The following is a 91,826-nucleotide window of genomic DNA, read 5'->3' on the forward strand; positions in this document are numbered from 1 at the left end:
GGTCCACGCCATCTGCGGGGAGAACGGCGCCGGCAAGTCGACCTTGATGAAGGTCCTCTCCGGCGTCCACCCGCACGGCACCTACGAGGGCGACATCCTCTTCGAGGGAGAGGTCTGCCAGTTCAAGGACATCCGGGCCAGCGAAGAGCGCGGCATTGTGATCATCCACCAGGAACTGGCCCTGGTGCCCTACCTCTCCCTCGCGGAGAACATCTTCCTCGGCAACGAGCACGCCACCCGGGGGATCATCAGCTGGACCGAGACCCTGCGGCACGCCACCGAACTGCTGCGCCGGGTCGGTCTCACCGACCACCCGGACACCCGCGTCGCCGACATCGGCGTGGGCAAGCAGCAGCTCGTGGAGATCGCGAAGGCCCTGTCGAAGAAGGTGAAGCTGCTCATCCTGGATGAGCCGACCGCCGCGCTGAACGACGAGGACAGCGGCAAACTCCTCGATCTCATCCTGGAGTTGAAGAAGCAGGGCATCACCTCGATCATCATCTCCCACAAGCTCAACGAGATCCGCAAGGTCGCCGACTCGGTGACGATCATCCGTGACGGCCAGAGCATCGAGACCCTCGATGTGAAGGCCCAGGAGACCACCGAGGACCGGATCATCAGCGGCATGGTCGGGCGCGACCTGGAGCACCGCTTCCCGGAGCGGTCTCCGCACCAGCCCGAGAAGGGTGTGGCGCCCGCCCTGGAGATCCGGGACTGGACCGTGCACCACCCGATCGACCAGCAGCGCAAGGTCGTCGACGATGTGTCGCTCCAGGTGCGGCGCGGCGAGATCGTCGGCATCGCGGGCCTGATGGGCGCCGGCCGCACCGAACTCGCGATGAGCGTCTTCGGGCGGACGTACGGCCGGTACGCGGGCGGCACCGTCCTCAAGGACGGGACCGAGATCCGTACGAAGACCGTCCCCGAGGCGGTCAAGCACGGGATCGCGTACGTCACCGAGGACCGCAAGCACTACGGCCTCAACCTCATCGACACCATCAACCGGAACATCTCGCTGAGCGCCCTGGGCAAGGTCGCCAAGCGCGGTGTGGTCGACGAGCACGAGGAGCGGCAGGTCGCCGAGGGCTTCCGCAAGTCCATGAACATCAAGGCGCCGACCGTCTTCGAGCCGGTGGGCAAGCTGTCCGGCGGCAACCAGCAGAAGGTCGTCCTCAGCAAGTGGATCTTCTCGGGTCCGGACGTGCTGATCCTGGACGAGCCCACGCGCGGTATCGACGTCGGTGCCAAGTACGAGATCTACACGGTCATCGACCAGCTGGCCGCCCAGGGCAAGGCGGTCGTCTTCATCTCCTCCGAGCTGCCCGAACTGCTCGGCATGTGCGACCGCATCTACACGATGGCCGCGGGGCGGCTGACCGGTGAGTTCTCACGGGCGGAGGCCTCCCAGGAATCGCTGATGCGTCAGATGACGAAGGACAAAGAGGTATCCCGATGAGCACGGACGTGACCGCCAAGACGCCGGCCCCGGCGCCGACCGGCAAGGGAGGGGAGGGCGCCGGCAACGGACTGCTGCAGCTGATGCTGGACGGTATGCGCCGCAACATGCGGCAGTACGGCATGCTGTTCGCCCTCGGCCTGATCGTGGTCCTGTTCGCCGTGTGGACCGACGGCGACCTGCTGCTGCCGCGCAACGTCTCCAACCTGGTGCTGCAGAACAGCTACATCCTGATCCTCGCGATCGGCATGATGCTGGTCATCATCGCGGGCCATATCGACCTCTCGGTCGGCTCGCTGACGGCGTTCGTCGGGTCGATGGCCGCCGTGTTCATGGTCAAGCAGGACTTGCCGTGGCCACTGGCCGTGGTGCTGTGCCTGGCCGTGGGCGCGGTCGCGGGTGCCATCCAGGGGTTCTTCATCGCGTACGGCGGCATACCGTCGTTCATCGTGACCCTGGCGGGCATGCTGATCTTCCGCGGTCTGACCGAGATCTTCCTGGAGGGGCAGACGCTCGGCCCGTTCCCGGAGGGCCTGCAGAAGGTCGCCAACGGCTTCCTGCCCGAGGTCGGCCCGAAGACCAACTACCACAACCTGACGCTGCTGCTGGGCTTCGCGATGATCGCCTTCGTGGTCTTCCAGGAGGTCCGTGACCGCAAGCGGCAGCAGGAGTTCAACCTGGACGTCCCGCCGGCCAAGCTGTTCCTGCTGAAGCTGGTCGCGCTCGGCGCCGCCATCCTCACCCTGACGATGCTGCTGGCCAGCTACAAGGGCGCCCCGATCGTCCTGCTGATCCTCGGAGTGCTGCTCGTCGGCTTCGGCTACGTGATGCGCAACGCGATCATCGGCCGCCACATCTACGCGATCGGCGGCAACCTGCCCGCGGCCAAGCTGTCGGGTGTGAAGGACAAGAAGGTCACCTTCCTGGTCTTCCTGAACATGGGCATGCTCGCGGCCCTGGCGGGTCTGGTCTTCGCCGCCCGCTTCAACGCGGCCTCTCCCAAGGCCGGCCTCAACTTCGAGCTGGAGGCGATCGCGGCCTCGTTCATCGGCGGTGCGTCGATGAGCGGCGGTGTCGGCACCGTGCTCGGCGCGATCATCGGCGGCCTGGTCCTGGGCGTGCTGAACAACGGTATGAACCTCGTCGGCATCGGCACCGACTGGCAGCAGGTCATCAAGGGCCTGGTCCTGCTGGCGGCGGTCGGGTTCGACGTGTGGAACAAGCGCAAGGTCGGTTCGTAAGTCAGATCGGGGCCCCGCCGGGAAGGCGGGGCCCTCTCCTTATACGGGAGCCGCACGCATGGAACTGAACAGACGCACGGTCATCGCCGGAGCAGCGGCGGCGGGAGTCGCCGCCACCACCCTCGGCGGCACGGCGCACGCCACGGGAGGCAGGAAGCCGGTGAAGACGCTCTTCGGCAAGCTCGCCGACGGCACCAAGATCTACAGCTGGGCCCTGGAGAACGGCGGCACCCGCCTGAAGGTCCTCTCCTACGGCGGCATCGTCCAGTCGCTGGAGATACCCGACCGCCGCGGCCGCTACGCCAACGTCTCCGCCGGCTTCGACAACGTCGAGGACTACGTCGCCAAGAGCCCGTACTTCGGCGCCCTGATCGGCCGCTACGGCAACCGCATAGGCAAGGGGAAGTTCACCCTCGACGGCAAGGACTACCAGCTCTCCGTCAACGACGGCGAGCAGAGCCTGCACGGCGGCGCCAAGGGCTTCGACAAGCGCGTGTGGGACGTCGAGCCGTTCACCAAGGGCTCGGACGTCGGTCTGCACCTGTACTACACGAGCGTCGACGGCGAGATGGGCTACCCGGGCACGCTCAAGGCCAAGGTGACGTACACGCTCACCCGGCACGGCGACTGGCGCATCGACTACGAGGCCACCACCGACAAGGCCACCGTCGTCAACCTCACCAGCCACGTGTACTGGAACCTCGCCGGTGAGGGCAGCGGCACGATCGAGGACCACGAGCTCCAGATCGCCGCCTCCCGCTACACGCCCACCGACGCGGGCCTGATCCCCACGGGCGAGCTGGCCAAGGTCGCGGGCACGCCCTTCGACTTCGGCCGTGCCAAGCCGATCGGCCGGGACATCCGGGTCGCGCACCCCCAGCTGGTGACCGCCAAGGGCTTCGACCACAACTGGGTCCTCGACAAGGGCCTCACCGCCCGGCCCGAGCACGTCGCCACCCTGCGCGACCCCGCCTCCGGCCGCACCCTGAAGATCGCCACGAACGAGCCGGGCCTGCAGTTCTACTCCGGCAACTTCCTCGACGGCACGCTGACCGGCCCGTCCGGCCGCACCTACCGGCAGGGCGACGCGCTCTGCCTGGAGACGCAGCACTTCCCGGACTCGCCGAACAAGCCGAAGTTCCCGTCGACGGTGCTGCGGCCCGGGCAGACGTACCGGACGACTACGATCCACACGTTCGACTGCTGATGTCCTGGGTGCCGTCCTTGGCACCACTGACAAGCCTTCACAGGTTGGACACAAGTTCTGGCCGGATTCCCAACGGTTGAACAGTGTCACCACAGTCTCCGTATGTAAGGGCGGCCCGCGCTCCCCCGCGCGGGCCGCCCTTAAACGTCGGGTCCGGCCGTCCCCAACGGACCCGCCTCATACGGAGGTTCCATGGCCGACAACGTCACGTCGCTGTTCCGCAGTACCGCGGCACACAGCCCGTCGATGGCGGCTCTGACACGCGAGGGCGGCGAGGGAGCCGGCCCCGTGGACTTCTGTATCCCCTGCAACCCGTACTTCCCCACCCCGGCCATGTTCGACGACATGTCGGCCAGACTCCGCGACATCATCACGTACTACCCGAGCGGCGCCGACACCATCACGGCCGAGCTGTGCAGCCTGCTCCAGCTGCCGCCGCAGTGCGTGGCCATGGGCAACGGCTCCACCGAGCTCATCACCTGGATCGACCACCTCCTCGTCCGCGAGTCCCTCGCCATCCCCGTCCCCACCTTCGGCCGCTGGACCGACCAGCCCATGGAGACCGGCAAGCGGGTCGACATGTTCCCGCTCCAGGAGTCCAGCGGCTTCGCCCTCGACCTCGCGCAGTACGCCGAGTTCATCCGCGCCCGGGGCACGCGCGTCGCCGTCATCTGCAACCCGAACAACCCCGACGGCGGCTTCCTCCACAAGCACGCCATCGTGCAGTTCATGGACGCCATGGCCGACCTCGACCTGGTCGTCATCGACGAGTCGTTCCTGGAGTTCGCGGACGCCGAGGCCGAGCCGTCCGTCGTCCAGGAGGCCATGCTGCGGCCCAACGTCATCGTGCTGCGCAGCCTCGGCAAGAACTTCGGCCTGCACGGCATCCGCTTCGGCTACCTCGTCGCCAACCCGGCGCTCGCGGGCCGGGTCCGGTCGATGCTGCCGAAGTGGAACCTCAACTCCTTCGCCGAGCATGTGGTGTTCATGCTCAAGGAGCACGGCGCCGAGTACGCGCAGAGCCTCCAGCAGGTCCGCCGCGACCGGCTCGACATGGCCAGCCAGCTCTCTTCCCTGCCCGGTCTTACGGTCTACCCGTCGCAGGGCAACTTCCTCTTCGTGCGCCTCCCCGTGGGCGCCGAGGGCACCGTGGTCCGGGACAGGATGCTCACCGAGCACCGGATCCTGGTCCGCGAGTGCGGCAACAAGATCGGCTCGTCCAGCCGCTTCCTGCGTCTCGTGGTGCGCCCCCAGGTGGACGTGCGTCGCCTGGTGTCCGGCCTGGAACAGGTGCTCTACGGGACGTCCAGGAGGGGAGCCGCCGTACCGGAGCTGGGCAACGGGACCAGCTACAGCTCGGGTACGGCGGCCGTGGACCGCCTGGTGAGTGAGACCAACGGGTCGGGCATGCGGGGGCTCGCCGCTCAGGCCACCGGTTTCGGTGGTCCGGTGCCCGCCGCGGCCCCGGCCGCCGCCGGCACCGGCATGCCGCTCCCCGCCGCCGCGTCCGCTGTGCCGGCGGGCCCGGGCGGAGGGATGCCGATGCCGGCGGCGGCGCAGATGGGCCAGATGACGCAGCTGGGTCAGATGGGGCAGCAGCAGATGCCACAGGCTGTGCCGCAGCCCGTGCCCCAGCAGGTGCCGCAGCCCGCCCCGCAGCCCATGGCGGCCCCGGTCCAGCAGCCGCTGGCACCCGTGGCCCAGGCGCCGGCTCCGGTCCCCACCCCAGCCCCAGCCCCGGCGCCGGTCCCTGCTCCGGCGCCGGCTCCCGTGCCCACACCGGCCCCCGGGCCGACCCCGCCGGGTGTTCCCGCCCGGGGTGGACTGACCGCCGCGCAGGTCAGGGGGACGAACGGGTTGTCGCCCGCCCCGGCCACGGGCTGGCCGGGAGCGCAGGCCGCCTGGCCGAACGCGGCGGGGATGGGGCAGGCCGGGTAGCACCGCACACGTCGGATCAGCACTCCGGTTCACGGCCCAGGGGTCCGCTCACATACTCGACGCGCACCGAGTCGCTCTCACGCACCACCCACAAGGTCCCCTGGGAAGGGCGCCACTTCCGGTCCACGAGATACACCCGGTCGCCGGAGACGTAGAACAGCCGGAGGCCCGAGTACCGGAAGGCGTATGCGCTGTTCTCGGCCTTCACGCGCTGGTAGCAGGCGCCGCCCCCGCGAATCATCAGGTCCTTCTCACTGAAGACCACGACGCTGGGGAAGGCGGGCGTGTTCACCGCCCGCGCGGCTTCCTCGGCGCGGCCTCGGCCGACGATTCCCGCGTACGAGGAGACGGCCCAGAAGAGGGAGAGCAGGCACAGGACGAGGGCCAGCGCCCAGATGTTGAGGCGCAGCCGCCGTTGGGCGGTGTCGGTCGCGGCCGGCTGGGCGGGCCGGGTGAGGGCGTAGGCGGTCGCCAGGAGTCCGGGGATGGCGACGAGGGGGAGGACCAGCTCGAAGAGGGCCGGGTGCAGAACGTAGAACGGCGCCAGGGCGACGGGAGGCAGCCACCCCCAGCGCATACGGCGTACGGCGGTCTCGGCCCGCCCGGGGGAGCTCGTGACCCAGCGCTGGAGCCCGATGGCGGCGAGCAGGGCTCCGACGGCCAGGAAGGCGGGCAGGAAGAGGGCCTCGACGCTGCGCAGCAGGTACTCGCTGGTGGAGAGACGGAAGATGCTGTCGCGCAGGCCGAGGGCGCGGGTCTCCGCGTCGGTGCTGGCCCAGCCGAAGTAGAAGAGCACGGCCGCGAGCAGGGACACGAGTGAGCCGATGGTGCCGAGGAGTTCCATCCATCCAGGCCGTTGAGGACCGTCCGGCGCGGACCCGGGTTCCGGTGTGCTCGCTGGACGGACGGGGGGCGTCGGGGTCGGTGGTGATGCGGGACCAGGACCGGGCGCGGGATCAGGTAGCGGTTCGGGTACGGGATCAGGGCCGGACGCAGGGGGCGGCACGCGCCGCAGGCGGGCGGTCAGCGATCTGAGCCAGGATCCGTCGGTGGGGGCGGCCATGGTCAGGGGGCGGTGACCGTGAGTTCACCGGCGTCCAACTCGACGCTCCGGGTCTTCAGAGTGATCCGCACGGCCCCGGCGGGCGCGTCCGCGGGGACCTCGAACGTCACGGTGGCGTTGAGGCAGCAGACGGGGTCCCTGCCGTTGGCGTTGTCGACGAGGCGGACCTCACGGCCGTCCGCGTACACCGTCGCCGCGCTGGGCCAGGTCCCCTTGACCTCCACCGTGGCTCCGGGCGCCGCCTGCCTCGGGGACATGCCGGTGATGACCGACGGGCAGGCCTGGACTCCGTTGCCGGCCGGGCGAATTCGAATTCCGGCGTCGGGATGCGCGGCCCTGAATTCGGCGAGTTGCCCGAGGGTGCGGCGCGCCGCCGTGTACTTGCAGTCTCCCGACGGCTGGTTCTTGACGACGGCGTACGCGTCGATCGCCTTCTGCCATTCGCCTTCTTCTCCGCCGACGGCGTAGCAAGCGGCGATCAGCCCTTCCAGTACCTTCCAGGCAGCGGGTCGCGCCTGCCAATTCCTCGGGCCCGCGTTGTCGTACCAGCGCTTGGCCTCGGGGCAGTTCCTCGCCTGTACCAAGTCGTAGACGTGGTCCGTGTTGATTCCGTCCCACTCCGGTGAACTGGGCCCGAACGGGGCCCAGGAGAACTCCCGGTCGGGAGCCGGGTCGGTGGACTTCTCGCGTTCTTCGCCGGAGCCGCCGTTGCCACGGCCCCCGCTGGTCCGGCCGGGCTTCCACGTGGAGCTCCCCTTGTCACCACCGGTCCAGGTCTCGCCCCCGCTGCCCGAGCCGCCCGAACTGGAGGAGGAGCCGCCTGCTCCGCCGCCCGTCGAGCCACCCCCCGTCGAGCCACCGCTGGCGGAACCGCCGCCCGAGCCGTCCCAGGAACCGCCGGAGGAGTCCGTGCCCTCGCCCGTGCCATCCGCACCGGGCGCACCCGTCGTGCCGGTCGGACCGGCGGGGACACCAGCCCGGGGCTCCTCCGACGATCCACACCCCGCGGTCACCAGAACGCCTGCGAATGCGACTGCGGCGAGGGTCGACATCGACCTCCGCCGAGTCGAATCGGCACGCCTCGACAATCCGTCGAGAAACACGTTCACCATCCGCCCCCCCCCCCGCCCATGGCACAACGCACCTGACGATTCAGGCCGCATATTATCCGCCTGCGGAGATCGACAAACCGGGGGAAAGGAAAGGAAAGAAACGGGACTTTATCGAACGGGGTTCAGTACGCGACAGGCCATCCGCTGCTCCAGTTCAGGAGGTTGATGCCCAGCTTGGGTGTGCCGTTGTCGTTGCCGTCGTAGTAGTGGTAGACGATCAGGTCGCCGTCGACGTCCTTCAGGATCGACTGTCCGCCGGGGCCGATGACGTTGCCGTGTGACTCCAGGACGGGCGTGCCGCCGTTGTTCATCATCGAGACGCCGTTCCTGTCGACGTACGGTCCCGTGATGCTGGAGGCGCGGCCGACCTTGACCTTGTACGTCGAGCCGGTGCCTGCGCAGCAGGTGTCGTACGAGGCGAAGAGGTAGTAGTAGCCGCCTCGTTTGACGATGAAGGGCGCCTCGACGGCTTTGGTCCCGGTGGGGCGGGAGGCCAGCGAGTAGCGGGTGGTGTGGGAGGAGAGCTGCTTTCCGGTGGAGGGGTTGATCTGGATCATCTTGAGCCCGGTCCACCAACTGCCGAAGGACAGCCACCACTTGCCGTCGTCGTTCACGAAGAGGTTCGGGTCGATGGCGTTGAAGTCGCTGGAGGAGTTCGACGTGTACACCGTGCCCTGGTCGGTCCAGCTGCCCGGCCGGCCGGTGCTGGAGGTCGCGAGTCCGATGGCGGACGTGTTCGAGCCGAACTTCGAGACCGAGTAGTACATCAGGTACTTGCCGCCGTGGTACGAGATGTCCGGCGCCCAGGCCTCCGGCACGGAGGAGTAATTCCGCCACCAGCTCGGCCTACTGGAGAAGGCGTCGCCGCCGTTGCGGAAGGCGGTGCGGTCGGTGGAGGTCTTGTTGGCGATGCCGCCGCCGGTGGCGTAGAGCAGGTACTGGCCGGACGAGGTGCGGATCATCGACGGGTCGTGGGTGACGATGTCACCGGTGACACGGCCCGGGTTGGGGTACGCGGACGCCGTGCCCGGGACGAGGGCGAGCAGGAACGCGGCGGGGAGGGCGAGCAGGGCGGTTCTCTTGCGCAGGATGGAGCGGCTCATGCGGATCCTCCTTGCGGTGGGGGTGCTTGCGGTGCGGGTGCTTGCCGTGGGGGTGCTTGCCGTGGGGGTGACAGCACTGTTCGGAATCACGAACAGCGATCGCAAGTTCGAACGGGACCGTAGAATCGAACCCCTTGCGCGTCAATGGTCCGCGCAGCAACCGGTGTGACCGGCCTGGGAGATCCGTTGAAGATCCGTTGAGAGACCGTTTAGGGCCGCGCTGAACGATCGAGGCTGGACAGGGGGGAAGAGGCCAGGGCACGGCACGAAGGGGGGAGACCCTGTGGAGTTCCGGTTGCTCGGGACCGTGGAGGCCCACCTGGGTGCGCGCCCGGCGGATCTCGGCCATGCCAAGCAACGATGTGTGCTGGCCGTGCTGCTGTGCGACGCGGGCCGGGTGGTCTCGACGGAGCGGCTGATCGACCGGGTGTGGGGCGAGAACCCGCCGGGCTCGGTCCGCAACATCCTGTCGGGGTACGTCGGACGGCTGCGTACAGCCCTGCGCGCAGCGGGCGCCCGTGGCGTCCGACTGACGCGCGGCTCCGGCGGCTATCTGCTCGATGTCGCCCCCGAGTCGGTGGACGTCCACCGCTTCCGCCGGCTGGTGGCCGAGGCCCGCCGTACCGCCGACACCGGCCAGGCCGCCGAACTGCTGCGCGACGCCCTCGGCCTGTGGCACGGGGAAGCCCTGTCGGGCCTGCTCGGCGCCTGGGCGGAGGAGACCCGCGCCGCGCTGGGCGCCGAACACCTCACGGCGGAACTCCAGTACCACGAACTCGGATTACGGCTGGACCGCCACCCCCAGGCGCTGGAGCGACTACGGCAGCTGGCCGCCGCGCACCCGCTGGACGAGCGGGTCGTACGGCACCTGATGACCGCGCTCTGCCGCGGCGACCGCCAGGCCGAGGCGCTGGAGGCCTACGAGGACACCCGGCACCGCCTCGCCGAGGAACTCGGCGTCGACCCCGGCACCGAGCTGCGGGCCCTGCACCGCCGGATCCTGCGCGGCCCGGCCGCGGAGGCCGACGCGGACCCACCCGTCGTGCCCGCCGAACTGCCGCACGACGTGGCGGGGTTCAGCGGCCGTACGGAGGTCCTGGCGCGGCTGGGCACACAGCTGGACGTACCCGCCGGGGAAGCGGTCATGATCTCGGTGATCAGCGGCGCGGCGGGCGTCGGCAAGACCGCGCTGGCCGTGCACGTCGCCCACCAGGTGCGGGACCGCTTCCCCGACGGCCAGCTGTACGTCAACCTGCGCGGCTACGACCACGAGAGCGCCCCCATGGACCCGCAGCAGGCCCTCGGCCAGCTGTTGCGCAGCCTGGGTTTGACGCCGCAGCAGATCCCCTCCGACCCGGACGAGCAGGCCCGCCGCTACCGCTCCCTGCTGGACGGGCGGCGGATGCTCATCCTGCTGGACAACGCCGCCTCCGTCCGGCAGGTCCGTCCGCTCCTGCCCGGCAGCCCCACCTGCCGCGTCCTGGTCACCAGCCGCCACCGGCTGACCGGCCTGGTCGCCCAGAACGGCGCCGAGCCACTGCGCCTCGACGTCCTCGCCCCGCGCGAGGCCCGGGCGCTGCTGGCCGCCGTACTGGGCGAACGGCGAGTGGCCGCCGAACCGGAGGCGGCCGGGGAACTGGCCCGCCGGTGCGGGCTGCTGCCGCTGGCCCTGCGGGTGGCCGCCGCGCATCTGCTCGGCGACCGGCACCGGCCCCTCGCCGACCTGGCCGCCGAGCTGGCGGACGGCGACCGGCTGGCCACGCTGGAGCTGGACGACGACCGCTCCTCCGCCGTGAGCGCCGCCTTCGGCCTCTCCTACCGTGCCCTGGCCCCGGATGCCCAACGGCTCTTCCGCCTCCTCGGCCTGGTCCCCGGCCCGGACCTCACCCGGCCCGCCGCGGCGGCGCTCCTCGACACGTCGGAGGCCAGGGCGGGGTCGTTGCTGACGACCCTGGCGACGGCCCACCTGATCGAGTCCCCCGCACCCGACCGGTACCTCTTCCACGACCTGCTGCGCGACTACGCGCGCGAGCGCGCCACGGCCGAGGAGCCCCCGCCGGAGCGGGCGGCGGCCGAGGAGCGCCTGTTCGCCTCCTACCTCCGCACCGCCGAGACGGCGGGCGGCGCCCTCCCCTGGCAGTACCCCCAGCTCCCCCGGGATCCGGCCGGCCCGGACGGATCCCCCGCCGCCGCCCCGGGCGAGATCACCGCGGCCCGGAACCGGCTCGACTCGGAACGGGCCAACCTGCTGGCCGCCGTGGAACACACCGCCGACTCCGGCCCGCGGCACATCGCCTGGCACCTGATGACCGCCCTCCTGCGCTACTGCTGGCTCGACCTGCCGCGCGGCGTCTGGCAGTCCGCCGCCCAGGCCGCACTGCGAGCGGCGGAGGCCGAGGAGGACAAGCGCGGCCAGGCCGCCATGCACCGCAGCCTGGGCATCGCCCACTGGGACATGGGCCACCACCCCCAGGCCATCGACCACCACACCCGCGTCCTGCGCCTGCACCGCGAGACCGGTGATCTGCTGGGCCAGGCCCTGGCCCTGGGCGGACTCGGCCTGGTGGACGCGGAGGCGGCCCGCCTCGACGACGCCCTGCGGCACTTCACCGAGGCACTCCGGCTGTCCCGCGAGGCCGGACGCCTCGACGCCGAGGCACAGGCACTGACCGGCCTCGGCCTGGCCTACCGGGACCGCGGCCGGCTGGAGCTGTCCGCCGGGCATCTGGAACAGGCGCTGCGCACGCTCCGTCGGGCCGGAGCCGGTGACGAGGCCCATCGCCTGCCCGCGCTCAGCGCGGTGTACTGGGAACAGGGCAGGCTGCGGGAGGCGACCAGGGCGCTGGGCGCGGTGGCCGACGACAGCACCGGGACAGGCATCGGGGCAGGCACCGGGGCAGGCACCGGGGCAGCGGTGCCCTCCGAACCACGGAACGCCAATCCCACGACCCTCGACATCACGGCCAGGATCGCGCTGGACCTCGGCCGCCACGAGCAGGCGCTGGCCTACGCCGAACGCTCCCTGCGCCTCGCCGAGAACACCGGCCGCAACCGGCTGCTGGCGATCGCCCTCACCACACTCGCCGACGCCCGCCTGCGCACGGGCCACCCGGAGGAGGCCGCCCGCACCCACGAGCGCGCCCTGTCCATCGCCCGCGAGGTGGGCAACCAGCGCACCGAGGCGGAATCCCTGCTCGGCCTCGCCGAGGCCCACCGCGCGCTCCGGCACCACCGTGAGGCGCTGGACCACGCCCGCCAGGCACTGGCCCTGGCCCACCGGGGCGGCTTCGACGTCGTCAAGGCCCGGACCCTGACGGAGCTCGCGGCCGTCCACACCGCACGCGGACACCCGTCGGCGGCACGCACGCGCGCCCACTCCGCGTTCGCCCTCAGCCGCCGCACCGGATACCGCCTGGGCGAAGCCAGAGCCCTGGCCGCCCTGGCCCGCGCCCTGCACACCCTCGACGACCCCACCGCCGGTTCGGTCCGACGACGAGCCCGGGCCCTCTACCTCGACACCGGCGCCCGGCCTCCCGGCGACCTCGTGTGAAAGCCGGCGGGGGTGGCGGCACCAGCCACCACCCCCGCCGCGCTGCCACCTGCCCCCGATCAGCACATCTCGACGCGCGGGCTGTACTTCTCACCGCCCGCGCTGTCCTGCGTGTAGGTGTAGTAGAAGCCCTTGCCCTTGCAGGTGCCGCGGGCGGTCAGGTCGACGTTGGCGGCGGACTGGGTGGCGGATCCGACCTTCACGTCCGATCCGTTGTTGACCCACTTGTACGTCGTCACCGTGACGGTCTGGGAGTCGTCACCGGCACAGCCCCGGCGGCCTCCCGCGCCGGAGAGGTCGTTTCCGGTCTGCACCACATTGTCGGCGTACAGCTCGCAGGCCTTCACCTTCGGCTGCGGTGCGGAGGCCTGCGCGGACGGCGCGGCCGCGGCCATCGGGGTCGCCAGACCCGCCACCGCGACGGCGGCAAGGGTTCCGGTCAGAATTCGGCGCTTGATCATGTTCAGCTCCCCGTAGTCGTGTCGGGCTTTCACCGGGTACACGAACGAGGCCGCCGCTCCGCATGTCAGGCATTGCTGTGACGCCCATCACTCGTGAGGCCTTTGCCGGTGTCGGCATCACGGCCGAGCAGCCGCCGGAGCCGCCGCACGGCCCGCGTCCGGTACCGTGCCGCCGTCCCCCGCCCTATCCCCAGGATCCGCGCCGCCTGCTCGGTCGTGTAACCGTCCAGGTCGACGAGGATCACCACGCTGGCCTGCTGACGCGGCAGTTGATCCAGCAGCCGGACGGCCTCGATCTCGGCCGTACGTTGCTCGACGCCGCCGTCCCAGACGCCGAGGGTTCCCCGGTGCGACTCGCCGCCCTCCTCCGCGGTCGGCACCTGCCTGCGCTCACGCCGCCAGGTGTCCCGGGTCGCACTCGCCAGCGCGGAGAAGGCGTACGCGGCCGGCTCCGGATGCTCCAGGAACCTCCGGGGCCGCGAGGCCAGCTTCAGATACACCTCGTGGACGGCGTCCTCACCCCACTGCGCGGCCCCGCTGAGGGCGGCCGCACGGGCGTACAGCTTGGGCAGCATCCCGCAGAACACCTCGTCGAACGACGTGCCGTGGGCTTCGATGGATGACTTGTTCATTGATCCTGCAATCCCCGTGAGTACGTGCTGAGCGTTGTGCGGGGGACTCTTCTCCGCGCGCGTGGAAGGGGGATTGAGGAAATGTTGAGCGGCGGCTGCGGCTAGGGCTACGGCTACGGCTACGGGGTGGTGCCCGGCAGATCGACCTCGGCACGAACGGTCTTGCCGGGCTCCCGCCGCAGCACTTCCCACCGGTCGGCGAGCGCGTCGACGAGGAGGAGACCCCGGCCGTGTTCGTCGAGGGGGCGCGGAGGGAGCACCTCTCGCGGCCCGGGCGGGTCCGACCCGGCACGCGCGTCACTGACGTCGATCCGCACGCCACCGGTGACGAGACTGAGCCGCAACTCGAAGTCCCGCCCTGGCACCCGCCCGTGCGTCACGGCGTTGGCGGCCAGCTCGGCGACGATCAGGGCGACGGTCTCGGAGGCGTCGGAGCCGTGGGGGATGCCCCAGCCGTGCAGCTGGTGAGCGGCCAGGCGCCGAGCGAGACGGGCACCGCGCGGGGTGGCACTGAGACGCTGACTGAACACACGTACGGTAACCGGAGGTTGGGGAGTCGTGGGGGTGGTCGGTGCTGTCATGCGCCCAATGTGGCGGGTGCCGGCCGGAGTTCTCCAGGTCGACGCCGCGTACGCCGCGGCAGCGTACGCGGTGACGGACTGGACAGTACTGGTGACGTCCCGTAACCATGCCTCCGGGAGGTGACCGACAGTGGTCGATGGCGCGATGGGGACGGGCACGGGCGGCGAGCCGGAGTCGTCGGACAGTCTGCGGACGTTCGGAGCGGTGGTCCAGGGCTTGCGCGAGCACGCGGGTCTGAGCAGGGAGGAGTTCGGAGAACTGGTGAGGTTCTCCAAACACACGGTGGCGTCGGTGGAGCTGGGGAGGCGGATGCCGGATCCGGAGTTCGTACAGCGGGCGGAGGAGGTGTTCGGGAGGACCGGGGCGTTACGGAAGGCAGCGGGCTGTCTGGAGCGGCAGCCGGGGTTGGCCGCTTGGTTTCGGCGGTGGGCTCATCTAGAGGCCACGGCTATCACGCTGTATACGTACGAATGCCGTTTGGTGCCGGGCCTGCTGCAGACCGAGGCATACGCGCGGACGCTGTTCACCAACCAGCTCCCACCACTGAGCGACGAACAGATCGAGGCACAGTGGGTGGCGCGAGCGGAGCGGCAACGGCTGCTGCGTGAACGGCCGAACACGGCATTTGGCTTCATCCTGGAGGAGCACCTTTTCCGGCGGCGCACTGGCGGTGTAGAGGTCACACGGGAGCTCATCGATCACGTGCTGGCGATCGCCGAACTGCGCAACGTGGAGATCCAGATCATGCCGACGGAGCAGGACACACACGCGGGACTGGACGGACCCATGCAGTTGCTGGAGTCCCCGGAGAACAAGTGGTTCGCATACTGCGAAGGGCAGGAAAGCGGGCAGTTCATCACTGACCGAAAGGTGGTCAGCATGCTCCAGATGCGGTATGCCAGGATGCGCTCACAGGCTCTCACTCTCAAGGACTCCCTGAGCCTGTTGCAGCGGATGCGAGGGGACCTATGAGCACCGTCGAACTGACCTGGTTCAAGAGCAGCTACAGCAGCGGCGGCTCCGGAGACTGCGTAGAAGTCGCTCTCGCCTGGCACAAGTCCAGCCACAGCAGCGGCGGCGACGGCGACTGCGTCGAGATAGCCACCTGCCCCGACGCCATCCACATCCGCGACTCCAAGAACAAGCAGGGCCCCCAGCTCACCCTCTCCCCCACCACTTGGACGGCCTTCCTCACGCACGCCACCAAGTAACAACTGTCGGGGCCGCCCGCTTCTCAGCCAGTGTCGTGCTTCCACGGCCCGCCTCAAGGGCGCTACGCGTCGCCTTCGGCGATGGCCCTCCGGGCCACCCTTGACCCAGGCCGTTCCAGCACGGGAGAGAAACGAGCGATCGGCCCGGAAATGCGGGTGGCCAGGGCAGACGGCCCCTGAGGTCGGCTGTCCGGTCACTCGGCGTGAGGGAGCGCGCGCTCGCGCCTCGCCAGCACGCCGGCTCGGCTCAGCGGCTGTCGGCGGGTGGGGCGGGCCCAAAAGCGGGAAGTGGAGCACTTGGGACAGAGGTGGAGGGCGACGGCCGGGCGGACAGCCCGGGCGAAGGCCTAAACGCTCCACCCACGCACACCACCCACGCCCCCTCACCACCGCCCACCATCCACCGTTCGCCGCTGAGCCCGCCCGGCGTGCCGGCGAGGCACGAGCGCGCCCCCTCTCGCCGGTCAGCTACGCAGCCGACCGGAGGGGCCGATGTCCTTGGCCACCCGCTCTCCCCCGGCCGCCCGCTCGCTTCTTCCCCGTGCTGGAGTGAGCCGAGTCAAGGGTCGGCCGGAGGCCGATCGCCGAAGGCGACGCGCAGCGCGCCCTTTACTCGGCTCGCGGAGGCACGACACTGCCGAGAAGCGGGCGGCCCGACCAGCACGCCGTAAACCCCCTGTCCGACAACGCACTTGACGGTACGTCACTTTGCCGAACTCACAGCTCTTCGACAGCCGACCTCCCTACGGTGCCGTGTTCATGACAGACACCCCGGAGACACACGAACCCCACCCCATCGGCCGCCGTACCGTGCTCCTGGCCACGGGTGCCACCGCAGCTGCCCTGGCCGTAGGCGCAGCTGCCTCCAACACCCCGACCGCCGCCACCCCCGTGGCCGCCACCGCCGTCTGCACCCTCACGAAGGAGATGACCGAAGGCCCGTACTACCTCGACGGACAGTACGTCCGCTCCGACATCAGCGAGGACAAGACCGGCATCCCGCTGAAGCTGACGCTCACGGTCGTGGACGACGACACCTGCGCGCCCCTGAACAACGCACTGGTGGAGATCTGGCACTGCGACGCCCTCGGCGAGTACTCCGGCTTCGTGGGCAACAACGGCCACGACGAACCCGACAACGGCACGTTCCTGCGCGGCGGCGTCCTCACGAACGCCGACGGCGTCGCGGCGATCACCACGGTCTACCCCGGCTGGTACCGAGGCCGCTGCGTGCACATCCACATCAAGGTCCACACGGACGTCACCCTGACCTCCGACGGCTCCTTCACCGGCGGCGAGGAACTCCACACCGGTCAGCTCTTCTTCAGCGAAACGATCACGACCAGGGTCGCGGCCCTCGCCGCCTACAAGGTCAACACGGTCCCCCGCACCACACTCGCCCAGGACTCCATCTACGACGAGGGCGGCGCGGCGTCGGGCCTGCTCACCCTCACACCTCTCGGCAGCACGACATCGGCCGGCTACGCGGGCGCGCTGGCATTGGGCGTCGAGCAGGGCTGACCAACAGGCACGACAGGGGCCGCTCGCACAGCGGGCGGCCCCTGCACCCGTCTCAGGAGTCGCGCCACACCCCCGCGGCCCCCTTCACGTACTCCGTGAAGTCCCGAGGCTGCCGGGCGAGCGCCCGCCCTACCCCGTCGGAGATGTGGCTGTCCATCCCGCGCCGGATCGGGCCCACGGCCTCCGCGTAGTCCTCCGCTTCCGCGACAGGCCATCCCCGCTCGGAGAGTTCGGCGACGAACTCCTCGTGGGACAGCGGGACGTAGCGGAGGCGGCGGCCGGTGGCCTCGGCGATCTCGGTGACCGCTTCGGCCATGGTCAGGGCCCGGGGCCCGGAGAGTTCGTAGGTCTGCCCGTCATGGCCCGCCTCGGTCAGTGCCGCGACCGCGACCGCCGCGATGTCCTCGGCGTCGACGAAGGAGACGGCGCCGTCCCCGGCCGGCAGCCTCAGCTCACCGGAGAGGACGGCGTCCAGGAAGAACCCCTCACTGAAGTTCTGCGCGAACCAGGTGGGTCGCAGGATCGTCCACGCGACGCCGCTGTCACGCACCGCGCTCTCCCCGTCGGTGTGGGTGGCACCGGCGCTGTTGGCCTCGCCGGAGTACCCCGGCACGTCCACGCCGCGCCCCGACAACAACACGACGCGCTCGACGCCGAGTTCGACGGCCCGCTCGACGAAGGGGCGGGTGAGGAGTTCCCCGTCCATCGGCACGAGATACACCTCCCGTACGTCCGCCAGCGCCGTGTCCCAGGTCGCACGGTCGAGCCAGTCGAATCGGGGCTCACCGGAGCGCGAGGCCACGCGCACCAATGCCCCCTGCGCGCGCAGCAGGGCGGCGACCCGGCCGCCGGACTTACCCGTGCCGCCGGTCACCAGAATGGGATGGTTGTTGGTCATGCGGCCAGTCAAGACGCTTCGGGCGAGACGCTCCATGGCTCAGAGGCTCACACCGATGTCCGGGCGTCTACGGTGGTGGCATGGATGTGCTCTCCGAGCTGCTGGACGGGGTGCGGGCGCGGGGCGCCGTGTTCCAGCGGACCGTCATGAACCGGCCCTGGTCACTGCGGTTCGCGAGCGGTTCCCCGCTGACCCTGGCCACCATGCTGCGCGGCCGGGCGTGGATCATGCCAGCCGGAGGCGAACCACTGCCGGTCGGCCCGCGGGACATCGCGGTCATCCGCGGGCGGGAGCCGTACACGGTCGCCGACGACCCGACGACCCCTCCGCAGGTGCTGATCGACAGCGCCGACTACTGCCCGAGCGACTCCGGCGAGAGCGAGGCCGGAGACGTTCCGGACGGCTCGGCCCTCCTCCTCAGCGGCGCCTACGCCGGCCGGGGCGAGATCAGCGAGCGGCTGCTCCATGCCCTGCCCGCGGTTGTTCTGATCCAGGACGCCGACTGCCATCGCCCGCTGCTGGACCTGGCGGTCGAGGAGATCGTCAGCGACAGGCCCGGCCGGCAGGTCATGCGCGACCGGCTCCTGGACCTCCTGCTCCTCTCGACGCTGCGGACCTGGTTCGACCAGTCCGAGGCGCACGCACCCGCCTGGTACCGCGCGATGGACGACCCCGCGGTGGGCCACGCCCTGCGGCTTCTCCACGCCGACCCGGCCCGCGCCTGGACCGTGGCGGAGCTGGCGGCGGAGTCGGGCCTGTCGCGTGCGGCACTCGCCCGCCGCTTCACCGCTCAGGTCGGCGAACCGCCGATGACGTACCTGGCCTCCTGGCGCATCGACCTGGCGGCCGACCTGCTGCGCGAGTCGGACGCTACGGTCGGCTCGATCGCCCGCAAGGTCGGCTACGCCAACACCTTCGCGCTGAGCGTCGCCTTCAAGCGCCTCCGCGGCACGACCCCGACGGAACACCGCACCACGGCACCGAGGCTCGACACCTGACCCCGCCGGGCCAACAGGCTCTCCCTGCGCCCCTACCGCCGCCCGCCGAACTCCCACGCGTGGACCTCGATGCCGGCGTACCGCCCCTGGGTCAGCACGCCACGTGCCGCATCCGTGTCCGGGGCCCGGACGAGCGCAGCCGTACCGACCCAGACATCACCGTCGTCGGACAGCAGGGGCCCGTAGGCGACCAGTTCGTCCCGGTCGTACGGCACATCGAGGTCGACGGCCTCCCCCGACCCGAAGCCGAGCACCAGGAACCGGCTCCCGTCATCCCGTCCACCGGGAAACTCCCACATGGTCCGCCCCAGCAGATTGCGCCACCGCCGCAGCAGTACGTCCCGGTACGCCCCTGCCTGGTAGTTGGGCTCGTCGAAGGCGAACGCCCGCGCGGCGGCGGAATCCGGCAGATCCACGATGTGCACACTGCCGGTCGGTGTCTCCCCGTCATCGGCGAAGGTCGGCCCACGGGCGATCAACTCCGCCTCGTACCGGTCCATATAGGCCCAGTGCGCCTCCCCCAGCTCCTCACGCAGCGGCAGCGAGCCGACCCGGTCACGGTGATAACAGAAGAACTCCATGACCCGAGACCCTGCCATCCCCACGGCTGACTACCCTCATCTCCCGACCAACTCGCGACCGCAGGAGATACAGACCGTGCGCAGCGCCGCCGTAACGCCCGAGGGCGACCGAATCCGCTGGGTCGAACTGCCGGGGCAGGAGCCGCCGCGCGTGTACGTGCACGGGCTGGGCGCCACCTCGCCGGCCTACTTCACGGAAGTCGCGGTCGACCCTCGGCTGTCGGGCCGCCGCTCCCTGCTGCTGGACCTCCTGGGCCACGGCATCAGCGACCGCCCGACGCACTTCGACTACACGCTGGAATCACACGCCGACACACTCGCCAACGCCCTGACGGCGGCGGGTGTCTCGGCCGCGGAAGTGATCGCTCACAGCATGGGCGGCTCCGTGGCCATCGTCCTGGCCGCCCGCCACCCCCACCTGGTCTCCCGACTGGTTCTGATCGACGCGAACCTCGACCCGATCCCGCGCGCACCCGGCTCATCCGGCAGCAGCGGCATCGCCTCCTACACGGAGGAGGCGTTCACGCGGGGCGGCGGCTGGGAGGAGGTCCGCGACCGGGTCGGGGCGCACTGGTGGTCCACCATGCGGCTGGCCGGCCGGGAGGCCCTGCACCGCAGCGCGTTCCACCTCACCCGCGGCTCGACCCCCACGATGCGCGAGCTCCTCCTCGACCTGAAGATCCCCCGCACCTTCCTGCTCCCCGAGGCGGACAGCCCCCTGCCGGGCACCGCGGCCCTCACGGAAGCCGGCGTATCCGTCGTCGCGATCCCCGACTGCGGCCACAACATCATGCTGGACAACCCGGAGGCGTTCGCGGCGGCCACGGCGAGTGCCCTCACGCCTCAGGACGGGAACTGACCACCTGTAAGTCCGGCCGGGTGGAAACTGCTGGAACCAACGCGACGTATTGGGCGGCTCCCCAGAGATCTGTCCGCCGGGGAGCCGCCCTTGATCAGGAGGTCAGAGCGCCCAGGTCATACGGCCTCGTCGCTCGTCAGGCACGTAAGTGCCTCAGTGGCCTCATGCACTGCGGCCTTCAACGCCTTTCGGTGTTCCCGCAGTTGTGTGACCTTTCCGCCTGCGGCACGGTGCGCCGCTTCGTACTCCACCCATGCCTCGTAGGCGAGCCGAAGCGCCTCGGAGCTGACGCGCCCACGTTCGAACTGCTGCCGCATCGTAAGTGGCGGTTCGTGGTCGCCCATCCACAGTTCGAGTCGGGCATGCGCGGCCATGTACTTCGCGACCAGCTCGACCAGATCGTTCCCGATGATGTTGCTTCCGATCATCTGCACACCGAGATTCAGATGCGCGGAGGCGGTGGGCGAGTGGAGAGCCGAAGGCGCTTCCCAAGCCCGCGGCTGACCCTTGAGCCATTCCCAGCCTTCCGGTGTCATGGCTAGAGCCTCCTCTGTCGGTATCAGGACTGGCATGACACACCGCAGAAGCCCTGCCAATAGCTCGGCAGGGCTTCCTACTTGCGGGTGAGAGGTCAAACGGACGAGATGCCGACTGACTTTTGCCTCTCCCAGATCTCAGGTGAAACCAGCAAGGGCCCCACTACGGATCGGGCACCGCTGAGGTAGCAGATCCACCTCAACTCGTCACACGCTGGTCCGAATACCTGGCAGCGCGGCGGGCCGCCCCGCAGGGCTAGGTAGTGAGCAGGGCGTGTTCCGACTCTGATCATTGTCCTGGCCGGTGCTTTCGTCCGGCTCCGGACTCACCTGTTGACTCCGGGCGTTCCGCCAGGCCGGCTGAGTCGCGTGCGGGCCGCCACTCTGCGTCAGACGCTTCTGCGGTCTGCCAGCGGTCGCCGCAGCGTCCTGGGGTCAGGATCGGGCGCGATAGCGGGTGAGCATGAGGGCGACGGCTTCGTCCACGACCGTGCTGTCGACCGGGTCGGCGGGAGGGACGAAGTCGGTCCGTACGAGTTGGGGCCACAGGAGCTGGCCGCAGATCATGCCGAGGAACTGCTCGGCCACTGCGGATGCCGTCTGCGTCTGTCCGTCGGTCGAAGGGAAGGCGAGGGTGCCGGCTTGCTCCTCGGCCTCGAGGTAGTCGCGGAGCCGGTCGAAGAAGGGGCCGCGATCGATGGCGAAGCCGGTGCCGACGATGTCGGCGAGTTCCGGCATCTGGGGGAGCTCGGTGATGACGAGCCGGCACAGCGCCGCCGTGCCGGGCCGCGAGACCAGGCAGGCGTAGTCGCGGCCGATGTGCGTCAGGCCGTACTGGGGATCGCCGGGCGAGGGCGGCTCGACGTACTGCACATCCAGTTGCCACTGCTCGGAGGTGACGGCCGCGAACAGCGCAGCCTTGGAGGGGTACCGCTTGAAGAGGGTGCCGGTGGAGACGCGGGCCTCCCTGGCGATCTGGGCCAGGGAGGTCTTGTCGTATCCCTGGGCGAGGAAGAGGTCGCGGGCGGCGTGGATGATGCGCGCGCGGTTCTCGGCTTTGATCTGCGCGTGATATCCGGCCTCGCACGTGTCGCCACCGGTTTGCGTTCGGTCACGGTCCGCCACCGACATTCCTGCGCCCCTCGCCCGTCTTCCAGCGCATCCTCGCTGTCAGAGGACGGTCTGGCCACCGTCCAGGATAAGGTCCTGGCCCACTGCGAAGGCGGAGGCATCGGAGGCCAGGTACACGACGGCTTCCGCGACCTCCTCGGGCATACCCATGCGCCCCAGGGGGATGCCGGAACTGATCGCGTCCAGAACCGCCTTCTGCTGCGCGGGATCCTCGACCCCGATCTTGGAGTACAGCGGGGTGTCCACCGGGCCGGGGCTGACCGCGTTGAACCGGATGCCGTGCGACCTGAGCAGGTCCGCGTTCCACGACCGCATCAGGGAGCTGACAGCCGCCTTGGTCGCGGCGTAGGCGTTCGAGTGACCGTAGCCGCCGTGTGCGCTGTTGGACGCGTTCAGGATGACCGAGGACGGGTTGGCCAGCACAGGTACCAGGGCCTGCGTGAGGAAGAAGACGCTCTTGACGTTGATGTCGAAGAGCCGGTCGAAACTGTCCTCTGTGTGGTCCTCGAACGGCCGCCAGTCCGAGACGCCAGCGTTCAAGAATGCCACGTCCAACTCTCCGAAGTGCTCACGCACCCGCTCCGCCAGGCCGCGCTGTGCATCGAGATCGCGCGCATCGGCCTGCACCACGGGCACCTTGCCCCCGAGGATCTGCTGCGCCTTCTCGATGCTGGCCGGGGTTACGCCTGCGACCAGCACATCGGCCCCCTCCGAGATAAATCGCTGCGCGGTCTCCAGACCGATCCCGCTCGTGCCGCCGGTGATGAGGGCGCGCTTGCCCGCAAGACGATTCATGTGTCTGTTCCTTGCCGAGACGTGAGGTAAGTCGATGCACTTACCTAATGGAAGGTAGCTGTCGCGCCCCCATGTGGCAAGTCGGTCCACTTACCATTGAGGGGGGATCTGTTGATCACGTAGACGTGAGTGGGCTGCCGCGCATGCGTGAGCTGTCGGAACCCACCGACTATTCACCGGCCCTTGCCGCAACCGCCTAGCTAGGACCTGTCGGCGGTTCGGGGGCTGCACGCCGGCGTCGCGCCCGACGCACTCAAGATCTGGTCGCGACAGCCGCTCGACGACCAGGTCGTAGGGATCCTCGACCGCACCGGTGACCCGCCACCCGGTGGGCTCCGACTCGCCCTTGGGCTGGTGAGGGCCGTTTCGCGATCAGGTGGTCGAAGTGGTCAATGACGCGCACCGCACGGCCGCCGCGTCGTCGACGACCTCCGGCGCGCCGATGAGACCAGGCATGTGGCCTCCCCGGCCGTCGTCACACCGCTTCCCCGCCAAGAGCCCGTCGGATGAACTCCTCACGGGTCGCGTTGGAGGCGCGTGACACAGCCGCATGATCCACCGACATGTCGAATCCGTGGAAGGCTCCGCCCCACATGTGGAGATCGACGCTCACGCCCGCCTCGGACAGGCGGCGGGCGTAGACGAGGATCTCGTCGCGGAACCCCTCCGCCGAGCCGGTGTCGATGTAGGTGCGCGGAAGTCGGCTGAGGTCCTGGGCGCGGGCCGGTGCGGCGTACTGGGACACGTCTGGGCCGCCGCGCCCCTCGCCCAGTACGGCGGTCCACGCGTACAGGTTGCTGTGGCGGTCCCATACGCCGTCGCGGTCCACCATGCGACTGCTGTGCGTCTCGAAGCGGTCGTCGAGCATGGGGCAGATCAGTACCTGGTGGCTGAGCTGGGGAAAGGCGCGGTCGCGGGCGAGTAGCGCGGTCCCCGCCGCGAGGCCGCCGCCGCCACTGACTCCGGCGATCAGGAGCCGCTCGGGGTCGATGCCGAGTTCGGCCGCGTTCTTCGCCATCCACACCAGCCCCGCGTAGCAGTCCTCGACCGGCGCGGGATCGGGGTGCTCCGGCGCCAGCCGGTACTCGACCGACACGACGACCGCACTCCCCTCGATCACATGAGGGAGGAGATGCCCCACGTGGTCCCGGCGACCGCCCATGATCATCCCGCCGCCGTGGAGGCTGAGGATGCCTCCCTTGGGGCCTCGGTCCTCGGCAGGGCTGAGAATCAGCACAGTGATGTCCGGCGCCCCCTCCGGCCCGGGTACCTGGCGCTCTTCCACCCGCACTCTGCCGCCCGCCGTCAGAGCCTCCGAATCCAACCCGGGGGTACCCGCGGCGATCTGCCGCCGGATCTCTGGCAGGGTCTCGTCCGACAGGGCCGGGAAAAAGGCTCCCCGCGCCTCCTCAACAGGCGCGAGCTCAGGGTCCAACGGAGGCCGGGTGGTCAAGGCACCAAAGGGCTCTGGTGCTGTCCGGTCCGTCATCTGTTCTCTCCTTCGGAAACGGCGGGGAGCGGCGGCGCTCACTGTCGGGGTGAGGTACTCACTGCGCACGATGTGCGGGGTCGAGCCGATCGACTTGCTGTGTGCGATGACCTTGTCGCGTCCGCGATCCGTTCTCAGTCGTCCAGGACGACGACGTGCTTGCCCGGCGTGGTGCCGGACTCGAGGTCGGCCTGGGCGTCACGGATCTGTTCCAGGCCGTGGTAGACCTTCGCGACGGGGACGTTGAGGCGCCCTTCGGCGATGGCCTGGAGCTGGTGGGCGAGGACGTCGGCCGGGAGGTCGGCGGCCTCGCCCGCGTAGCTGGTCAGCCGTACCCCGCCCGGGATCATGAACGGGGAGAAGTCGGGGATTGTCCACTGGCCCGCCAGGGCTCCGGTGAAGCAGACCGTGCCGTGCCGGCGGACGGTGCGCAGGGTGTCGGCGAGGACCGAGCAGCCGACCAGTTCCAGTGCGGCGTCGGCACCGTCCGGGATCAGCTCGCGCACCTGGTCGGCGAGGGTTCCGTTGTCGACGAGGGGATGATCGACGCCCGCCGCCCGCAGTTCCCCGGCCCTCGCGTCGCTGCGGGTGGTGGACAGCACGGTGGCTCCGAGGTCCTTCGCGATCGTGGCCGCGCTCAGCCCGACCGTGGAGGTGCCGCCGCGGATCAGCAGCGTCTGCCCGGCCTTGAGGTCCAGCCCCGTGGTCAGCGATCCGTAGGCGGTCTGGAACATCTCCGGCAACGCACCGACCACCTCCCACGGCAGGCCGGTCTCGAACGGGATGACCTGCCCGGCGGGGACTGTCACGTACTGGGCGTACGCGCCGTCGTACGAGCGGCCCATGTTGCCCATCATCGTGGCGACCTGCTGTCCCGGCCGCAGCCCGCTGTCCTCGTCGGCCTCGTCGACGAGGCCGACGCCCTCGATGCCGGGGACGCGCGGGTAGGTGACCTCCGCGTCCGACTCTCCCTTGCGAGTGGTGACCTCGGACTCGTTGACGCCGAACGCCTTCACCTGGATCCGCACCCAGCCGGGCTTGCGGACGGGCACCGGAACATCCTTGATCTGAAGGGCGTCCAGGCCGCCGGGCCGGGTGACGACGACGGCCCGCATCGTCGCGGGGGCGGCGTCGCCGGCTGCTGTCGATTGGCTCATACCGAGTACCTCACTCCTGTCGTCATCCCCTGCGCTGTTGCGTATCGCCCGCAGGCCGTCAGGGGCGGGCGATGCCTTCCCACAGGTTGAGGACCTGCTGGTAGTGGGCCGTGCCCTCGAAGGGAGAGTTGCCGACGGTTTCCGAGGTCGGCTGGTCCGTGAGGGCGGGCCACAGACGGGCGTGCTCGCCGGTGGCGAAGTCGAGCACGATGTCGCGGATACGCCTGTCGCGCTCGGCCTGCTCCGCGCTGCGGCCCGGCTTTTCCTGGCCGACCAGGGCGTACATCTCGGTGCCGTGCACAGCGGGCGCACCCTCGGCGGGGCCGATCACAAGGAGGTGGGCGTTGCCGCCGGCGGCGGCGTGGGCCAGGGCCCCGCGGGCGGCGGGGAGCGCGAAGAGGTAGTCCGCCATGACCGCTGCGCGGACCTCGGCCGGGGTACGGCCGCCCTGGTCGTAGACGTCGACGATCTTCTGCGCGCGGGAGCGGGCAATACGCCACCCCGCGACCTCGTCGACGACGCGGTCGACGGTGCCCGGGTCGAAGCGGTCGAGGTCGTTCGCCACCCACCAGCCCATGTCGTCGCTGGCCATGCTCAGCAGCACGTCGACGTCGCGGTGCGCGCCCGAGGCGAGGACGTCCATGGGGTGGGCGTGCACCACCGCGCCGGGCTGCCCGATGTCCAGGACGACGCCGGTGGCCTTGTTGTCCACCCCGCCGCGGACTCCGAGGTCCGTCGGGAGGACCTTGCGCAGGGCGTCCCGCAGGGAGAACGGGTCGAGGTCGAGCAGCTTCTCGGGGTTGTTCGCGACACCGAGTTCGGTGACGAACCGGTGGGCGAGTTCCTCGGCCCACCAGGCCGGGACGGAGCGGGCCGGCCCGCCGGAGAACCCGGCCAGGCGCCGGTACAGGCCGTCGGCGGAGGAGGCGCCGAGCAGTCCGAAGGTGGAGTAGGCGCCGCCGCTGTGACCGTACACGGTGACGTTGTCGGGGGCGCCGCCGAAGTGGGCGATGTTTCGCTGGATCCAGGTGAGCGCGGCGATGATGTCCTGGAGGAAGAGGTTGCTGGCCTCGGCGAGCTTCCCGCCGTATTGCGAGAGCGAGAGCGTGCCCAGGGCGCCGAGCCGGTAGTTGATGGACACGCCCACCACGCGCCCCGTCGCGGCGAGACCGGCGACGTTGGAGGTGGTCTGGGTGTTCGCGCCGTACTCGAATCCGCCGCCGTGGATGTACACGGTCACCGGCAGCGCTTTGTCGGCCTGCTGCTCGGGGGCCCACACGTTCAGGTTGAGGCAGTCCTCGCCCATCCCGCTGTCCGCTTCGAGCCAGTCGCCGCTGTCGGGCTGGATCGAGACGACGCCCTTGCGGTCGTAGGGAAGGTTCGGGTTGAAGTCCGCGACCACGGGACGGCGGTACCGCTCAGCGGTGGCGTACGGGATCCCCCACCAGGACCGCACCCCTGGTGCAGTCGGAGCCTTGGGAGCGGAGGCGGTCATGACATGTCCTTCCAGCGCGATTCGGATGTTTCGCGCGGTGAGTCGGCAGCTGGTCGCTCGCGGTGACCTCTCCCATCGTTTCCCTGCATCCGACACAACGCCTGGTGTGCAGCGGTCACCTGGTGGTCAGCAGGTGACACTTCCTTGCCTGTCTTTCTCTTGTGGCCCAGGCAGCCGAGGGGAGGTCGAGTGGACTGGGTCTGCCATCGGCGGGCCGGAGGAGCTTGGGGAGTCGGCCGGGCAGGCACGGCATGGAGCGGGGGCACTGGTGAGCTGCCGTCGAGGCCGGGCCTCAGCGATACGGCAAACGGTTGAAAAGTCGGGCTCTGCCAGCCGGGCTGAAAGTTAGAAGGTGGTGCGCAACCCGGTGTTCGCCACCCACCGCGAGCCGGGCCCCGGCAAGGTGGTCGGTCCGTGGGTGGTCAGAGGTGCGCCAGCCGCCGCGCTCCGCTCACGGGTGGGTCGGGGCCTCGCTGGCCGCGAAGGCGGCGGGGGTGAGGCCGGTGCGGTCGCGGAAGAAGCGGCCGAAGTTCGCGGGATCGGTGAAGCCGAGATGGACCGCCACGGCCCGGGCGTCCCACCGGGCACTTCCCAGCAGGCGCCGGGCTTCCAGGAGGCGCCGCTCGTCGATGATTTCGCGTACTCCCTTGCCGGTGGCGTCCCGGGCGGTACGGCTGAGGGTGCGGACCGAGCAGCCGAGCAGCTCGGCGTAGTCCGCGGCCTGATGTAGCTCGCGGAAGTTCAGCTCCAGGGCGTCGAGGAAGCGTCCGTACCTGTCTGCGCGGCCCGTGCCGGCCGTGGCGACGGGGGCGATGCCCGGGGAGTTGGCCAGGCGCAGCAGCAGCGATTCGAGCAGGCTGCGGCGCAAGGCGTGGTGGACGTCGAGGGGGCGGCGCCCCAGTGCGCGGTGTTCGTCCAGCAGCTGGAGCGCCGTCTGCTGGAGCCAGGCGATGTCGTCGGGGTGCGGGCTCAGCACCGCCGGGGCCTCGTGCGCGGTGAGCGGGGCTAGGAGACGGGCGAGGTCGGGCCGCAGCACGTCCGGTTCGAACAGGATGAAGGTGCCGCGGGCCGCGCCGGGCGGATGCCAGCACTGCGCGTGCCCGGGACGCACCCACAGCCACTGGCCGGGGGCGACGGTCCGGGTGACGTGGTCGACGTCGTGCCGCAGCTCACCCTCGGTGACCGCGATGAGGTAGTGGAAGGTGGCACGGCCCGGACGGGGCGGGTTCCACGGCCAGTCGTCGTGCTGGGCGAAGAAATCCTCGACGGTATTCACCTCGAGGCCGTAGGGAGTACCGACCGGGGGCTCGAAACCGTACAGCGGAACCACAGCCGATCCGGCCTGCCCGCTCGGCTCGGAGTGTCGCTTGTCGACCATCACGTGTCCGCAGCCTACCCCCTTCGCAGTTGGCTTCGACGGAAGGATGGGACCCGTCACCGCGCCCGCGCGGCACGCCCTCCGCCTCCTTCGATGCCACAGTCCGCCACCTCACGAGAAGGCTCACCACCCATGAACGGACCGACCCTGCACAAGACCGCCGCCGACTGCGCGGAGGAACTCCCCGGAGCCCAGCTGGAGCACCCCTTCGGCCCCGACTGGGAGGTCTACAAGGTGCGCGGCAAGGTGTTCATGCTGATGACCGAGGTCCCCGGGCGTCCCGTCGTGATCCTCAAGGCGGACCCCGACGAGGCCCACGCCCTCCGGGAGCAGTACAGCCACATCGCCCCCGGCTACCACATGAACAAAAAGCACTGGATCACCCTGGAGAGCGGGGAAAGCGTCGACAAGAAGCTGGTCGAGGAACTCGTCACCGACTCCTACCGGCTCGTCGTCGCCCATCTGCCCAAGGCCGAGCGGCCCGTCGACCCGCACACCTACGGCACCGGAACGCGGCCCGCCCGATGAGCGCGGCCGGCGACCGGCTCCAGGACGCCGCCCGCCGGGCGGCCCTCGCCCTCCCTGATGTCAGTCACGGATACCCCTTCACCCCCGGACTCGACGTGTACAAGGTCGCGGGCAAGGTGTTCCTGATCGTCACCGACGACCCGGACGAGCAGATCATCACGGTCAAGTGCGAACCCGAACACGCCCGCACGTACGTGCACGACCACGCCTCGATCACGCCGGGCCGCTACCTCGACAAACGGCACTGGATCTCCCTCGCTCCTGGACCCGGCATCACCGAGCGGCTGGTCACCGACGTGGTCGAGGACTCCTACGACCTGGCCGTCGAGCGGCTGCCGCGGCGCGACCGCCCCAGCGCCCGATGAGTTCCGCGAACTTCCCCACGCTCGGCTGAGCCGCCGCCTGTCAGTGTCCCGTGGAAGGCTCGTCATGTCCGCACCCGTCCGCCTGCGACCCGAGAGTCCGATGGAACCGACCGAAGCGCCCCTGCCGCTCTTCGGCGAGGAGCCCGCCCGGCCCCTCGCCGACCGCCTGCGCCCCACCCGGCTGGACGAGGTCGTCGGGCAGGACCAGCTCCTGGCCCCGGACGCCCCGCTGGGCCGCATGGTCGCCCAGCAGCGCCTCAGCTCCGCCGTCCTGTGGGGCCCGCCCGGCGTCGGGAAGACCACCATCGCCCGGCTCCTCGCGGACGCCGCCGACCTGGCCTTCGAACCGGTGTCGGCCACCTTCTCCGGCGTGGCCGACCTGCGCAAGGTCTTCGCCGCCGCCCGCAGCCGGCGCACCATCGGCCAGGGCACCCTGCTGTTCGTCGACGAGATCCACCGCTTCAACCGTGCCCAGCAGGACAGCTTCCTGCCCTACGTCGAGGACGGCACCGTCACCCTGATCGGCGCCACCACGGAGAACCCGAGCTTCGAACTCAACGGAGCCCTCCTCTCCCGCACGCAGGTCCTCGTCCTCAAACGCCTCGACGAAACCGCCCTGTCCACGCTCCTCGCCCGCGCCGAACAACTCACCGGCCACCGTCTGCCCCTGGACGACGACGCCCGTCGCGCCCTGATCGCCATGGCCGACGGCGACGGCCGCTACCTCCTCAACATGGCCGAACAGCTCCAGGCCCTCCCGGACACCGGGACTCCCCTGGACACCGCCGGGCTCGCCCACCACATCCAGCAACGTGCCCCGCTGTACGACAAGGCGCAGGAGGGCCACTACAACCTGATCTCCGCGCTGCACAAGTCGATGCGCGGCTCCGATCCGGACGCGGCCCTGTACTGGCTCGCCCGCATGCTCGACGGCGGCGAGGACCCGCTGTTCGTGGCCCGGCGTCTGGTCCGCTTCGCGAACGAGGACATCGGCATGGCCGACCCGCACGCCGTTCAGCAGGCCCTCGCTGCCTGGGACGTGTACGAGCGACTCGGCTCCCCCGAGGGCGAGTTGGCAATCGCCCAGGCCGTCGTATACCTCGCCACCGCACCCAAGTCCATCGCCGTCTACCGAGGCTTCAACGCCGCACACCGATCCGCCCGGCAGACCGGCTCACTCATGCCGCCCGCCCACATCCTCAACGCCCCGACCCGCTTGATGAAGAACCTCGGCTACGGCAAGGACTACCAGTACGACCCGGACACAGCCGACGGCTTCTCAGGTGACAACTACTTCCCCGACGGCATGGACCGCGAGACGTACTACCAGCCCACCGACAACGGCCATGAAGCCCAGATCAGCGAACGCCTGCGCCACTGGGCCGATCTGCGTGCCCGCCGGCAACGCGGCTGACGCGGACACGTGGGGAGGGCACAGAGTCAGCACACGGCAGACGTCGAGCACCGTACGTAGCAGCCACCTTGCGGGCGAATACTGCAACTCTCGAATACCGACACTCCACCAGTGCCTCGCCTCGCCCGGTGACGTCGACGGCGACGGCTTCACGGATCTGGTCGCCCGCAACCGCACCACCGGGGAGGTCTGGCTCTACCACGGCCGTAGCAACGGGGACGCGGACGCCGACGGGATCCCGGACGGCGGCACCGACCCGGCCTCGCTGGGCACGGGCGCCAACCGGACGGCGTACGCCACCGGCTGGACCCCCACCGCACGCCCCCTGCTCACGGCGTCGGGCGACTCCACCGGTGACGGCGTTCCCGACCTGTGGACGACGACGTCGAACAGCGCGGCGGGCCTGGAATTCGTGCCGGGCCGCAGGAGCGGGCCGGCCGGCCCGCCCGTCGTGGTCGGCACGGGAGGATGGCAGGCGATCAAGACGATCTCCTGAACGCGGCATCAGGGACGGCCCACCGGGCCCGCGGTCACGCGGGGGCCGGTGGGCCGTCCCGTTCACACCGTCAGGACTTCGCCGGGCACTCCTTCCACGCCAGGTGGTACACCGTGCTGATGTCCCCGTCCGTCGAGTCCATCGTCATGAAGCTGACCTTGTCGGCCGACTGGGTGCCGGCGTTGACCCGGATCTCGGTGTTGATGTTGAAGTTGCGCTGGACTCCGCAGGGTGCGTAGACCAGTTGGGCCCAGTCCGTCTCGTCGGTGGCCTGCCAGTTGTCGTTGAGGGGGCCGCTGAAGGGGTGGTTCTTGTACACCGTGCTGGGTGAGCCCTGGAAGTAGTACGAGGCCCGCTGGGTCGCGCTCGCGCCGCGCTGGAGGGCGGCGAAGCCTCGGTAGTCCGCGCTCGCGATGGCGTAGGTGAAGCCGCCGGGGACGTGGACCTTCAGGTTGAGCTGGCAGTTCCTGCGGAACGCGGTCGGGTCGGAGTTCCCGCCCGCCTGGGCGAGGTAGTCGCTGTAGGTCACCGTGAAGGCGGTGTTGTCCTCGGAGACGGCGACCGCCGCCGTGCCCTGCGGACAGCCGGAGCCGTTCACCGTGGCGACCTGGATGATGATCTTGTCCGGGGGCGGGTCGTCGAACCCGGAGGCCCCGGAGGACGGGGATGTTGCGGGGAGTGCGCTGGTGAGGAGCGCGGCTACCGCGCCGCTCAGGAGCAGGCCACCGGCCATGGTTCTCCCATTCCGTTCGTGGGGGGTGGATCATGAAATGAGCATGCGCATGTCAAGATCACAGCAGAAGACCGCGCACACACCCCCGGCCTGTGACCATCCCATGAAGGAGCTGTGAAGGTCGGGAGCGGTCGCATCGTACGCAGGGCGGGAGAAGGCGGCCAGGGCGCACTCCGGCCATTCACAGTGGCGGGATTTCGCACCGGGCGCAGGAGGGCGCATAGGGTGCCTTAGCCAGTGTCCAGTGCCTCAGCCCCAGGAGACTCCCCGAGGACGCGATGAGGATCACCCAGGGATTCGCCCACCGGAGCACCCGCGGACGCGGCCCGTCAGGGGTTCTCCCAGGCCGCCGGTTCCGCCGCCAGCCGCTCCACCTGCTCGGGCAGCGCGCCGGCCGCGAGGTCGGCGACCGTCACGCCCTCCAGGATCCTGCGCACATTGGCCCGCAGGGCGATCCACAGCGGCAGCAGCGGCTCCGCGGTGCCGCTGTAGGCGAGGCCGGTCGGCCGCTCGCCGCGCACCGAGACGATCGGCCCGTCCACCGCCCGGATCACGTCCGCGACCGTGATCTCCGAGGCCTCCCGGGCCAGCCGGTAGCCGCCGCCCCCGCCCCGGCGGCTGTCGACGACACCGCCGCGCCGCAGATCGCCGAGAATGCCCTCGAGGAACTTGTGGGGGATGTCCTGCGCGGTGGCGACGGCCTCCGCCTTGACCGGGCCCTCCCCTTGCCGGACGGCCAGCTCCACGACCGCTCGTACCGCGTAGTCCGCTCGTGCCGAGATCCTCATAGGACCATTGTCGCGGTCGGCCCCTGGACAATGACGCACAGCACCACCCAGGCACCACACACTCGGCACCACCCAGCCACCACGTAGGCACCACGCACGGCACGGCAGCACATCAGGAGGCGCTCCCTTGGAGCTCAGCAGGCGTACCTTCCACGCTCTCGCCGGCACGGCGGCGCTCGGCTTCGCGCTGACCGGCAGCGGGTCGCCGACCTCCGCCCATTCGGCACGGACCGCGCCCACGGGCCCGCCGCCACCGGTGCCGAGCGCGGACGGCAAGCGGCACCGGATCGGCTTCGACCGGTACTCGCTGCTGGTCGACGGCCGCCGCCTGGTGCTCTGGTCGGGCGAGATGCACCCGTTCCGGCTGCCGAGCCCGTCCCTGTGGCGGGACGTGCTGCAGAAGATGCGCGCCCACGGCTACAACGCCGTCAGCGTGTACGTCGCCTGGAACTACCACTCCGCCGCTCCCGGCCGGTACGACTTCACCGGGGTGCGCGATCTGGACCTGTTCCTGCGCATGGCCGCCGAGACCGGCCTGTACGTGATCCTGCGGCCCGGCCCGTACATCAACGCGGAGGTCGACGCCGGCGGCTTCCCCGGCTGGCTGACCGCCACCGAGGGCACGGCCCGGACCTCCGACCCGACGTATCTGAAGTACGTCGACGAGTGGCTGACCGCCGTCAACGCCGTCGTGGCGAAGCGCCTGTTCACCCGGGGTACGGGCACGGTCCTGCTCTACCAGATCGAGAACGAGTACGACGCGCACGTCGACGACCCGGCCGGGCGCGCCTACATGGCGTACCTGTACGAGAAGGTCCGCGCCGACGGCATCGACGTACCGCTGTTCCACAACGACAAGGGGAGGAACGGGTACTGGTCCCCGGGGTCGTTCGGCACCGGCGGTGAGAAGGGCCGCTGGCTGTACGGGTTCGACGGATATCCGGAGCCGGACGAAGTGCCGCCCGACTGGGGGCACTTCGGGGCGGGAGGGGTGAAGGGCGGGGCCACCGCCAGTCCTCGCACGCCCGGGTTCGTGCCCGAGTTCGGCGGGGGCTGGTTCGACCCGTGGGGCGGGTCCTGGTTCGACGGGAAGGGGTACGCCGAGGCTCGGCGGACCCGGGACGCGGCGTACGAGCGGCGCTTCTATCTGACCAACCTCGCCAACGGCATCACGCTGCACAACGTCTACATGACGTTCGGCGGCACCTCCTGGGGCTGGCTGCCCGCACCGGCCGTCTACACGTCGTACGACTACGGCGCGGCCATCGACGAGGCCCGCAACGCCACTCCCAAGCTCGCCTCGATGCACCAGATCGGGCAGTCGGTGCGCCATCTGCCCGAGCTCGCCAAGCTGAACCGGGCGAAGGCCGTGCGCGCCACCGACAAGCGGATCAAGGTCTACCACCTGACCAACCCCGACACCGGCGCCCACTTCTACGTCCTGCGCAACGACTCCGCCGAGGCGGTCTCGGTGACGCTGCCGGACGCCGGGATCGACGTGCCGGTCATGGTCCCCGCGCGGGACGCCAAGCTGATCGCCGCCGAGCTGAGGCTCGGGAAGCGGACGCTGGTGCACTCCACCGTGCAGCCGATGCTCAGCCTGACGGCAGGGCGGCAGGACATCGCCGTGTTCGCGGGGCGGCGGGGCGATCTCGCGCAGGTCGTGCTGGAGTGCCCCGACGAGCCGACACCGATGCGGCTGGACGCGGAGCCCGCGTGGTCCTGGAACCTCAACAAGCTGAACATCACCGCTCCGCTCGGCGCCGGCGGGCTGAGCAGAGTGCGGGTCGAGGGCGACGGTGTGGACACGCCGATGCTGGTGCTGTTCGCCGACGACGCGACCGCCCTGCGGCTGTGGCCGTACGAGACGCCGTCCGGCCCGCTCCTCGTCTACGGCCCCGCCCTGCTGCGGTCGGCGACCCTGCGCGGCTCCACGGCCCACCTCACCGGCGACACCACCGGCGCGACCGGCCTCGAGGTGTGGGGGCCGCGCGGGATCACCCACGTCACCTGGAACGGGCGCCCGGTGCCCGTCCGGATCAGCGCCTCCGGCAGCCTGCTGGCGCTGCGGCCGCTCCCCGGCGTGACCCGGCCGGCCCTGCCCGCGCTCGACGACTGGCGGCGGCGGACCGAGAACCCGGAGGCCGAGCCCGGTTTCGACGACTCGGGCTGGACGGCGGCCGACAGGACGACGTCCTTCAGCACGACGCCCGTCCCCGACGGGCAGCCCGTTCTGTTCGCCGACGACTACGGCTTCCACTACGGCGACGTCTGGTACCGGGGCGAGTGGAACGACGAGAACGGCGTCGAGTCCGTCTCCCTCGCCTACAGCACGGGCACGCAGGGCCTGCTGATGGCCTGGCTGGACGGCGAGCCGCTGGGCACGCACCGGATGCCCGTACCGGACAGGAGCCGGGCCCGGCAGGGGACGTGGACCGCGAAGGCCACCTTCGCCCTGCCCGGGGAACTGCGGGAGAGGCTCCGTGCGGCCCGGGACGGGAAGCGTGACCGGCACGTGCTGTCCGTGCTGGTGCGGCCCATGCAGCACGACATGGACGGCAAGGCGCTCGACACGCACAAGGCGGCGCGCGGCCTGACCGCCGTCACCTTCGAGGGCGCCTCCCCCGAGGTGAAGTGGCGTATCCAGGGCGCGTCCACGCCCGATCCCGTGCGCGGACCGATGAACAACGGCGGGCTGCACGGGGAGCGGGAGGGCTGGCATCTGCCCGAGCACGACGATCGCGAAGGCGGGGACTGGAAGGACGTGGAGCTGCCCCGGGCCGACCGGCGGCAGGGCGTCACCTGGTACCGGACGGACTTCCGGCTGGACGTCGACCCGGACGTCGACGCCTCGATCGGGCTCGTCCTCGACGACGACCCGGGCCGGGCCTACCGCGTCCAGATCTTCCTCAACGGCTGGAACATGGGCCAGTACATCAACGACGTAGGGCCGCAGCACACCTTCGTGCTGCCGAACGGGATCCTCCGCACACGGGGGGCCAACACACTGGCGCTTGCGGTGCTGTCGGACGGCACCACACCTGCCGGGCCGAAGGACGTGCGGCTGACCCTGCTGGGCGCGGCGGCGGGAGGGGTGCCGGTCAAGCCGGTGTGACCGGATCGTGGTGTCCGCGCGCATTGCCTTCTCCGGTGGGCTGGGCCACCGTGTTGCTCCGCAAGCCGCGGACAGGGGAGGGAACCTCGTGCGAAGACGGCGTTTCATCAGCGGATTAGTCGGTGCCGGGGTGGGTCTGGGACTCGCTCCGGCCGCGCTCGCCCGGGGCACCGGCGCACCTCATGCGTGGCAGGCCGTGCCGGCACCGGCGGGCACACCGGCCGCCCAGTTGCGGGACGTCGCCGCCGCCGGGGCCGGCCTCGCGTGGGCCGTGGGCGAGGAGGGCCGCAGCGGCAGCACACTCGGCTCGCCGCTGGCCCTCGTGTGGGACGGCACGGCATGGGCGCGGACCGGCCTCGGCCACCTGGGCTTCCGCGGCTATCTGCATTCCGTGGCCGGTACCGGCGCCGGCTCGGCTTGGGCGATCGGCACCGACACGGCCGGGGTCACGCACCTGCTCGCCTGGGACGGAGGAACCTGGCGGGAGACCGACTTCCCCGGGCGGGGGCAGTCCGGCACGTCTCTCACCGGCGTCGCGGTCGACCCCGGCGGTGGGGCCTGGTTCTCCGGGCGTACCTCCGACGGACAACTGCTCCTGCACCGGGACGGCGGCACCTGGACCTGGCTGCCCGCGCTCCCGGGCGCGACCGCCGCCACGCCTTCGGGTGTCCAGCTGACCCCGGCCGGTGACGTCTGGTTGTACGGCGTCGGGATCGTCGCCCGCTGGAACGGCTCCGCCTGGAGCGAGCTGCCCGCCTACCAGGGCATCCGGGCGAGCGTCACGGGGCTGCTGCCGGTGGCGGACGACGACCTGTGGCTCGTCGGGTACGACTACGGTGTGGGCGGCCCGGTCGGCAAACCCCCGGGTGTGCTTCTCCTGCACGGGGACGGCAGCACCTGGGAGAGCGTCACCAAGCCGTTCGGCGTCGGCATGCTCAACGGGATCGTCGCCGATGCCCAGGGACAGCCGGACCGGATCGCCGGCTGGGACTTCTGGGACCAGACCCGGGCCCACTACCTGCGGTGGGACGGCACGGCCTGGGTGAGCGAGCGGGGGCCGGTGGCCACGACCCCCGTCGTCATGAACGCCCTTGCCTCGGTGCCGGGTTCAGCGGACGGCTACTGGGCGGTCGGCACGACGTCGACCTCGGCGTCCTCGGCCGCCCAGCTGCGGATCGAACGCTGATCCGCCCCTCCGGTGGTCACGCCAGCCGGATCACGTTCCACGACAGCGGCTCCAGGACGGTGCTCAGCGTGCCGTCCTGGAGGGTGGTGCCCTCGACCGGGTGCGGGGTGACCCGCTCGGGGGCGTCGAGGGTGTTGCGGGCGTCGGGGTCGGCGTCCGCGAGGGCGCTGTGCTCGACGACCGACGACAGGCCGAGCCCGCTCAGGGCGACCTCGAGCGGCAGCGCCTCGGTGCGGCCGCGGTTGACGGCGAACACGGTGACCGTGCCGTCCTCGGCGCGTACGGCGGTGGCGTGCAGCAGATCGGCCTCGCCGTACTTCTTCGTCTCGTACGTCGGTGAGTCGACGCGTACGTCGAGGACCTGGCCGCGGCCGTACCGGCTCGCCTGCGCGAACGGGAAGAACGTCGTCTGGCGCCAGGCCGGGCCGCCCGGTTCGGTCATGATCGGGGCGATCACGTTGACCAGCTGGGCGAGGCAGGCGACCGTAACGCGGTCGGCGTGCCGGAGCAGGGCGATCAGGAGCGAGCCGAAGACGACGGCGTCCATGACGCTGTAGTTGTCCTCCAGGAGGCGGGGGGCCTCCGCCCAGTCCCGCGCGCCGGAGTTCTCGATCTCGTGCCACTCCGAGATGTACCAGACGTTCCACTCGTCGAAGGAGAGGTTGATCTTCTTCTTCGACTTCAGCTTCGCGCCGATGTGGTCGGCGGTGGCGACCACGTTCTCGATGAAGGACTCCATGTCGACGGCGGAGGCCAGGAAGGAGTCGAGGTCGCCGTTCTCGGGCTGGTAGTAGGCGTGCAGGGAGATGTGGTCGACGAGGTCGTAGGTCTCCTCCAGGACCGTCGCCTCCCAGGCGGCGAAGGTCGGCATGGACTGGCTGGAGGAGCCGCAGGCGACGAGTTCGACGCCCGGGTCGATCTGGCGCATCGCGCGGGCCGTCTCGGCGGCGACCCGGCCGTACTCCTGGGCGGTCTTGTGGCCGGTCTGCCAGGGGCCGTCCATCTCGTTGCCCAGGCACCAGAGGTTGATGCCGAAGGGGTCCTTGTCGCCGTGCGCGGCACGGAGGTCGGACAGGGCCGTGCCGGAGGGGTGGTTGGCGTACTCCTGGAGTTCGAGGGCCTCGGCGACGCCCCGGGTGCCGAGGTTGAGGGCCATCATGGGTTCGGCCTGGGGGCCGATCTTCTTCAGGAAGGCGATGTACTCGGCGAGGCCGAAGCGGTTGGTCTCGGTGGAGCGCCAGGCGAGGTCGAGGCGGCGGGGGCGGTCTTCGGCCGGGCCGACCGAGTCCTCCCACTTGTAGCCGGAGACGAAGTTGCCGCCGGGGTAGCGGATGGCGGTGACGCCGAGTTCGCGGACGAGGTCCAGGACGTCCTGGCGGAGGCCTGCCGCGTCCGCGGTGGGGTGGTCGGGTTCGAAGATGCCGGTGTAGACGCAGCGGCCGAGGTGTTCGACGAAGCTGCCGAAGAGGCGGGGGTTTACTTCGCCGACTGTGAATGCGGGGTCGAGGGTGAAGCGGGCGGTGTGCATGCTTGCCTTTCGAGGTTCAGTTTCGTCTGCGGGTGATTCGTGGCTTGTCGCGCAGTTCCCCGCGCCCCTAAAAGCAAAAGAGGGGCGTTATTGGCCTGCCAAGCCCGTATGGGCCACGCCCGCCACGATCTGCCTCTGGAAGAAGACGAAGACGATGATCAGGGGCAGGCCCGCCATCAGGCCGCCGGCCATGAGCTGGGCCCATTGGATGCCGTAGGAGTTCATGACGGTCGCGATGCCGTTGGGCATGGTCATCAGGTCGGGGTTGTTGGTCACCATGTAGGGCCAGAGGAAGTTGTTCCAGGAGGCGATGAAGGTGAAGATGCCGACCGCCGCGAGGGACGGGCGGGAGAGCGGGAGGACGATGGTGAAGAAGACCCGCCAGCGGCCCGCGCCGTCGATGAACGCGGCCTCCTCCAGTTCGCGCGGGATGCCCTGGAAGAACTTGTAGAGGATGTAGACCATCGCGGCGGGTGCGCACTGCGGCAGGATCATGCCCCAGTAGGTGTCCACCATGCCCATCTGCTGGACGGTGGTGAACAGCGGCACGCCGAGCACCGCCGGGGAGATCATCAGGCCCGCCATGACCAGCCCCATCAGGGCGTTCTTGCCGCGGAACTCGGTGCGGGCGAAGCCGTATCCGGCGAGGGCGCTCACCAGCAGGACGACGGACGTCACGCAGACCGAGACGACCAGGGAGTTCACGAACCAGTTGGTGATGTTGCCGGTCTCGAAGAGGGCCTTCCAGGCCTGGCCCGTCCAGTCCTCGGGGAGCCAGTGCGGGGGTACCTCGACCGCCTCGGTCTCCGACTTGAGCGAGGTGAACAGGCCCCAGGCGAAGGGGGCCAGGAAGACGGCGGAGACGGCGGCGCCGAGGAGGGTGAGCACGATCTGGCTGGGCGTCCACGGCTTGCGGGGGTGCGCGGCTGTGCTCATCGGGCGGCCTCCTCACGGCCTCGCAGCAGCCACATCCGGGCGAGGGCGACGGCCGCGATGATCACGAAGAAGATGACGGAGATGGCGGAGGCGTAGCCCACGCGGTAGCTGGTGAAGCCCTCTTCGAGGGTGAACTGGACGAAGGTGCGGGTCGATCCCTCGGGCCCTGGGAGGAAGTCCATCATCACGACGGCCTGGTCGAAGACCTGGAGCGAGGCCAGGATCTGCAGGGCGATGACGAGCCCGGTGATGTTGCGCAGCATCGGCAGGGTGATGTGGACCATGCGGTGCCAGGCGTTCGCGCCGTCCAGTCTGGCGGCCTCGTAGAGGTGGCCGGGGATGCCCTGGAGCGCGGCGAGGTAGAGCAGGAAGCTGAAGCCGACCGTCCACCACAGGGTCTGGATGACGATGGCGAGCATCGCGTAGGACTTGTCGGTCAGCCAGGGCGTCTCGATGCCGAAGACGTGGTTGATCATTCCGGTGCCCGGGTTGAACAGCCACTGCCACAGGTTGGCGGCGACCGTGGACGGCAGCAGGAACGGGGCGAAGAAGCACAGCCGCCACAGCCACTTGCCGCGTTCGATGTGGTGGGCGAGCATCGCGAGGAGGAAGGCGAGGACCGTGATGCAGGGGACGACCAGGAGCGTGAAGTACGCGCTGTGGCCGAGGGAGTCCCACATCAGCGGGTCCTCGAGGGCCTCGCGGTAGTTGTCGAGGCCGATGAAGCTCGCGCCTTCGCCGGAGATGTTGGCGTCGGTGAAGCTGAGGTAGACGCCGCGCAGCAGCGGCCAGATCACGAACAGGGCGAAGAGCGCCAGGAACGGGGCGACGAACCAGCCGCCGTGCTGGAAGCCCTGGCCGCGGCGGAGGCGGGCGCCGGCGGCGGCGGTCTTCACGCGTGCGGGTGCGACGATGCTGCTCTGGGCGCTGGTGGCGCTCATGCGGCCGCACCTCCCTCTGCGGCGGTGTGGCCGTCCATGGGGTTCTTCATGGCGAGCAGTTGGGTGAGCGCGCTCTTCATCCGGCGGGCGGCGGTCCCGGGCTCGGCGGAGCCCACCGTGGCGGCGACGACGATCGGGCCGACGCGCTGGGCGAGGATGCCGGTGGAGCCCGCGAACCAGACCTTCGGCTCGGTGGCCTGGTGGTCCATGGCCGAGACGTACTCGCTCTGCGGGTTCAGCTCCTGGTACGCGGCCGTGGACAGGGTGGGCGTGTAGGCGGGGATGTGGCCGCCGGCCGCCCACTGCTGAGCGTGCCGGACGACATAGGCGGCGAGTCGGTGGGCGGCCTCGTTCGTGGGGCCGCCCCGGTCGGACTGGTGCGGCAGGACGAAGGCGTGCGACTCGGCGTGGGTGGCCTGCCTGCCGAAGACGGGCGGCAGTGGGGTCGCGCCGTAGTCGAGCTTCGCTCCGGAGTAGACCGGGACCGACCAGTTGCCCTCCCAGGCGAAGGGCGCGCCGTTGATGAACTGTTCGGCGCCGACGGAGCCCATGCCCGGATCGGCGTAGCCGTCGGCGGTGTGGCGGCGCAGGAACTCCAGGACCTGGGTGGCCTTGCCGGTGTCGAAGGTGACCTCGGTGTGGGCGGCGTCGAACCAGGTGCCGCCGAGCTGGGTGTAGAAGGCGACGAAGAACCACCACTGGAAGTTCTGGTCGTTGGCCCACATGCCGATGGTCTGGAGGCCCTTCTTGGTGGCCTTCCTGGCCTCCTTGAGGACGTCGAACCACTCGTCGGGGGAGGTGACCGGCACGATCCGGCCGTCGTCACCGAGCAGCCCCGCCTTCTTCAGCACGTCCTTGCGGTAGAAGCAGAGCTGGACGTGGATGTCGAGCGGGAGGGCGTAGAGCTTGCCGTCGATGACGGCGCGCTTCCACAGCGCGGGGTTGAAGTCCTCCTCCCGGACGCCGTACTTGCCGAGCAGGCCGACGTCCCAGGGGTCGAGGAAGCGGCCGGGCGAGAAGCCGGTGACCCGGCCGAGGTGCATGACGCCGAGGTCGGGTGCGCGGTTGCCCGCGGCGGCCATGGCGAGCTTGGTGTAGAAGGGGCTGCCCCACTGGAGTGTGGAGTCCTTCACCGCGATGTCCGGGTTGTCCTTACGGAAGGCGTCCAGCATGGCGATCATGTTGGAGCCGTCGCCGCCGCTGAAGAGGTTCCAGTACCGGACGCGGGTGTGCGCGCCGGAGGCGAGTGCGTCGGCTCCGGTGCCGCCCGCGGCGAAGCCGAAGCTGCCCGCGACCAGGAGTCCTCCGAGGCCGCCCAATAGCTGTCTGCGGTTCAGGTCAGGTCGTCCCATGCCCTGCCTTTACTGTCGGTGTGCCCTAACTGTCGGTGTTCTGGTTCGGTATTTCGAAACTCGCTCGTTACTTCGAACGGGACCGTAAATTCGAAGCGCTTGCGCGTCAATGGCCCGGCCGGACTGTGGACACGACGTTCCGTACAAGAACGGTCGTTCTCCGTTGAACTACGGGCGCCCGATCGCATGACGTGAACACTTTCGGGCGCGTAGTCTCGGACCCGCTGCCAAGCCGTCGGCCGGCGGTGAGAAGGGGGAGCGATGGACATCGCGGGCGCGCGGATGAGGGCCGCCCGAGTCACTGCCGCGTTCAGGCGCTCGCGACGTGGCTCCGCCATGCGCGGCCTGGCCTCCGGGCTCGCCGCCGGGGTCCGGGCGAGGGAGCAGTCCCCCACCGACGTACGGTCGTTGTGCCGGGCGCTGTGCGAGGAGATGAGCGCGCGGCGCGGAGGGCGTCCCCTCGAGCTGCGTTTCGAACGCTTTCCCGACGAGATCGAAGTGACCGGGCTGTGGGTCGAGTTCCAGGACTTCGACCTCGTCATCGTCGAGGAGCGGGCCGAGGCGGTGCAGCAACTGGTCATTCTGGGACACGAGTTGTGGCATCTGCACGCGGGGCACGACCACCACCATGTCGCCGGTACGGCGGCGGTACGGGCCCTGGACCGCGAGCCCGGCTGGAAGTCCCTGGCCCTGACGGTGGCCGCGCGCGACGGCTCGCGCGAGCGGGACGAGGCCGAGGCCGACGCGTTCGGGCACCGGCTGGCGGCGGCGTTCCGCTCCTACGCGGAGGGCTCCCCGCGCGCCGCGGACGCCGCTCTCGATCCGGTGCGGCGGTCGATGGGCTACCGGGGACGCGGAGGCAGCGCGCGATGACGAACGCCCGGGACGTCCTCGACGGCTTCTCCGTCTCCTTCTGGCTGCCGATCGGGGCGCTGACCGTCGCCCTGGTCATCAAGCTGCCCAGCCTGGTGAAGATGTGGCGGGACCCGATGCTGCGCGCGGTCGGCGGGCTGCTGCTGTTCGCCTGCGCCGTGTTCGTCTTCGCGTCCCCCGACGTCATCGGCTGGACCAACCGCGTCACCGGTGTGCCGAACATCGCGGCGCCGCTGGTGTACTCGCTGCTCACCGCTCTGTGCGCGTCCTGGCTGCTGCTGATCGTCGCCTGGCGCAACGGCCTGTCCGACCGCTCGGCCTCGACGCGCCGCGCCGCCCGGTGGGTCGTGTTCGCCTACGCCGGTGTGGTCGTCGCCCTGTGGGTGCTCTTCTGGCTCGCGGACGTCCCCGTGGAGCGCCGCCAGGACCTGGACACGTACTACGCCAACACGCCCTTCATGCGCGAGGAGATCCTGCTCTACCTCCTCGCGCACACCGTGGCCTGCTCGATCACGGCCCGGCTGATCTGGAACTGGGTCCGCACCGACGGGCTCGACGCCTGGCTGCGCTGGGGCCTGAGGTTCCTCGGCGTCGGCTACGCGACGAACCTGCTCTTCGACGCCGCCAAACTCACCGCCGTCATCGCCCGGTTGACCGGCAACGACCTGGACTGGCTGAGCACCTACCTGGCCCCCTCGGCCGCCTGTCTGTCGGCCACCATGGTCGCGATCGGCTTCATCATTCCGCACGGCGGCCAGTACCTGCACGAACGCTGGCGCATCCGGCTCGCCCACCGGCAGCTGCGCCCCCTCTACCTGGTACTGCGCACCGTCAACGGCGGCGGCACCCCCTTCGCCCCGCGCGCCACCGGCGAACTGCGCCTGATCCGCCGCGAGACGTACATCCGCGACGTGCTCCTCCAGCTCTCCCGGCACCTCGACGAGGAGCTGCGCGAACGGTCGTACGACGCGGCCCTGGGGCTCGGTCACGAGCCCGGCCGGGCGAAGGCGCTGGCCGCCGCCGTCATGATCCTGGACGCCGTCGCCGCCCGGGAAGGGGCCCCGCGGAGCGACAGCGCCGCGTCCCCGTCCGGCCCCGACACCACCTACCTGCTGCAGGAGATCCAGGCCGTGTCCCGAGCCCTGCGTCACCGCGACCACATCGAGGCGGTACGCTCGCGCGCGGCCGCCCCCGGGAGAGAGAACGCCCGCGCATGACTGACAGCTCCACCCCCGCCAGAACCGCCGTCGTCCTGGGGGGATCCCACTCCGGCATGCTCGCGGCACGCGCGCTGGCCGATGTCGCCGACCGGGTCGTCGTCGTGGAGCGCGACACGCTGCCCGCCGCTCCCGGACCCCGCAAGGGACTGCCGCAGGCACGGCACGCCCACATGCTCTGGTCGGGCGGGGTGCGGGCCATGGAGGAACTGCTGCCCGGGATCACCGGCGCGCTCAGGGAGGCCGGGGCGAACCGGCGGCCGGTCACCACGGACATGGTCGCCCTGGGCACCCGGGGCTGGTTCCGGCGCTGGCCCGAGTCCCACCACGTGATCCTGGCCGGCCGGGACCTGCTGGACGCGACGGTCCGCGCGCGGGTCCTGGCCGACGAGCGGATCGAGGTCGTCGAGCGCGCGGAGGCGGTGGGCCTCACCGGCACGGACGCGGCGGTCACGGGCGTGCGGATCCGGCCGTACGCCGGCCCCGAGGTGGTCCTCGACGCGGACCTGGTCGTCGACGCCTCGGGCCGCGGCTCCCAGGCCGCGCACTGGCTGGCCGAGCTCGGGCTGCCCTCCGTCGAGCGACGCGAGGTGGACGCGGGCCTGGCCTACGCCAGCCGCCTCTACCTCGCCCCCGCCGCGGCCCGCGACGGCTTCCCGGTCGTCAACGTCCAGCCCGACCGGCGGGACGGCGGACCCGGCCGGGCGGGCTTCCTGCTGCCCGTGGAGGACGGCCGGTGGATCGTCACCCTGTGCGGCACGCGCGGCGGCCGGCCGTCCCGGGAGAACGGCGACTTCGTCCGCTTCGCCCGTGAGGACCTGCGGCACCCGCTCATCGGCGACCTGCTCGAACAGGCCGAGCCGCTGACCGACGTGTCCTTCACCCGCACCACCGTCAACCGCCGCCACTTCTACGAGCGGATGCCGGCGTGGCCCGAGAACTTCGCCGTCCTCGGCGACGCGCTCGCCGCGTTCAACCCGGTCTACGGCCACGGCCTGGCGGTCGCCGCGCAGAGCGCCCTGCTGCTGCGGGACACGGTACGGCGGCACGGCTGGGCCGCGCCCGGGCTGGCCCGGCGGATCCAGAAGGCCGCCTCCCGCCCGGTCGGCGCGGCCTGGGACCTGGCCATCGGCCAGGACGTCTTCTACCCGGGCGCGACGGAGCAGGGCCCCACCCTCCGGGACCGGCTGGTGACCGCGTACGTGGACCGGCTGATGTACACGGCGACGGGCAACGGCCGTATCGCACGGCGGGTGACCGACGTGACGTCACTGGAGCGGGGGGCGGGGGTGCTCCTGACTCCGCCGGTGCTGCTTGCGGCGGCGGTGGGGCCGTTGAAGCCGTCGTTGACCGGTCCGCCGTTGACGGCCGCGGAACGAAAAGCCGGAGGCCTCACATAGCCGCGGGCATGCGTGCCTCCTCCCCCCAGCGTCCGCAGATCATCGCCCCATCAGGCCGTCGGCACCACCAGCGCTTGCACCAACTTGCCTTGCTGGTTTCCAGGGCCCTCCACACCACATGGGATGACCTCTCAGCTGCGGACGGCCTCTTCGAGCCATTGGCGCCATGACGTCTTCCGGTGGTCGCCGGGGTGCGCAAGGGTGATGTCGCCGCAGATGGCGGCCCCGGCCACCCGTAGGCGCGGGGCCCGGCCCTGCGGGGCGGTGTGCGCGCGGGTCAGATCGTGTACGTCTCCCAGGACACTGCCGCAGGCCAGCTCAACCTCCACTCCTTCGGGCACGATCAGCCGCACGTCCCCGAACACCGCCCACGCCGTCACGGTCAGCTCGCCGCTGGACGGCGCCGTCATCCCGCACAGATCCAGGGTCAGATCCCCGAGTACCGCGTATGCGTCGAGCGTGTCGGAGTCCTGCGCCGCCCGGGCGCGGTGGGTGACATCCCCGACCAGGGCGGCGAACTTGCGCTTCCTCGTCGCCGTTCCCGCGGCGACACCGCCCCCTGCCTCGGCAGTCGTATCCCTGCCCGCACTCGTGTCGTCAGTGGCGGGCAGATCCCGGCTGAGGACGGCGAGTTGCTCGCGGGTCCGGGCGAGGTACGCCGCCTCGCAGCGGTCGGCCAGTTCCTCCAGCGTCAGCCGGCCTTCGCCGGTGGCGATCCTCAACTGTTCCACCAGGGCCTCCCGCTCGGCGTCCGAGGCCAGTACCGATGCCGCGGTGCCGGGAGCAGGTACGGGCGCAACAGCCGCATCCTTGAACAGACCGGGACGTTCGGGGCCCACGCGCATGACGCTGCCTTCCGTAGAGAGGGAACGGCCGGCTGCCATCCCAACAGGTCGCGGCCACAAGCACATCGACGTGCGGGACGACCGCTTTTTAGGCGCGCTGCATCGAAGGATGTAGTCATAGCGCGGGACCAGGTGTCCCCATGGCGTTGTGGACGACCTCGCCTCGCAGCCGGCGGTAGCTGTGAGTGGTCGATGCGGCACCGGCTACCGCAGACTCGGCGGCCTTCCGCCGCGGTAGATCGATGGCGCGCGTGAAGCGGTGTGACCACCCTGGTCCGGTGATGGACAGGGCCTGGGCGGTGCCCCCCCCGGGCGGCACGGGTGGGCGCAGCGGCACGCCGCAGCGCCGGGTTGCGCGCCTACCCCCAGCAGCAGACTTCAGCCTCGAAACGCGGGCTGTGCAAGCCCCTTGCCCGCCCCCGGCACCACGAACAGCGAGCCCGCCAGCGCGGGAGGTTCCGTCAGGCCCACTCGGGCCGTCGTGATGTACAGGTCGCTCAGGTCTGCCCCGCCGAACGCGCAGGCCGTCACCAGCGGCACCGGCAGCTCGATCACCCGGTCCAGCTCGCCGTCCGGTGTGTACCGCCGTATCGCCGAGCCCTGCCACAGCGCCACCCAGACACAACCGTCGGCGTCGACGGTCAGCCCGTCGGGAAAGCCCGCGCCGTCCTCGATCACGGCGAGGGTCCGCCGACCGGACACCCGCCCGTCCGCGTGGTCGAAGACGTCGACCCGCCGGGTCGGGGAGTCGATGTAGTACAGGAGCCGTCCGTCGGGGCTCCACCCCGTGCCGTTGCTGACGGCCACGTCGTCCAGGACGACGTCGACCGTGCCGTCACCGCCGACGCGGGACAGCGAGCCGCCGCCCGGTGCCTCGTCGTAGCGCATCGTGCCGGCCCAGAGCGTGCCGTCGGGTGCCACGGCGGCGTCGTTGGCGCGACGGCCGGGCACGGGCTCGTGATGCAGCCACCGGAACCCGCCGCCGGTGTCATCGCCGCCGTCACCGTCGGGATCGAGGAGGCCGATCCCGTCGCGGAGGTTCAGCACCAGCCCGCCGCCGGCGCGCGGTTTGACCGCGCCCACGTGCTGTTCGGTGCGGCGGACCGTGCGGCGGCCGGTGGCCGGGGCGTAGGTGTGCACCCGGGAGCCGAGGATGTCGATCCAGAGCAGACGGCCGGCCGCCGCGTCCCAGGTCGGGCCCTCGCCGAGCTCGGCCTCGGCCCGTACGGCGACCTCGTACGGCTTCCTCGTCATGCCACGCTCCGGTGGCCGAGGTGCTCCGACAGGTCGGCGGCGCCCTTCGCGGCGAGCTGCTCCAGCTCGGCGCGGCGCTCCTCGCTCCAGCGGATCATGGGCACGGAGATCGACAGGGCGGCGACGACCTGGCCGGTGCGGTCGCGGACCGGCGCGGCCACGCAGCTCACGTCCGGGTTGGACTCGCGGCTCTCCACGGCGATGCCCCGCTCGCGGATCTCGGTGAGGGCCTCGCGCAGGGCGGCCGGGTCGGTGATGCTGTTGGGGGTCATCGCGGCCAGCCCGGCGTTGTCGGGGATCCGCGTGGCGAGTTCCTGCTCGGGAAGGGAGGCCAGCAGCATCTTGCCGACGGAGGTGCAGTGGGCGGGCAGCCGGCGGCCGGCCGCCGACACCATCCGCACGGCGTGCGTGGAGTCGACCTTGGCGATGTAGATGACGTCCGTGTCCTCGAGGATCGCCACGTGCACCGTCTCGTCGCAGGTCTCGGCGACGGACCGGGCGACCAGCTGCCCCTCGGCGGCGAGGTCGAGCTGCTCGGCGTAGCGGGCACCGAGCTGGTACGGGCGCACGCCGAGCCGGTAGCGTCCCGGCTGACCGGGCACCTGCACGATGTACTTCCGGGCGGCGAGCGTGGTCACCAGCTCGTGCACGGTGGTACGCGGCAGCTGCAGCTTGCGCACGATGTCGGGGGCGGACAGCGTCCCGTCCCCGTCGAGGAAGAGCTCGAGAATGTCGAGAGCCCGGGTCACGGCTGGTACGAGTCGTCCCACGACCGGCCCCTCCCTATGTGTCTCAGGCGCCTGTGTTCGAGATACCAACAGGCGATCGGCATGACGAACACAGGCTAGCCATAGAGGTTTGGCCGGGCAATGGGCAGACGCCGCGGACGCACAGCGGGCGGAATCCCACGAGCACCCCACGAGCATGTTGCGTGCACATTAAAGTGCCGTATGTGCGGCACGTCACATGTGTCGCAGAGGTGGGGGGATTTCTGTGCGTGACATGACCAAGGGCTCGAACCTGCCCTTAACCGCCCTGAGCGAGAACGTCGGTTCCGCGATCATCAGCCTGGGCTGGTCCAGTCCGACCGGGGAGGGCGACGCCGATGTGTCCGTCCTGCTGGTGGACGCCGGCGGCAAGGTACGCAGCGACGCCGACTTCTACTTCTACAACAACCCGGTGGCGGCCGACGGCAGTGTGCAGCTCCTCGGCAAGGAGCCGACGGAGAACGGCAGCGAGGACCGCATCAGCTTCGACCTGACGGCGGTCCCGGCCGATGTCGAGCGGATCGTCGTGGCCGCGAGCCGCTACGAGGGCGCCCGCTTCGGAGAGCTGGACGACCTGAAGGTGACGCTGGCCGACGCGGTGGGCGAGTGCCTCCTGCGGTTCGTCATCGAGGACGCCGGCGAGGTGAGCGCGATCATCTTCGGCGAGCTGTACCGACGGGCGGAGGAATGGAAGTTCCGGGCCGTCGGGCAGGGCTACGAGAGCGGGCTGGCGGGACTGGCGACGGACTTCGGCGTCGACATCGAGGACGACGAGGCGGAGACCGAGCCGGCGACGGAGGCAGCTGCGGAAACGGCGGCGGAGTCCGAGGCGAAGGCCGCGGAGGATCCCGCCGGACGCGTCACGCCCGAAGCCCGGCCCTCGGCGACTCTGCAGGCCGTGCCTGCACCACGCGGGCCTGTCGACGCAGAGGGGGAAGCCGCTCCGAAGAAACGGGCGGCCCGGCCCCGGACCGCGAAGAAGAAGGTCACGCCGCCCAGGGCGCCCGTGAAGAGCCTGGCGGAGAACGAGTCCTGGAGGCAGGCGCGGCTCTTCCCGGTGTCGGCGCTCAAGAGCGACCGGGACCGGGAGACTCGGGCCACCTCGGTGCTGTTGTCGGTGATGGCCCAGGTGCCGCGGTTCGGCAGGCGGGTCACCGCTCCCTTCGGCGCGCCCTCCGGCCGCATGGAGACCTACACCGAGGTCTCCCTGCCGCACGGTGACACGCCCCGGCGCCCCGACGGAGTGATCCGCGTCGAACGCGCCGGCAAGCTGTGGACGGCGCTCGTCGAGACCAAGACCAACGGCAACCCGCTCAGGTCCGACCAGGTGCAGGCCTACATGGACATCGCGGCCCGGCGGGGCTACGAGGCCGTGATCACGCTGTCGAACGACGTCGCACTGGAGGGCAGCCCCCTGGTCGACGTGAAGATCGACCGACGGCGCAAGCACCAGGTGGCGCTCTGGCATCTGTCCTGGGCCGAAGTCGCCCACCAGGCCCAGATGCTGATCCGGCACGAGGGCGTCGGCAACGCGGCCCGCACCTGGCTGCTCCAGGACCTCCTGCACTACCTCCAGCACGAGAACTCCGGCTGCCACGGCTTCCAGAACATGGGCGCGGCGTGGGTTCCCGTGCGCAACGGGATCGGCGACGAGACCCTCTGCCAGGGCGACCCGCGCGCCCTGGAGGTGGTGGAGAGCTGGGAGCGGCTGATCCGCCAGGTGTGCCTGCGGCTCGGCGGCGAACTGGGACAGAAGGTGCTGCCCGCCCAGCGCACCCGGCGCGGCACCGACCCCGGAGCCCGTCGCACCCGTCTCGCCGAGCAGCTCTGCCTGGAGGGCAGGCTCCAGGCGGAACTGCGTGTCGAAGGGGCACCCGGCCTGCTCACTCTCAGCGCCGATCTGCGGACCGCCAAGCTGCGCACGTCCGTGGAGATCCCGGCACCCGAGCAGGGCTACCCCCTGACCTGGGCCAAGCGCCTGGTCCGCCGGCTCGCCGAGGCACCGGCGGATCTGCATGTCGAGACCCTGGTGGAGGGCGATGCGGGCGGCCCCCGGGGCACACTGGAACGGCTGCGTCCGGAGCCGGCGGATCTGCTCCCGAAGGACAGCTCCACCCGGATCACCGGCTTCCGCCTGTCCCTCTTCAAGGGCATGGGCAGCGGCCGGGGCAGCGCCGAATCGGGATTCATCCGCAGTGTCGACGACGCCGTACAGCGGTTCTACTCCTCGGTCGTGGTCCACCTGGACGCTCCGCCCTCCGGGCGAACGGTGACAAAGGAGCGGGCCTCGGTGTGACTGCCGGGCGGCGGTGGCCGCCGGTGGGTCGCGGCTCACCGGCGGCCCCGTGCCGCTCCCAGTTCTCCGCGTAGTCGCTGGGCCCGCAGGACCAGTTCCAGTTCGAAGCGGCGGTCGGGGTTGTCGATCTCGTCGCCCCAGAGTTCTCTGATCTGGCGCAGGCGGTAGCGGACCGTCTGGGGGTGGACGCCGAGGCGGGTCGCGACCTCGGGGGCTCCGCCTCTGGTCTCCAGCCAGGCCAGGAGCGTTTCCGCGAGGCGGCGGCCGTGGGTCGGGCCGCAGTGGGTCAGGGGGGCCAGGCAGCGCAGGGCCAGGTCGTCGATCAGTTCCTCCGGCTGGAGGAGGACCAGCGCCTCGGTGTGCTCGGTGCAGTAGAGGACCTCGCCGGTGGGGAGGAGGTTCCGTTCCATCAGGCGGACCGCCGCCTCCGCCCAGCGCAGGGACTTCGCCGCTTCGGCGAGCGGGACCGGTGGGCCGATCGCGCCCGACCAGCCGGCCAGGGATCGGTGCAGGAGTTCGGGGCGGCCCGCCGCGCCCGGGTCGGGCACGACCATGCGGGGCTGCTCGTACTCCATGTCGAGCAGGACGCCCTGGCCGACCGCGGGGGCCATGGCCTCCCGGGCGGGGCGCAGCAGGACGCCGACGGCGACCTTGGCCGGTAAGGGCCAGCCGATCCGGGCGGCGCGTTCGGTCAGGGCCTCGGAGGGGTCGCCGCGGTGGTGTTCGGCCAGCAGGAGTTCCATCAGGCGGCGTTGCAGGCGCAGGCGTTCACCGGCCTGGCGGGCCGCCGCCTCCGCGTAGCCGCGTACGGACTGGTCGACGAGCCCGTCCAGGTACTCGTAGCCCGCGTCGACGAGTTCGTACATCGCCGGGGGCGGGATCTCCACCCGCTGGCCGATGTCGGCGAAGCGGCGCCAGGCCAGGCGTACGCCCATGCGGTAGATGGCCTGGAGGGAGTCGAGCGAGCGGCCGTTCAGGCCCTCGCCGCGGCCGAAGTCCTGGAACACACCGGGCGGGACGGTGGGCCGGCCCTCCGAGTGCTCCAGGTGCTGCACGAAGACCTCGATGGCGCGGCGGATGCCGACCAGGGCCATCGGCTCGCCGGAGTCGTCCACGACGAACGGAAGATGCGGGTACTCGCGCTGTATCTCGCGGAGGATCTCCTCGGCGAGCGCGGGCGCCTCGGCCATGGCGATCGCCGCGAACCGGCGCACCTGGAAGCGCGGTACGTCGTGCCAGGCCGAGCGTGTGGTGAGGGTTCCGGTGCGGGCGGCCGTCACCGTCAACTCCCCTGGCCCGCTTGCTCGTACGTGATCAGGGGAGTGTTCGGCTGGTCGGGTGTGGCCTGGAGCAGCGCGACCACGCCCAGCGCGGCGCCCACGGCAAGGGCGGCGGCGAGCGCGACGGTCAGCGCGGCAGCGAGCAGTCTCGACATCGCAGGGTCAGCCTCTCTGTCCGGATTCGTCCGGAGATCGTCCGGAGGTTTCCCCACCCCGGCGTCCCGTCCCTGCCTGTCGCGCCCAGTCTCGACAAGCATTGACACCCCGTCAAGAGCGGCCTACGGTTCCCGGCCCAACCGCATGCGCGTGCTTGGGGGGCTCCTGATGGATCTCCGCGGCGTCGCGACGCCCGGCACGCACTCTCGCCGCACCGGACAAAAGGCCTAGTAGCTCCGCTACGAGGCCTTCCGCCCGGCACGCCGAGAGCACGCACCGAACGCCGCTCCTTCTTCCACGGAGATCCATCAGAAGCCCCCTAGCCGCCGCGCCGGTCTTCTCGTACGTCGAGCCGTCCCAAGCCACTGGAGTGCCCGGATGCGCCGTACAACCTCTCCGTTTTCCCTGGTCCTGCTGGGTCTCGGCACGTTCCTGCTGGTGCTGGCGCCCCTGCTCGCCTGGTATGTGCAGCCGCGTGCCGCGGTGAATCCGATCGACATCGACACCACCGCCGTCTACACCGGCCGCGGCAGCGTCTTCGACACTGACCGGATCGAGACGGTTCCCGGCCGGAAGATCACCGTGACCCAGCGGGTCCGGGGCAATGTCGAGGACAGCGAACGCAGCGGCAAGGCCGTCTGGGACGTGATCACCACGGTCGACACGGACAAGTCGCTGCCGGCCGCCGACCCGCACGACGCGCTGGACTTCACACCGCACCGCTGGGTGATGGACCGGAAGACCACCCGGCCGGTGCACTGCTGCGGGGAGAAGCCTTACATCGAGGGCGAGGCCTATCTGAAGTTCCCCTTCGACGTGCAGAAACGCTCGTACCAGTGGTGGGACAACACCCTCGGTGACACGGTCGTCCTGCGCTACCGGGGCACCGAGAAGGTCCAGGGGTACACGGGCTACAAGTTCACCGGCTCGGTGCCCCCGACCAGGACCGGCACGCGCATGGTGCCCGGCAGCATCGTCGACCAGCCGGGCCGGCCGCAGGTGCTCGCCGAGGAGTGGTACTCCAACCACGGGTTCGAGCTGGTCGTCGACCAGGCCACCGGCCGCGTGATCTACGCGCAGACCGGACCGAAGCGGACCCTGCGGGCGCCGGGCGGGAAGAAGGACGCGGCGGTGCTGCTGGACAGCCGGAAGGTCTCCTTCACGACCGCGACACAGAAGGAAGCGGTGCGGCAGGCGAAGCGGGACAGCGGCCAACTGCGACTGGTGGGCGAGACGTTGCCGATCGGGGCCGCCCTGACCGGTTTTGTGCTCGCGGTGATGGGTGGTGTTCTCGTGGCGCGTGGGCGGAAGGAGCCGGAGCAGCCTGTTCCGTCCGAAACACCCGATACGCCCCAGCCCACCCTCACGATGTGATGTGACGTCAGCTCTAACAAAGCCCGAAATTGTCACGCCGGTGAGTAGCCGTGGCGATCGTCCGGGCGAAAACTGTCCAACCCCACCCGAGCACATCCCGTCCACACTCCCCTCCCAGGAAGATCTCAGGCCCCCCACAGGCCGGCTTCTTCAAGACTCCCCTTCCAAGACTCCCGTTCGGAACGAACCCCCCACGTCTTCCCACGTTGAGTTCCGCACCCCGAGACGAGTTGGAGCACCCATGCCCCAGCACGTACCGTCCCCGCTGCGTGCCGCTTCCCAGGGCGCGCAGCGACCCCTTCCGGCGCTCCCCCCACATCCGCGCCGGATCGTCTTCCTCGCCCATCGTGATCTGGACAACCCCTCCGCCGGCGGCTCCGAGCTGCTGGTGGACAAGCTCGCCGACGGGCTGACCCGGCTGGGCCACCAGGTGACCCTGCTGTGCGGAGGCCCCGCCGCCTTCCGTGACTACCGGGTCGTGTCGGCGGGCGGCCCGTACGGGCACTATCTGCGCGCCCGTTCCGCCTTCGCCCGCCAGATCGGCGACTGCGATCTACTGGTCGAGGTGTGCAACGGCATGCCGTATCTGGCGCCGCTGTGGCATCGCGGCCCCACGCTGTGTCTGGTCAACCACGTCCACACGGATCTGTGGAAGATGCGCTTCGGCGGGCCGCTGGCCCCGGCGGCGCGCATCGGCCGAAGACTCGAACACTGGGCGCTGACCGGCGCGCAGCAGGGGAGTCTGATGGTCGCCGTGTCCTCGTCGACCGCCCACGCGCTGCGGGCGATCGGGGTCGAGCGGGACCGGATCCGGGTCGTGCACAACGGGGTCGAGGAGCCGGGGCCGAGAGCCGAGCGTTCGTCCGAGCCGTTGTTCGTCGCCGTCGGGCGGCTCGTCGAGTACAAGCGGATCGATCTGCTGCTGCGGTTGTGGGAGCGGGTTCGGCCGGTGACCGGCGGGCGGTTGGTGATCGTCGGGGACGGGCCGGAGCGTGAGCGGCTGGCCGCGATGGCCGGGCCGGGTGTCGAGTTCACCGGGTTCGTGTCGGAGGCGGAGAAGCATCGGCTGCTGTGCGCGGCCTGGTTGTTGCTGCATCCCTCCGCCGTGGAGGGGTGGGGCCTCGTCGTCACGGAGGCCGCGGCCCGGGAGACCCCGAGTGTGGCCTTCGATGTGCCCGGGCTCAAGGACTCCGTCGTGGACGGTGAGACCGGGGTGCTCGCGCGGGGTGAGTCCTCGTTCGCCGCGGCGTGGTGTGCGCTTGCCCTTGCCGGGCGGGAGCGGGAGTTGATGGGGAAGGCGGCTCGGGATCGGGCCGCGCAGTTCCGGTGGGACCGGACTGTGCGGCAGTTTCGGGTTGTTGCCGCGGAGGCGGTGCGGGGCTGGGGGCCGTGAGGCGGCTTGCGGTGCGTCGTGGCTGGTCGCGCCCACGCGGCGGAGCCCCACATGTCACAGGCCCGCGCCCCTATCACCGCGACCCCTCGTTTCGAAGATCTCTTGCGCTGTTCCAGGCCTTTCTTCACGAGCAGGACGATCCCAAGGCCTGCTACTCGTTGCTCGCCCGGGACGCCGTCGATCAGGTCGAGGCGTACGACGGGCCCGTTGCCGGGCGTACCGTCCTGGACATCGGCGGTGGCAGCGGGTACTTCACCGAGGAGTTCCGGCGGCGGGGTGCCCATGCCTATCTGTTCGAGCCGGACATGGCCGAGCTGGGCGAGAAGCCGCCCGACGGCACGGTGGTCGCCGACGGATACCTGCTGCCCCTCCGGGACGGCATCGCGGATGTCACCTTCTCCTCCAACGTGCTGGAGCACGTGGCCGATCCGGAGACCTTTCTCAGTGAGCTGGCCCGGGTGACGCGCCCGGGCGGGCTGATCTATGTGTCGTTCACCAACTGGCTGTCGCCGTGGGGCGGGCACGAGTGGGCCCCGTGGCACTACCTCGGTGCCGAGCGGGCCCGGGCCCGCTATCTGCGGCGGACCGGCCGTCCGGCCAAGCACACGCTCGGCGAGAACCTGTTCGCCGTGCACATCGGCTCCACCCTGCGGCAGGTGCGTGCCCGCGACGACGTCACGGTCGTCTCGGCGCGCTCCCGCTACTGGCCCTTCCTCGCGGAGACCGTCGTCAAGGCGCCCGGGATCCGCGAGTTCGCCACCTGGAACCTCCTCCTCATTCTGCGGCGGTGTCCTACATGACAACCACGGTCCAGGCTCCTCCACCGGCAGCCGTTCCCACGACCGCGAGCGCGGCGGGTCCCCCCGAGGGCCCGCGGTCGCGGCGCTGGCTGCTGGGTTTCTGGGCCGTGGTGTTCGTGTTGTTCCTTGTTGTGCAACCCGGGCGGCAGACCTTCGACACCAAGCTGGGCGTCACCGTCGATCCGGGGCAGTTCCTCGCCGACCTGGGCCAGTTGTGGCACGACCGGGCCGGGTTCGGCGGGATCCAGGACCAGTACGCCGGCTATCTCTGGCCGATGCTGCCGTTCTACTGGCTGGCCGACCTCGTGCACCTGCCGGTGTGGCTGGCGGAGCGGCTGTGGCTGTCGGTCGTCGTGTCCGTCGCCTTCTGGGGTGCGTTGCGGCTGACCGAGCGGCTGCGGGTGGGCAGTGGCACCTCCCGGCTGCTGGGGGCCGTGGCGTACGCGCTGTGGCCGGTGTTCACGACCGTCATCGGGTCGACGTCGGCCGCCGCGCTGCCTGGCGCTTTCCTGCCGTGGGTACTGCTGCCGCTGACCAACGAGCGGTACGCCGCCCGGGTCGCCGCGCTGCGCTCGGCGCTGCTCGTGCCGTTCATGGGCGGGGTGAACGCCTCGGCGACCCTGGCCTCCCTGCTGCCGGTCGGGCTGTATCTGCTGTCCCGGCCGCCCGGGCCCCGGCAGCGCAAGCTGATCGCCTGGTGGGCCCCGGCCGTGATCGTCGTGACGGCCTGGTGGTGGGTGCCGCTGCTGCTGCTCGGGGTCTACGGCGAGAACTTCCTGCCGTACATCGAGACGGCGCAGACCACGACGGACACCATGTCGGCGACCGAGGCGCTGCGCGGCGCCGGGAACTGGGTCGCCTATCTGCACTTCGGTGAGGCGTGGCTGCCCGCGGGGTGGGCCGTGGCCTCGTCGGTCGTCGTGATCGTGTGCTCGGCGCTGGCGGCCGGGCTGGGGCTCGCCGGACTCGCCCGGCGGGATGTGCCCGAGCGGCGGTGGCTCGTGCTGACCGTGCTGGTGGCGGCGCTGGTGCTGCTCGCCGGGTACGGCGGGGCGTTCGGGGCGCCGTTCCACGGGGTGGTGCAGGGCTGGCTGGACGGGTGGCTTTCGCCGTTCCGGAACATCTACAAGTTCCAGGCGGGGCTGGCGCTGGCGCTCGTGCTGGGCCTGGTCCACCTGGTGGGTGTGGCCGCCGAGCCGCGCGGGGCCCGCCAGGTGCGCGGCCGGCGCCTCGCCCCGCTGGTCGCGGCGGTGCTGATCCTGCCGGGGCTGCTGCTGCCGTACCTCAACGGCTCGATCCTCAACCCCGGTTCCTTCCAGAAGCTGCCCACCTACTGGCAGGCCACGGCCGACTGGCTGGAGAAGTACTCCCCCGACTCCCGTGCCCTGGTCGTCCCGGCGACGGCGCACGGCATGTACACCTGGGGCTCCCCCATCGACCAGCCGCTCGACGTGCTCGCCGAGTCGCGCTGGGCGCAGCGCGACTACGTGCCGTTCGGCACGCCCGGCAACCGGCGCGCGATGGACGCCGTCGAGCAGGCGCTGCTGACGGGCAGCGAAGTCCCAGGTCTCGCCGACTACTTGAGCCGGGCCGGGCTGTACTACGTCGTCGTACGGAACGACCTCGATCCCGACCAGATCGGCGCGGTGCCGACCGCGACGGTCAAGCGGACTCTGGAGCAGTCGGGGTACGAGCGGGTCACGGGGCTCGGGCCGGTGATGACGGGCGGCCGGATCGCGCAGGACGCCCCGCTCCAGGTCGAGGGCCTGTACGCGCGGCAGCGGGCGGTGGAGATCTACCGGCCGGCCGAGGCGGACGTGCTGCGGCCCGGGCAGGCGGGACTGGCCCCGGTCTCCGACACGGCCGTGGTGTCCGGCGGACCGGAGGCGCTGCTGCCGCTGGCGTCCCGGCTGCGCGGGCGGGCGGCCGTCCTGACCGGCGACAACCATCCCGGGCTCGGCACCCCCGCCGTGCAGGTGGTGGGCGACGGGATGCGGCGCGCCGACACCCGGTTCGGCCTGGTCAACGCCGGTACGTCGTACACGTACACCGAGGACGAGCGCAACGCGCCCGACGCCCAGCAGGACCCGGGCGAGAAACCGCGCCAGATCCTGCCCGCCGAGGGAACCGACCACCAGACCGTGGCCGAACTGCGGGGCGCCGACTCGGTGACGGCGTCCTCGTACGGCAACTGGCTCTTCCATCTGCCGCAGTACGACCCGGTGAACGCCTTCGACGGCAACCCGGACACCGCGTGGGCGGAGGGCGCGCCGGACACTCCGGACGGGCAGTGGCTGCGCGTCGGCTTCACCGGCCCCTACGACATGCCGTCCTCCTTCAAGGTCACGCCGTTGCCGCAGGAGAGCGTGCGCGCGGCGGCCACGAAGGTACGGGTGGAGACCGAGAAGGGCTCGAAGACCAGCTTCCTCCAGCCGAACGGCAAGACACAGCGGATCAAGGCGCCCGAGGGCACGAGCCGGTGGATGAAGCTGACGATCGTGGACTCGGTGGAGCGCCGGGCCGGTCTGACGGGCGCCGGCTTCTCCGAGATCGACCTGCCGGACATCCAGGTGACCCGGCTGCTGAAGCTGCCGGCCGACGCGGACAACGCCACCGCGGCCGCCACCGTGGTCTCCCTGCACCGCGCCGCCGACCCGACGGGCCTGTCCGCGACCGGCACGGAGGCCGGTCTGCACCGCCGCTTCACGACACCGGCCGCCGGAACCTACGAGGTGAAGGCGAACGCGGTGCCGGTGCCGGGCGAGGAACTCGACCGGCTGCTCTACGAGGTCGCGCCCGAACAGCAGACCCGGATCGTCGCCACCGCCGACTCCACGGCGAGCCTCGGCGCGGGCCTGACGGCGCGCAACCTCACCGACGGCGACCTGACGACGGCCTGGATCGCGGGCGACCGGCCGACGATCCACCTGAGCTGGGAGGGCAAGCAGCCGGTCGGCGAAGTCGTCCTGGCCCCCGCGGGCGGCCTGTCCACCCGTGCCTCCCAGGTGCACATCAGCTCCCCCGACGGTGCGACGATCGCCGGCGTCGACGAGAACGGCTGGGTCCGCTTCCCGCCGATCACCACGGACCGGCTCGACATCACGGTCACCGAGACCGCCCCGCTGACCCTGCACAACCCGGTCGCCGACGAGGACCTGCGCCTCCCGGTGGGCCTGACGGAGGCGTACGTCCCGGCCCTCGACCAGTACCGCACCCCGCAGCCGGACAGCACCCGGAAGTTCTCCCTGCCGTGCGGGAAGGGGCCGGACGTGGCGCTGGACAGCGAGCTGTACCGGACGAGCGTGAAGGGGACCGTGCGGGACCTGGTGGAGCGGCGGGGCGTCGAGGTGACGCTCTGCCAGGAGGGCCGGGGCGACTCGGAGGTGCGGCTCCCCGCCGGCGAACACCGGCTGGAGGGCGGTGACGCGGGCCCGCTCGCCCTCACGGACGTGACCCTGACCCGCGGGACCATTCCCGAGGAGGCGGCGGCCGGGCGTGAGCTGAAGGTCCGGGACTGGCTGGGCGACCAGCGCGAGGTCACGGTCGGCTCCGGCGCCGCCTCGTACTTCACCACGTACGAGAACTTCAACGACGGCTGGAAGGCCACCCTGGACGGCAAGGAGCTGACCCCGGTGCGGCTGGACGGCTGGCAGCAGGGCTGGCGGATCCCGGCCGGGGCGGGCGGCGCGGTCAAGCTGTCATACGAACCGGCCACGACGTACGACGCCGGGCTGATCGGCAGCGGCGCCGGCATCGCGGTGCTGCTGGGCCTCGCCCTGTGGCGCCGCCGCACCCCCAATCCCGACGCGCCCCAGCCGGTCCCGCCGCTGCCCGGGCTGTGGCTCGGCACGGTGGCACTGACGCTGGTCGGCGTGGTGATCGCGGGCTGGTTCGCGCTGCTGGTCCCGGCACTGGCGCTGCTGGCCGCGCGGCGGCACGCCCTGCTGGTGCCGATCGCGTTCGTGGCGCTGGCGGGAGCGGGGATCGTCGCCGCGATCGGCGCCGGGGAGCCGGTGGGCTCGGGTACGGGCGCGTTCGGGCACGTGGCCCAACTGCTGGCGTTGATCGGCCTGTTCGCGGGCCTGGTGAGCCTGCGCGAACCCGGGAAGGACCAGCCCGTATGACGGCACCGACCCGCATCCCGTTCCCGGTGGTGGACGAGGTGTCCCGGCACTGCCTCCAGGAGGAGGAACCGGAAACGGTCCACATCGAGGTCCACCTCCCCGGCCCCCTCGACGAGCCCCGCCTGCGCAAGGCCTTCACGGAGGCCCTGCACCGGCACCCCCGGATCCTGATGCGGGAGGCAGGAGGATCACGGTTCCGCCGCCGCTACGAGTGGGAGCTGACGAGCGAACCGGACACGGAGGTGGTGACCTTCACGCCCGCGGGCCCGAGGGCGTTGCAGAACGCCAGAACCCGTGCGCTGGCCGAGGCACCACCCCTGTCGATGTCACCACCGATACGGCTCGAGGTGGTGGGATCAGTCCTCCTCCTCACCATCAACCACACCGCCCTCGACGGCCCGGCCTGCCTCCGCATACTCGCCACCGCAGCCGAGCTCTACGGAGGCCAGGACAACAACCCCGCCGCACCCCCGACCCGCCCCGCGGAACCCGGAAGAGAGCCCCCGGACACCCCCACCACCTGGTCACCCCCCGCCCGGGTAGCGCAAGGCACCCCCGACCCCTCCCCCGGCAACGGCATGCTCGTCACCGAGCTGCCCCTCCCGCACCGCCCCAAGGGCTCCCCCTACACCGTCAACGACCAGCTCATGGTCACCACGGCCCTGACCATCGCCCACTGGAACAGGGAACACGGCGCCCGCCCCCGCCCCCTGCGCATCACCATGCCCGTGGACGACCGCCCCCGCGACACCACGATGCCCATCGGCAACGGCACCCGCCTGGTAGAAGTCCCGTTCGCACCAGCGGAGTTGAAGGCCGAGATGCCCACCTTGCTCCGCCGCACCGCGGAGCGAACCCGCGCACTGAAATCCCTGCCCCGCCCCCAACTGGGCCACGGGGCCGCACTCCTCACCTCCCCCTGGGCCCCGGTCGCCGCCCGCGCCGCCCTCACCCGCGGCCTGCGCAGGGCCGCCGCACCGTGGACGTCGACGACCCTGCTCAGCAACATCGGCCGTATCCCGTACCCGCTGGACTTCGGCGAGGAGGCGGGCCGCGCGCACGCGGTGTGGTTCTCGGCCCCGGCCCGGATGCCGCGCGGCCTGACCGTCACCACCGCCTCCACGGCCGGCCGTCTCCACCTGGCCCTGCGCTGGTCCCGGGCCCTGCTCAGCCACGGCGACGGCGCCCACCTCCGCGACCTCTTCGAGCACTATCTGCACACCACGGAGGTCGCGCCATGACACCGACACCGGCAACGACACCGACAACGACCACCACCGGCCGACGACGCCCACCCCGCGACCTGCGCGACTTCTACGAGAACCCCGCCGTCCCGGTGGCGTCCGGCACCCCCCGCAGCCTCCGCCAGGCCCGCATGCTGGCCCGGGCCCTCGGCCCGGCCGCCGAAGGCACCCGCACCGTCCTCGACATCGGCTGCGGCGACGGCACCGCCGCCGCCACCGCCGCGCCCCTTCTGCCCGGCCACCGCGTCATCGGCGTCGACTGGTCCCAGGACGCCCTCAGACGCGCCCGCACCCGCATCCCGTACGCGGTCCGCGGCGAACTCACCGGCGGCGGGCTGCCGTTCGCCTCCGAGTCGGCCGACGCGGTGCTGTTCAGCGAGGTGATCGAGCACCTGGTCGACCCGGACGCCGCGCTCGACGAGATCCGCAGGATCCTGCGGCCCGGCGGGCATCTCATGTTGTCCACCCCGAACCTGGCGGCCTGGTACAACCGCGCCCTGCTGCTCGCCGGTGTCCAGCCGGTCTTCTCGGAGGTCAGCCTGCGCGGCATCCACGGCCGCCCCGGGAAGGAGGTCGTGGGACACCTGCGCCTCTACACCGCCCGCGCGCTCAGGGAGTTCGTCGCCGCGTCCGGATTCACGGTCGTGGGGCTCGAAGGCGCTCCCTTCCACGGCGTACCGCGCCCGCTGCGGCCGCTGGACCGGCTCGCCTGCGCCCGGCCGCGGCTGGCGTCGATCCTGCTGCTGCACGCCAGGAGGACGTAGCCCATGTGGTGGGGAGTGGCCGCGGCCCTGCTGGCGAACGTCCTGTACAGCACCGGATTCGTCCTGGAGAAGCGCGCGCTCGCCGCCCTGCCCGAAGTATCGATCCGGCAGCCCGCCCGGCTGCTGCGCCTGGTGCTCGGCAGCCCGCTGTGGATCGGCGGTTCGCTCTCGCTCGCGGCCGGGTTCGCCGCCCAGCTCGCCGTGTACCGGACGCTGCCGATCGCCGCCGCGCAGGGCATCTTCGTCTCCGGCCTGGTGCTGCTCGTGCTGCTGTCGGCCCGGCTGCTCGGCGAGGAGACGACCGGCCGGGAGCGGTACGCGCTGGGCGCGATCCTGCTCGCGCTGCTGATGGTGGTGCTGTCCCTGCGCGAGGGCTCGGACTCCGTCAGCCAGGACGCGCCCTACCCGCTGATCCTGCTGGTCTGCGTGCCGTCGCTGGCGGCCGGGGTGTGGCTGTACGGCTCCGCCGAGCGGCGTGCCCGCAACCGGCACCGGCGCCCGACGACCGGCGTGGAGTACGGCGTGGCCGTCGGCCTGCTGTACGGCGTCAGCTCGCTGGCCATCAAGGGCGTGTCGAGCCATCTGACGACCAGCGGGATCGGCGGCGCGGTCCTGGACCTGCTGAGCTCCCCGTATCCGTATCTGCTGCTGTTCACCGGTGTGTTCGGCCTGGTGATGTCGCAGGCGGCGCTGCAACGCTGCCGGGCCTCGCTGATCGTGCCGGTGTGCACGACCGTGACCTGTCTGTTCACCGCGGTGCTCGGCACGCTGTCGTTCGGTGAGGCCCTGCCGGACGATCCGCTGCGGCTCGCGCTGCGGGTGGCGGGCACGACCCTGGCCGTCGCCGTACTGCTGACCATGCCCAAACACGACTCCGCTCCCCAGGAGCCCGCCCCAGCCAAGGAGTTGGCATCACCGTGAAGCCCGACGACCCGCTGCTGAAGATCCTGGCGTGCCCGCTCGACAAGGGCCCGCTGCATCTGCTGGCCGAGGAGGCCGAGCAGGAGGAGGCCCTGTACAACCCGCGGCTGCGCCGCCGCTATCCGATCCTCGACGGCATTCCGCAGTTGCTGCCGTCCTCGGGCGAGCAGGTGCCGGACGACGAGCACGAGGAACTCCTGAAGAGGATGGCGCCGTGACCAGCCTGGCCGCCCGTGTCGCTCCCTTCCTGCCCACCCGTCTGGTGGCCGCGACGGCCCGGGCCCTGTATCCCCGGTTCGAACCGGAGCTGGCCCGGCTCGCCGAGCTCTGCCCACCCGGGTGCGGTACGGCGGTGGATGTCGGCGGCTGGTACGGCCCCTGGACGCACCGGCTGGCCGGCCGCGCCGAGCAGGTCGTGACGATCGAGCCGGTGCCGCATCTGGCCCGGCTGCTGGCCGCCGCCGTCCCGCCGAACGTACGGGTGGTCCGTGCGGCGGCCTCGGACCGCCCGGGCCTGGCCCGCCTGTGGCTGCCGTCGGACGACTCGGGCGACCGGGGCGTGTCCTCGCTGGTCCGTCGTGACATCCATGGCCGGGCGCTGGACGTCCCCTGCGTCACGCTGGACGAACTGGGGCTGCGCGACGTCGGCTTCATCAAGATCGACGTGGACGGCAACGAGCCGGCGGTCCTGCGCGGGGCGACGGGTCTGCTGGCCCGCGACCGGCCGGCCCTGTTCGTGGAGCTGGAGTCCCGCATCCAGCCGATCGCCCCGGTGGTGACCTATCTGGCCCTGCTGGGCTACGACGGCTGGGTGCTGCCGGGCGACACCTGGGTACCGCTGGCGAAGTTCCCGTTGGAGGACCACCAGGCCGACGCCTCCTACGTCGTCTCCCACGGCCTGCTCCGCCGCGTCCTGCCCTCCCCGCTGCTCAGGGGCCCGCGCTACGTGAACTCGGTGCTCTTCCTGCCCGACGGCCGCCGCCCCGGAACGGCCCCGGTGGGCGACGATGGTTCCCATGCCCTCCGGAAAGCGCCCCGCTAGTCCCTTCACCCCGCTCGATTTCCAGCTGGTGCTGCTGCGCCGCATGGCCGACCACAATCCCGGCCTGGTGGAGGACGCCAGGCACGAGCTGGGCGTCTCCCTCGCGGACATGCGCGAGGCGAACAAGCGCTGGCAGGCGATGATCCGCTCCCCACGCTCCCGGCCGGCCCTGTCCCGCTACCGGTCGGTCCTCGGCGAAGCGGAGTCCCGTACGCCGCGCCGCATCGGTGACCTGGACTGCGAGGCGTGGCTGTGGCCCGTGCCGCTCTGGCCCGCCCTGCGTTTCGAGGTCCTGACCGCCCCGAACGGCGCCGTGTGGAACGAGTGGCTGGTCCGCGCGCCGGGCGCCGAAGGCCCCGAGCTGCGCACCCTCGACGATCTCGCCCCCTGGTCCTGCACGGTCGACGAGGCGGCCCGCGCCTTCGCCCCGGCCCGGCCGCTGGAGGGCGCGGCCCCGACCCGCTGGGGGCTGGCGTTCGCGGCGCCTGACGCCGCGGGGGTACGGCGGGAGGCCGTCGCGGAGTTCACCTGGGGACTGCTGCAGCGGGTGGCGGTCACCGGCCGTCAGGACTGAGGGGCTCCGGCCCGGTCGAGGGCCGGGAGGAACTGGTCGTAGAAGGCGGTCTTGAGGCGCAGGGCCCGCTCCTCGGTCTCCCTGAAGACGTCGGAGTTCCGCCCCCGCGCGAGGAGTTCGCTGATCCGGGTGGCCAGCCGGTCGGAGTGCGTGGCCGACAGCAGGGAGACGGCGGTGAGGGGGTGGGCCTTGGCGTCGTGGACGTAGTGCGGGTAGTAGAAGCGGGAGCGGTTGCGCCCGCCGTCGCCCGCCAGCACCGGTGCCATGCGCTGCCACAGGTGCTCGTACTCGACGGACACCAGGACCTCGCCCCAGAAGCGCAGGAAGATGAGCAGCCGCAGATCGGCGTCGTCGCTCCCGCCCGCCTCCGCGATCAGCGCGAAGGCGTCCTCGACGGCCCGCCGGGTGGCCTCCGTCGGCCGCGAGGCGACCAGCTCCTCGCGGGTGATGCCCAGTTGGAGCAGGTCCTCCTTCATGTCCTCGCGGTGGGACCGGGTGTGGCCGCGGCCGTCCGGGTACTCCTCGCGCAGGATGGCCCGGGCGATCCGCAGCCCCGCCTCGTCGCGGAGCAGGTCGATCGCCAGGTCGTACGAGGGCGTGAAGGCCAGGGACACGAAGCGCCGCTGGAGCAGCAGGGCGGCGAAGTCGGCGTCCGGGAGGCTCGCGCTGCCGGCCAGCACGGGGTGCTGCCGGAACCGCTCGATCAGGGCGTCCTCGAACTCGTCCAGGTCTCTCATCTGCGTACCCCTTCCACGGGTCACTGGGTGGTGTCGACCGACCTGCGCCAGTCGTCCAGGTCCACGTCACGGCCGATGCGCCACAACGTGTCCAGCTCCTGCTGGATCTCCCCGCCCATCACGGTGCCGGCGCCGTCGATCTCCAACTGGGTGGAGTCGATGGCCAGTCGGCCGTGCAGGAAGGAGCTGACCAGGTAGTGCTCGTCGGCCTTGTAGACGGCGATCGACGGGAGTGCCTGGTACACCCGCACCTGCAACCGTGCCCGGTCGTCGTCGCGCACGCTCTGGAAGAGGGAGGCGAGGGTCGACAGACAGCGGGCGACACCCGCCTGGACGTCCTCCTCCAGGGCGGGGTCCCGCAGGCCGCGCAGCGCCTCGTTGCGCAGGTCCGCGACCGGCGAGGAGGGGTGCAGCAGCAGGACCCGCACGCGGACCCGGCGGTCGACGATGGCCTGCTTCAGCGCCGACTCGAACCGGTGCACGTTAGGGATCCACGTCTGGAGGATGGTCACCTCGCGGTCCGCCCCGTTCAGGAAGCCCTCGAAGGTCTCCTCGGGGAAGCGCCGGTGCACCCGCACCACACCGCCGTAGTGATCGTGCTTGCGATCGCGCGCGAGGGCGTCGATGTCCAGCTTGGACAGCTGGGTGCTGATGTTGTCGAGCGCCTTCAGCCGGTCGATCTCGAACAGCAGGAACAGCGTGACCGTGCTGAGGATGAGCAGGGTGAGCTTCGGAACGGTGTCTCCGGCCAGACCGTCGAGCAGGTCCACCTGGTCGGCCAGGGTCACGGCGATGCCGACGGTGGCCGTGAGGCCCAGCACGACGCGCTCGGCCCAGTAGCGAAAGCTGCTCCCCATGCCCACTCCAGCGTGCGGCTCGACGGCTTCGGCGATGACCGTACATCGCGAGATTGGGCCAAGTGGGGGATATTGGCCAGTAGTTCGTCCGGATACGTGATGCTCGGAACCGGAGACGTGAGCTCTAGGGACGCTCAGACCGCTCAGACCGCTCGGACCGCTCGGCCTTCGCGGGGACGCAGCGCCAGGCGAGGCCCGCGGCGGCCAGATAGGCGAGGGCGCCGATGAGCATGCTGGTGCGGATCCCGGTGCCGTAGTCGGTGGCCGAGGCGAGCAGGCTGCCGCCGAGGGCCACACCGGTGGCGCTGCCGATCTGGCGGGTGGTGTTGAACAGGGCGGAGGCGGCGCCCGAGTACGCCTCGGGGGCGGCGCCCATCACGGTGGTGGTCGAGCCGGTGAGGGCGAAGGACGTACCGAACCCGGCGGCCATCATCGGGGCCACCAGCAGCGCGTAGGCGGGGTCGGCGCCCGCCGCGGCCCAGCCGGCCAGCCCGAGTGCGGCCAGGAGCATACCGGAGACCACCAGCGGACGGTCGCCGGTGCGGCGGGACAGCCGGCCGGACAGGACGGAGGCGAACATGGTCATCGCCACCGCCGGGAACAGCGCGAGCCCGGTGCCGAGGGCGCTGAAGCCGCGCTGGTGCTGGAACTCCAGGCTGGCGGTGAACACCATGCCGTAGAAACCGAAGTTGAACAGCAGGCCGATGACGGCTCCGCCGCTCATGGCGGGCGAGCGCAGCAGGCCGAGGGGCAGCACCGGGGAGCGGGCCAGCCGCTCGCGCAGCGCGAACGCCACGGCGGCCAGTACGGCCAGGCCCACACCGGCGAGCACGGCCGGGTCGGTCCAGCCCCGCCGTCCGGCCTCGTTGAGCGACGCCGTCAGCAGGGCCACCGCCGCCACGACCGCGCACTGCGCCGGCCAGTCCAGGGGCCGGTCGGCGCGCCGGGGCGAGCGGCCGACGTGCCGCAGGGTCAGCGCCAGACAGGCCGCGCCGACGGGCAGATTGATGAGGAACACCCAGCGCCAGCCCGCCGTGGAGACGAGCAGCCCGCCCAGCAGCGGCCCGGCGGAGGCCGCGATGCCCGCCATCGAACCCCACAGCCCGAAGGCCCGCGAGCGTACGGCCTTCTCCGGGTAGGCCTGCTGGAGCAGCGCCAGGGAACCGGGCACGATCAGCGCCGCACCGAGGCCCTCCACCAGCCGGGCCACCACCAGGAACGGGGCGCTCGGCGCCAGCGCGCACGCGGCCGAGGACACGGTGAACACCGCCACGCCCGTGCAGAACACCCGCCGGTTGCCCAGCCTGTCCCCCAGCGCACCGCCCGTCAGCAGAAACCCGGCGAAGACCAGGGTGTATCCGTCGGTGATCCACTGGATGCCGGTCAGCGAGGCCGACAGCTCCCGCCCGATCACCGGCACGGCGACGTTGATGACGGTCACGTCCAGGATCACCATGAAGTACCCGGCGCACACCGCCAGCAGCGGTGCCCAGGACCGTCGCTCGGAGGGCATGGCTCTACCAGTACACCAAAAGCCTCACTGTGGGACGTATGCCCCACGCGCCGTCGCGATCAGGGGGCGGCTGCGAGCACCGCCTCCACCACCCTCGGCAGGGAATCCGGGTGCAGCCACAGGAACAGATTCGGCTCGATCAGCTCCAGCTCCATCACGCACGGCTCCCCGTCCGGCCCGGTGACGAGGTCCACGCGCGCGTACAGCAGTTCCTGATCATCAGGCAGGGGCACGACGGCCAGGGCCCGCTCGGCGACGGCCAGTTCGGCGGAGGTCGGCTCCCAGGCCTGGAGATCCGGGTGGGCGATCTTGTCGGCGTCGTACGGGGTACCCGGCGCGAGGACGGCGCCCTTGCGGGAGGCGTGCAGCAGACGTCCGCCGAAGAATTGCAGGGCCCGCTCGCCGTGGGTGTCGATGCTGGCCAGATAGGGCTGGAGCATGACGGTGAAGCCCTCGGCGTGCATCCGTTCGACCTGGCGCAGGGCCGCGTCCCGCTCTCCGGCCGGGTAGCGGGCGGCGTAGCGGGCACCGGCGCCGGAGGTGGGCTTCACGACGTACTCGTGGCCGGTGGGCAGGTCGACGGGGTCGCCGGGCGCGAAGTAGCGGGTGGGCACGGCCGGTACTCCGGCCTCCGCGAGCAGGCCCAGGTACCTCTTGTCGGCGTTCCACCGCACGACGTCCACCGGGTTGGCGAGCCGCGTCACCTTCGCGCACCGCTCGGCCCACGCCGTGAACTCCTCGGCCCGCCAGCTGTAGTCCCAGGTGGACCGTATGACGACGAGGCCGAACCCGGCCCAGTCCACCTCGGGGTCGTCCCAGTGGACGACGGCGGCCTCGGCCCCGGCCTCCCGCAGCGCCTCCGCGAGCACCGGCAGATCCTGGTCCTTGCTCACCTCGCCGCCGGGGTCGTAGGTGACGAGCGCGATGCGCGGGGTGCCGGCCACAGCGGCTCCATTCTCGGGCAAACGATCGATTCCGGAGCAGGCTAACAATCGCCGACGGAACCTCGACACCCCGTTTGACCTTCACCTTCGGTGAAGCCCCAGCATCAGTGGCGGAACGAGGAGCGCGACGAGCGCGAGGAAGGCGGGGGACGCATGGACATGCTGACGATCGGCGCGTTCGCGAAGGCGTGCCGGCTCTCGCCGAAGGCGCTGCGCCTGTACGACGAGCTGGACCTGCTGCGGCCCGCCCGGGTGGACCCGGACACGGGATACCGGTACTACGCGGTGGCCCAGCTGGAGCAGGCCCGGCTGGTGGCGTGGCTGCGGCGGCTGGGCATGCCGCTGGCCGAGATCCGCCGGGTGGGCCGGCTGTGCGCGCTCGACTCGACGGCCGCCGCCCGTGAGATCCGCGCCTACTGGGCGCGGATCGAGGCGGAGACGGCGGTACGGCGGGACCTCGCCGCGTTCCTGGTCGATCACCTGACGACGGACTCGCGAGAGCCAGGAGAGGACACCGCCATGCTGGAACTGCGTTACTCCGCCCACTCGGACACCGGACGCGTCCGCCCCGCCAACCAGGACACCGCGTACGCGGGCACCCGGCTGCTCGCCGTCGCCGACGGCTTCGGACCGGCGGGGGCGCCCGCGAGCAGCGCCGCCGTGGCGGCACTACGCTCCCTGGACACGGACGAGATCCCGGCCGGCGGGGTCCTCGGCCTCCTGGAGGACGCGGTACGGGGCGCGGCCCAGGCCGTCCAGGACGTGGCCGGCGGCGCCGACGACATCGGCACGACCCTGACCGCCCTGCTGTGGACGGGCTCACGTCTGGCCCTGGTGCACATCGGCGACTCCCGCGCCTATCTGCTGCGCGACGGCGAACTGTTCCTCGTCACCCACGACCACACGGTCGTCCAGTCGATGATCGACGAGGGGCGCCTGACCGCCGAGGAGGCCGTCTCGCACCCGCAGCGCGCCCTCCTCCTGAAGGCCCTGACGGGCGGCGGGGCGACGGTGATCCCGGACCTCCGCCTGCACGACGCCCGCCCGGGCGACCGCTACCTGCTGTGCTCCGACGGCCTGTCGAGCGTCGTCCCCGAGGACCGCCTACACGACCTGCTCACCTCGCGCACCGGCCCGGACGAGACGGTCAAGGCCCTGGTCGGAGCGGCGAACGAGGCCGGCGGCCCGGACAACGTCAGCTGTGTGGTGGCGGACGTGGTGGAGCGGGCGGCCTGACCCGGGCCGCTACTCCTCCTCGCCCGGCTCCCAGTCCAGCAGCCGCACCTTCGCCACCGTGCGGACATGGCGCCGCATGGCCGTGGCCGCCTGGCGGGGCTGTTCCGCGGCGATCGCGTCGAGGATGGCCTGGTGCTGGGAGAGCGAGCGGGACGGGCGGCCGGGCTGGCGCAGGGACTCGGTGCGGCTCTCGGCGATCTGCTCGGCGATGGAGCGCATGAACTCGGCGAGCAGACTGCTGTGGGCCGCCGCCGTCACGGCCGCGTGGAACAGGCGGTCGCCCTCCACGCCGTGACCGCCCGCCTCGATCTCCTCCGTCATGTGCGCGAGCGCCGAGCGCATCGCCGCCAGATCGTCCTCCGTGCGCCGCTCGGCGGCCAGTTCGGCGAGCTTCGTCTCCAGCGCCTCCCGGGCCTCCAGGACATCCGGCAGGCGCCTGCGGCGTTCGACCATCCGCTCCACGGGCTCGGTGTCGAGACTGTCCCGCACCAGGTACGTACCGCCCCCGTGCCGGGCCTCCACCAGGCCCTGGACCTCCAGCACCACGATCGCCTGCTTCACCGAGGCCCGGCTGACCCCGAGCCGCTGCGCGAGATCCCGCTCGGGCGGCAGCCGGTCGCCGGCGCGCAGCCCGCCCTCGGCGACGTACTGGCGCAGCCGCTCCAGCACCTGTTCGTACAGGCGCTGTTTCGTCATGGGGCGCAGGGCGTCGGTCACGGAGTCCCCCTCTCGCCGGGAGCGTAGCACCGGGCCTGTCGCATTCACCCGATCCAGTGGCCGAGTGGCTGAACCAATTGTCGCGCACCCCCTTGACGGGCGCCCGGGTCGCACCCACTCTTTCAGCCAACGCACCTCAAGTGGCTCAGCCACTCGGCCACTCGCAGGTGCTCCCAGGCACTCCCAACCGCTCCGGGGCCCAACGACGGGAGCCCGTATGTCCCCCGAACTCATCTCGATCCTCGTCCTCGTCGTGGTGTTCGTCATCGCCACCACCCGTTCCGTCAACATGGGCGCGCTCGCCTTCGCCGCGGCCTTCGGGGTGGGCGGGCTCGTCGCCGACCTCGACGCGGACGGCATCTTCGCCGGTTTCCCCGGTGACCTGTTCGTCGTCCTGGTCGGCGTCACGTACCTCTTCGCGATCGCCCGCGCCAACGGCACCACCGACTGGCTGGTGCACGCCGCCGTCCGGCTCGTGCGGGGGCGGGTGGCGCTCATCCCCTGGGTGATGTTCGCGCTGACCGGCGCGCTCACGGCGATCGGCGCGGTCAGCCCGGCCGCGGTCGCGATCGTCGCCCCGATCGCCCTGAGCTTCGCCACGCGCTACGGGATCAGCCCGCTCCTGATGGGCGCGATGGTCGTACACGGCGCCCAGGCCGGCGGCTTCTCCCCGATCAGCATCTACGGCTCGATCGTCAACGGCATCGTCGACCGCGAAAACCTCCCCGGCAACGAACTGGTCCTCTTCCTGGCATCCCTGGCGGCGAACCTCGTCATCGCCGGGGTCGTGTTCGTCGTCTGCGGGGGCCTCAAGCTGTGGGCGCAAGGCGCGGTGGACGAAACCGGCGCTCCCGCCCCAGCCGCGAGCAGTCCCGCCCCAGCTGCGGGCAATCGTGCCGCTGGGGCGGCACGGGTGGGCGCAGCGGCACCTCGCCCCGCCGAGCTGCGGACCGACCCCGCCCCAGCCACCCCCACCCTGAGCCCCGAAGAAACCAGCCTCACCCCCTCCCGCACAGCCACCCTCACCTCCCTTCTGGCCCTGGTGGTAGCCGTCCTGGTCTTCGACCTCGACGCAGGCCTCACAGCCATCACCCTCGCCGTCATACTCAGCACCGCCTGGCCGGAGGACAGCCGCAAGGCAGTGGGCGAGATCGCCTGGCCCACAGTCCTCCTCATCTGCGGCGTCCTCACCTACGTAGGCGTCCTCGACGAAATGGGCACCATCACCTGGGCCGGCGAGGGAGTCGGCGGCATCGGCGTCCCCCTCCTCGCCGCCCTCCTGCTCTGCTACATCGGCGCACTGGTCTCCGCCTTCGCCTCCTCCGTGGGAATCATGGGCGCGTTGATCCCCCTGGCCGTCCCCTTCCTGGAGCGAGGCGAGATCGGCGCGATCGGCATGGTCGCCGCACTCGCCGTCTCTGCGACCGTCGTGGACGTCAGCCCGTTCTCCACGAACGGCGCCCTGGTCCTGGCCGCCGCGCCGGACGTCGACCGCGAGCGTTTCTTCCGGCAGCTGATGGTGTACGGAGGAATCGTGGTGGCGGTCGTACCGGCGGCGGCATGGCTGGTGATGGTCGTCCCCGGCTGGGGATAGCCGGCCGGTTCCCCACGAACAGGCAGCACAGGCAGCACAGGCAAGACAACTAAGGAGACGGACGCGTGACCCCTCTCTTCCCGGCCCTGACCGAGGCCCCGGCCGACCGCCCCGCTCTCCGGTTCGGCGAGCGCTCACTGACGTACGGAGAACTCGCCGCCGCGGCCGGCGCCCTCACCGCACGCATCGGCGAGGCCAGGCGGGTCGCCGTCTGGGCGACGCCCACGATGGAGACCGCCGTCGCCGTCGTCGCCGCCCTGCTGGCCGGTGTCCCCGCCGTCCCGCTCAACCCGAAGTCGGGCGGGAAGGAGATCGGCCACATCCTGTCGGACAGCGCCCCCGACCTGGTGCTCACGGCCCCGGAGGACCAGCTCCCCTCCCCCGTGGGGGACCTGCCCCGCCTCGACGTCGACGTACACGGCACCGGCCCCGCCCCCGAGGAGCACTCCGGCGACGCCGACCCGGCCCTGATCGTCTACACCTCCGGCACCACCGGCCCGCCCAAGGGCGCCGTCATCCCGCGCAGGGCGATCTCCTCGACCCTGGACGCGCTGGCCGACGCCTGGCAGTGGAGCGGCGACGACGTCCTCGTCCACGGACTGCCGCTGTTCCATGTGCACGGCCTGGTCCTGGGCACGCTCGGACCGCTGCGGCGCGGCGGGTCGGTCCGGCACCTGGGCCGGTTCAGCACCCAGGGCGTGGCCCGCGAGCTGGCCGGCGGCGCGACCATGCTGTTCGGCGTGCCGACGATGTACCACCGGATCGCGGAGGCGGTGACCAGCGAGCCGGATCTGGTCAAGGCACTGACCGGGGCGCGGCTGCTGGTCTCCGGTTCGGCAGCGCTGCCCGTGCACGACCACGGGCGGATCGCGACGGCGACCGGACGGCGGGTGATCGAGCGCTACGGCATGACGGAGACGCTGATGAACACCAGCGTCCGCGCCGACGGCGAGGCCCGCCCGGGCACGGTCGGCGTGCCGCTGCCGGGTGTGGAGCTGCGGCTGGTCGAGGAGGACGGCTCGGAGGTCGACGCGTACGACGGGGAGACCGTCGGCGAGATCCAGGTGCGCGGCCCGAACCTGTTCACCGAGTACCTCAACCGGCCCGACGCCACCGCCGCCGCCTTCACCGCCGACGGCTGGTTCCGCACCGGTGATATGGCGGTGCGCGACCCCGACGGCTATGTCCGGATCGTCGGCCGCAAGGCCACCGACCTGATCAAGAGCGGCGGTTACAAGATCGGGGCCGGTGAGATCGAGAACGCGCTCCTCGAGCATCCCGGGGTGCGGGAGGCCGCGGTCACCGGGGAGCCGGACCCCGACCTGGGCGAGCGGATCGTGGCGTGGATCGTGCCCGCTGATCCCGAGTCGCCGCCCGCCCTGGCCGAGTTGGCCGACCATGTGGCCGAGCGCCTCGCACCGCACAAGCGCCCACGGGTCGTCCACCACCTGAACGCGCTGCCCCGCAACGACATGGGGAAGATCATGAAGCGGGCGCTGACCCATGAGTGACCAGCCGACCGGCCGCCACTCGGCTCGCGAGATCGTCGCCCTCGTCGCCGACGACTCCACCTTCGCCGAACTCCCCGCGCTCATAAGGGACCCCAGGCCGGACGGCCCGCTGGCGTGGCCGGGCTACGACGCCTCCCGCGCCCGTGCCGCCGAACGCACCGGCGAGCAGGAGTCCGTGGTCTGCGGCACCGCCCGGATCGGCGGCGCCCGGGCCGTGCTGATCGCGTTCGAGTTCGGCTTCCTCGGCGGCTCCCTGGGGCAGCGCACCGGGGACCGGCTGGAGGCGGCGTACACGTACGCCCGTGACCACCGCCTCCCGGTCGTGCCGCTCGTGGCCACGGGCGGCAGCCGGATGCAGGAGGGCATGCTCGCGCTGACCCAGCTCCAGCGGGTGGCCCGCCAGTCGGCGCTCAACCGGGAGGCCGGGCTGGCCCAGGTCGCCGTGGTGCGCGACCCGACGACCGGGGGCGGCTGGGCCACCCTGGGCGCGGGCGCGGACGTGGTCCTCGCGCTGCCCGGGGCGCAGATCGGCTTCGCCGGCTCCCGGGTGCGCCCGGCGGACGCGGATCCGGCGGCGTACACGGCCGAGGCGCAGCTGGCGGCGGGGGCGGTGGACGCGGTCGTACGGCCGGAGGAGCTGCGCGAGGCGCTGGGGCGGTGGCTGCCGCTGCTGACGTCCCCGTCCGGTACGCCCGCCCCGCCGCCGGAACCGCTCGGCGACAGCGCGGGCCTGCCCGGCACCGGCTGGGACGCCGTCCGGCGTGCCCGCTCGCCCCGGCGCCCGCGCGCCGCCGCCTATCTGGACGCCTACTTCACCCACCGGGTCGCGATCAGCGGCGACCGCTGCGGAGGCACCGACCCGGACGGGATGCTGTGCGGGTTCGGTGAGCACCAGGGCCGTACCGTCGCGTACGCGGCGCAGACCGGGACCGCGACCCGCCCCGCCGGGTACCGCACCGCCGCCCGGCTGATCCGGCTCGCGGACCGGCTCGGCGTTCCAGTGCTGACCCTCGTCGACACCCCGGGCGCGGCCAACGACGCGGAGGCGGAGCGGCAGGGCGCGGGCGCGGCGATCGCCGACCTGTTCGTGGCGGTGGCGGGCGCCCGTACGCCGGTGACGACGCTGGTGATCGGCGAGGGCGGTTCCGGCGGCGCGCTGGCCCTGGCCGCGCCCGGCAACACCTGGGCGACTGCCGACAGTTACTTCTCGGTGATCGCCCCGGAGCTCGCGGCGGCCATCCTCAAACGGCCGCCGCGCGAGGTGGAGCCGACGGCGGACCAGCTCCGCATCCGGCCGCAGGATCTGGTGGAGCTGGGGGTGATCCGAGGGACGGTGGGTCCGTAGGCGCGCGGTGGGTCCGTGAGTCCGGTGGATGCCCCACGCGACATCAAGTACCGTCCGTGACAGCGGAAATGCTCAGTGCAGTGGGACGACGGGGGTGCCGTGGACGGGTTGGTCGAGTTCAGGACCGGTGACGGTGCCGTGGTCGCGGTCGAGGGGGTGGAGGAGCGGTCCGGCTCCCGCCTGGTCTCGCGCGGCGACGGTACGGTCCAGGCGACCCGCACCTTCGAGGGTGCTCTGGACGGGGTCCGCGCCGCCGCCGAGTCAGCGCTGCGCGTCTTCCGGGACGGCTCGCTGAAGCCCGACGGCGTGGAGATCGAGTTCGGGGTGAAACTGTCCGCCGAGACCGGCGCGTTCATCGCCAAGGGGACCGCCGAGGGCCATCTGGTGGTCAAGCTGTCCTGGTCCCCGTCCGCCCCGGAGGCCGGTGCGCAGGGGTCCGGTGTCCGGGAGGCCGGTGCGCAGGGGTCCGGTGTCCGGGAGGCCGGCGCCGCCTCATGAACAGCGCCGTGGGCAGCGCCCTGGAGACCACCCTGAACAGCGCCGAGTGGCACGCCCGGATCGAATTACGCGGCCGGGTGGCCGGAGCGGGCTTCCTGGTCACCCCCAGCACGGTGCTGACCTGCGCCCATGTCGTGCAGGACGGCGACGGCCTGACGGTGACCTTCACGGAGCGGCCCGGTTGCCCGGCCGTGCCCGCCAAGGTCGTCGCCCACGGCGGCTGGACCGGCGCCGGCACCGACCTCGGTGACCTCGCCGTGCTGGAACTGGACCGGGAGATGCCCATCGCCCCGGCCGCGCTCGCGCCCGTCGACGCCGCGCACGGCACGAGCCCCCGCAAGCTCGTCGTCTACGGCTTCCCGGCCGGCTTCGACGAGGGCACCCTCGCCGAGTACCGCGTCACCGCACCCCAGTTGATCAAACGGGAATGGCTCCAGCTGGAGGCCTGGCACCCGGGAGGCCAGACCCTGGCCCCCGGCTTCAGCGGGGCCGCCGTCACCCTGGCCGAGACCGGCGAGGTCGTCGGCATGGTCACGGCGGCGGCCGGCAGCCGGGACGTGCGCAACGGCCGGATGATGCCCACCCAGGTCATGGCACAGTACTGGGCCGATCTGCAGAGCCTCGTCCCCACCTCGGACCACGCCGGTGCCGACCGGGCCCGGCTGCGCGCCCTGGTCGAGAAGGCCGCCCGGGCGGGCGTCGACTGCGACCCGGTCCGGCTCTACACCGCGGCGGCCGACCCGTTCGACCCGCCGCCGCCCGAGGAGGGGTTCGACTCACTGTGGTCGGCGGCCCTGTTCGTGCTGTGCGAACTAGACGGCCCGGGTGCCGGACGGACCGTGTCCCGGTTCGCCGACCGGCTCGAAGCCCTGCTGCACACCCCGGCCGTGGAGCCGTCGGCGCCCGACTGGTCGCCCATCCTCGTCGAGCTGGGGCACAGCGGAGCGGGCGACGGCCTGGTCCGGGTCGAGGTGTCCGCGTACAGCGAGGGGCGACGGCACCCGGTGGACTCCGGCACGGTCGAACAGCACCGGCTGCACGCCTATGTGCGGGACCGGATCGAGGCGGCCTTCCGGTATCTGACGCCCGGCGCCGACGAGTTGGTCGCGTTCGCGCTGCCCCGGGACTGGCTGGACTGGCCCGTCGACCTCTGGGAGAGCGCCCCCGACGACGCGACCCCGCTCGGCTGCCTCTACCCGCTGGTCGTCACCGACCACGCCCGGCGCAAGGCCAGTACCCGGCATGTCCTGACCCGGGCGTGGAGGCGCCTGGACGCCCTGCCGGGCGCGCGGATGCACCGTGTGGAGTGCGGCGGCCCGGAGGAGCCCGGGCGGCTGCGGATGCGGATGCGGCGCCCCGACGCCTGCCTCGCCGGGTTCGGCACCGCCCCGGCCGCCTCCCGTACCCGGCCGCACTTCGACACCTCGCTCACCGCGCCCGCCCCGGTCATCGTGTGGTCGCGCGGCGGCTGCGACTCCGGGCAGGAGGAGTGCGCCGGAGCGGACGGCTGCCCCGGCAAGGCCTTCCTCGACGCGCTCGACGCCTGTGTGGCGGCCGTACCGCCCGCCGAACTCCCCCGCCACGTCCTGGCCCTGCGCGAGGAGGCCGACGCGGAGGAGGACCACTGGGCCCACGGCATCCAGCTGCTCTGGGACGACCCGCGCGTCTTCACCGACCCGCACGCGGTCGTCGCCGCGCACGCGGGGTCACCGGTGTCCTGACCGGCCAAGGACGACCCGGACGCGGTCCGGAGCGCCTTTGAGAAACACCAGCACGAAAACGGAGAGCGGAGACCACCCCCCATGCCGCACTGGTCGGTCTACACCGGCAGGAACGAGCCGCACGACGGCATCGACCACCTCCCCGTCCCACCGCCCTGGCGCGCCTTCGACGGCGGGCCCGCGCTGCCGCCGCCCGGCGACTCCGACGACGCGACGGCCGTCTCGCCCGACCGGGTGCACCGGGCCAGGTCGTACGTGGCCACCCCGGAGAGCGTCCGGCTCGTCAACGCCGCGCTCTGTCTGCGCCGCCCCCTGCTCGTCACCGGCCCGCCCGGCACGGGCAAGTCCTCACTGGCGTACGCGGTGGCGCGCGAGCTGCGTCTCGGCCCGGTGCTGCGCTGGAACATCACCAGCCGCAGCTCCCTCGCCGACGGCCTCTACCAGTACGACCCGCTGTCCCGGCTGTACGCGGCCCGGGAACGGCAGGACCGGCAAGACCGGCAGGACCGGCAGGACCCGCAGGACCGGCAGGACCCGCAGCGGCAGGACCGGCCGTCGGCCGGCGACGTCGAGGACCATCTGCGCCTCGGCCCGCTCGGCACGGCCCTGCTCCCCTACGACCGGCCCCGGGCCCTGCTCGTCGACGAGATCGACAAGAGCGACCTCGACCTGCCCAACGACCTGCTGAACGTCCTGGAGGAGGGCCAGTACGAGATCCCCGAACTGGTCCGCGCCGCCCGCCACTCGCAGGACACGGCGGCCGAGGTCCTCGCCGACGGCACGGACACCCCGGTCGCCGTCCACCGCGGCCGGGTCCGCTGCCGGGCCTTCCCCTTCGTCGTACTGACCAGCAACGGCGAACGGGAGTTCCCGCCCGCCTTTCTGCGCCGCTGCGTCCGGCTGAAGCTGCGCCGCCCCGACCGCGAGCAGCTCACGGACATCGTCCGCGCCCACCTCGACACCCCGGACGCCGCCGCGGACCGTCTGATCACCCGCTTCCTGGAGCGGGCAGGCGGTGGCGAACTGGCCACCGACCAGCTTCTGAACGCCCTCTACCTCACCGGAGTCTCCGGCCTGGACGCGGAGTCCAGCGACGACCTCGCCGAGCAGCTGATGCCGTACCTCAGCGCGACGGCCGACGGCGATGGCTTCTGACCCCGAGCGGGAGCGTCCTCAGACGGACCGGGCGGGCACACGCGACGACGGGCGCGTCCCCCCGGCAGCCGCCCCGCCGACAGACGGCACCGACCCGAGCGTCCCCGGTGGCGGCCCTTCAGCGGCCGGCGGTGGCCCTTCGGCGGCCGGCGGCCGCGTGGCCGGGGCTCGACCCGCGCGCGCTGATCGCGAGGCGGGGCAGTCCCCCGTCGCCCGTCTGGCCGCGGCGCTTTCCGCCGCCGGTGCGTCGCCGACACCTCGGGAGCTCGCGGAACTGCTGTGGCTGGCGGGCCGGTTGGAGGCGGACGAGCCGTCCGCGAGGGAGCCCGGAACCGTCGGTCCCGCCACGCCAGAGGAGACAGCCGAGGCCCCCGCGCCCCAGGGCGACACCCCACCCACCCCCGTACCACCACATCCCTTCGAGCCACCACCGACGGCCCCGGCGCCCAGGCCCGACCGGGTCCCGCTGCGCCTGCCCGCGCCACGCTCCCCGGGCCACGCCGAGGGAGAAGCGGCCGGCGGCGGTTCCCCCCTCCTCGCCCCGGCACCCCCGATGCTGCCCCACCCCCTCGCACTCCAGCGCGCCCTGCGCCCGCTGCAGCGCAAGGTGCCCTCCCCGCACCTGCGGGTGCTGGACGAACGGGCGACGGCCGACCGGATCGCCCGGCTCGGCGCCCACCCCGACGTGTGGCTCCCGGTACTGCGCCCGGCCCCCGACCGCTGGCTGCGGCTGAACCTCGTGCACGACACGGGCCCCACCATGCCGGTCTGGCGCCCCCTGGTGAGCGAACTGCACACGGCCCTCGCCCAGTCGGGCATCTTCCGCACGGTCAGCCTGCGTCCGGCCACACCCGACGGCCGGGCCCGCCAGGTCCCCGTCCTCGACGACGGCCGTACGGTCACCCTCGTCATCAGCGACTGCATGGGCCCGCAGTGGCGCCCGGGCGAGGCGGGCGACCGGTGGTACCGCACCCTGCGCCGCTGGGCCCGCCACATGCCGCTCGCCGTGGTCCAGCCCCTGCCGGAACACCTCTGGGCCGGCACGGCACTCCCCGCCGAACCGGGCCTGCTGACCGCCCCGTCCACGGCGGCGCCCTCGGCGGCACTCGCCTTCACCCCCTACGAAACCGCGCCGGCCCCCGACCGGGCCCTGCCCCTGCCGGTCCTGGAACCGGGCGCACCCTGGCTCGCCCACTGGGCGGCCCTGGTCGCCGACCCGGGCGGTGCCCGCACCCCGGGCGCGGCGGCCTGGCTGTCCCCGGCCCCCGCACCACCCGCCGAGCCCACCCCCGACATCACCACCGCCTCCCCGGAGGACCTGGTGCTGCGCTTTCGCGCGACCGCGTCCCCCGAGGCCTTCCGTCTCGCCGGGCATCTCGCCCTGGCGGTCCCGTCGGTGCCGGTGATGCGCCTCGTTCAGCGCACCGTGGACCGCGACCCGCACCCCCAGCACCTCGCCGAGGTGATCCTCAGCGGCATGCTCGCCGAGGCCCCCGGCCCGCCCGGCTCCTATGAATTCCGGCCCGGTGTAAGGGAGTTGCTGTTGCGCTCCCTGCCCCGCTCGGCCCGGGGCCGGACCCGGGAGTTCCTCGAACGCGTCGGCGGCCTGATCGACGAACGGGCGGGGCTGGCGGCCGGGGAGTTCCGGGCCGAGACGGACGGCGGACAGCACGGCTCGGGGCCCGCGTTCGCGACAGTGAGCGAGGAGACGGTACGGCGGCTGGGCGGGGAGGGGCGGCCGGAGCCACTGTTCGCGGGACGGTACCGGCTGGCCGGACGGCGGGGGTGGAGCGGCCGGGTGTCCAGCGCCGTCGACGTCCGCACGGATCAGCAGGTGGTCGTACGCCGGTATCGCGACCAGCCCGCTCCGCACGAGCGGTTCCTGAGGGAGGCACGAGCGCTCGCCGAGCTGGAGCATCCGCATCTGGTGCGGGTGCTCGACTTCGGGGTGGAGGACGACGCGCCGTACCTGGTGACGGAGTTCGTGGACGGTCTGTCGCTGTCCGAAGTGCGGCCGGGCATCTCCTTCCGGACGTTCGCCCGCGTGGTGTGCCAGGGCATGCTGGGCCTCAAGGCCCTCCACGAACACGGTCTGGTGCGTGGGGAGCGCGGGCCCGAGGGTCTGCTGCTGCGGCCCGACGGCACGGTGCTGCTGAGCCGGTTCGCCCTGGGCGAGGAATCCCGGGGCAAGGGCCTCGAGTCGGACCTGGCCGAATTCCGCCGGCTGCTCAAAGAGTTGGCCGCGGGCCTGTCGGTTCCCGCCGCGCACGAGCCCCTGCTCGATCTGATCGACAAGCACAAGCTGCCCGAAGCCGCCAACCACGCCGCCCGCCTGCCCGCGACGGCCCACTGGCCGCCGCCGCGCCACGTCACCCTGCTCGGTCCACTGCGCATCAGCGACGGCACCGACCTCATCGAGCCTCCCTCACCGCACGCCCAGGCACTGCTGTGCATGCTGCTCCTCGACCACGGGCGGCGCGTGAGCCACACGGAGCTGGCCAGCGGGCTGTGGGAGGAGCCCCCGCCGGAGAACGAGGCCGTCGGCCGCCTCGAGCGCCTGGCGGCGGAGGTGCGCTCCGTGCTGCCCCCCGGCGCTCTCGTCTCCTTCTCGCACGCGTACGCCGTGCACCTGCCGGACGTCTACGTCGACGCGCTCCACTGCGAGGAGCTCCTCGGCGACACGATGGGCGGACACGCCGACCTCCGGCGCATCCTCGGCCTCTGGTACGGCGACCCCCTGGACGGCGTCCCCGGCCCCGCCGCCGCGGCAACCCGGGACCGGCTGCGCGCCCTCAGGCTGGACCTCGAGACCGCGCGGGCCGAACTGGAACCGGGGCCGTCCGGTGAGGCCACCGGCCCCACGATCCTCTTCGAGGCCGACGACCTCACCGGCCACCCCGAGGCCCGCATCACCCTCGAGTACGCGGTGCACGAGATGCTCTCCCGCGGCGCCCTCGCCACCCACCAGGTCGACGTCCGGGTCCGCGGCAACGGCTACGAGGTCCACACCGAGCCCGGCACCTACGTCCTCCCCGTGCTGGCCGCGGTGGTGCGCTGGCTCCCCGAGGTCATGTCCGGGCTCGTGGACCCGCCGCCCCTGACCGTGACGTTCTGGGACGGGCCCACCCCGCCACCGGTGACACCGCCGGTGCCCGCCGACCTCCAGGTGGTCCTCTCCCCGGCCGTGTACGAGCAGTTCGCCGGCAGCTCGGCGGCCCAGGGGCCCCGGCGCTTCCAGCCGCTCCACCAGGGCGGTGCCGCGGACACCCCGCCCGTCGCCTGGTACTGCCCGCTGTCCCCCTCCACGGCCCCCGAGCCCGAGGACCGCGACCTGGTGCGGGGGCCCTTCATCACGCACGACCTGCGCCGGCTCGGCATACCGGCCCCGGGCCGCACGGCCGTCGTCCACACCCAGCCGGACGGCCCGCTCACCCTCCTCAACCCCGCCCGGCCGCACGGCAGCCGGCCGCCGCGGCACGTCACGTACTACGAGGTGGACCTCACCACGCACCAGTCCCACCACCGGGTCTCCCTGCCGAGCTCCGGCAAGGGCGCCTTCGCCGCGGCGGTCGAGCTGTCCTGGCACGTGGACGACCCGGTCGCCTTCGTCCGCGCGGAGGTCGCCCGGGTGTCCGAGCCGCTGCTCGGCCATCTGCTGGAGGAGGCGGCCCGGATCACCCGCCGGCATCCGCTGCGCCGGGCGGGCGCGGCGCAGCGCGCGGTCAACGCCGGGCTGCGCCGGTGGCCCGTGCCGGGTCTCTCCGTGGCGGCGTCGGTGCAGCTGGCCCCTGAGGGGGCGGCCCTGCCCGGACCGCAGGGCCCGGCCCCGGCGGCGCGCCCGCTGTCCGGTCTCCTCGGCGACGCCGAGACCGTGCTGCTGGGCTTCGACGGCCCGGTGGCCCGCCTGTTCTCGGCGACCACCGCACGCGAGGCCGCCCTCGACCTGCTCGCCCTGGTCGCCGATCACCGCGACCTGCGGGACACGGCGGCCGTGGCGGGGTGGGAGACGTTCGTCCATCCGCTGGACGTCCTGCGGGCGTTCGCCCACGACCCGCTCGGCCCGCTGCTCCGGGACCGCCTGGACGAACTCGAACTGCTGGCGCTCCCCGCGGCGCCGACCACGCACAACTGTGTGCCGCTGGTCCGCGCCCTGCACGACTCCGGACGCCGGGTCAGCGTGGTCACGGACGTCGGCGCACCGGCCGTCCACCGCTATCTGGAGCCCTACGGCCTCCCCTTGTCCGGCGTCCACGGCCGTGGCGAGGACCTCGCCCTGCTGACTCCGCACCCCGACTGTCTCCTGCGCGCGATGCACTCCTCCGGCGGCGCCGCCGCGACCGGCGTACTCATCGGCTCCACGGTCGCCGAACTCACCGCCGCCCAGCAGGCCGGCCTGCGCTTCATCGGCCTAGCCCGCAACGCCACCGCGGGCCGGCAACTCCGCGAGGCGGGCTGCGAGGCCACCGTCACCTCCCTGGCCCCCCTGCTGGAGGCCACCCGCTCGCTCCAGCCCTAGGGCCTGTCCGACGGGCGCCGAACCCCCCGTTCGGCGGCGCCCCACCCGGCCCCCTTGGAAAGGCGTCCCCGGTCCCTCCCGCGCACGATGGCGAGGGAGGCCCGCCGTCTGGCGGCCCTCCACGGTCTGTGCTCTCGGGAGGACCTGCCATGACCGCCAGTCTGGAGCAGTTGCGCCGCTGCCACTTCGCCGTCGACCTGGGTGCGGCCCGCACCCGCGTCTACGTCAAGGGCGCCGGGCTCGTCGTCGACCAGCCGTCCGCCGCCGCCGTGAACACCCGCACCGGCGCCCTGATCGCGGTCGGCGAGCTCGCCGAGAAGATGACGGGCCGTACGCCGCACTACATCCGGGTGATGCGGCCGGTCTCCGGCGGCACGGTCGTGGACATCGAGATGGCCCAGCGCATGCTGCGGCACCTGCTCGGCGACAAGATGCGCCGCAGCCTGCGCCGCAAGCCGATCCTGCGCGCCGCGGCCTGCACGCCGCACGACGCCGACCCGCTGGCCCAGCGCGCCGCGATCGAGACCCTGGTCGGTCTCGGGGCCCGCCGTGTGGAACTGGTCGACACCCTGATCGCCGCCGCCGTCGGCTGCGGACTGCCCGTGGAGCAGCCCGAGGCCACGATGATCATGGTGTGCGGGGCGGCGGCCACCCAGGTTGCCGTGCTGTCCCTGGGCGCGATCGTCACCGCCGAGCGCATCCCGGTGGGCGGCGAGGCCGTCGACCACGCGATCGTGCAGCACCTGCGCCACGAGCACGAGCTGATGCTGCCGAGCCAGTCGGTACGGCCGTTGCAGCTGGCCCTGTCCGGCAACGGCCTCACCCCGCACGGCCCGGCCTCGACGGAGATCCACGGCCGGGACGTCGCCACGGGCCTGGCCCGCTCGGTCACGGTCGACACCGCCGCCGTACGGGACGCCATCCAGACGCCGCTCACCGCCATCCTCGACGGTATCGGCAAGGTGCTCCGGGACTGCCCGCCCGACCTGGTCGCCGACCTCGCCGACCGGGGGATCATGATGGTCGGCGGGAGCGCCCTGCTGCCGGGCCTGGACGAGATGCTGCGCGAGGCGACCGGCATGCCGGTGCGCATCGCCGAGCGCCCGGACGTGTGCGCCGTACAGGGCCTCGGCGCCATGCTGGAGGGCAGGATCGAGCCGCTGGCGCTGGACCCGCTGGGCGCCTGAGCCGCCCGGCGGGCGAGGCCCTCAGCGGGCGAACCAGCAGCGCACCGTCGTCCCGCCGTCGCTCCGGTGCACCCTCACCAGGTCGGCGATCAGGTTGACCAGCAGGATCCCGCGCCCGCCGCGCTGGTCGCGAGGGACGGGACTGCGCCCGGCCAGGATGTCCGCGAGCCGCCCCTCGTCGCGCACCTCGCACACCACGTACCCGTCCTCGGACCACATCCGCAGTACGCCCGAACCACCGCCGTGCACCACGCTGTTCGTGGTGAGCTCGGCCGTGGCCAGGGCCAGGTCGTCCAGCTTGACGCCGGTGAGACCGAGCCGCGCCGCCTCCCCGACGGCCACGTGCCGGGCCGGGGAGAGCGAGTCGGAGTCGAAGGGGAACGTCAGCGCGTCCGGCACGGGCGGCAGCGGCTCGTTGTAGCGGTCGACGACGGCCCAGGGCGCGTACGTCTCGCTGTCCTGCTCCGCCCGGGAGCCGGAGGGGATGACGGTGGGGTGGGTGGCGTGCGCGTCGGCGAGGACGTGCTCGGGGAGCCGCCCGACGTCGTACGGACACAGGATGGTCGCCGTACGGCCCCGGAAGGCCGCGTTGATGAGCGCCTCGTGCTGGACGCAGGCGGGGTACTCGGTGGCGGAGCGGCCGGCCCAGATGGGCTCGCCGATGATCCGCACCCGGCGGCCTGGCGGCTGGGCGTCGGCGAACGCGCGTAGCACGCCCGGGATGATCCGGCCCGGGTTGCGTCCGGCCTCCCGCATGTCCAGGAGCTTCACGGCGCCCGCGGCCTCGCCCAGGGCGTCACGGATCAGGGCGAGGTTCTTGCCGGGCACCGCGACCGCCACGGGCTCGCCGGCCGCCAGGCCGTCGCGCACGAAGGGCACGGTGACGTCGAGGTACTCCTGCTCGTCCCGGTAGAAGAGCGCGGGGTGGACGAAGGGGTCGAGGGGCCCGAAGGGCTCGGTCGCGACAGCGGTCATGACGTCGCCACCTCGATTCCCTCCTGGTCGGGCCAGAGCAGGTCCAGCGTCCGGCGCAGGGCCGGCGGCGGCCGGCGCACGACGAACCGCCGGCCGTCCCGGAGCTGCCCGGCCGCGGCCGCGAGCGCACCGGCGCCCGCGACGTCGACGAACGTCACATCGGAGAGCTCCAGGTAGTACACGTCCTCATCCTCGCGAACGGCCCGCTCCAGTACGCCTTCCCAGATCGCACGGGTCGTCAGGCCGACTTCTCCCGCCGCCCGGACCCCCTGCCGCCCGGCCAGCGGAAACACCGCCAGGCCCGGCACGCGGGGCCCGGCGGCCGGCACCTGATATCGAGTGTTCAAGCCCCTCTCCCCACGATTGGTCCACAGCGCTCGTACCCGTCCGGGAAAAGCTCATTCCCCCGAACCGGGTGTAGTACGCCGTAAGGCGGGCAGGCGCACCTGACACCGACGTCCACCGGGGGGGCGACGTGATCGTTGCGCAGTCCGGCTGGGACCGATGACGACCGACGAGGACCGACAAGGCGGTGACATGACGTCAGCGGCATCACCACACCTCACAGGAGGGCTGAACACCCTGGTCATCAGTGGCCGCGTCGACGCGGACCGTGCCGAGCTCACCCCGCGTGGTGAGCTCGTTCACGGCTGTGCGGACATCCTGGCCAGAACCCTGGCCGAGCTTCCGGCCACGATCACCCGGGTCGACCTGGACATGGGGGGCGTGCATTTCATGGACACGGCCGGACTGCAGTTCCTGGACGCCCTGGCGGACTACAGCCGGGCGCGCGCTACGACGGTGACGACCACGAACTGGAACGGCCAGCCGCGCCGGATCCTGGAGCTGGCGGGCCTGGACACCACGGATCCGCTGCGCACCGCGCCCCACGACCCCGCCCCGGCCGCCTCCTCGGCGGTCGCCCTGGAACGCGCGGAGCGCCTGCACGTCCTCCAGTCGGAGGTCGAGCAGCTGCGCCAGGCCATCGCCTCCCGCCCGGTCATCGACCAGGCCCGCGGCATCCTCATGGCCACCCACGGCTGCACCTCCGACCAGGCCTGGCACATCCTCCGGGAGACGTCCCAGCTCTCCAACACCAAGCTCCGCGACGTGGCCGCCGCGGTCACGGCCAGCGCGGAGTCCGACGGCCCGCCGCCGCCCCCCGAACTGCGCACGGCCCTGAACAAGGCCCTCGCCCGCCGCCACCAGAGCTGAGCCACCGGCCCGCGCCCTCCTCTGGAGCCACCGGCCCGCGCCCTCCCCTGGAGCCACCGGCCCTGTCCCCTCCGGGCGGCCCGGGCACGACTCGGGGCAGCGGCCGGCAAGATCCTCGGCGAGCATGCGCAGTGCGGCGACCCCGGTCCCGCACCAGCTCTGCCGGGCGGCCCGGCGGCAGCAGTCCGGCCGCCGCGCGCAGCCCGGTCAGCGGCGTGCGCAGCACGTGGGCCGCGCCCGCCGTGAACCGGTGCTTCGCCGGCCGCAGCCGGCGATCGCCCCTCATCCAGTCGGCGCCTATCACTCAGTCGGCGCCCCTCACCCAGTCGGCGCCCCTCACCCTGTCGGCGCCCGGCACCCGCGGGCGCCGGCGCAGCCCTCCGGGGTACTCGGACGACAGCAGGCACCGCACGGGCGCCCCGGCACCTCCGCCCCGCGGTAACCCACTTGTTCAGCGCAATACCTGGACGAACCGCTCTCGTTGTCAGCGATGTGCCTCCCGCGACCCCAGCCCCGGCAGACCGACGTACGAGCACCGCGCGGACGGTGATCGGCGACGACCCGGCACTGCGGGCGGCCTACCGGCTGTGCCGGCTCCGGACCAGGCGGCAGGACCCCGCGGAGCACGCCCTGATCCAGCTGGTGCCCGCCCCGCTGCGCCCGGCGCTGTACGCCCTGTGGGCGGCCGCCAACGCCCTCGACGACCTCGGCGACGACCGCACCGCCCCCGCCGCCGAACGGGCCGCCCGCGTCGGGGAGTGGATCAGCGCCCTGCACCGCGAACTGCCCACGGGCACCAGCCCGGACCCCGTCCGCCACGCCCTCGTGCACACCGCGGCCCGCTGGCGCCTGGACCTGTCCGAACTGCACGCGGCCATGATCCAGGTCCAGGACGACACCCGGGGCAGGCACTTCACCGGCTGGACCGAGTGGCGTACCTGGGGCCGGGACAACCTGCTGCCCTGGTTCGGCCAGGTCCGCACGCTCTTCGACCGGGCCGGCGTACCCGTGGCGCTGCGGCTGGACACCCGGGAGACCTACGAGGAGTTCCTCGACGGCGTCCGGCTCACGGACATCCTCACCGACCTGTCCGCCGACCTCGCCCAGGGCGACCTCCTGCTGCCCGGCGAGGCCCTCGACAACCACCCCGGGTCCGCCGCCGACTTGGCGCACCGCCGCTGGAGCCCCGCTGTATCCGCCCTGATCGCCCAGCTGACCGGCCTGGCCCGACAGTGGGTGACCCAGGAGGGCCTCAGCCGCGGCATGCACCCCGGCCCCGCCACCGTCCTGCACACGATGGCGGCCCTGCTGCGCGCCCAGCTCGACGCCATCGACGCCGCCGGGTCGGCCCTGCTCCGGGCCACGCCCCGGCCCGGGCCTCTCACCCGGGTCCGGATCCTCGCCCCCGCCCGGGCCCGCGCGGCGCTGGCCTGGAGCCTGACCCCCCTGACGGTGCCGCCCGCGCACCGGCCCGTCCACGGCGGACGCCCCGCCCTCACCCGCCCGGCGCACACCGCGGGCTTCCGCCCTCCGCCGCCCCACCCCAGTGGCGAGCGGCCACCGGAGATCCCGCCCGCCCAGCTGCCCGCCCACATCGCCGTGATCATGGACGGCAACGGCCGCTGGGCCCAGCAGCGGGGCCTCCCCCGGCACGAGGGTCACCGCGCCGGAGCCACCGCCGTCCGCGAGGTGGTGCACGGCGCCCTGGACATCGGCCTGCGGCACCTGACCCTCTACACCTTCTCCACCGAGAACTGGCACCGCGACGCCGAGGAGGTCGACGCGATCCTGGACCTTCTGCGCCGTGAACTGGCCGACGACCCCTTCCGCGACCTCGACGTCCGGCTGGGCTGGCACGGCCGCGCCGGCCGACTGCCGCCGGACCTGGCCGACCTCCTCCACCTCCGGGAGCGCACCACCCGCTCCCGCACCGGCCTGACGCTGACGATGTGCATCGACTACGGCGGCCGGGACGAGATCACCCGAACGGCCGCCGCCCTGGCCCGCCGTAGCCGGGCCGGCCGGCTGGATCCGGACCTGATCACCGAGGACGACTTCGCACGGCACCTGCCCCGCCCGGACCTGCCGGACGTGGACCTGCTCTGGCGCACGGGCGGAGAACACCGCGTCTCCAACTTCCTGCCCTGGCACACGGCCTACGCCGAACTGCACTTCACCCCGGGCCTCTGGCCCGACACCGACCGACGCGACCTCTGGCAGGCCGTCAGCACCTACACCCGCCGCCAACGCCGCCACGGCACGACTTCGGCCACCGCGGGCCCGCTGGAATAGCGCATTTCGAGAAACTCGCCCTGCTCCTCTATTTCGCCGAGGTCTTGGGCCGACGGCGCCACCGCGGAGCCGAACGAATGAATCGAGGGCGCCACCCGGGAGTGGCGCCCTCGTTCTCGCTCTTCCGCGAGTAGAAACGGTTCTGCGCGTGTAGCGCGTGGTGGGGCGGGTGGGACTCGAACCTATCCAGGTGATGCTTCTCACCTGCGGGTTTACCTGAGTGCCCGATTTGCACCCCGGATTCGATCCTGTTGAGTCCTACTCGATCCTGCTCAATCCAGACTGGTGCAGCGTTCGCTGCACCACCTGACCGCGCTCACGCGAACACGAGCAATCAGTTCGTTTGCCCATGCCGACGGCGACTCGCCCGCCTCTGATCACGAACCTTGCAGCCGGGAGGTGGGGCGGGTCGCCATCTCAAAGCCATAACTCTATGTGAGGACCATCTTCAGCGGCCGCGACGGCTCGGGGCTGGAAGCCTCGTCTAGGGCCTGAACATCTCGGCCGGCAACCTGGAACCCTATGCCGACGTCGTCGAGCGTCGATGGTGGAACGGGAGAGCCTGCGCGAGCCAGCCGGAATCGGCACCCGCTGCAACCAGTCGCCCGTACTCCCGCACCAAGGTGCGCCCGACGCCGATACGCCTGAAGTGAATGCCGACCTCACCTCGCTGGCCCGCTCCCGAATCAAGGGTGTACCAGCAGTTTCGCTCCGCTCCCCCGTCACAGTCGCAGGGCTTGCAGGCGCAGTGATCGCGACTGACCCGGAGGTTGATCCCCCATTGGGGCTGGGTCAGGTGGGCGAGTAGCTCGTCGTGGTTTACCGGGAGGCCATGTTCGTAGCGCAGCTCGAACTTCCAACCCAGGCCATGTTGCCAGTACCTCACGCAGAACGGCTTGGTCACGGTGTGGAACAGGGCGATCCGGCGGAGCAGCCCACTCGCCACCCACGCGTTCTCTGCCCGCTCCTCCCACCAACTGGAGTCTGTAGCCAGGTAGTCGGCCTCAAACGAGGTCAACGCCGTCGCGTCCCAAAGAGGTACGAGCTCGTGATCACGACAGTAGTCCCGGTGAACGGTGAGGATGTGCCGCCATTGCTTGGACTTCGGTCCCCGCAAGGTAACGCGGGCATCAGTGCCGACCAGACCGAGGTGGAGACCGCTCTGATCGACTCCGAGAACCCGGACGCCCGGGATGCCTCCCGGTTCCATTCTTTCGTCCACGGCGGGGCCGGCGTACCGAGTGGGTAGGAGGGCTTGCAGGCAGTGTTCCGGAAGCGAGTGATGAGGTCCAAGCTTGGGATCAAGCTCCACGACCAGTTGATCAACGCCCGGACGAACTTGTGCGACACCAGCAGGGTGCGCACAGTAGTCGACGGTGCCGCCCAGCCGCTCGAAGAAGGCGGCCTCCAAGCGTGCCTGGTTGCGGCTCGCGGCTGGCACCGGGGCCTGCCCGCGACTGCTGTGAAGCTGTTGAAGGCAACTCTGATGCCCGATGCCAGTGCATCGGGAGCGGTAGCGGGCCTTCTGCGTGAGGATGTTTCCGTGGCTCATCAGCACTCCTGATTCGCCGACCGTCCGACCCCGGCCCGGCACAGGTAGGTGCGAGCACTTGTAGTTGATCTGAGGACGGGGCCTGGCTCCTTCACATCCGCCAGACGACCGAGGTTGGGTGCACTTGGTCGGAGCGCACCTACGGATGTCGGCCCACCGGGAGGGCCAACATCAGTGTGCCGCGAGGACCGTGTCACTGTGCTTCTACTGACCATTACTCCGACCAAATTTCACCCATTGGATCTGCTCCAAGGTCAGGTGACAGGTCCAATCACGCGGCTGGAGAGCCGGCACCTCCGACCCCAGGGCAGGATCCGGCCCAGCCGCACGTCCTCCTGCTGAAGGCACTGACGCGCAGCAGCAAGGTCGAGTTGCGAAGGTCGCCTGGTCAGGGCAGGAAAGGTTCGGGCTGTTCGAGGGCCGAGAAGGCTCGATCGTGTTCCACACCTTGCGCCGGGAGGGCTCGTCGGAGCATCCCCGCAGGCGCGGGGTCGACGCCCAGGCCGACGGCTTGGTGCAGGTCATCGGCGGAAAATTCCCGCAGGCGCAGGGACGACACAGGCTTTCGGTAGCTCCCGTCTACACCGGACGAAGATCCCCGCAGGCGCAGGGCCGACGTGCGGACGGGTGGGTGGAGTGCCCCCGGTCGCGGAGGATCCCCGCAGGCGCGGGGCCGACCATCTCCTCGGCGGTCAGTCGAGCAGCGCTCACGGAGGATCCCCGCGGGCGCAGGGCCGACGGAGGTGCCGTGGGCGGTGACGGTGTCGCCGTCGGAGGGTCCCCGCAGGCGCGAGGCCAACGACCGGCCGGCCGTCACTCCGGGCCAGGAGTACGGAGGATCCCCGCAGGCGCGGGACCGACGGCTGGGTGGTGGGTGATGCGCGGGGAGGAAGGATCCGCGGGGCACGGGGCCGACTCGCCGCCGAGTCCGGGCACGCCCTGGTCGAACGGAGGATCCCCGCGGGCGCGGGGCCGACGTGGCCTTCGGTGCACGTCCCGCGCACACGAACGGGGGATCCCCGCAGGCGCGGGGCCGACGGGATGCTGCTGTAGCCGCCGCTGGCCTGGTCCGGAGGATCCCCGCAGGCGCGGGGTCGACAGGCGCGCGGCGAGCGAGGTGATCCGCTCGATCGGAGGATCCCCGCAGGCGCGGGGCCGACAGGCGGGCGGCTTCGGCGGACGCCTCGGATTCGGTGAGATGCGGAGGATCCCCGCAGGCGCGGGGCCGACTTCGCGATGGAGAGCATCAGCTTCTCGATGTCCGGAGGATCCCCGCAGGCGCGGGGCCGACCCGATCGCCACACCGGCGAGCGCGCCGATGCCCGGAGGATCCCCGCAGGCGCGGGGCCGACGCGCGGACCATCCACCGGTTGTCCGTCAGCAGCGGAGGATCCCCGCAGGCGCGGGGCCGACCCGACGATCACGGGCACCTCGGCGCCGTCGACCGGAGGATCCCCGCAGGCGCGGGGCCGACAGGTCACGCTGCGGTAGACGGCTCGGTAGACGCGGAGGATCCCCGCAGGCGCGGGGCCGACCGGCGGACGAGTTCGAGCATGGCGCCTCACTCCGGAGGATCCCCGCAGGCGCGGGGCCGAAGTAGTGAGCGGCCCCCGGCCTTCCGCCGGGGGCGGAGGATCCCCGCAGGCGCGGGGCCGACCGGGTGTCGGCCTGCTGCACTGCCGGGAGCACCGGAGGATCCCCGCAGGCGCGGGGCCGACGGCGCAACAGCACTGGACCAGACCGAACAGACCGGAGGATCCCCGCAGGCGCGGGGCCGACGAGTCGAGCAGGCCGTTATCGCCCCGCAGCTCCGGAGGATCCCCGCAGGCGCGGGGCCGACAGGCGGGCGGCTTCGGCGGACGCCTCGGATTCGGTGAGATGCGGAGGATCCCCGCAGGCGCGGGGCCGACTTCGCGATGGAGAGCATCAGCTTCTCGATGTCCGGAGGATCCCCGCAGGCGCGGGGCCGACCCGATCGCCACACCGGCGAGCGCGCCGATGCCCGGAGGATCCCCGCAGGCGCGGGGCCGACCCGATCGCCACACCGGCGAGCGCGCCGATGCCCGGAGGATCCCCGCAGGCGCGGGGCCGACCCGACGATCACGGGCACCTCGGCGCCGTCGACCGGAGGATCCCCGCAGGCGCGGGGCCGACAGGTCGC

The 91,826-nt window shown here is 71.7% G+C and carries 76 protein-coding genes, 1 pseudogene and 1 CRISPR repeat array (1 of these 78 cut by a window edge); of the genes and pseudogenes, 42 read left to right on the top strand and 35 right to left on the bottom strand.

All coding sequences use genetic code 11. The features are described 5' to 3' along the window. The 4 genes from mmsA to ACIBK5_RS15345 all read left to right on the top strand — a co-directional run. Nucleotides 1-1,456, top strand: the 3' portion of a protein-coding gene (gene mmsA, locus ACIBK5_RS15330; RefSeq protein WP_399019739.1) for a multiple monosaccharide ABC transporter ATP-binding protein. The gene continues 95 nt to the left of window position 1, outside the view; only the last 1,456 of its 1,551 coding nucleotides appear in the window; the start codon falls outside the window, past its left edge; the stop codon is at nt 1,454-1,456. Further along, a complete protein-coding gene (gene mmsB / locus ACIBK5_RS15335; RefSeq protein ID WP_399019741.1) occupies nt 1,453-2,697 on the top strand; it encodes a multiple monosaccharide ABC transporter permease in 1,245 nt (414 codons plus the stop codon). Before mmsA ends, mmsB begins: the two co-directional genes overlap by 4 nt. Before the next feature lie 58 nt (nt 2,698-2,755). Beyond that, nucleotides 2,756-3,904, top strand: a complete 1,149-nt coding sequence (locus ACIBK5_RS15340; RefSeq protein ID WP_399019744.1) for an aldose epimerase family protein — start codon at nt 2,756-2,758, stop codon at nt 3,902-3,904. A 192-nt stretch (nt 3,905-4,096) separates the two neighbouring features. After that, on the top strand, nt 4,097-5,842 hold the full coding sequence (locus tag ACIBK5_RS15345; protein WP_399019746.1) for a pyridoxal phosphate-dependent aminotransferase: 1,746 nt from the start codon (nt 4,097-4,099) through the stop codon (nt 5,840-5,842). A gap of 16 nt (nt 5,843-5,858) precedes the next feature. Here ACIBK5_RS15345 and ACIBK5_RS15350 read toward each other — a convergent pair whose 3' ends face one another. The 3 genes from ACIBK5_RS15350 to ACIBK5_RS15360 all read right to left on the bottom strand — a co-directional run bounded on the left by ACIBK5_RS15350 (nt 5,859) and on the right by ACIBK5_RS15360 (nt 9,120). Continuing rightward, entirely contained in the window at nt 5,859-6,686 is an 828-nt protein-coding gene (locus ACIBK5_RS15350) for a hypothetical protein (RefSeq protein WP_399019748.1), read from the bottom strand. 221 nt (nt 6,687-6,907) lie between these two features. After that, entirely contained in the window at nt 6,908-7,957 is a 1,050-nt protein-coding gene (locus ACIBK5_RS15355; RefSeq protein ID WP_399019750.1) for a hypothetical protein, read from the bottom strand. 182 nt (nt 7,958-8,139) lie between these two features. Next, a complete protein-coding gene (locus tag ACIBK5_RS15360; RefSeq protein ID WP_399019752.1) occupies nt 8,140-9,120 on the bottom strand; it encodes an arabinan endo-1,5-alpha-L-arabinosidase in 981 nt (326 codons plus the stop codon). Here ACIBK5_RS15360 and ACIBK5_RS15365 point away from each other — a divergent pair. Further along, nucleotides 9,119-9,289, top strand: coding sequence for a hypothetical protein (locus tag ACIBK5_RS15365; protein ID WP_399019753.1), 171 nt, complete (start codon nt 9,119-9,121; stop codon nt 9,287-9,289). The genes ACIBK5_RS15360 and ACIBK5_RS15365 overlap by 2 nt on opposite strands. A 126-nt stretch (nt 9,290-9,415) precedes the next feature. Further along, nucleotides 9,416-12,670: a BTAD domain-containing putative transcriptional regulator gene (locus ACIBK5_RS15370; RefSeq protein WP_399019755.1), complete on the top strand. Its 3,255-nt coding sequence runs from the start codon at nt 9,416-9,418 to the stop codon at nt 12,668-12,670. Nucleotides 12,671-12,729: 59 nt separating this feature from the next. On the opposite strand, the gene ACIBK5_RS15375 is transcribed toward ACIBK5_RS15370, so the two are convergent. The 3 genes from ACIBK5_RS15375 to ACIBK5_RS15385 form a co-directional block, all read right to left on the bottom strand. Beyond that, nucleotides 12,730-13,131 (bottom strand): hypothetical protein, encoded by a 402-nt coding sequence (locus ACIBK5_RS15375; RefSeq protein ID WP_399019757.1) that lies wholly within the window; start codon nt 13,129-13,131, stop codon nt 12,730-12,732. A 65-nt stretch (nt 13,132-13,196) separates the two neighbouring features. After that, nucleotides 13,197-13,763 (bottom strand): RNA polymerase sigma factor, encoded by a 567-nt coding sequence (locus ACIBK5_RS15380; RefSeq protein WP_399019759.1) that lies wholly within the window; start codon nt 13,761-13,763, stop codon nt 13,197-13,199. A 119-nt stretch (nt 13,764-13,882) separates the two neighbouring features. Continuing rightward, nucleotides 13,883-14,344, bottom strand: a complete 462-nt coding sequence (locus ACIBK5_RS15385; RefSeq protein WP_399019761.1) for an ATP-binding protein — start codon at nt 14,342-14,344, stop codon at nt 13,883-13,885. Nucleotides 14,345-14,489: 145 nt separating this feature from the next. On the opposite strand from ACIBK5_RS15385, the gene ACIBK5_RS15390 reads away from it, so the two are divergent. The 3 genes from ACIBK5_RS15390 (at nt 14,490) to ACIBK5_RS15400 (ending at nt 17,077) form a co-directional block, all read left to right on the top strand. Beyond that, nucleotides 14,490-15,317 carry a Scr1 family TA system antitoxin-like transcriptional regulator gene (locus ACIBK5_RS15390; protein WP_399020019.1) on the top strand — a complete coding sequence of 276 codons (828 nt, stop codon included), beginning with the start codon at nt 14,490-14,492 and terminating at the stop codon, nt 15,315-15,317. Beyond that, nucleotides 15,314-15,556 (top strand): DUF397 domain-containing protein, encoded by a 243-nt coding sequence (locus ACIBK5_RS15395; protein ID WP_399019763.1) that lies wholly within the window; start codon nt 15,314-15,316, stop codon nt 15,554-15,556. Before ACIBK5_RS15390 ends, ACIBK5_RS15395 begins: the two co-directional genes overlap by 4 nt. A 759-nt stretch (nt 15,557-16,315) precedes the next feature. Next, the gene (locus ACIBK5_RS15400; RefSeq protein ID WP_399019765.1) at nt 16,316-17,077 is read left to right on the top strand and encodes an intradiol ring-cleavage dioxygenase; all 762 of its coding nucleotides are present in this window, start codon (nt 16,316-16,318) and stop codon (nt 17,075-17,077) included. Nucleotides 17,078-17,129: 52 nt separating this feature from the next. Here ACIBK5_RS15400 and ACIBK5_RS15405 read toward each other — a convergent pair whose 3' ends face one another. After that, nucleotides 17,130-17,975, bottom strand: coding sequence for an NAD(P)H-binding protein (locus tag ACIBK5_RS15405; protein WP_399019767.1), 846 nt, complete (start codon nt 17,973-17,975; stop codon nt 17,130-17,132). Between the two features lie 80 nt (nt 17,976-18,055). On the opposite strand from ACIBK5_RS15405, the gene ACIBK5_RS15410 reads away from it, so the two are divergent. Next, the gene (locus tag ACIBK5_RS15410; RefSeq protein WP_399019769.1) at nt 18,056-18,973 is read left to right on the top strand and encodes an AraC family transcriptional regulator; all 918 of its coding nucleotides are present in this window, start codon (nt 18,056-18,058) and stop codon (nt 18,971-18,973) included. Nucleotides 18,974-19,005: 32 nt separating this feature from the next. On the opposite strand, the gene ACIBK5_RS15415 is transcribed toward ACIBK5_RS15410, so the two are convergent. Beyond that, complete coding sequence (locus ACIBK5_RS15415; protein WP_399019771.1) at nt 19,006-19,554, bottom strand: YciI family protein; 549 nt, start codon at nt 19,552-19,554, stop codon at nt 19,006-19,008. A 76-nt stretch (nt 19,555-19,630) separates the two neighbouring features. On the opposite strand from ACIBK5_RS15415, the gene ACIBK5_RS15420 reads away from it, so the two are divergent. Continuing rightward, nucleotides 19,631-20,413, top strand: a complete 783-nt coding sequence (locus ACIBK5_RS15420) for an alpha/beta fold hydrolase (RefSeq protein ID WP_399019773.1) — start codon at nt 19,631-19,633, stop codon at nt 20,411-20,413. A 116-nt stretch (nt 20,414-20,529) separates the two neighbouring features. Here ACIBK5_RS15420 and ACIBK5_RS15425 read toward each other — a convergent pair whose 3' ends face one another. The 7 genes from ACIBK5_RS15425 to ACIBK5_RS15455 form a co-directional block, all read right to left on the bottom strand. Then, nucleotides 20,530-20,949: a hypothetical protein gene (locus ACIBK5_RS15425; protein ID WP_399019775.1), complete on the bottom strand. Its 420-nt coding sequence runs from the start codon at nt 20,947-20,949 to the stop codon at nt 20,530-20,532. A 435-nt stretch (nt 20,950-21,384) separates the two neighbouring features. Continuing rightward, the gene (locus ACIBK5_RS15430; protein ID WP_399019777.1) at nt 21,385-22,080 is read right to left on the bottom strand and encodes a TetR/AcrR family transcriptional regulator; all 696 of its coding nucleotides are present in this window, start codon (nt 22,078-22,080) and stop codon (nt 21,385-21,387) included. A gap of 39 nt (nt 22,081-22,119) precedes the next feature. Then, nucleotides 22,120-22,875 carry an SDR family oxidoreductase gene (locus ACIBK5_RS15435; protein ID WP_399019779.1) on the bottom strand — a complete coding sequence of 252 codons (756 nt, stop codon included), beginning with the start codon at nt 22,873-22,875 and terminating at the stop codon, nt 22,120-22,122. 475 nt (nt 22,876-23,350) lie between these two features. Then, entirely contained in the window at nt 23,351-24,112 is a 762-nt protein-coding gene (locus ACIBK5_RS15440; protein WP_399019781.1) for an alpha/beta hydrolase fold domain-containing protein, read from the bottom strand. Between the two features lie 386 nt (nt 24,113-24,498). Further along, complete coding sequence (locus ACIBK5_RS15445) at nt 24,499-25,521, bottom strand: alcohol dehydrogenase catalytic domain-containing protein (RefSeq protein WP_399019783.1); 1,023 nt, start codon at nt 25,519-25,521, stop codon at nt 24,499-24,501. Between the two features lie 58 nt (nt 25,522-25,579). After that, nucleotides 25,580-27,016: a carboxylesterase family protein gene (locus ACIBK5_RS15450; protein WP_399019785.1), complete on the bottom strand. Its 1,437-nt coding sequence runs from the start codon at nt 27,014-27,016 to the stop codon at nt 25,580-25,582. 451 nt (nt 27,017-27,467) lie between these two features. Next, nucleotides 27,468-28,397, bottom strand: a complete 930-nt coding sequence (locus ACIBK5_RS15455; RefSeq protein ID WP_399019788.1) for a helix-turn-helix domain-containing protein — start codon at nt 28,395-28,397, stop codon at nt 27,468-27,470. 129 nt (nt 28,398-28,526) lie between these two features. Here ACIBK5_RS15455 and ACIBK5_RS15460 point away from each other — a divergent pair, with 129 nt between their 5' ends. The 4 genes from ACIBK5_RS15460 (at nt 28,527) to ACIBK5_RS15475 (ending at nt 31,197) form a co-directional block, all read left to right on the top strand. Then, complete coding sequence (locus tag ACIBK5_RS15460; RefSeq protein WP_399019790.1) at nt 28,527-28,922, top strand: MmcQ/YjbR family DNA-binding protein; 396 nt, start codon at nt 28,527-28,529, stop codon at nt 28,920-28,922. Next, complete coding sequence (locus ACIBK5_RS15465) at nt 28,919-29,287, top strand: MmcQ/YjbR family DNA-binding protein (RefSeq protein ID WP_399019792.1); 369 nt, start codon at nt 28,919-28,921, stop codon at nt 29,285-29,287. The genes ACIBK5_RS15460 and ACIBK5_RS15465 overlap by 4 nt, the downstream gene beginning before the upstream one ends. A gap of 100 nt (nt 29,288-29,387) precedes the next feature. Continuing rightward, a complete protein-coding gene (locus ACIBK5_RS15470) occupies nt 29,388-30,701 on the top strand; it encodes a replication-associated recombination protein A (protein ID WP_399020022.1) in 1,314 nt (437 codons plus the stop codon). After that, a complete protein-coding gene (locus tag ACIBK5_RS15475; RefSeq protein ID WP_399019794.1) occupies nt 30,679-31,197 on the top strand; it encodes an FG-GAP repeat domain-containing protein in 519 nt (172 codons plus the stop codon). Before ACIBK5_RS15470 ends, ACIBK5_RS15475 begins: the two co-directional genes overlap by 23 nt. Nucleotides 31,198-31,267: 70 nt before the next feature. Here ACIBK5_RS15475 and ACIBK5_RS15480 read toward each other — a convergent pair whose 3' ends face one another. Both ACIBK5_RS15480 and ACIBK5_RS15485 read right to left on the bottom strand, forming a co-directional pair. Then, nucleotides 31,268-31,930 carry a DUF4360 domain-containing protein gene (locus tag ACIBK5_RS15480; protein WP_391097314.1) on the bottom strand — a complete coding sequence of 221 codons (663 nt, stop codon included), beginning with the start codon at nt 31,928-31,930 and terminating at the stop codon, nt 31,268-31,270. Nucleotides 31,931-32,259: 329 nt separating this feature from the next. Continuing rightward, the gene (locus tag ACIBK5_RS15485) at nt 32,260-32,718 is read right to left on the bottom strand and encodes an RrF2 family transcriptional regulator (protein ID WP_399019796.1); all 459 of its coding nucleotides are present in this window, start codon (nt 32,716-32,718) and stop codon (nt 32,260-32,262) included. 127 nt (nt 32,719-32,845) lie between these two features. On the opposite strand from ACIBK5_RS15485, the gene ACIBK5_RS15490 reads away from it, so the two are divergent. Together ACIBK5_RS15490 and ACIBK5_RS15495 are read left to right on the top strand one after the other, a co-directional pair. Next, nucleotides 32,846-35,833: a beta-galactosidase gene (locus tag ACIBK5_RS15490; RefSeq protein WP_399019798.1), complete on the top strand. Its 2,988-nt coding sequence runs from the start codon at nt 32,846-32,848 to the stop codon at nt 35,831-35,833. Between the two features lie 130 nt (nt 35,834-35,963). Continuing rightward, on the top strand, nt 35,964-37,019 hold the full coding sequence (locus ACIBK5_RS15495; protein ID WP_399019800.1) for a hypothetical protein: 1,056 nt from the start codon (nt 35,964-35,966) through the stop codon (nt 37,017-37,019). Nucleotides 37,020-37,035: 16 nt separating this feature from the next. Here ACIBK5_RS15495 and ACIBK5_RS15500 read toward each other — a convergent pair whose 3' ends face one another. From ACIBK5_RS15500 to ACIBK5_RS15515, 4 genes are all read right to left on the bottom strand, one after another. Further along, complete coding sequence (locus ACIBK5_RS15500; RefSeq protein ID WP_399019802.1) at nt 37,036-38,547, bottom strand: alpha-N-arabinofuranosidase; 1,512 nt, start codon at nt 38,545-38,547, stop codon at nt 37,036-37,038. A gap of 87 nt (nt 38,548-38,634) precedes the next feature. Beyond that, complete coding sequence (locus ACIBK5_RS15505; RefSeq protein WP_382493099.1) at nt 38,635-39,483, bottom strand: carbohydrate ABC transporter permease; 849 nt, start codon at nt 39,481-39,483, stop codon at nt 38,635-38,637. Beyond that, nucleotides 39,480-40,424, bottom strand: coding sequence for a carbohydrate ABC transporter permease (locus ACIBK5_RS15510; protein ID WP_399019804.1), 945 nt, complete (start codon nt 40,422-40,424; stop codon nt 39,480-39,482). Before ACIBK5_RS15510 ends, ACIBK5_RS15505 begins: the two co-directional genes overlap by 4 nt. Then, nucleotides 40,421-41,776 carry an extracellular solute-binding protein gene (locus ACIBK5_RS15515; RefSeq protein WP_399019806.1) on the bottom strand — a complete coding sequence of 452 codons (1,356 nt, stop codon included), beginning with the start codon at nt 41,774-41,776 and terminating at the stop codon, nt 40,421-40,423. The genes ACIBK5_RS15510 and ACIBK5_RS15515 overlap by 4 nt, the downstream gene beginning before the upstream one ends. A 261-nt stretch (nt 41,777-42,037) precedes the next feature. On the opposite strand from ACIBK5_RS15515, the gene ACIBK5_RS15520 reads away from it, so the two are divergent. From ACIBK5_RS15520 to ACIBK5_RS15530, 3 genes are read left to right on the top strand one after another with little or no spacing between them, the layout of a single operon-like run. Continuing rightward, the gene (locus tag ACIBK5_RS15520) at nt 42,038-42,649 is read left to right on the top strand and encodes a toxin-antitoxin system, toxin component family protein (RefSeq protein ID WP_399019808.1); all 612 of its coding nucleotides are present in this window, start codon (nt 42,038-42,040) and stop codon (nt 42,647-42,649) included. Then, entirely contained in the window at nt 42,646-43,866 is a 1,221-nt protein-coding gene (locus ACIBK5_RS15525; protein ID WP_399019810.1) for an MAB_1171c family putative transporter, read from the top strand. The genes ACIBK5_RS15520 and ACIBK5_RS15525 overlap by 4 nt, the downstream gene beginning before the upstream one ends. Beyond that, complete coding sequence (locus ACIBK5_RS15530; RefSeq protein ID WP_399019812.1) at nt 43,863-45,266, top strand: NAD(P)/FAD-dependent oxidoreductase; 1,404 nt, start codon at nt 43,863-43,865, stop codon at nt 45,264-45,266. Before ACIBK5_RS15525 ends, ACIBK5_RS15530 begins: the two co-directional genes overlap by 4 nt. Before the next feature lie 131 nt (nt 45,267-45,397). On the opposite strand, the gene ACIBK5_RS15535 is transcribed toward ACIBK5_RS15530, so the two are convergent. The 3 genes from ACIBK5_RS15535 to ACIBK5_RS15545 form a co-directional block, all read right to left on the bottom strand. Then, on the bottom strand, nt 45,398-46,105 hold the full coding sequence (locus ACIBK5_RS15535) for a DUF1707 domain-containing protein (RefSeq protein WP_399019814.1): 708 nt from the start codon (nt 46,103-46,105) through the stop codon (nt 45,398-45,400). Between the two features lie 384 nt (nt 46,106-46,489). Further along, complete coding sequence (locus ACIBK5_RS15540; protein ID WP_399019816.1) at nt 46,490-47,365, bottom strand: SMP-30/gluconolactonase/LRE family protein; 876 nt, start codon at nt 47,363-47,365, stop codon at nt 46,490-46,492. Next, nucleotides 47,362-48,135 (bottom strand): IclR family transcriptional regulator, encoded by a 774-nt coding sequence (locus ACIBK5_RS15545; protein ID WP_399019819.1) that lies wholly within the window; start codon nt 48,133-48,135, stop codon nt 47,362-47,364. The genes ACIBK5_RS15540 and ACIBK5_RS15545 overlap by 4 nt, the downstream gene beginning before the upstream one ends. 232 nt (nt 48,136-48,367) lie before the next feature. On the opposite strand from ACIBK5_RS15545, the gene ACIBK5_RS15550 reads away from it, so the two are divergent. Next, complete coding sequence (locus ACIBK5_RS15550; RefSeq protein ID WP_399019821.1) at nt 48,368-50,428, top strand: TerD family protein; 2,061 nt, start codon at nt 48,368-48,370, stop codon at nt 50,426-50,428. Nucleotides 50,429-50,463: 35 nt separating this feature from the next. Here ACIBK5_RS15550 and ACIBK5_RS15555 read toward each other — a convergent pair whose 3' ends face one another. Both ACIBK5_RS15555 and ACIBK5_RS15560 read right to left on the bottom strand, forming a co-directional pair. Then, entirely contained in the window at nt 50,464-51,708 is a 1,245-nt protein-coding gene (locus ACIBK5_RS15555) for a PucR family transcriptional regulator (protein ID WP_399019823.1), read from the bottom strand. A gap of 2 nt (nt 51,709-51,710) precedes the next feature. Continuing rightward, nucleotides 51,711-51,863 carry a hypothetical protein gene (locus ACIBK5_RS15560; RefSeq protein ID WP_215121635.1) on the bottom strand — a complete coding sequence of 51 codons (153 nt, stop codon included), beginning with the start codon at nt 51,861-51,863 and terminating at the stop codon, nt 51,711-51,713. A gap of 379 nt (nt 51,864-52,242) precedes the next feature. On the opposite strand from ACIBK5_RS15560, the gene ACIBK5_RS15565 reads away from it, so the two are divergent. The 10 genes from ACIBK5_RS15565 (at nt 52,243) to ACIBK5_RS15610 (ending at nt 64,100) form a co-directional block, all read left to right on the top strand. After that, nucleotides 52,243-53,238, top strand: coding sequence for a DUF3068 domain-containing protein (locus ACIBK5_RS15565; RefSeq protein ID WP_399019825.1), 996 nt, complete (start codon nt 52,243-52,245; stop codon nt 53,236-53,238). A gap of 241 nt (nt 53,239-53,479) precedes the next feature. Further along, nucleotides 53,480-54,631, top strand: a complete 1,152-nt coding sequence (locus ACIBK5_RS15570; protein WP_399019827.1) for a glycosyltransferase family 4 protein — start codon at nt 53,480-53,482, stop codon at nt 54,629-54,631. Continuing rightward, the gene (locus tag ACIBK5_RS15575; protein ID WP_399020023.1) at nt 54,619-55,431 is read left to right on the top strand and encodes a class I SAM-dependent methyltransferase; all 813 of its coding nucleotides are present in this window, start codon (nt 54,619-54,621) and stop codon (nt 55,429-55,431) included. Before ACIBK5_RS15570 ends, ACIBK5_RS15575 begins: the two co-directional genes overlap by 13 nt. Beyond that, entirely contained in the window at nt 55,428-59,555 is a 4,128-nt protein-coding gene (locus ACIBK5_RS15580) for an alpha-(1->3)-arabinofuranosyltransferase family protein (protein ID WP_399019829.1), read from the top strand. The genes ACIBK5_RS15575 and ACIBK5_RS15580 overlap by 4 nt, the downstream gene beginning before the upstream one ends. Continuing rightward, nucleotides 59,552-60,796: a condensation protein gene (locus ACIBK5_RS15585; RefSeq protein WP_399019831.1), complete on the top strand. Its 1,245-nt coding sequence runs from the start codon at nt 59,552-59,554 to the stop codon at nt 60,794-60,796. The genes ACIBK5_RS15580 and ACIBK5_RS15585 overlap by 4 nt, the downstream gene beginning before the upstream one ends. Further along, a complete protein-coding gene (locus ACIBK5_RS15590) occupies nt 60,793-61,563 on the top strand; it encodes a methyltransferase domain-containing protein (protein WP_399019833.1) in 771 nt (256 codons plus the stop codon). The genes ACIBK5_RS15585 and ACIBK5_RS15590 overlap by 4 nt, the downstream gene beginning before the upstream one ends. A 15-nt stretch (nt 61,564-61,578) precedes the next feature. After that, on the top strand, nt 61,579-62,484 hold the full coding sequence (locus tag ACIBK5_RS15595; protein ID WP_399020025.1) for a hypothetical protein: 906 nt from the start codon (nt 61,579-61,581) through the stop codon (nt 62,482-62,484). Beyond that, nucleotides 62,481-62,702: a Trm112 family protein gene (locus tag ACIBK5_RS15600; protein WP_184592281.1), complete on the top strand. Its 222-nt coding sequence runs from the start codon at nt 62,481-62,483 to the stop codon at nt 62,700-62,702. The genes ACIBK5_RS15595 and ACIBK5_RS15600 overlap by 4 nt, the downstream gene beginning before the upstream one ends. Beyond that, on the top strand, nt 62,699-63,526 hold the full coding sequence (locus ACIBK5_RS15605; protein ID WP_399019836.1) for an FkbM family methyltransferase: 828 nt from the start codon (nt 62,699-62,701) through the stop codon (nt 63,524-63,526). The genes ACIBK5_RS15600 and ACIBK5_RS15605 overlap by 4 nt, the downstream gene beginning before the upstream one ends. Beyond that, entirely contained in the window at nt 63,492-64,100 is a 609-nt protein-coding gene (locus ACIBK5_RS15610; protein ID WP_399019838.1) for a hypothetical protein, read from the top strand. The genes ACIBK5_RS15605 and ACIBK5_RS15610 overlap by 35 nt, the downstream gene beginning before the upstream one ends. Here ACIBK5_RS15610 and ACIBK5_RS15615 read toward each other — a convergent pair. From ACIBK5_RS15615 to ACIBK5_RS15630, 4 genes are all read right to left on the bottom strand, one after another. Continuing rightward, on the bottom strand, nt 64,091-64,837 hold the full coding sequence (locus ACIBK5_RS15615; protein WP_399019840.1) for a hypothetical protein: 747 nt from the start codon (nt 64,835-64,837) through the stop codon (nt 64,091-64,093). The two genes, ACIBK5_RS15610 and ACIBK5_RS15615, sit on opposite strands and share 10 nt — an antisense overlap. Before the next feature lie 20 nt (nt 64,838-64,857). Next, a complete protein-coding gene (locus ACIBK5_RS15620) occupies nt 64,858-65,694 on the bottom strand; it encodes a hypothetical protein (RefSeq protein ID WP_399019842.1) in 837 nt (278 codons plus the stop codon). Between the two features lie 124 nt (nt 65,695-65,818). Next, nucleotides 65,819-67,207 (bottom strand): MFS transporter, encoded by a 1,389-nt coding sequence (locus ACIBK5_RS15625; protein ID WP_399019844.1) that lies wholly within the window; start codon nt 67,205-67,207, stop codon nt 65,819-65,821. 59 nt (nt 67,208-67,266) lie between these two features. Next, complete coding sequence (locus ACIBK5_RS15630) at nt 67,267-68,151, bottom strand: RimK family alpha-L-glutamate ligase (protein WP_399019846.1); 885 nt, start codon at nt 68,149-68,151, stop codon at nt 67,267-67,269. Nucleotides 68,152-68,304: 153 nt separating this feature from the next. Here ACIBK5_RS15630 and ACIBK5_RS15635 point away from each other — a divergent pair, with 153 nt between their 5' ends. After that, on the top strand, nt 68,305-69,387 hold the full coding sequence (locus ACIBK5_RS15635; protein WP_399020026.1) for a MerR family transcriptional regulator: 1,083 nt from the start codon (nt 68,305-68,307) through the stop codon (nt 69,385-69,387). A gap of 9 nt (nt 69,388-69,396) precedes the next feature. Here the strand turns inward: ACIBK5_RS15635 and ACIBK5_RS15640 are convergent, their stop codons facing one another. Further along, complete coding sequence (locus ACIBK5_RS15640; protein ID WP_399019848.1) at nt 69,397-70,104, bottom strand: FadR/GntR family transcriptional regulator; 708 nt, start codon at nt 70,102-70,104, stop codon at nt 69,397-69,399. Nucleotides 70,105-70,321: 217 nt separating this feature from the next. Between ACIBK5_RS15640 and ACIBK5_RS15645 the strand changes: the two genes are divergently transcribed. The 8 genes from ACIBK5_RS15645 to ACIBK5_RS15680 all read left to right on the top strand — a co-directional run bounded on the left by ACIBK5_RS15645 (nt 70,322) and on the right by ACIBK5_RS15680 (nt 83,631). Further along, on the top strand, nt 70,322-71,698 hold the full coding sequence (locus ACIBK5_RS15645) for an SLC13 family permease (protein WP_399019850.1): 1,377 nt from the start codon (nt 70,322-70,324) through the stop codon (nt 71,696-71,698). A gap of 65 nt (nt 71,699-71,763) precedes the next feature. Beyond that, nucleotides 71,764-73,209, top strand: a complete 1,446-nt coding sequence (locus ACIBK5_RS15650; protein ID WP_399019852.1) for an acyl-CoA synthetase — start codon at nt 71,764-71,766, stop codon at nt 73,207-73,209. Continuing rightward, a complete protein-coding gene (locus ACIBK5_RS15655) occupies nt 73,202-74,554 on the top strand; it encodes a carboxyl transferase domain-containing protein (RefSeq protein WP_399019854.1) in 1,353 nt (450 codons plus the stop codon). The genes ACIBK5_RS15650 and ACIBK5_RS15655 overlap by 8 nt, the downstream gene beginning before the upstream one ends. Nucleotides 74,555-74,653: 99 nt before the next feature. Beyond that, nucleotides 74,654-75,052, top strand: a complete 399-nt coding sequence (locus tag ACIBK5_RS15660; protein WP_399019856.1) for a CU044_2847 family protein — start codon at nt 74,654-74,656, stop codon at nt 75,050-75,052. Beyond that, nucleotides 75,049-76,773, top strand: coding sequence for a trypsin-like peptidase domain-containing protein (locus tag ACIBK5_RS15665; protein ID WP_399019858.1), 1,725 nt, complete (start codon nt 75,049-75,051; stop codon nt 76,771-76,773). Before ACIBK5_RS15660 ends, ACIBK5_RS15665 begins: the two co-directional genes overlap by 4 nt. Before the next feature lie 81 nt (nt 76,774-76,854). Then, nucleotides 76,855-77,928, top strand: coding sequence for an AAA family ATPase (locus tag ACIBK5_RS15670; protein WP_399019860.1), 1,074 nt, complete (start codon nt 76,855-76,857; stop codon nt 77,926-77,928). Between the two features lie 157 nt (nt 77,929-78,085). Then, nucleotides 78,086-82,444 carry an SAV_2336 N-terminal domain-related protein gene (locus tag ACIBK5_RS15675; RefSeq protein ID WP_399019862.1) on the top strand — a complete coding sequence of 1,453 codons (4,359 nt, stop codon included), beginning with the start codon at nt 78,086-78,088 and terminating at the stop codon, nt 82,442-82,444. A 149-nt stretch (nt 82,445-82,593) separates the two neighbouring features. Then, nucleotides 82,594-83,631, top strand: coding sequence for a rod shape-determining protein (locus ACIBK5_RS15680; RefSeq protein WP_399019864.1), 1,038 nt, complete (start codon nt 82,594-82,596; stop codon nt 83,629-83,631). A gap of 21 nt (nt 83,632-83,652) precedes the next feature. Here ACIBK5_RS15680 and ACIBK5_RS15685 read toward each other — a convergent pair whose 3' ends face one another. Together ACIBK5_RS15685 and ACIBK5_RS15690 are read right to left on the bottom strand one after the other, a co-directional pair. After that, entirely contained in the window at nt 83,653-84,606 is a 954-nt protein-coding gene (locus ACIBK5_RS15685; RefSeq protein ID WP_399019866.1) for an anti-sigma factor RsbA family regulatory protein, read from the bottom strand. After that, nucleotides 84,603-84,953: an STAS domain-containing protein gene (locus ACIBK5_RS15690; protein ID WP_399019868.1), complete on the bottom strand. Its 351-nt coding sequence runs from the start codon at nt 84,951-84,953 to the stop codon at nt 84,603-84,605. The genes ACIBK5_RS15685 and ACIBK5_RS15690 overlap by 4 nt, the downstream gene beginning before the upstream one ends. A 190-nt stretch (nt 84,954-85,143) precedes the next feature. Between ACIBK5_RS15690 and ACIBK5_RS15695 the strand changes: the two genes are divergently transcribed. Then, entirely contained in the window at nt 85,144-85,821 is a 678-nt protein-coding gene (locus tag ACIBK5_RS15695) for an ANTAR domain-containing protein (protein ID WP_399019870.1), read from the top strand. A 108-nt stretch (nt 85,822-85,929) separates the two neighbouring features. Here ACIBK5_RS15695 and ACIBK5_RS15700 read toward each other — a convergent pair. Then, nucleotides 85,930-86,074: pseudogene (locus ACIBK5_RS15700) on the bottom strand (histidine kinase dimerization/phospho-acceptor domain-containing protein); the annotation flags it as partial. Between the two features lie 293 nt (nt 86,075-86,367). Here ACIBK5_RS15700 and uppS point away from each other — a divergent pair. Then, nucleotides 86,368-88,113 (top strand): polyprenyl diphosphate synthase, encoded by a 1,746-nt coding sequence (gene uppS / locus ACIBK5_RS15705; protein WP_399019872.1) that lies wholly within the window; start codon nt 86,368-86,370, stop codon nt 88,111-88,113. A 520-nt stretch (nt 88,114-88,633) separates the two neighbouring features. On the opposite strand, the gene ACIBK5_RS15710 is transcribed toward uppS, so the two are convergent. Beyond that, entirely contained in the window at nt 88,634-89,665 is a 1,032-nt protein-coding gene (locus ACIBK5_RS15710; RefSeq protein WP_399019873.1) for a hypothetical protein, read from the bottom strand. Nucleotides 89,666-90,132: 467 nt separating this feature from the next. After that, nucleotides 90,133-91,819: direct repeats of the CRISPR family, unit length 29 nt; unit sequence CGGAGGATCCCCGCAGGCGCGGGGCCGAC. The last annotated feature ends 7 nt before the right edge of the window (nt 91,820-91,826 follow it).

This window comes from Streptomyces sp. NPDC050546, assembly GCF_044457425.1.
GTDB lineage: Bacteria > Actinomycetota > Actinomycetes > Streptomycetales > Streptomycetaceae > Streptomyces.

Excerpts from the sequence above, each read along its gene's own strand:
- mmsB (WP_399019741.1), top strand. The coding sequence starts at position 1,453 with ATGAGCACGGACGTGACCGCCAAGACGCCGGCCCCGGCGCCGACCGGC.
- ACIBK5_RS15340 (WP_399019744.1), top strand. The coding sequence starts at position 2,756 with ATGGAACTGAACAGACGCACGGTCATCGCCGGAGCAGCGGCGGCGGGA.
- ACIBK5_RS15345 (WP_399019746.1), top strand. The coding sequence starts at position 4,097 with ATGGCCGACAACGTCACGTCGCTGTTCCGCAGTACCGCGGCACACAGC.
- ACIBK5_RS15350 (WP_399019748.1), bottom strand. The coding sequence starts at position 6,686 with ATGGAACTCCTCGGCACCATCGGCTCACTCGTGTCCCTGCTCGCGGCC.
- ACIBK5_RS15355 (WP_399019750.1), bottom strand. The coding sequence starts at position 7,957 with ATGTCGACCCTCGCCGCAGTCGCATTCGCAGGCGTTCTGGTGACCGCG.
- ACIBK5_RS15365 (WP_399019753.1), top strand. The coding sequence starts at position 9,119 with ATGCGGATCCTCCTTGCGGTGGGGGTGCTTGCGGTGCGGGTGCTTGCC.
- ACIBK5_RS15360 (WP_399019752.1), bottom strand. The coding sequence starts at position 9,120 with ATGAGCCGCTCCATCCTGCGCAAGAGAACCGCCCTGCTCGCCCTCCCC.
- ACIBK5_RS15375 (WP_399019757.1), bottom strand. The coding sequence starts at position 13,131 with ATGATCAAGCGCCGAATTCTGACCGGAACCCTTGCCGCCGTCGCGGTG.
- ACIBK5_RS15380 (WP_399019759.1), bottom strand. The coding sequence starts at position 13,763 with ATGAACAAGTCATCCATCGAAGCCCACGGCACGTCGTTCGACGAGGTG.
- ACIBK5_RS15385 (WP_399019761.1), bottom strand. The coding sequence starts at position 14,344 with ATGACAGCACCGACCACCCCCACGACTCCCCAACCTCCGGTTACCGTA.
- ACIBK5_RS15390 (WP_399020019.1), top strand. The coding sequence starts at position 14,490 with ATGGGGACGGGCACGGGCGGCGAGCCGGAGTCGTCGGACAGTCTGCGG.
- ACIBK5_RS15395 (WP_399019763.1), top strand. The coding sequence starts at position 15,314 with ATGAGCACCGTCGAACTGACCTGGTTCAAGAGCAGCTACAGCAGCGGC.
- ACIBK5_RS15400 (WP_399019765.1), top strand. The coding sequence starts at position 16,316 with ATGACAGACACCCCGGAGACACACGAACCCCACCCCATCGGCCGCCGT.
- ACIBK5_RS15405 (WP_399019767.1), bottom strand. The coding sequence starts at position 17,975 with ATGACCAACAACCATCCCATTCTGGTGACCGGCGGCACGGGTAAGTCC.
- ACIBK5_RS15410 (WP_399019769.1), top strand. The coding sequence starts at position 18,056 with ATGGATGTGCTCTCCGAGCTGCTGGACGGGGTGCGGGCGCGGGGCGCC.
- ACIBK5_RS15415 (WP_399019771.1), bottom strand. The coding sequence starts at position 19,554 with ATGGAGTTCTTCTGTTATCACCGTGACCGGGTCGGCTCGCTGCCGCTG.
- ACIBK5_RS15425 (WP_399019775.1), bottom strand. The coding sequence starts at position 20,949 with ATGACACCGGAAGGCTGGGAATGGCTCAAGGGTCAGCCGCGGGCTTGG.
- ACIBK5_RS15430 (WP_399019777.1), bottom strand. The coding sequence starts at position 22,080 with ATGTCGGTGGCGGACCGTGACCGAACGCAAACCGGTGGCGACACGTGC.
- ACIBK5_RS15435 (WP_399019779.1), bottom strand. The coding sequence starts at position 22,875 with ATGAATCGTCTTGCGGGCAAGCGCGCCCTCATCACCGGCGGCACGAGC.
- ACIBK5_RS15445 (WP_399019783.1), bottom strand. The coding sequence starts at position 25,521 with ATGAGCCAATCGACAGCAGCCGGCGACGCCGCCCCCGCGACGATGCGG.
- ACIBK5_RS15450 (WP_399019785.1), bottom strand. The coding sequence starts at position 27,016 with ATGACCGCCTCCGCTCCCAAGGCTCCGACTGCACCAGGGGTGCGGTCC.
- ACIBK5_RS15460 (WP_399019790.1), top strand. The coding sequence starts at position 28,527 with ATGAACGGACCGACCCTGCACAAGACCGCCGCCGACTGCGCGGAGGAA.
- ACIBK5_RS15465 (WP_399019792.1), top strand. The coding sequence starts at position 28,919 with ATGAGCGCGGCCGGCGACCGGCTCCAGGACGCCGCCCGCCGGGCGGCC.
- ACIBK5_RS15470 (WP_399020022.1), top strand. The coding sequence starts at position 29,388 with ATGGAACCGACCGAAGCGCCCCTGCCGCTCTTCGGCGAGGAGCCCGCC.
- ACIBK5_RS15480 (WP_391097314.1), bottom strand. The coding sequence starts at position 31,930 with ATGGCCGGTGGCCTGCTCCTGAGCGGCGCGGTAGCCGCGCTCCTCACC.
- ACIBK5_RS15485 (WP_399019796.1), bottom strand. The coding sequence starts at position 32,718 with ATGAGGATCTCGGCACGAGCGGACTACGCGGTACGAGCGGTCGTGGAG.
- ACIBK5_RS15500 (WP_399019802.1), bottom strand. The coding sequence starts at position 38,547 with ATGCACACCGCCCGCTTCACCCTCGACCCCGCATTCACAGTCGGCGAA.
- ACIBK5_RS15505 (WP_382493099.1), bottom strand. The coding sequence starts at position 39,483 with ATGAGCACAGCCGCGCACCCCCGCAAGCCGTGGACGCCCAGCCAGATC.
- ACIBK5_RS15510 (WP_399019804.1), bottom strand. The coding sequence starts at position 40,424 with ATGAGCGCCACCAGCGCCCAGAGCAGCATCGTCGCACCCGCACGCGTG.
- ACIBK5_RS15515 (WP_399019806.1), bottom strand. The coding sequence starts at position 41,776 with ATGGGACGACCTGACCTGAACCGCAGACAGCTATTGGGCGGCCTCGGA.
- ACIBK5_RS15520 (WP_399019808.1), top strand. The coding sequence starts at position 42,038 with ATGGACATCGCGGGCGCGCGGATGAGGGCCGCCCGAGTCACTGCCGCG.
- ACIBK5_RS15525 (WP_399019810.1), top strand. The coding sequence starts at position 42,646 with ATGACGAACGCCCGGGACGTCCTCGACGGCTTCTCCGTCTCCTTCTGG.
- ACIBK5_RS15530 (WP_399019812.1), top strand. The coding sequence starts at position 43,863 with ATGACTGACAGCTCCACCCCCGCCAGAACCGCCGTCGTCCTGGGGGGA.
- ACIBK5_RS15540 (WP_399019816.1), bottom strand. The coding sequence starts at position 47,365 with ATGACGAGGAAGCCGTACGAGGTCGCCGTACGGGCCGAGGCCGAGCTC.
- ACIBK5_RS15550 (WP_399019821.1), top strand. The coding sequence starts at position 48,368 with ATGACCAAGGGCTCGAACCTGCCCTTAACCGCCCTGAGCGAGAACGTC.
- ACIBK5_RS15560 (WP_215121635.1), bottom strand. The coding sequence starts at position 51,863 with ATGTCGAGACTGCTCGCTGCCGCGCTGACCGTCGCGCTCGCCGCCGCC.
- ACIBK5_RS15565 (WP_399019825.1), top strand. The coding sequence starts at position 52,243 with ATGCGCCGTACAACCTCTCCGTTTTCCCTGGTCCTGCTGGGTCTCGGC.
- ACIBK5_RS15570 (WP_399019827.1), top strand. The coding sequence starts at position 53,480 with ATGCCCCAGCACGTACCGTCCCCGCTGCGTGCCGCTTCCCAGGGCGCG.
- ACIBK5_RS15580 (WP_399019829.1), top strand. The coding sequence starts at position 55,428 with ATGACAACCACGGTCCAGGCTCCTCCACCGGCAGCCGTTCCCACGACC.
- ACIBK5_RS15585 (WP_399019831.1), top strand. The coding sequence starts at position 59,552 with ATGACGGCACCGACCCGCATCCCGTTCCCGGTGGTGGACGAGGTGTCC.
- ACIBK5_RS15590 (WP_399019833.1), top strand. The coding sequence starts at position 60,793 with ATGACACCGACACCGGCAACGACACCGACAACGACCACCACCGGCCGA.
- ACIBK5_RS15610 (WP_399019838.1), top strand. The coding sequence starts at position 63,492 with ATGGTTCCCATGCCCTCCGGAAAGCGCCCCGCTAGTCCCTTCACCCCG.
- ACIBK5_RS15615 (WP_399019840.1), bottom strand. The coding sequence starts at position 64,837 with ATGAGAGACCTGGACGAGTTCGAGGACGCCCTGATCGAGCGGTTCCGG.
- ACIBK5_RS15620 (WP_399019842.1), bottom strand. The coding sequence starts at position 65,694 with ATGGGGAGCAGCTTTCGCTACTGGGCCGAGCGCGTCGTGCTGGGCCTC.
- ACIBK5_RS15625 (WP_399019844.1), bottom strand. The coding sequence starts at position 67,207 with ATGCCCTCCGAGCGACGGTCCTGGGCACCGCTGCTGGCGGTGTGCGCC.
- ACIBK5_RS15635 (WP_399020026.1), top strand. The coding sequence starts at position 68,305 with ATGGACATGCTGACGATCGGCGCGTTCGCGAAGGCGTGCCGGCTCTCG.
- ACIBK5_RS15645 (WP_399019850.1), top strand. The coding sequence starts at position 70,322 with ATGTCCCCCGAACTCATCTCGATCCTCGTCCTCGTCGTGGTGTTCGTC.
- ACIBK5_RS15655 (WP_399019854.1), top strand. The coding sequence starts at position 73,202 with ATGAGTGACCAGCCGACCGGCCGCCACTCGGCTCGCGAGATCGTCGCC.
- ACIBK5_RS15665 (WP_399019858.1), top strand. The coding sequence starts at position 75,049 with ATGAACAGCGCCGTGGGCAGCGCCCTGGAGACCACCCTGAACAGCGCC.
- ACIBK5_RS15670 (WP_399019860.1), top strand. The coding sequence starts at position 76,855 with ATGCCGCACTGGTCGGTCTACACCGGCAGGAACGAGCCGCACGACGGC.
- ACIBK5_RS15680 (WP_399019864.1), top strand. The coding sequence starts at position 82,594 with ATGACCGCCAGTCTGGAGCAGTTGCGCCGCTGCCACTTCGCCGTCGAC.
- ACIBK5_RS15685 (WP_399019866.1), bottom strand. The coding sequence starts at position 84,606 with ATGACCGCTGTCGCGACCGAGCCCTTCGGGCCCCTCGACCCCTTCGTC.
- ACIBK5_RS15695 (WP_399019870.1), top strand. The coding sequence starts at position 85,144 with ATGACGTCAGCGGCATCACCACACCTCACAGGAGGGCTGAACACCCTG.
- ACIBK5_RS15710 (WP_399019873.1), bottom strand. The coding sequence starts at position 89,665 with ATGAGCCACGGAAACATCCTCACGCAGAAGGCCCGCTACCGCTCCCGA.